Source organism: Enterobacter sp. KB-280D8 (genome assembly GCF_041399405.1).
GTDB lineage: Bacteria > Pseudomonadota > Gammaproteobacteria > Enterobacterales > Enterobacteriaceae > Enterobacter > Enterobacter cloacae_N.
In genome coordinates this window covers 113,580-205,319 of record NZ_JBGKEC010000007.1, presented here as the reverse complement: position 1 = coordinate 205,319, position 91,740 = coordinate 113,580, and the positions used below count along the sequence as shown (strand labels likewise).

The 91,740-nt window shown below is 56.1% G+C and carries 63 protein-coding genes (1 of these 63 cut by a window edge); 38 read left to right on the top strand and 25 right to left on the bottom strand.

The features are described 5' to 3' along the window. Positions 1 to 77: 77 nt before the first annotated feature. Together murB and birA are read left to right on the top strand one after the other, a co-directional pair. Positions 78 to 1,106: a UDP-N-acetylmuramate dehydrogenase gene (gene murB / locus AB8818_RS18225; RefSeq protein WP_192983813.1), complete on the top strand. Its 1,029-nt coding sequence runs from the start codon at positions 78 to 80 to the stop codon at positions 1,104 to 1,106. Beyond that, a complete protein-coding gene (gene birA / locus AB8818_RS18220) occupies positions 1,103 to 2,065 on the top strand; it encodes a bifunctional biotin--[acetyl-CoA-carboxylase] ligase/biotin operon repressor BirA (RefSeq protein WP_192983810.1) in 963 nt (320 codons plus the stop codon). Before murB ends, birA begins: the two co-directional genes overlap by 4 nt. Positions 2,066 to 2,222: 157 nt before the next feature. Here birA and bcsG read toward each other — a convergent pair whose 3' ends face one another. From bcsG to bcsE, 3 genes are read right to left on the bottom strand one after another with little or no spacing between them, the layout of a single operon-like run. Then, entirely contained in the window at positions 2,223 to 3,902 is a 1,680-nt protein-coding gene (gene bcsG, locus AB8818_RS18215; RefSeq protein WP_163331109.1) for a cellulose biosynthesis protein BcsG, read from the bottom strand. Next, positions 3,895 to 4,089, bottom strand: a complete 195-nt coding sequence (gene bcsF, locus AB8818_RS18210) for a cellulose biosynthesis protein BcsF (RefSeq protein WP_014885605.1) — start codon at positions 4,087 to 4,089, stop codon at positions 3,895 to 3,897. Before bcsF ends, bcsG begins: the two co-directional genes overlap by 8 nt. Further along, positions 4,086 to 5,648 (bottom strand): cellulose biosynthesis c-di-GMP-binding protein BcsE, encoded by a 1,563-nt coding sequence (gene bcsE / locus AB8818_RS18205; RefSeq protein ID WP_116342872.1) that lies wholly within the window; start codon positions 5,646 to 5,648, stop codon positions 4,086 to 4,088. Before bcsE ends, bcsF begins: the two co-directional genes overlap by 4 nt. A gap of 174 nt (positions 5,649 to 5,822) precedes the next feature. Here bcsE and bcsR point away from each other — a divergent pair, with 174 nt between their 5' ends. The 9 genes from bcsR (at position 5,823) to AB8818_RS18160 (ending at position 21,687) form a co-directional block, all read left to right on the top strand. Beyond that, positions 5,823 to 6,011 (top strand): cellulose biosynthesis protein BcsR, encoded by a 189-nt coding sequence (gene bcsR / locus AB8818_RS18200; protein WP_116342870.1) that lies wholly within the window; start codon positions 5,823 to 5,825, stop codon positions 6,009 to 6,011. Positions 6,012 to 6,022: 11 nt separating this feature from the next. Then, positions 6,023 to 6,775, top strand: a complete 753-nt coding sequence (bcsQ, locus tag AB8818_RS18195) for a cellulose biosynthesis protein BcsQ (protein ID WP_028014760.1) — start codon at positions 6,023 to 6,025, stop codon at positions 6,773 to 6,775. Next, positions 6,772 to 9,387: a UDP-forming cellulose synthase catalytic subunit gene (bcsA, locus tag AB8818_RS18190; RefSeq protein WP_192983808.1), complete on the top strand. Its 2,616-nt coding sequence runs from the start codon at positions 6,772 to 6,774 to the stop codon at positions 9,385 to 9,387. The genes bcsQ and bcsA overlap by 4 nt, the downstream gene beginning before the upstream one ends. Positions 9,388 to 9,397: 10 nt before the next feature. Continuing rightward, positions 9,398 to 11,818: a cellulose biosynthesis cyclic di-GMP-binding regulatory protein BcsB gene (bcsB, locus tag AB8818_RS18185; RefSeq protein WP_116342866.1), complete on the top strand. Its 2,421-nt coding sequence runs from the start codon at positions 9,398 to 9,400 to the stop codon at positions 11,816 to 11,818. 6 nt (positions 11,819 to 11,824) lie between these two features. After that, on the top strand, positions 11,825 to 12,931 hold the full coding sequence (gene bcsZ, locus AB8818_RS18180; protein ID WP_163331111.1) for a cellulose synthase complex periplasmic endoglucanase BcsZ: 1,107 nt from the start codon (positions 11,825 to 11,827) through the stop codon (positions 12,929 to 12,931). Then, entirely contained in the window at positions 12,913 to 16,395 is a 3,483-nt protein-coding gene (bcsC, locus tag AB8818_RS18175; protein WP_192983805.1) for a cellulose synthase complex outer membrane protein BcsC, read from the top strand. The genes bcsZ and bcsC overlap by 19 nt, the downstream gene beginning before the upstream one ends. 119 nt (positions 16,396 to 16,514) lie before the next feature. Next, positions 16,515 to 18,521, top strand: coding sequence for a biofilm formation regulator HmsP (gene hmsP / locus AB8818_RS18170; protein WP_192983802.1), 2,007 nt, complete (start codon positions 16,515 to 16,517; stop codon positions 18,519 to 18,521). A 159-nt stretch (positions 18,522 to 18,680) separates the two neighbouring features. Next, a complete protein-coding gene (locus AB8818_RS18165; RefSeq protein ID WP_028014754.1) occupies positions 18,681 to 19,967 on the top strand; it encodes a dicarboxylate/amino acid:cation symporter in 1,287 nt (428 codons plus the stop codon). Between the two features lie 226 nt (positions 19,968 to 20,193). After that, a complete protein-coding gene (locus AB8818_RS18160) occupies positions 20,194 to 21,687 on the top strand; it encodes a pitrilysin family protein (RefSeq protein ID WP_116342858.1) in 1,494 nt (497 codons plus the stop codon). Between the two features lie 87 nt (positions 21,688 to 21,774). Here AB8818_RS18160 and AB8818_RS18155 read toward each other — a convergent pair whose 3' ends face one another. Further along, a complete protein-coding gene (locus AB8818_RS18155; RefSeq protein ID WP_192983799.1) occupies positions 21,775 to 22,704 on the bottom strand; it encodes a sugar kinase in 930 nt (309 codons plus the stop codon). A 229-nt stretch (positions 22,705 to 22,933) separates the two neighbouring features. Here AB8818_RS18155 and pdeH point away from each other — a divergent pair, with 229 nt between their 5' ends. Together pdeH and AB8818_RS18145 are read left to right on the top strand one after the other, a co-directional pair. Next, positions 22,934 to 23,707, top strand: coding sequence for a cyclic-guanylate-specific phosphodiesterase (gene pdeH / locus AB8818_RS18150; RefSeq protein WP_192983795.1), 774 nt, complete (start codon positions 22,934 to 22,936; stop codon positions 23,705 to 23,707). A gap of 65 nt (positions 23,708 to 23,772) precedes the next feature. After that, entirely contained in the window at positions 23,773 to 25,815 is a 2,043-nt protein-coding gene (locus AB8818_RS18145) for an AsmA family protein (protein ID WP_192983793.1), read from the top strand. Positions 25,816 to 25,888: 73 nt separating this feature from the next. On the opposite strand, the gene AB8818_RS18140 is transcribed toward AB8818_RS18145, so the two are convergent. From AB8818_RS18140 to AB8818_RS18130, 3 genes are all read right to left on the bottom strand, one after another. Then, on the bottom strand, positions 25,889 to 27,211 hold the full coding sequence (locus AB8818_RS18140) for an MFS transporter (protein WP_116342850.1): 1,323 nt from the start codon (positions 27,209 to 27,211) through the stop codon (positions 25,889 to 25,891). A 260-nt stretch (positions 27,212 to 27,471) separates the two neighbouring features. Next, positions 27,472 to 28,497 carry an inner membrane protein YhjD gene (yhjD, locus tag AB8818_RS18135; RefSeq protein WP_192983791.1) on the bottom strand — a complete coding sequence of 342 codons (1,026 nt, stop codon included), beginning with the start codon at positions 28,495 to 28,497 and terminating at the stop codon, positions 27,472 to 27,474. A 51-nt stretch (positions 28,498 to 28,548) separates the two neighbouring features. Continuing rightward, positions 28,549 to 29,448 carry a LysR family transcriptional regulator gene (locus AB8818_RS18130; protein ID WP_151413439.1) on the bottom strand — a complete coding sequence of 300 codons (900 nt, stop codon included), beginning with the start codon at positions 29,446 to 29,448 and terminating at the stop codon, positions 28,549 to 28,551. Positions 29,449 to 29,567: 119 nt separating this feature from the next. On the opposite strand from AB8818_RS18130, the gene AB8818_RS18125 reads away from it, so the two are divergent. Beyond that, positions 29,568 to 30,326 carry an SDR family NAD(P)-dependent oxidoreductase gene (locus tag AB8818_RS18125; RefSeq protein WP_166712748.1) on the top strand — a complete coding sequence of 253 codons (759 nt, stop codon included), beginning with the start codon at positions 29,568 to 29,570 and terminating at the stop codon, positions 30,324 to 30,326. A 173-nt stretch (positions 30,327 to 30,499) separates the two neighbouring features. Continuing rightward, on the top strand, positions 30,500 to 31,102 hold the full coding sequence (locus AB8818_RS18120; RefSeq protein ID WP_163331100.1) for a response regulator transcription factor: 603 nt from the start codon (positions 30,500 to 30,502) through the stop codon (positions 31,100 to 31,102). Here AB8818_RS18120 and AB8818_RS18115 read toward each other — a convergent pair. Together AB8818_RS18115 and AB8818_RS18110 are read right to left on the bottom strand one after the other, a co-directional pair. Beyond that, on the bottom strand, positions 31,081 to 31,419 hold the full coding sequence (locus AB8818_RS18115; RefSeq protein WP_192983789.1) for a lysozyme: 339 nt from the start codon (positions 31,417 to 31,419) through the stop codon (positions 31,081 to 31,083). The two genes, AB8818_RS18120 and AB8818_RS18115, sit on opposite strands and share 22 nt — an antisense overlap. Before the next feature lie 71 nt (positions 31,420 to 31,490). Beyond that, complete coding sequence (locus tag AB8818_RS18110) at positions 31,491 to 32,030, bottom strand: GNAT family N-acetyltransferase (RefSeq protein ID WP_192983787.1); 540 nt, start codon at positions 32,028 to 32,030, stop codon at positions 31,491 to 31,493. Between the two features lie 147 nt (positions 32,031 to 32,177). Between AB8818_RS18110 and AB8818_RS18105 the strand changes: the two genes are divergently transcribed. Then, on the top strand, positions 32,178 to 33,767 hold the full coding sequence (locus AB8818_RS18105; protein ID WP_192983785.1) for an STY4199 family HEPN domain-containing protein: 1,590 nt from the start codon (positions 32,178 to 32,180) through the stop codon (positions 33,765 to 33,767). Between the two features lie 59 nt (positions 33,768 to 33,826). Here AB8818_RS18105 and AB8818_RS18100 read toward each other — a convergent pair whose 3' ends face one another. Beyond that, a complete protein-coding gene (locus AB8818_RS18100; RefSeq protein WP_116342834.1) occupies positions 33,827 to 35,476 on the bottom strand; it encodes an alpha,alpha-trehalase in 1,650 nt (549 codons plus the stop codon). 185 nt (positions 35,477 to 35,661) lie between these two features. Then, positions 35,662 to 36,285: a response regulator transcription factor gene (locus AB8818_RS18095; RefSeq protein ID WP_192983783.1), complete on the bottom strand. Its 624-nt coding sequence runs from the start codon at positions 36,283 to 36,285 to the stop codon at positions 35,662 to 35,664. Positions 36,286 to 36,561: 276 nt separating this feature from the next. Here AB8818_RS18095 and AB8818_RS18090 point away from each other — a divergent pair, with 276 nt between their 5' ends. From AB8818_RS18090 to AB8818_RS18060, 7 genes are all read left to right on the top strand, one after another. Then, positions 36,562 to 41,469, top strand: a complete 4,908-nt coding sequence (locus AB8818_RS18090; protein WP_192983781.1) for an Ig-like domain-containing protein — start codon at positions 36,562 to 36,564, stop codon at positions 41,467 to 41,469. Between the two features lie 86 nt (positions 41,470 to 41,555). Then, a complete protein-coding gene (locus AB8818_RS18085; RefSeq protein ID WP_166712585.1) occupies positions 41,556 to 46,943 on the top strand; it encodes an Ig-like domain-containing protein in 5,388 nt (1,795 codons plus the stop codon). A gap of 44 nt (positions 46,944 to 46,987) precedes the next feature. After that, positions 46,988 to 47,893: an OmpA family protein gene (locus AB8818_RS18080; protein ID WP_096928588.1), complete on the top strand. Its 906-nt coding sequence runs from the start codon at positions 46,988 to 46,990 to the stop codon at positions 47,891 to 47,893. Positions 47,894 to 48,108: 215 nt separating this feature from the next. Continuing rightward, the gene (locus tag AB8818_RS18075) at positions 48,109 to 50,367 is read left to right on the top strand and encodes a type I secretion system permease/ATPase (protein WP_162874987.1); all 2,259 of its coding nucleotides are present in this window, start codon (positions 48,109 to 48,111) and stop codon (positions 50,365 to 50,367) included. Then, complete coding sequence (locus AB8818_RS18070) at positions 50,364 to 51,599, top strand: HlyD family type I secretion periplasmic adaptor subunit (RefSeq protein ID WP_116342823.1); 1,236 nt, start codon at positions 50,364 to 50,366, stop codon at positions 51,597 to 51,599. Before AB8818_RS18075 ends, AB8818_RS18070 begins: the two co-directional genes overlap by 4 nt. Before the next feature lies 1 nt (position 51,600). After that, positions 51,601 to 53,061 (top strand): TolC family protein, encoded by a 1,461-nt coding sequence (locus AB8818_RS18065; RefSeq protein WP_192983778.1) that lies wholly within the window; start codon positions 51,601 to 51,603, stop codon positions 53,059 to 53,061. 50 nt (positions 53,062 to 53,111) lie between these two features. Next, on the top strand, positions 53,112 to 53,798 hold the full coding sequence (locus AB8818_RS18060) for a response regulator transcription factor (RefSeq protein WP_116342818.1): 687 nt from the start codon (positions 53,112 to 53,114) through the stop codon (positions 53,796 to 53,798). 82 nt (positions 53,799 to 53,880) lie between these two features. Here AB8818_RS18060 and AB8818_RS18055 read toward each other — a convergent pair whose 3' ends face one another. Continuing rightward, on the bottom strand, positions 53,881 to 56,727 hold the full coding sequence (locus tag AB8818_RS18055) for a transporter substrate-binding domain-containing protein (RefSeq protein WP_302220491.1): 2,847 nt from the start codon (positions 56,725 to 56,727) through the stop codon (positions 53,881 to 53,883). Between the two features lie 451 nt (positions 56,728 to 57,178). Here AB8818_RS18055 and AB8818_RS18050 point away from each other — a divergent pair, with 451 nt between their 5' ends. Further along, complete coding sequence (locus AB8818_RS18050; RefSeq protein WP_166712580.1) at positions 57,179 to 58,405, top strand: tetratricopeptide repeat protein; 1,227 nt, start codon at positions 57,179 to 57,181, stop codon at positions 58,403 to 58,405. Here the strand turns inward: AB8818_RS18050 and AB8818_RS18045 are convergent. Further along, the gene (locus tag AB8818_RS18045; RefSeq protein WP_226857623.1) at positions 58,396 to 58,770 is read right to left on the bottom strand and encodes a Biofilm associated protein A; all 375 of its coding nucleotides are present in this window, start codon (positions 58,768 to 58,770) and stop codon (positions 58,396 to 58,398) included. The genes AB8818_RS18050 and AB8818_RS18045 overlap by 10 nt on opposite strands. Before the next feature lie 246 nt (positions 58,771 to 59,016). Between AB8818_RS18045 and AB8818_RS18040 the strand changes: the two genes are divergently transcribed. Both AB8818_RS18040 and AB8818_RS18035 read left to right on the top strand, forming a co-directional pair. Next, entirely contained in the window at positions 59,017 to 62,574 is a 3,558-nt protein-coding gene (locus tag AB8818_RS18040) for a response regulator (protein WP_371199937.1), read from the top strand. After that, positions 62,571 to 63,353, top strand: a complete 783-nt coding sequence (locus AB8818_RS18035) for an aminoglycoside adenylyltransferase family protein (protein WP_166712576.1) — start codon at positions 62,571 to 62,573, stop codon at positions 63,351 to 63,353. Before AB8818_RS18040 ends, AB8818_RS18035 begins: the two co-directional genes overlap by 4 nt. Before the next feature lie 21 nt (positions 63,354 to 63,374). Here AB8818_RS18035 and gorA read toward each other — a convergent pair whose 3' ends face one another. Further along, positions 63,375 to 64,727 carry a glutathione-disulfide reductase gene (gorA, locus tag AB8818_RS18030; RefSeq protein WP_116342808.1) on the bottom strand — a complete coding sequence of 451 codons (1,353 nt, stop codon included), beginning with the start codon at positions 64,725 to 64,727 and terminating at the stop codon, positions 63,375 to 63,377. Between the two features lie 71 nt (positions 64,728 to 64,798). Further along, a complete protein-coding gene (locus tag AB8818_RS18025; protein WP_109846188.1) occupies positions 64,799 to 65,641 on the bottom strand; it encodes a 23S rRNA (adenine(2030)-N(6))-methyltransferase RlmJ in 843 nt (280 codons plus the stop codon). Between the two features lie 177 nt (positions 65,642 to 65,818). On the opposite strand from AB8818_RS18025, the gene prlC reads away from it, so the two are divergent. Continuing rightward, positions 65,819 to 67,861, top strand: coding sequence for an oligopeptidase A (gene prlC / locus AB8818_RS18020; RefSeq protein ID WP_163330615.1), 2,043 nt, complete (start codon positions 65,819 to 65,821; stop codon positions 67,859 to 67,861). Positions 67,862 to 67,868: 7 nt separating this feature from the next. Next, positions 67,869 to 68,633: a 16S rRNA (guanine(1516)-N(2))-methyltransferase RsmJ gene (gene rsmJ / locus AB8818_RS18015; RefSeq protein WP_192983772.1), complete on the top strand. Its 765-nt coding sequence runs from the start codon at positions 67,869 to 67,871 to the stop codon at positions 68,631 to 68,633. A 55-nt stretch (positions 68,634 to 68,688) separates the two neighbouring features. On the opposite strand, the gene uspA is transcribed toward rsmJ, so the two are convergent. Next, positions 68,689 to 69,126 (bottom strand): universal stress protein UspA, encoded by a 438-nt coding sequence (uspA, locus tag AB8818_RS18010; RefSeq protein WP_003861223.1) that lies wholly within the window; start codon positions 69,124 to 69,126, stop codon positions 68,689 to 68,691. A gap of 283 nt (positions 69,127 to 69,409) precedes the next feature. Here uspA and uspB point away from each other — a divergent pair, with 283 nt between their 5' ends. Continuing rightward, positions 69,410 to 69,745 carry a universal stress protein UspB gene (gene uspB, locus AB8818_RS18005; RefSeq protein ID WP_003861224.1) on the top strand — a complete coding sequence of 112 codons (336 nt, stop codon included), beginning with the start codon at positions 69,410 to 69,412 and terminating at the stop codon, positions 69,743 to 69,745. A gap of 54 nt (positions 69,746 to 69,799) precedes the next feature. Here uspB and pitA read toward each other — a convergent pair whose 3' ends face one another. Continuing rightward, a complete protein-coding gene (gene pitA / locus AB8818_RS18000; protein ID WP_116342802.1) occupies positions 69,800 to 71,299 on the bottom strand; it encodes an inorganic phosphate transporter PitA in 1,500 nt (499 codons plus the stop codon). A gap of 228 nt (positions 71,300 to 71,527) precedes the next feature. Here pitA and AB8818_RS17995 point away from each other — a divergent pair, with 228 nt between their 5' ends. After that, entirely contained in the window at positions 71,528 to 72,724 is a 1,197-nt protein-coding gene (locus AB8818_RS17995) for an NAD(P)/FAD-dependent oxidoreductase (RefSeq protein ID WP_192983770.1), read from the top strand. Between the two features lie 54 nt (positions 72,725 to 72,778). Here AB8818_RS17995 and AB8818_RS17990 read toward each other — a convergent pair whose 3' ends face one another. The 5 genes from AB8818_RS17990 to AB8818_RS17970 form a co-directional block, all read right to left on the bottom strand. Further along, positions 72,779 to 74,599 carry an integrin alpha gene (locus AB8818_RS17990; protein WP_116342800.1) on the bottom strand — a complete coding sequence of 607 codons (1,821 nt, stop codon included), beginning with the start codon at positions 74,597 to 74,599 and terminating at the stop codon, positions 72,779 to 72,781. A gap of 108 nt (positions 74,600 to 74,707) precedes the next feature. Further along, positions 74,708 to 75,736, bottom strand: a complete 1,029-nt coding sequence (locus AB8818_RS17985; protein ID WP_163330617.1) for a fimbrial protein — start codon at positions 75,734 to 75,736, stop codon at positions 74,708 to 74,710. A gap of 2 nt (positions 75,737 to 75,738) precedes the next feature. Further along, entirely contained in the window at positions 75,739 to 78,255 is a 2,517-nt protein-coding gene (locus tag AB8818_RS17980) for a fimbria/pilus outer membrane usher protein (protein WP_192983768.1), read from the bottom strand. 36 nt (positions 78,256 to 78,291) lie between these two features. After that, positions 78,292 to 78,975 (bottom strand): molecular chaperone, encoded by a 684-nt coding sequence (locus AB8818_RS17975; protein WP_163330619.1) that lies wholly within the window; start codon positions 78,973 to 78,975, stop codon positions 78,292 to 78,294. A gap of 55 nt (positions 78,976 to 79,030) precedes the next feature. Further along, positions 79,031 to 79,588 carry a fimbrial protein gene (locus AB8818_RS17970; protein WP_163330620.1) on the bottom strand — a complete coding sequence of 186 codons (558 nt, stop codon included), beginning with the start codon at positions 79,586 to 79,588 and terminating at the stop codon, positions 79,031 to 79,033. Between the two features lie 635 nt (positions 79,589 to 80,223). Here AB8818_RS17970 and AB8818_RS17965 point away from each other — a divergent pair. Further along, positions 80,224 to 81,249 carry a TerC/Alx family metal homeostasis membrane protein gene (locus AB8818_RS17965; RefSeq protein ID WP_100171191.1) on the top strand — a complete coding sequence of 342 codons (1,026 nt, stop codon included), beginning with the start codon at positions 80,224 to 80,226 and terminating at the stop codon, positions 81,247 to 81,249. Positions 81,250 to 81,309: 60 nt separating this feature from the next. On the opposite strand, the gene AB8818_RS17960 is transcribed toward AB8818_RS17965, so the two are convergent. Beyond that, positions 81,310 to 81,972: an HAD family hydrolase gene (locus AB8818_RS17960; RefSeq protein ID WP_116342789.1), complete on the bottom strand. Its 663-nt coding sequence runs from the start codon at positions 81,970 to 81,972 to the stop codon at positions 81,310 to 81,312. 240 nt (positions 81,973 to 82,212) lie between these two features. Between AB8818_RS17960 and AB8818_RS17955 the strand changes: the two genes are divergently transcribed. Then, positions 82,213 to 82,740, top strand: a complete 528-nt coding sequence (locus tag AB8818_RS17955) for an NlpC/P60 family protein (RefSeq protein ID WP_192983766.1) — start codon at positions 82,213 to 82,215, stop codon at positions 82,738 to 82,740. A 5-nt stretch (positions 82,741 to 82,745) separates the two neighbouring features. Here AB8818_RS17955 and AB8818_RS17950 read toward each other — a convergent pair whose 3' ends face one another. Beyond that, positions 82,746 to 83,540, bottom strand: coding sequence for an SDR family NAD(P)-dependent oxidoreductase (locus tag AB8818_RS17950; RefSeq protein WP_163330665.1), 795 nt, complete (start codon positions 83,538 to 83,540; stop codon positions 82,746 to 82,748). Between the two features lie 32 nt (positions 83,541 to 83,572). After that, on the bottom strand, positions 83,573 to 84,454 hold the full coding sequence (locus AB8818_RS17945) for a LysR family transcriptional regulator (protein ID WP_192983764.1): 882 nt from the start codon (positions 84,452 to 84,454) through the stop codon (positions 83,573 to 83,575). A 99-nt stretch (positions 84,455 to 84,553) separates the two neighbouring features. On the opposite strand from AB8818_RS17945, the gene AB8818_RS17940 reads away from it, so the two are divergent. From AB8818_RS17940 to arnT, 6 genes are all read left to right on the top strand, one after another. Next, positions 84,554 to 85,060 carry a phenolic acid decarboxylase gene (locus AB8818_RS17940; RefSeq protein ID WP_061096823.1) on the top strand — a complete coding sequence of 169 codons (507 nt, stop codon included), beginning with the start codon at positions 84,554 to 84,556 and terminating at the stop codon, positions 85,058 to 85,060. 323 nt (positions 85,061 to 85,383) lie between these two features. Then, the gene (arnB, locus tag AB8818_RS17935; RefSeq protein WP_166712745.1) at positions 85,384 to 86,523 is read left to right on the top strand and encodes a UDP-4-amino-4-deoxy-L-arabinose aminotransferase; all 1,140 of its coding nucleotides are present in this window, start codon (positions 85,384 to 85,386) and stop codon (positions 86,521 to 86,523) included. Between the two features lies 1 nt (position 86,524). After that, the gene (arnC, locus tag AB8818_RS17930) at positions 86,525 to 87,508 is read left to right on the top strand and encodes an undecaprenyl-phosphate 4-deoxy-4-formamido-L-arabinose transferase (RefSeq protein WP_192983822.1); all 984 of its coding nucleotides are present in this window, start codon (positions 86,525 to 86,527) and stop codon (positions 87,506 to 87,508) included. After that, positions 87,505 to 89,487 (top strand): bifunctional UDP-4-amino-4-deoxy-L-arabinose formyltransferase/UDP-glucuronic acid oxidase ArnA, encoded by a 1,983-nt coding sequence (arnA, locus tag AB8818_RS17925; RefSeq protein WP_192983761.1) that lies wholly within the window; start codon positions 87,505 to 87,507, stop codon positions 89,485 to 89,487. Before arnC ends, arnA begins: the two co-directional genes overlap by 4 nt. Then, complete coding sequence (gene arnD, locus AB8818_RS17920; RefSeq protein ID WP_116342773.1) at positions 89,484 to 90,386, top strand: 4-deoxy-4-formamido-L-arabinose-phosphoundecaprenol deformylase; 903 nt, start codon at positions 89,484 to 89,486, stop codon at positions 90,384 to 90,386. The genes arnA and arnD overlap by 4 nt, the downstream gene beginning before the upstream one ends. Continuing rightward, positions 90,383 to 91,740, top strand: partial view of a lipid IV(A) 4-amino-4-deoxy-L-arabinosyltransferase gene (arnT, locus tag AB8818_RS17915; protein WP_192983759.1) — the 5' portion only. It continues 298 nt past the right edge of the window; only the first 1,358 of its 1,656 coding nucleotides appear in the window; it begins with the start codon at positions 90,383 to 90,385; its stop codon lies off the right edge, out of view. The genes arnD and arnT overlap by 4 nt, the downstream gene beginning before the upstream one ends.

Genomic DNA, 91,740 nt, shown 5'->3' with positions numbered 1-91,740 from the left:
CTGCGCTGCACAAACTAATCCCCCAACGCTCTGCTTATACGGTAAACTACCTGCGTTTTTGCATCAGGAAAGCGTCTATGAACCACTCCCTTAAGCCCTGGAATACCTTTGGCATTCAACGTAATGCTAATCAAATTGTACGTGCCGATACAGCACAGCAGTTGCTGGATGCATGGCAAAGCGCAACAGAAAATAACGAACCCGTACTGATTCTGGGCGAAGGAAGCAATGTCCTGTTTCTCGACGATTTCGCGGGCACGGTAATTGTTAACCGCATCATGGGTATTGGTGTGGAAGAGCGCACTGATAGCTGGCATCTGCACGTAGGTGCCGGAGAAAACTGGCATCACCTGGTGCAATTTACCCTCGAAAAAGGGATGCCGGGTCTGGAAAACCTGGCGCTTATACCAGGCTGTGCCGGATCGTCACCCATTCAAAACATCGGCGCCTACGGCATCGAACTGAAACATGTCTGTGAGTATGTCGACTGCATCGAACTGGCGACCGGAACGGCTAATCGCTTAACGGCAGAGCAGTGCCGTTTCGGCTACCGTGACAGTATCTTCAAGCATGAATATCAGGATCGCTACGTGATTATCGCCGTGGGCCTGTGCCTGTCGAAAAACTGGCAGCCCGTACTCACCTACGGTGATTTAACGCGGCTCGATCCGGCTACCGTCACCCCCCGCGACGTATTTGACTCGGTTTGCCATATGCGGATGACTAAACTTCCCGATCCGAAAGTAAACGGAAATGCTGGAAGCTTCTTCAAAAACCCGGTTATCAGCAGCGAAAATGCAAAAGCCTTCCTTGAAGGATGGCCCACTGCGCCACATTATCCTCAGACCGATGGCAGCGTGAAGCTGGCTGCAGGCTGGCTGATCGATCAATGCCAGTTAAAAGGCGCTTCAGTAGGTGGCGCTGCCGTTCACCAGCAGCAGGCTCTGGTACTGATTAATCAATGCGATGCGACCAGCGATGATGTTGTGCAGCTGGCTCATTATGTTCGTCAGCGTGTGGGCGAAAAGTTTAACGTCTGGCTGGAGCCAGAAGTCCGCTTCATTGGTCGCACAGGTGAAGTGAATGCCGTGGAGACCATTGCGTGAAGGACAATACCATTCCGTTAACCCTGATTAGCATCCTTGCAGACGGGGAGTTCCACTCTGGCGAGCAACTGGGCGAGCAGCTTGGCATGAGCCGTGCCGGCATTAACAAGCATATTCAGACCCTCCGCGACTGGGGTGTTGATGTGTTCACGGTACCCGGAAAAGGCTACAGCCTGCCGGAGCCAATTCAATTGCTGAATGAAGACGTCATCCGCAGCCAGCTTGGACACGGCAATGTTGCGGTGCTGCCGGTGATTGATTCGACGAACCAGTACCTTATGGATCGGCTGAGCGAACTCTCATCCGGCGATGCCTGTGTTGCCGAGTATCAGCAGGCCGGTCGTGGCCGTCGCGGTCGCAAATGGTTCTCGCCATTTGGCGCTAATCTCTATCTGTCCATGTACTGGCGTCTGGAGCAGGGGCCTGCCGCAGCCATTGGCCTGAGTCTGGTCATTGGTATTGTCATGGCGGAAGTACTGCACGATCTGGGTGCCGATCGGGTCCGTGTTAAATGGCCAAACGATCTGTACCTCAACGATCGTAAACTTGCCGGGATCCTGGTCGAACTGACGGGCAAGACCGGTGATGCGGCGCAAATTGTCATTGGTGCGGGCCTCAATATGGTGATGCGTACTGTCCAGAATGACGTGGTGAATCAGGCCTGGACCAACCTCCAGGAGGCGGGGATCGTCATCGATCGTAACACCCTTGCCGTGCGCATGATTAAAGAGCTACGTAGCTCACTCACGCTTTTTGAACAGGAAGGTCTGGCACCGTTCCTGTCTCGTTGGGAAAAGCTGGATAACTTTATTAACCGCCCGGTGAAACTGCTGATTGGTGACAAAGAAATCTACGGGGTTTCCCGCGGTATTGACACACAGGGCGCGCTGCTTCTGGAGCAGGATGGCGCGATCAAGCCCTGGGTGGGTGGTGAAATTTCCCTGCGAAGCGCCGAATAATCGGATGGAGTTAACGATGGGACAGTCTTCCGGAGAGCCCAAAATCACCGCTAAAGACGACGACTGTTCGGCAAGCCTGAAAAAGCTGGCGCAATAATAGCGCTCTGACTATCCCCTCTCCCGTATGGGGAGAGGGTTAGGGTGAGGGGGAAATCAGTTACTGCGGATACGGTACCCAATCCCCGCCGTTCAGACGAACGTACGGCTTGTTCTGATACTGAATCACCACCGCGTTGGCATTCTCGGAGACTTCTGCCGTTTGCGGCAGGTTACTGGTGAGCTGATCCCAGTTCACGCTATCTTCCACAAACAGCTTACCGTCAACGGCGCGGGCCACCAGTTCTGAGATCGCCAGATAGCTGGTTGGCTGAGCGATCTCAATCGGTGCACCCTGGTGCGGTGCCTTCATGCCAAAGAATTTAATGCCTGCAGGCACGTTGGTGATGGACGGGCTTGGGATATCACGGAGACCTGACACCTGCATTCTGTCGCCCTTCAGCGCGCCACCGTGCTCAGGTACCACTACCACCATTACTTTACGGCCGGATTTTTCCAGCTCCGTGAAGAACGCGTCCAGCTCGTCAAAAAATTTCTGCGCACGCACTTTATAATCCGCCGTTTTGCTCACGCCAGGGAAGTGGTTACCATCGTGAAGCGGCAGGGTGTTATAGAACGTCGCACTGCGCGGATTACTGTCCTTTTCGATGGTCTGCAGCCAGCGCTGCAGCACGGCGGTATCGTCATAAACCGGCGAACCGTCGAAGCCCAGCAGCGTAACGGGAAGACCGGTTTGATCCATCAGCGGCGCCTGCATGCCACCCTGTTCACGCACCTCTTTCAGGAAGTTACCGAACTGGCCGTTATGCCCCAGCATCAGGTGCTGCGTAAAGCCCAGCTTCGCGAGGTTATCGAACAGATAACACTGGTTACCGGCGGGTTGATAGAGGTTTTTATGCGAAGTCTGACCGCAGCTTGCGCGCAGCAGGCGTATAGCCGCCGGGCCGCTGTACGAGGTGGCAGAGTTAAAATCTTTAAACTGGATGTCAAAGTGGGACCACAGAGGGTGAGACATCAAACCGGCGGCATCCACATCGGCCCAGGAGAGGGAACAGATGTTAATCACCAGCAGCTCAAACGGCTGAGCATCTGCCGGCAGCGCGTCGGGAAATTTCGTCTGTCGCTTGTCTTCTGCGGTATAGAAGCTGGAAAGCCACGCATTGAGATTGGTGGAGGTTGGCGGTGCGGTCTGCGTTGGAATATCGCCCACCACCGGCGTATCGCCTGCCGTTGTAACGGTAGCCGCTGCGCTTCCTCCCGTCGTGGTCACCGTTGTCGTCGGCTGGCCGGCAGGCCACAGGGAAAAGCTTGGCCCCGCCAGCGTCAGCACGTTAAGCCAGATCATAATGGCGACGACAAACACCGTGACGCGGATCCACTGAGACAGGAACAGCCAGGCAACCAGCAGGACAAAGACGGCGCCAATCATCTGCCAGTTAATGAAACGTTCAACCAGGTCAAGCATATAGTCTGCACTGAATCCCGCGACCTGCGATCCCTGGCTCATTATGCTTTCCGGTCCGGGAAGCCAGGTATCGTGCCAGAACAGCGCAAAGCCGACGGGGATGGCAACCCAGTGACGTAAACGATGCAGCCTGATGTTCGGCAGAGGCATCAGCAGGAAGGCCATAAACACCAGGTTAAGCAGGGGATGGAAATTCAGATAGCCTGCCCACAGCAGACCAAACTTCACCAGAAAGTAGAAGTTCCAGCCGGAAAGGCCGCGCCAGTATTGCCAGAGCGGCGAGGGTGACGAAGCGGTATAGGTAGAATTAGTCATGTTTACGGTCTGCCTTGACGTGTGATGCCCGTGTCAGTGTTCCGGCTGGTTTTACATAGCGAGGTTTTATAAACATCACTCTGGCCGTATCACGGATACGGCGTATGGAATGGCGCGCATAGTAGCCAAGCGGGAAAAAGATCAGCGCACAGAATACGACCAGTTGAATGATATCGCTGATATTCATGATGGTGCGTTCTCCCCATTCTCAGTTAATAAGCGAAGGGGCTCCGGAACCCGACGCCAGACATGTCCGTCATGTCTGGCATTAAGGATCGGTTTTACATCGCTCGTGATTGCGAGCGGTTTAACCCATTGTTCAGGCTGAAGTGCGCGCATCTGCACCAGCTCCGCGCTAATAGCATTATCTTCGAACCAAATCATACGGTTCGAGAAGATGTCCCCGGTAGGCAGGGGGAAGATGTGGTTAAGCGCGGTATCAAGATCGTTTACCCGGCAGAAGGATAAAAACAGCACCAGGCGATTATCGCCAATGGTCATGATGTCCCCTGTACGGTTCGGGCGGCATAAGGTGAGCGCCTGCTCAACGCGAATACCCGGTACCGGGCGCAGGGCAACCATGACCCCTTTACCGTCCGCGGGGAGTAACGTGTTGCTCATCATGTTGCCGACGGCATCGCAGAACGTATCCCATTTCTGGTAGCCGCGCAGCTTCATCGGCTGGGTCATGGAGAGCAGCGTGGAGATGTCTTCCGGTACATGGCGGCTGAACTGCTGGCCCTGAACGCTTTCAATGAGCGTCAGGCAGCGTGACAGCGGTGCATTCCATGGAATAACCATATTTGCACCACAGCCCAGAAGCAGACGCTCATCAGTTGCGCGCAGGCTGGTATTATTTTCGCGCACCACAATTTTTAACGCGCTGCCGCGCTGGCGGCGCAGGGTATGAATTTGTCTCGCCAGCGTCTCAATCTGGTTATTCTGCATCAACGAGAAAATAAGGGTGGCTGCCTGGGTGGTACGGGCTTCATGAAAAAGCGCTTCGTTAGACTCAAACAGCGACCAGTTTTCCGAAAGCGCAGGAGCACCTTCTAAAACTGCAATATGGCTCAGGATGCGTTTTTCGTCACTGCGCGGCTGCACCACGGTTTCTTCCTGCTGTGCCAGGTGCCATTTCCCCTCAACAGGTTTAAGGGTCAGCTGTTGCCTGGCGCTCACGCCCTTTTCATTGCACCAGAAGGCAATATCGTAGAGATAGCTTCCTGCCTGGTCACGAAGACTTGCCAGTCCGAACAGGGAGCGATATTCACCCATTAAAAGTGAGAATAGCTTGTCATTATTACTGCCGGGGTTGACGACCAATAGCGTGCAATTTTGAAATTTTGCCCATTTATTGATTTTTTCCAGCCACGACAGCAGTTTTTCGGCAGGAATATTTTGCAGTGTGTTATTTGCGCATTTAAGAATCACTAAATAGTGATCCGGATCAATAGAGCACTGAACGTCGCGGGGCAAAAAGTATAGACTATCCGCTTCCGCTGACATGGAAAATAAACGTACTTTTTGAGGTCCGCAGTCACTTTCCAGCGTGATAATTTTCTTCGGCTCTTCGCCCATGCTAATGACGGCCACGCGGGAATCCTTACCCTGAGCGGCAATTGTCTGGTTTACCAGGCTGATAGCATCTTCATTACGATCCGTATTAATCCACCAGACTCCACCGACTGGCATGTGGCTCAATTCGTCCCATAATGACTGGATGCCAATAGAAAATATGGAGTCCACGATGTCCCTCTTTTCGTCTAATTTGTCTGTATCTCAGTTTACTAGCGAAAGCGTAGAAATAAACCTAACATTGAAATTAAAGAACATCAGATTTAGCATGTAAATGAAATTTGTCAGGGCAGGACGCCCTGCAACTTCCGAGCGTGCGATTTTCCTCATAGGGATGGAATAAGAATGGATAATAACGAACCTGGAACCCCAGTCGATTCGACTCTGGGTTACACATTCCAAAACGATTTTCTGGCGCTGGCGCAGGCCTTTTCTCTACCTGAAATAGATTATACCGATATTTCCCAGCGGGAACAGTTGGCCGCGGCTATTAAACGCTGGCCGTTATTAGCTGAATTCGCCCATCAACAATAAGGGAGCCATTGATGGCCATACTCGGATTACAGGGTGTCCGTGGCGGTGTGGGTACCACATCTGTTACCGCGGCGCTGGCGTGGTCATTACAGCTTTTAGGTGAATCGGTGCTGGTGATTGACGCCTGCGCCGATAATTTGCTGCGTATGTCGTTCAACGTCGACTTTACTCGCGAAGAGGGCTGGGCCCGCGCGCTGCTTGATGACAAAGACTGGCGGGATGCGGGTCTGCGCTATACCTCCCAGCTTGATTTGCTGCCTTTTGGCCAACTGACCACCACGGAACGCGAGAATGAGGCCGCCTATCAGCGTCTGTTTTCGCAGTTCACGCTTGCGCTGCAGAGTCTGAAAGAAAAGGGGCACTACCAGTGGATCCTGCTGGATCTGCCACACGGCGCCGGGACGCTGACCCGACAGCTCATCGCCCAGTGCGACCATGTACTTTCCGTGGTGAACGTGGATGCGAACTGCCATATTCGCCTGCATCAGCAGGGTCTGCCTCAAAATGCGCATCTTCTGATTAACGATTTACGTATCGGTAGCCAAATTCAGGACGATCTCTATCAGGTGTGGCTGCAAAGCCAGCGCCGCCTGCTGCCCATTGTGATTCATCGCGATGAGGGAATGGCGGAATGCCTCGCCTCCAAGCAGCCGCTAGGCGAATATCGCAGCGACTCGCTGGCAGCAGAAGAGATCCTGACGCTGGCTAACTGGTGTCTGCTGAACTTCGCCAGCAAGGCGGAGCCGGCAGGGAGTTCGGTATGAGTCGACTCGCCAGCTGGCTTCTTATCCCACCGGTCAGTTCGCGTTTAAGCGACCATTACCGGCACTTTCGCCGGCATGGCGCCCCGGCATTCAGCGCCGCGCTCGGCTGTTTCTGGATGATTCTGGCCTGGACGTTCATTCCACTCGAACACCCGCGCTGGCAGCGCATGCGTGCACGCCACGGCGAATTATATCCACACATTAACCCCGACCGGCCACGGCCTTTGGATCCGGCGCGCTATCTTTTTCAGGCCATCTGGCTGGCGGTCACGTCATCCCGTGCGGAGAAAATAACGCCGCACTGGCGCAGCTATTCCCGCGTACAGCAGTTACGTGAACGCTATCACCAGTGGCTGGATAAACTGCCCGATAGCGTCAGCGATAAGACCAGCCATCTGGATAACCATAAAGAACTCGGGCACCTCCATCCGGGCTTGCGGCGTTTTATCCTTGGCGTGATTGTCGTGTTCTCGCTCATTCTGGCGCTGGTCTGTATCACACAACCCTTCAACCCCCTGGCGCAGTTCACCTTCCTGATCCTGCTGTGGGGCGTGGCGTTGCTGGTTCGCCGTATTCCGGGCCGCTTCTCGGCGCTGATGCTGATTGTGCTGTCGCTGACGGTTTCCTGCCGCTACATCTGGTGGCGTTACACCTCAACGCTGAACTGGGACGATCCGGTCAGCCTGGTGTGCGGTCTGGTGCTGCTGTTTGCTGAGACCTATGCCTGGATTGTGCTGGTTCTGGGCTATTTCCAGGTGATCTGGCCGCTCAACCGCCAGCCGGTTCCGCTGCCAAAGGACACCACGCAGTGGCCGACTGTCGATCTCTTCGTTCCGACCTACAACGAAGATCTGAGCGTGGTGAAAAACACCATCTATGCCGCGCTGGGCATCGACTGGCCGAAAGATAAGCTCAAAGTCTGGATCCTGGATGACGGCAATCGTCCGGCGTTCCGCCAGTTTGCAGAAGAGGTCGGCGTCGAGTATATCGCCCGTCCGACTCACGAGCATGCGAAGGCCGGTAATATCAACAACGCCCTGAAGTATGCCACCGGGGAGTTCGTCTCGATCTTTGACTGCGACCACGTGCCGACGCGCTCGTTCCTGCAGATGACCATGGGCTGGTTCCTGAAAGAGAAAGAGCTGGCGATGATGCAGACGCCGCACCATTTCTTCTCACCGGACCCGTTTGAACGTAACCTTGGCCGCTTCCGCAAAACCCCGAACGAAGGCACGCTGTTCTATGGGCTGGTGCAGGACGGGAACGACATGTGGGATGCCACCTTCTTCTGCGGCTCCTGCGCGGTTATCCGCCGTAAGCCGCTGGATGAAATTGGCGGTATTGCCGTTGAGACGGTGACCGAAGATGCGCACACCTCTCTGCGCCTGCACCGTCGGGGCTATACCTCTGCCTATATGCGTATCCCTCAGGCCGCCGGTCTGGCGACGGAATCACTCTCGGCGCACATTGGCCAGCGTATTCGCTGGGCGCGCGGCATGGTGCAGATTTTCCGTCTCGATAACCCGCTGATAGGGAAAGGGCTCAAGCTGGCGCAGCGTCTTTGCTACGTCAACGCTATGTTCCACTTCTTGTCCGGCATCCCGCGGCTTATCTTCCTGACCGCGCCGCTGGCGTTCCTGCTCCTTCATGCCTATATCATCTACGCCCCCGCGCTGATGATTGCGCTGTTCGTTCTGCCGCACATGATCCACGCGAGCCTGACGAACTCGAAGATCCAGGGCAAATACCGCCACTCCTTCTGGAGTGAAATCTACGAAACGGTGCTGGCGTGGTACATCGCACCGCCGACGATGGTGGCGCTGATTAACCCGCATAAAGGTAAATTCAACGTCACCGCGAAGGGTGGTCTGGTGGAAGAGGAGTACGTCGACTGGGTGATCTCCCGCCCGTACATCTTCCTCGTGCTGCTGAATATTGTCGGCGTTATCGCCGGCATCTGGCGCTACTTCTACGGCCCGGAAAACGAAATCCTGACCGTGTTTGTGAGTATGGCCTGGGTGTTCTACAACCTGATTATCCTCGGCGGCGCGGTGGCGGTGTCGGTGGAGAGTAAACAGGTTCGTCGCGCGCATCGCGTTGAAATCTGCATGCCTGCGGCGATTGCCCGTGAAGATGGCCACCTCTTCTCCTGTACGGTGCACGATTTCTCTGACGGTGGTCTGGGGATCAAAATCAACGGCCAGGCGAAAGTGCTGGAAGGGCAGAAGGTTAACCTGCTGCTCAAGCGCGGCCAGCAGGAGTATGTCTTCCCGACGCAGGTGGTGCGTGTGGCAGGCAGTGAGGTCGGTCTGCAACTGATGCCGTTGACCAAAAAGCAACATATTGATTTTGTGCAGTGTACGTTTGCCCGTGCGGATACATGGGCTCTCTGGCAGGACAGCTTCCCGGAAGATAAACCTCTGGAAAGCCTGCTGGATATTCTGAAGCTGGGGTTCCGTGGCTATCGTCACCTTGCAGAATTTGCCCCGTCGTCGGTGAAATTAATTTTCCGGTCACTTACTTCGCTGGTTTCCTGGGTCGTGTCGTTTGTTCCTCGTCGTCCTGAGCGGGATGAGGCGAAGCAGGCGGACCCGGTTATGGCTCAACAATGATGATAACGCGATGAAAACAAAACTTTCCTGGTTATGTGCAGTGGCAATGGGAGTGAGTGCACTCCCCGCAACAATGGCTAACGCAGCACCTGGTAACGCAGCGGCTACGCCTGCGCCGACGGTACCTGTCGTCGCGCAGGCAACCGATCCGGTTATCACGGCGGCACCCGGTCAAACAGAAAACATCATTCCGAACCAGCCAACGGAGGGGAACACCCTCCCGGCCGAGAACCCGGTCATCGGGCAGGTGATGCCGGGCGTGCGGGGGGCTAACGCGCCCGTTGTCGCGGAGAACACGCCGTCGCGGGACGTGAAGCTGACCTTCGCGCAAATCGCGCCGCCGCCGGGCAGCATGGTGCTGCGCGGCGTCAATCCTAACGGCAGCATTGAATTTGGTATGCGCAGCGATGAGGTTGTTTCGAATGCGGTACTGAACCTTGAATATACGCCGTCGCCATCCCTGCTGCCGACGCAGTCTCAGCTGAAGGTCTACCTCAATGATGAGCTGATGGACGTTCTGCCGGTGACCAAAGAGCAGCTGGGTAAGAAAACCCAGGCGCAGGTACCGATTAACCCGCTGTTCATCACCGACTTTAACCGTATCCGTCTGGAGTTTGTTGGTCACTACCGCGATGTCTGCGAAAACCCCGCCAGCAACACGCTGTGGCTGGACGTCGGGCGCAACTCCTCGCTGCAGATGACCTACCAGCCGCTGGCGCTGAAAAACGATCTTTCGGCATTCCCGGTTCCGTTCTTTGATCCGCGTGATAACCGTCCGCTCACGCTGCCGATGGTATTTGCGTCATCCCCTGACGTGACCGAGCAGCTGGCGGCGACCATTGTGGCCTCCTGGTTTGGCTCCCGCTCTGGCTGGCGCGGTCAGAACTTCCCGGTGATGTATGACAAAATGCCGGACAGAAACGCGATTGTCTTTGCAACTAACGCCAAGCGTCCGGCCTTCCTGCGCGACCACCCGGAAGTCAAAGCGCCAACTATTGAGATGATAAGCCACCCGGATAACCCGTACGTGAAGCTGCTGGTGGTCTTTGGTCGTGACGATAAAGATCTGGTTCAGGCGGCAAAAGCAATTGCCCAGGGCAACGTCCTGTTCCGCGGCAACAGCGTGGTGGTGGACGAGGTTAAGCCGCTGCTGGCACGTAAACCTTATGACGCGCCAAACTGGGTGCGTACCGATCGTGCCGTGACGTTTGGTGAACTGAAAACCTATGAAGAGCAGCTGCAGGCGTCCGGGCTGGAACCATCGTCGATTAACCTGTCACTGAACCTGCCGCCGGATCTGTACCTGCTGCGCACCAACGGCATTGATATCAATCTCAACTATCGCTATACCGCGCCGGCGACGAAAGACAGCTCGCGCATGGATATCAGCCTGAACAACCAGTTCCTGCAATCGTTCAGCCTGCAAAGCACCCAGGATACTAACCGGCTGATGCTCCGCCTGCCGGTGCTGCAGGGGCTGCTGGACGGCAAAACGGACGTCTCTATTCCGGCACTGAAGCTTGGCGCGATTAACCAGCTGCGTTTTGATTTCCAGTACATGAACCCGATGCCTGGCGGTTCGGTGGAGAACTGCATCACCTTCCAGCCGGTACAGAACCACGTCGTGATCGGCGATGAGTCGACCATCGACTTCTCGAAGTACTACCATTTCCTGGCGATGCCGGATCTGCGTGCCTTTGCTAACGCGGGCTTCCCGTTCAGCCGCATGGCCGATCTCTCTGAATCCATTGTGGTGATGCCAAAAGCGCCAAACGAAGGTCAGGTGACGACCCTGCTCGACACCATGGCGACCGTAGGCGCGCAAACTGGATTACCGGCAATTAACGTCACGTTGACGGATGATGGCAGCCAAATCCAGAACAAAGATGCGGATATTATGGTGATCGGCACCATCCCGGATAAGCTGAAGGATGAAAAACGTATCGATCTGCTGGTAAAAGCCACTGAGTCCTGGGTTAACACGCCGCTGCGTCAGACCGAGTTCCCGAGCATTATGCCGGATGTGAACGATCGCAAGGCCAGCGCGCAGACGGCCGTAACCTCTCAGGGAGCGATGGCTGCAGTGGTGGGCTTCCAGTCCCCTTACAACGATCAGCGTAGCGTGATAGCTCTGCTGGCGGACAGCCCCCGTGGCTATGAGCTGCTGAATACCGCGATGAACGACAGCGGTAAACGCGCCGCGATGTTTGGCTCGGTGTCGGTGATCCGCGAGTCCGGCGTCAACAGCCTGCGCGTGGGTGATGTGTACTACGTCGGCCATCTGCCGTGGTTCGAACGTCTGTGGTATGCGCTGTCTAACCATCCGGTTCTGCTCGCCATCCTGGCTGCGGTCAGCGTGGTATTGCTGGCATGGGTGCTGTGGCGTCTGCTGCGTATCATCAGCCGTCGTCGCCTTAACCCCGATGAGTAAGACGTGATGAAAGCCATTCGCTGGTGTGTAGTTGTAGCGTTGATGCTGGCGGCGCTCCCGCTTCGCGCCGCCTGTACCTGGCCTGCCTGGGAGCAGTTTAAAAAGGATTACATCAGCGAGGGCGGGCGCGTCATTGATCCCAGTGACACGCGCAAAATTACGACGTCGGAAGGGCAAAGCTATGCGTTGTTCTTTGCCCTTGCCGCTAACGATCGCAACGCGTTTGACCTGCTGCTGACCTGGACGCGCGATAACCTTGCCAGCGGCAATCTCAACGATCGTCTGCCCGCCTGGCTCTGGGGGCAGAAAGACAAAGAAAACTGGGGGGTGATTGATACTAATTCCGCCTCAGATGCCGATGTCTGGATTGCCTGGTCGCTGCTCGAAGCGGGCCGGTTATGGAAACACCCGGACTATACCCAAACGGGCAAGGCGCTGCTAAAACGCATTGCCAGCGAGGAAGTGGTGAAAGTGCCGGGGCTCGGCTCAATGCTGCTTCCCGGTAAAGTCGGCTTTGCCGATGAAAACGCCTGGCGCTTTAACCCCAGCTACCTTCCTCCACAGCTAGCGAGCTATTTCACCCGCTACGGAGCCCCGTGGACCACGCTGCGTGAAACCAATCTGCGGCTACTGCTGGAAAGCGCGCCGAAGGGGTTCTCGCCGGACTGGGTGCAGTATCAGAAAAACAGAGGCTGGCAGTTACAGCAGGATAAGACGCTGGTGGGGGGCTATGACGCCATACGTGTCTATCTTTGGGTGGGCATGATGAGCGATAAAGATCCTCAAAAAGCCCGGCTGCTGACCCGCTTCCAGCCGATGGCGGCAACGACAATCAAACAGGGCGTGCCGCCGGAGAAAGTGGATGTGGCGACGGGGAAACGCACCGGCAATGGCCCGGTCGGGTTCTCTGCCGCCATGCTGCCGTTTTTACAACAGCGCGATGCCCAGGCGGTTCAGCGCCAGCGCGTGGCAGACCATTTTCCCGATAAAAATGCCTACTACAGCTATGTATTGACTCTCTTTGGTCAGGGATGGGATCAGCATCGTTTTCGCTTCACCGCTAAGGGTGAATTAATACCGGATTGGGGCCAGGAATGCGCAAGTTCACAGTAAATCTACTCACTCTATCGCTTGGGCTGGCACTGATGCCGCTGGCGCAGGCCGTCAACTCTCCGCAGCAGAAACAGCTGCTGGAGCAGGTTCGGCTGGGCGAATCGACCCATCGTGAGGATTTGGTTCGTCAGTCACTCTACCGTCTTGAGCTGATCGATCCGAACAACCCTGACGTCATTGCCGCCCGCTTTCGCTACCTGCTGCGCCAGGGCGATAACGCCGGAGCGCAAAAAGAGCTGGATCGCCTGAAAGGGATCGCCCCGGGCTCCAGCGCCTACCAGTCCTCACGCAACACGATGCTGCTTTCCACGCCGGATGGCCGCCAGCAGCTTCAGCAGGCGCGCTTACTCGCCACAACAGGGCACACGCAGGAGGCGATAGCCGCCTATGACAAGCTCTTTGACGGCAACCCGCCGGGCGGCGACGTTGCGACGGAATACTGGAATGTGGTGGCGAAAGATCCTGCCCGTCGCGCTTCGGCCATTAACCAACTAAAAAAAATTAACAGCAGCAGCCCCGGTAATACGCAGCTGCAGACGACGCTGGCTCAGCTTCTGTTCCAGAGCGGACGCCGTGATGAAGGCTTTGCGGTGCTGCAGGAGATGGCTAAATCTACCGGCGGTCGCAGTCAGGCGTCTGACATGTGGTATGAGCAGATTAAAGACCAGCCCGCCAGCAGCGCCAGCGTTACCGCGCTGCAAAAATACCTGACCGTATTCAGCGACGGGGATAGCGTCGCGGCGGCGCGCGCCCAGCTTGAGGCGCAGCAAAAACAGCTCGCTGACCCGGCGTTCCGCGCGAAAGCGGAAGGGCTGGCGGCGGTGGATGCCGGGCAGGGGAGTAAGGCGGTGGCGGAGCTGCAAAAAGCCGTTAGTGCCAACCATGCCGACAGTGAAGCGGTGGGTGCCCTTGGACAAGCCTATTCCCAGAAAGGCGACCGCGCCCGCGCGGTGGCACAGTTTGAAAAGGCGATTGCCCTCGATCCGCAGAGCGATAACCGCGGTAAATGGGACAGTTTACTGAAGGTTAACCGCTACTGGCTGCTGATCCAGCAGGGGGATGCGGCGCTGAAGGCGAATAACCCGGCGCAGGCGGAACGATACTTTCAGCAGGCGCGTAACATCGACAATACCGACAGCTACGCGGTGCTGGGGCTGGGAGATGCCGCCGCGGCGCGTAAAGATAACGACGCGGCAGAGCGTTATTACCGCCAGGCGCTGCGTATGGACAGCGGCAACAGCAATGCGGTTCGCGGCCTTGCCAATATTTACCGCGTACAGTCCCCGGAGAAAGCCTCGCAGTTTATCCAGTCGCTCTCTGCCAGCCAACGCCGGAGCATTGATGATATTGAGCGTAGCCTGACTAACGAGCAGCTGTCTGCCCAGGCAGAACAGCTGGAAAGTCAGGGGAAATACGCTCAGGCGGCAGAAATCCAGCGTCGTCGTCTGGCGCTCTCGCCCGGTGACGTCTGGATAACGTATCGTCTCTCGCGCGATCTCTACAGCGCGGGTCAGCGCAGCCAGGCGGATACCCTGATGCGCCAGCTTGCCCGCCAAAAACCGTCTGACCCGGATCAGGTCTATGCCAACGGGCTCTATCTTTCCGGAAACGACCAGGACCGGGCCGCGCTGGCGCATCTGGATACCCTGCCGCGCAGCCAGTGGAACGGCAATATTCAGGAACTTGCCGACCGCCTGCAAAGCAACCAGGTGCTGGAAACTGCTAACCGTCTGCGCGACAGTGGCAAAGAGCAGGAGGCGGAAAACCTTCTGCGCCAGCAGCCGACCTCCACCCGCATCGACCTGACGCTGGCGGACTGGGCGCAGCAGCGTGGCGATCTGGCGTCGGCGAAAACCACCTACAACGCCGTCCTGCAGCGTGAGCCGCAGAACGAGGACGCGATCCTCGGTTTGACCGAGATTTACAGCGCGGAAGGTAACAAAGATGCCGCCCGTGCCGAGCTCGCGAAACTGCCCGCCGGGCAAAATGACCAGCCACTCTCGCTCAATATGCAGCGCCGGATCGCGATGGCGCAGGCGGGCCTGGGCGATTCCGCTGCCGCAGAACAGACCTTCAGCAAAATCATTCCTCAGGCCAAATCGCAGCCCGCCTCCATGGAAAGCGCGCTGGTGCTGCGTGATGCTGCCCGCTTCCAGACGCAAAACGGCCAGCCGCAACAGGCGCTGGAGACGTATAAAGATGCGATGGTGTCGTCCGGCATTACCACGACGCGTCCGGTGGACAACGACAGTTTCACCCGCCTGACGCGTAACGATGAAAAAGATGACTGGCTGAAGCGCGGCGTGCGCAGTGACGCTGGTGATTTGTACCGTCAGCAGGATGTTAACGTCACGCTCCAGCACGACTACTGGGGCTCCAGCGGCACGGGCGGCTATTCCGACCTGAAAGCGCATACCACCATGCTCCAGGTGGACGCACCGCTCTCTGACGGGCGCATGTTCTTCAGAAGCGATCTGGTCAACATGGATGCCGGTACTTTTGATAACAATAATGGGACTTACGATCCTAAATGGGGGACCTGCTACGACACGCCGTGTAGCGGCAACACCAGCCAGAGCGACAGCGGCGCCAGCGTCGCCGTCGGCTGGCAGAATAAAACCTGGGCGATGGATATTGGCACCACGCCAATGGGCTTTGACGTCGTCGACGTGGTGGGCGGCATCAGCTACAGCAGTGATTTAGGTCCCATCGGCTATACCGTCAACGCCCATCGTCGGCCTATCTCCAGTTCGCTGCTGGCCTTCGCCGGGCAAAAAGATACCAATACCGGCACCACCTGGGGCGGCGTACGCGCAACCGGCGGTGGCGTGAGCATCAGCTATGACAAAGGTGAGGCGAACGGCGTCTGGTCCAGCCTGAACGCGGAAACGCTGACGGGTAAAAATGTGGAAGATAACTGGCGCGTCCGCTGGATGACGGGTTACTACTACAAGCTCATCAATAAAAACAACGAGCGCCTGACGGTCGGCGTGTCCAATATGCTCTGGCACTACGACAAAGATCTGAGCGGCTATTCCCTCGGTCAGGGCGGCTACTACAGCCCGCAGGAGTATGTCTCCTTCGCGCTGCCTGTAACCTGGCGTAAGCGCACGGAAAACTGGTCCTGGGAGCTGGGAGGCTCGGTGTCCTGGTCCCATTCCAAAACCAAAGACGAGCTGCGCTACCCGATCCAGAGCCTGATCCCGACCGATGAGCCAGGCCGCTATACTGACCGGGGCGCGATGGAAACCGGCAGCAGCTCCTCCGGGACGGGTTATACCGCGCGGGCGATTATCGAACGCCGGGTCACGTCCAACTGGTTTGTGGGCATGGGCGTGGATATTCAGGAAGCGAAAGACTATACCCCAAGCCATGCGCTGATTTATGTGCGTTACTCTGCTGCAGGCTGGCAGGGTGATATGGACTTACCGCCGCAGCCGCTTATTCCTTACGCGGACTGGTAATCGGATTTTCCTTAATCCATTTGTAAGTCTCTCTTAATAGCGCGGCAATCGGGTATACTCAGGCGCGCCAGGTTTACACCCTGGCGCGCCCTGCGCTTCGAGTTTTGTGGAGAGTCATTTTGCGTGTCAGCCGTTCCTTAACGATCAAACAGATGGCGATGGTCTCTGCCGTCACTATGCTGTTTGTACTGCTCTTCTGCGTAATTTTGCTGTTTCATTCCGTACAGCAGAATCGCTATAACACGGCTTCGCAGTTAGAAAGTATCGCCCGCTCGGTGCGCGGCCCGCTCTCCGCCTCGATCCTGAAAGGAGATATTCCCGAAGCGGAAACCATCTTAAAACGCATTCAGCCTGCCGGCGTCGTTAGCCGCGCCGATGTCGTCTTGCCCAACCAGTTTCAGGCGCTGCGGATGAGCTTTATCCCGGAGCGTCCCGTTCCGATGATGGTGATGCGCCTGTTTGAGCTGCCGGTGCAAATTTCTCTGCCTGTCTATTCGCTTGAGCGCCCTGCCAATCCGCAGCCGCTGGCCTACCTGGTTCTGCAGGCGGACTCGTACCGGATGTATAAATTCGTCATGAGCTGGGTGGTTACGTTAGTAACCACTTGCTTACTTATGACCCTTATCCTCAGCGTGGCGCTGACCTGGTGCATTAACCGGCTGATTGTTCACCCGCTGCGCCGTATCGCCCGCGAGCTGAATTCGCTTGCGCCGCAGGATCAGCTGGGGCACCAGCTTGAGCTGCCGCGCCTGCATCATGACGATGAGATCGGGATGCTGGTGCGCAGCTACAACCTCAACCAGCAGCGCATCCAGCGTCAGCAGGATGAGTTAAACAACAGCGCTACGCGCTTCCCGGTGTCGGAGCTTCCCAACAAAGCGTTTCTGATGGCGATGCTGGAGCAGACCGTTGCGCGGCAGCAAACCACGGCGCTGATGGTGATCGCCTGTGAAACCCTGCAGGATACGGCCGGCGTGCTAAAGGAGAGCCAGCGTGAAATGCTCTTGCTGACGCTGGTGGAAAAGGTGAAGTCCGTCCTTGCCCCGCGCATGGTGCTGACCCAGGTCAGCGGTTACGACCTGGTGGTGATTGCCAACGGCGTGAAAGAGCCGTGGCACGCCATTACATTAGGTCAGCAAGTACTCACTGTCATAAATGAGCGGCTGCCCGTTCAGGGTATCCAGCTTCGTCCGAGCGCCAGCATCGGTATCGCCATGTACTACGGTGATTTAACGGCGGAGCAGCTTTACCGCCGCGCGTTCTCGGCGGCGTTTACCGCCCGGCGTAAAGGGAAAAATCAGATCCAGTTCTTCGACCCGGAGCAGATGGAAAAAGCGCAGCAGCGCCTGACGGAAGAGAGCGACATCCTGACCGCGCTTGATAACCGTCAGTTTGCCCTCTGGCTGCAGCCGCAGGTGAATTTACAGACGGGTGAAGTGAAAAGTGCCGAGGCGCTGCTCCGCGTGCAGCAGCCGGATGGCTCATGGGAGCTGCCGGAAGGGCTGATTGAGCGCATCGAATCCTGTGGTCTGATGGTCACCGTTGGCTATTGGGTGCTGGAGGAGTCCTGCCGCCAGCTTGCCGCCTGGCAGGAGCGCGGCGTTACGCTGCCGCTGTCGGTCAATCTGTCAGCGCTGCAGCTTATGCATCCGACGATGGTCTCCGAGATGCTGGAGCTGATCCATCGTTACCGGATCAAGCCCGATACGCTGACGCTGGAAGTGACGGAAAGCCGACGCATTGACGATCCTAACGACGCGGTTGCCATCCTGAAGCCGCTGCGCAATGCTGGCATTCGCATCGCGCTGGACGATTTTGGTATGGGATACGCCGGACTGCGTCAGCTTCAGCACATGAAAACCCTGCCGGTGGACGTGCTCAAAATCGATAAATCGTTTGTCGACGGGCTGCCGGAGGACAGCAGCATGGTGCAGGCCATCGTCCAGATGGCGCGCAGTCTCAACCTGCATCTTATTGCCGAGGGGATTGAAACCGAAGCGCAACGCGCCTGGCTTGCAGAGGCGGGCGTCGAGAGCGGCCAGGGCTACCTTTTTGCCCCCGCGGTGCCGCCGGATGTCTTCGAACAGCGATACCTTTCCGGCGCTGACCATAACGCAAAAGTGTAATTTTGTTGCTGGCTTGTGCGAGCCAGTTCAAAGTTCTTAACATTTGTGTTTCAAATTTGAACTGAGTTTATTTCTGTCCTGTTATACGGGTGTTATTTTAGAGCCGCAGGTTAACCATAACCTTACAAAGCCTGTGGTTTTTCTTCCCAAGGACACCCTATGAAAACCTCACTCTTCAAAAGTCTTTATTTCCAGGTCCTGACAGCCATCGCCATCGGTATTCTGCTGGGGCACTATTACCCTGAACTGGGCGCGCAAATGAAACCGCTTGGCGACGCGTTCGTTAAGCTCATTAAAATGGTCATCGCCCCGGTGATCTTCTGTACGGTGGTAACGGGCATCGCTGGCATGGAAAGCATGAAGGCGGTTGGCCGTACCGGTGCAGTGGCGCTTCTCTATTTTGAAGTGGTCAGTACCCTTGCGCTGATTATTGGTCTGGTCATCGTCAACGTGGTGCAGCCTGGTGCGGGTATGAACGTTGATCCCTCTACGCTGGATGCCAAAGCCGTCGCGGTCTATGCCGAACAGGCGAAGGATCAGGGCGTGGTGGCCTTCCTGCTGGACGTTATCCCCGGCAGCGTCATCGGCGCCTTCGCCAGCGGAAACATTCTACAGGTGCTGCTGTTTGCCGTGATGTTTGGCTTCGCCCTGCACCGTCTGGGCAGCAAAGGCCAGCTTATCTTCAACGTGATTGAAAGCTTCTCGCAGGTCATCTTTGGCATTATCAATATGATCATGCGCCTGGCGCCGATTGGTGCCTTCGGTGCGATGGCCTTCACCATCGGCAAGTATGGCGTCGGCACGCTGGTGCAGCTGGGTCAGCTGATTATCTGCTTCTACATCACCTGTATTCTTTTCGTGGTGGTGGTGCTGGGCTCCATCGCCCGTGCGACTGGTTTCAGCATTTTCAAATTCATTCGCTACATCCGCGAAGAGCTGCTGATTGTTCTGGGAACCTCCTCTTCAGAATCGGCGCTGCCGCGTATGCTCGATAAGATGGAAAAGCTCGGGTGCCGTAAATCGGTGGTCGGCCTGGTGATCCCGACAGGGTACTCCTTCAACCTTGACGGTACCTCGATATACCTGACGATGGCGGCCGTGTTTATCGCCCAGGCGACCAACAGCCATATGGATATTTTCCATCAGATTACCCTGCTGGTAGTGCTCCTGCTGTCGTCTAAAGGGGCTGCGGGCGTTACGGGTAGTGGCTTTATCGTACTGGCGGCCACCATTTCCGCTGTGGGGCATCTGCCGGTGGCGGGTCTGGCGCTGATTCTTGGTATTGACCGCTTTATGTCTGAGGCGCGTGCCCTTACCAACCTGGTGGGTAACGGCGTGGCAACGGTGGTGGTCGCGAAATGGGTGAAAGAGCTGGATCACAAGAAGCTTAACGACACGCTGAATAATCGCGCGTCTGATAGCAAAAATCCTGGTTTAACCTCCTAATCTTGTCACAATTGCCCGCATTCCCTTGTCGGGATGCGGGCTCCTGCGCATAATAACTGTTCATACCTGTCATAATTCGACAAGATTTTTTTTGGGTATATTTCACTTCGGACCGTGACGTTTTGCCGAACGCGCGGTCTAATCGACGTGTTTTCATCGTCATCTTTTAGAGTGCAGCGCGTCGCGAGACACTCTTTTTAACCAGGAATGTTGATCAGGGGTTCACATGCAGGGCACAAAAATTCGACTCTTAACCGGCGGTTTGCTGATGATGGCAGCAGCCAGTTATGTGCAGGCAGATGCGCTCCAGCCAGACCCGGCCTGGCAACAAGGCACGTTAGCGAACGGTTTTCAGTGGCAGGTGCTATCCACCCCGCAGCGGCCCAGCGATCGTATTGAAATCCGTCTGTCCGTTAATACCGGCTCCCTTACGGAAAGCACTCAGCAAACCGGTTTTAGCCATTTTATTCCCCGTCTGGCGCTCACGCAGAGCGGCAGCCTGCAAGCGGTTCAGGTGCGTTCGTTGTGGCAACAGGCCATCGATCCGAAACGCCCCCTTCCTCCGGCCGTGGTCTCCTATGACTACACTATGTTTAACCTGAGCCTGCCAAATAACCGTAACGACCTGCTTAAAGAAGCCCTTACGTATCTCTCTGATGCCTCTGGCAACCTGGCGATTACGCCGGACACCGTGAACTATGCGTTGAGCAACGGCGACATGGTGGCGACCTGGCCTGCGGATACCAAAGAGGGCTGGTGGCGCTACCGTCTGAAAGGCTCAACGCTGCTGGGGCACGACCCGGCGGAGCCGCTGAAGCAGCCGGTGGACGTTGAGCAGGTGAAATCGTTCTACCAGAAATGGTACACCCCGGACGCGATGACGCTGATCGTCGTCGGCAATGTGGATAGCCGCGCGGTGGTTGAGCAGATCAACAAAGCGTTTGGCGATCTGAAGGGCAAACGCGAAACGCCAGCCCCTGTCCCGACGCTCTCTCCGCTGCGCGCCGAGCCTGTCAGCATTATGACGGACACCGTGCGTCAGGACCGACTCTCCGTGATGTGGGATAACGCCTGGCAACCTATTCGCGAGTCCGCAGCGCTGCTGCGCTACTGGCGTGCCGATCTGGCGCGTGAAGCGCTGTTCTGGCACGTTCAACAGACGCTCAGCAAAAACAACGTGAAGAACATTGGCCTTGGCTTTGACTGCCGCGTGCTGTTCCAGCGTGCGCAATGTGCCATTAACGTTGAATCGCCGGGCGATAAGCTGAATGCCAATCTCGGTGTGGTGGCGAAAGAGCTGGCAAAAGTGCGTAAAGAGGGGCTCTCTGAAGAGGAGTTCAACGCGCTGGTTGCCCAGAAAAAACTGGAGCTGCAGAAGCTGTTTGCCACCTACGCTCGTGCCGATACTGACATTCTGATCAGCCAGCGTATTCGCTCCCTGCAGAACCAGGTTGTCGACATTGCGCCTGAGCAGTACCAGAAGCTTCGTCAGGACTTCCTGAACGGTCTGACCGTGAATATGTTGAATCAGGATTTACGTCAGCAGCTGTCGCAGGATATGGCGTTGATCCTTCTGCAGCCGAAAGGCGAGCCGGAATATGACATGAAGGAACTTCAGAAGACCTGGGATTCCATTATGGCTACCGCGCCGCAGCCGGCGCAGGCAGCCACGGCTGACGATCTCCACCAGGACGCGACGGATATTCCGCAGGGGCAGTAGACCCCTCACCCTAACCCTCTCCCCATAGGGGAGAGGGAACGATAAAAAACCTCTCCCCTTTGGGGAGAGGGCCGGGGTGAGGGGAGCCTAAACAGGCATCGCCTCGCGCGGAATAATCGCCCCGCGATACTGAATCACGGTGCTGGCCGTCAGGTGCCCACGCTGTGCCGCCGCTTCCGGCGTTCCCCCCGTCAGGCGTACCGCCAGGTAACCCGCGCTGAAGGAATCCCCCGCTGCGGTGGTATCAATCACTTTCTCTTTGGGCAGCTTCACCGCAGGGACCTCAACCACCGTTTCACCCGCAATCGCGACCAGGCACGACTCCGCACCACGCTTAATCACCACTTCGCTCACGCCTGCTGCGTGCGTACGGGCAATCACGTCATCGACCGGCTTCTCACCCCACAGGGCGTCTTCATCGTCGAGCGTCAGGAAGGCGATGTCCGTGCACTGAAGCATCTGCTGATAAACCTGCTGCGTCTCTTCGCGGCTGGCCCACAGGCGCGGGCGGTAGTTGTTATCGAAAATCACCTTCCCGCCGTTGGCGCGGCATTCGCGCAGCAGCGAGAGAAGCTTTTCGCGGCTGGCCGGGCTTAAAATCGCCAGGCTGATCCCACTCAGATAGAGATAGTCAAACGTCGCCAGCTCTTCGCAGATGGCTGCGGCAGCATCGCTCTCCAGCCAGAATTTGGCCGCGGCTTCGTTACGCCAGTAATAAAACGTGCGTTCGCCGGTGCTGTCGGTTTCGATGTAATACAGCCCAGGCAGGCGGTTTTCCATACGCTGGATCAGCGACGTTTCAACATGTTCACTCTGCCAGGCTTCCAGCATCTGCTGGCTGAAGCTGTCCGTACCAAGAGCGGTGATGTAGTTCACGGCGAGTGCTTCAGGCGCAACCTGACGGGCAATGTAAACGGACGTGTTTAACGTATCGCCACCAAATCCGCGGCTGACTTCCGCGCCTTTTTGGGACAGCTCAATCATACATTCGCCAATCACGGCAATTTTTTTGGACATAGTCATGAACCTGAACAGAAGAATTTTCAGCAGTGTGCGCTGAGTGAATTAGATGGTCAACTATATTAAAACGACGTTCCATTATTTTATTTGAGCCAGCGCGTGTTCCGGCAAATTTCTGTCATCTTAATTTCATTTTCACGGTGAATTGAACATAAAGTTCTCAATTATCGCGCCGATAACCCAGTGACGAGTCCAGAAAGGGCATCCCAACAACAGGACATCTGAAATGAAGTCAGAGCAGGTTATCCAGCGGCTGAGCACTACGCCTGAGGCAAGTATTGAGAACTTGCAGGAGCATCGCTACTGGCTGCAATGCGAGCGTGCGTACACGTATCAGCCGATCTACCGAACGGACGGTCGACTGATGGCAATTGAAGTTTTGACCGTCGTCACGCACCCGTCAAACCCTTCCCAGCGTATCGCGCCGGATCGCTATTTTGCCGAAGTTGCCGTTCGCCAGCGTCTGGACGTGTTGGAAGAGCAGCTCCGTATGCTGGCGACAAAACAGGCCTTTTTCGAGCAGCATACTATCCTCGCCTCGGTTAACGTGGACGGCCCGACCCTGCTGGCGCTGCGTCAGAACGCGAAACTGCAGGAGCTGATCGCCACTCTGCCGTGGCTGCGCTTTGAGCTGGTGGAGCATGTTCGCCTGCCGCAGGATTCCTCTTTTGCGTCGATGTGTGAATTTGGTCCGCTGTGGCTGGATGACTTTGGCACCGGTATGGCGAACTTTTCGGCCCTCAGCGAAGTGCGCTATGACTACATCAAGGTGGCCCGCGATCTGTTCATCATGCTGCGCCAGACCCCGGAAGGACGGAATCTGTTTACGCTGTTATTGCAGCTGATGAATCACTATTGCCAGGGCGTGATCGTTGAAGGCGTGGAAACGCTGGAAGAGTGGCGTGACGTGCAAAACTCTCCCGCAGCGGCAGCGCAAGGCTATTTCCTCTCTCGCCCCGTGCCGATGGATCTCCTCGAAAGCGTCAGAACGACCCTCTGATAACCCCGCTTCCCTTTGTCTGGACTATAGTTTTACAGGACAGGTCATCAGGAAAGGGGATAACAATGACAAAAACAACCAGGGTGATTTCCTGGACTACAGGGATTTTCTTGTTGTTGATCGCAATCGTCGTCGTCATTATCGCGACGTTTGACTGGAACCGCCTTAAGCCGACCATCAACCAGAAAGTCTCCGCTGAGCTAAACCGTCCCTTCGCCATCCGAGGCGATCTGGGTGTGGTATGGGAGCGTCAGAAAGAGGAGACCGGCTGGCGAAGCTGGATCCCCTGGCCCCACGTCCACGCCGACGACATCATTCTCGGCAACCCGCCGGATATCCCCGAAGTAACCATGATCCATCTGCCGCGCGTGGAGGCCACGCTGGCACCGTTAGCGCTGCTGACCAAAACCGTCTATCTGCCGTGGATCAAGCTCCAGCAGCCCGATGCGCGCCTGATCCGCCTCTCTGAAAAAAACAATAACTGGACGTTTAACCTTGCCAGCGACGGTGAAAAGGATCCAAATGCTCAACCCTCATCATGGTCATTCCGTCTCGACAATATTCTTTTTGATCGCGGGCGGATCGCCATCGACGATAAGGTCAGCAAGGCGGACGTGGAGATCCTGGTCGATCCGCTGGGCAAACCGCTGCCATTTAGCGAAGTCACGGGCAACAAAGCGAAAGACGATAGCACCAAAGCGGGTGACTATGTCTTCGGCCTGACGGCAAAAGGGCGCTACAACGGCCAGCCGCTGACCGGGCAAGGGAAAATCGGCGGCATGCTGGCGCTCAGGAGCGAAGGCACGCCGTTCCCGGTGCAGGCGGATTTCCGCTCGGGGAACACGCGCGTGGCGTTCGTGGGCACGGTTAACGACCCGATGAACATGGGGGGCGTCGACCTCCAGCTCAAGTTTGCCGGTGACTCGCTGGGTGAATTGTATGAACTGACCGGCGTACTGCTGCCGGATACCCCGCCGTTCGAAACGGACGGGCATCTGGTTGCCAAAATCGACACCGAAAAATCGTCCGTTTTTGACTACCGGGATTTCAACGGCCGCATCGGCGACAGCGATATCCACGGCACGCTGACCTACACCACCGGAAAACCACGGCCGAAACTGGAAGGGGATGTCGAATCTCGCCAGCTTCGTCTGGCCGATCTTGGCCCGCTGATTGGCGTGGATTCCGGAAAAGGCACCAAATCAAAAGAGGTCAAAAAGGACGTTCAGCCTGCGGGTAAAGTGTTGCCTTACGATCGCTTTGAAACCGACAAATGGGACGTGATGGATGCGGATGTGCGCTTCAAAGGGCGTAAAATTGAGCATGGCAGCACGCTGCCGCTGAGCGATCTGTCGACGCATATCATCCTGAAAAATGCCGATCTGCGCCTGCAGCCGCTGAAGTTTGGCATGGCGGGCGGGACGATTTCCTCCAACATTCACCTGGAAGGCGATAAGAAGCCGATGCAGGGACGGGCGGAGATCCAGGCGCGTCGATTGAAGCTGAAAGAGCTGATGCCGAACGTGGAGCTGATGCAGAAAACCCTCGGTGAAATGAACGGCGATGCGGACATTCGCGGGGTGGGGAATTCCGTGGCGGCGCTGCTGGGCAGCGGCAACGGTAACCTGAAACTGCTGATGAACGACGGGCTGGTCAGCCGCAACCTGATGGAGATCCTGGGGCTAAACGTCGGTAACTTTATCATCGGGCAAATCTTTGGCGATGATGAGGTGCGGGTGAACTGCGCAGCGGCGAATGTGGATCTGGTTAACGGCGTGGCGCGTCCGCAGATTTTTGCCTTCGACACGGAAAACGCGGTGATTAACGTGACCGGTACTGCCAGCATGGCCTCGGAGCAGCTGGATTTGACCATTGACCCGGAAAGTAAGGGGATTCGTATTATTACCCTGCGCTCGCCGCTTTACGTGCGCGGGACCTTTAAAAATCCGCAGGCGGGCGTCAAGCCCGGACCGCTGATTGCGCGTGGCGCGGTGGCCGCAGCCCTCGCGACGCTGGTCACCCCGGCCGCCGCGCTGCTGGCGTTGATCTCGCCGTCAGAAGGCGAAGCGAATCAGTGCCGGACGATTTTGTCGCAGATGAAGAAGTAAGGTGCGGCCTGTTTTTGCTTTCTCCCTCTCCCTGTGGGAGAGGGGCGGGGTGAAGGCATCAGGCCGCAATAAATTACAGCGCCTGATGCTTAGTCTCGTGCGTCAGAAGCAGGGCAATCAGCGTCAGCGCCGCCATGGCCGCCAGATACACCCCCACGTAGAACAGACCATAATTTGCCTGCAGCCAGGTGGCGATATACGGCGCCACGGACGCGCCCAGAATGGAGGAGACGTTATAGGAGAACGACGCGCCGGTATAACGCACTTCCGTCGGGAACAGCTCCGGCAGCAGCGCGCCCATCGGGCCGAAGGTCAGTCCCATCAGGCTCAGGCCAATCAGCAGGTACGCCATCACCAGCGCCGGGTTACCTGAACTCAACAGCGGCGGGAAGACGAACAGAGCAAACAGAATGATCAGCGTGGTGATCGTAATCATGCTCGCACGACGGCCGAATTTATCCGCCAGCAGGCCGGCAATCGGTACCATCACGCCAAACCCAATCACCGCCATCATCAGCATCCACAGCACTTCGTTACGCGGCAGGCCCAGCCCTACCGGCGCGGCGGCGGTGCTGTAGGTCATGGAGTACACCGTCATGATGTAGAACAGCGTGTAGGTCGCCAGCATGATAAACGTGCCAAGCACGGTTACGCGGAGGTGTTTGGTCAGCAGGGTACCCAGCGGCACTTTTACCTGTTTTTTCGCCGCAGCCACTTTCGCAAACACCGGCGTCTCATGCAGGGAAACGCGGACGTACAGGCCAATCAGCACCAGTACCGCCGAGAAGACAAACGGAATACGCCAGCCCCAGCTCATGAACTGTTCGTCCGTCAGCAGCCAGGAGAGCAGCAGGAAGGTCCCGTTGGCAAAGAAGAAGCCAATCGGCGCGCCAAGCTGCGGGAATGAACCGTACAGCGCGCGTTTACGCGGCGGGGCGTTCTCGGTCGCCAGCAGCGCCGCGCCACCCCATTCACCACCCAGCCCCAGACCCTGACCAAAGCGCGCCAGCGCCAGCAGAACCGGCGCCAGAATGCCGATGGTTTCGTAGGTCGGCAGCAGGCCAATCGCCACGGTGGAGATCCCCATCGTCAGCAGCGAGGCCACCAGGGTGACCTTACGACCAATGCGGTCGCCAAAATGTCCAAACAGCGCAGAGCCAATCGGACGCGCCACAAACGCGATAGCAAAGGTCGCCAGAGACTGTAGCGTTGCCGCCGTCGGGTCTCCCTGCGGGAAGAAAATATGCGGAAAAACGATGACCGCCGCGGTGGCGTAAATGTAAAAGTCGAAGAACTCAATGGCGGTGCCAATTAGCGATGCGACGACGACTTTATTGCGCGAGTTTACCGGGACGTGTTCCGAACCAGAGTCGAGTGTTGTGGCTGTTGATTGCATAATATTTTCTTATTTTTGTCGAACGAAAGGCCATATTACGCACAGCAAAAGCGACATTTCAATCTGTAACAAAGCCGCGTTCTGGTGAAAAAAGCAACAAAAAGCGGATAATGTTCAGGCCAGCCAAAATGCTTCCATGAAATGCTTCACAGTTTTTAAATATTGGTGGATAAAACTGGTTTTCGGTTAAATAAAAGTTACGGACTGGATTTATATGCTGAAATGATGAGTCGGGCTGAAATATCAGCCCGAGAGCGGAGTTAGCGGTGTGTTTTTCCGGGCATCCGCGTGTCGCCTTTGTACTCGGCGGTGGCAATCCACGCCGCGCAGAACAGGGTCAGGCGGGCGAAGAAGTAGAAGAAGGCCATCAGTCCGAGCACAGAGCCAAACGCCGCGCCGGAGGGGGATTTCACCAGCGACGGCAGGGTATAGGTCATCACGATCTTAATCACCTCAAAGCCGATTGCCGCAATCAACGTGCCCCGGAGCAGCGCCTTCTTGCGCGGACGATGGCGAGGCAAGCGCCAGAAAATCCAGAAGAACAGCAGGTAGTTGGCGAAGATAGAAATCGCCAGCCCGATGCCGCGCCAGGCGGGCTTCAGCCATTCGATGTAATCAAGATAGAGCGCAGAGATAATCATCTGCTGCGCTGAACCGGCAACAGAGGTGATCGAGAGCGTCACGACCAGCGCGACGAGCAGACCTATCAGCGAAACAAAGTCGCGGAAATACTTAATCCAAATTTTCTCCTGATCCTGAGGCGTGCGCTCCCACACGTCGCGCGACTGGGCGCGAATGGCCTCGCGGAGGTTGCCCATCCAGTTAACGCCGGAATATAGGGCGATCAGCAAACCGACGATGCCAACAGTAGTACGCTGCTGAACGGCGGTATTGATGGTGCTTTTCAGCGTGGTGGCGAGGGTCGGATCACTGACGTTATTCAGGATCTTATTGAAGATATCCTGCAGCAGCGTCGGGTGCGACGCGAGCACAAAACCGGCCGCTGCAAACGACACCATCAGGATGGGGATCATCGACAGGAACGAAAAATAGGTGATCGCGGCACCGAACTGGTTCCCCATGCGGTCATTAAAGCGTTCGGCCGCACGTATCAGATGCGCAACCATGGGAAACTGCTGAATTCTCTCCGCCAGGCTGGTGACGGTGCCCAGCGCCTTGCTGGCGGTACCGGGGGCTTTAGCCTCTTCTGGCTCGGTTTCCATCTTCTTGATGGGTTCATAATCTAAATGTTGGGTGGGTCGTTGCGGGTTATTTTCCGGCGTCACGCGTCTTTTCCTTTTTCGTTTGGCTGGATGTTACTGAATTATAGCTTGCGACTAATCCACGTAAGCTTTTGTGAGTTCGGTTAGCCACTCCATAAACAGATGAACCCGGCGAGAGAGGTTGCGCCGGTGGGGGTAAATCAGGGAGACAGGCATCGGTTCCGCGCGATACTGCGGGAGGATCTCAATCAGTTTCTTCGCGCGCAGCAGGTCGCGTACCCCAACGCGCGGGGCCTGAATGATCCCCAGCCCGGCAAGGCAGGCGGCCTGGTAAGTTTCCGTGCTGTTTACGGTTAGCACCCCGCCCGTTTTTATCCACTGCGTCGTGCTGCCGTTATAAAATTCAAAGCCCTGAGGGCGACTTCCCAGCATCGCGGCGTAATGAATCACGGCGTGCGAGCCTAAATCGTCCAGCGTGTCGGGGTAGCCAAAACGCGCCAGATAATCCGGGCTGGCACAGTTGATCACCGACAGCTTGCCCAGCGGACGGGCAATCAGCCCTGAGTCCTTCAGGGAACCCACGCGGACGACGCAATCAAACCCTTCGCGGATCACATCCACCAGGCGATCACTGCTGCTGAGCTCCAGTTCGATACCCGGATACTGCTGTAAAAAAGCAGGCAGTTTGGGGATGACGACATTTCGAGCAACGCCGACGGGCATATCCACGCGGAGCCTTCCGCTGATGCTGGAGGGATCGTGCTGAAACATACCGTCGAGTTCATCCAGGTTCGCCAGCAGATCTTTTGCCCGTTCGTAATAGACCATGCCGTCCTGCGTCAGGCTGACGCGGCGCGTGGTGCGGTGCAGTAGCTGGGTGCCAAGCCGGTTTTCCAGAGCCTGGATTTGCCGGGAAACGCTGCCTTTCGGAAGCGTTAATGTCTCTGCCGCGCGGGAAAAACTCTCCAGTTCCGCGACGCGAACAAACAGCTGCATTGCGTGAATTTTATCCATAGATGAAGCTCATTGTTGTTTGTACTGAAACAGTGAAGCGTTATTGCCCATCTTTATTGATCTTCTATCACCTAATAAGCTCTTTCTCAATCTCCATAACAGCCAAAACGAGGTTTATGATGACTGAACGTATCGCATTAGTGACGGGTGGTAGCCGTGGATTGGGTAAAAACGCTGCGTTAAAGCTGGCGGCAGACGGCACGGGAATTATCCTGACCTACAATCGCAGCCAGCAGGAAGCGCTGGACGTGGTGCGCGAAATTCAGGGAAAAGGCGTCAAGGCGGCGGCATTACAGCTCAACGTCGGTGATATTGCCAGTTTCGAAAATTTTGCTCACCAGCTTCAGGAGATCCTGAGCAGCGTCTGGCAGCGTGAAACCTTTGATTATTTATTGAACAACGCCGGAACGGGTTTATACGCACCCTACACCGACACGACGGAAGCCCAGTTTGATGAAGCGCTGAACATTCACTTCAAAGGGCCTTTCTTCCTGACGCAGCGCCTGCTGCCCCTGCTTAACGACGGGGGGCGGATCCTCAACGTCTCCAGCGGACTGGCCCGCTTTACCCAGCCAGGTTCAGGAACCTATGCGGCCATGAAAGGGGCGATGGAAGTGCTCACCCGCTATCAGGCGAAGGAGCTTGGGGCGCGCGGAATCTCCGTCAATATTATCGCGCCAGGCGCGATCGAAACCGACTTTGGCGAGGGACGCGTGCGCGACAACGCGCAGCTTAACCAGATGCTGGCGTCACAGACGGCGCTGGGGCGGGTGGGGCTGCCGGACGATATCGGCGATGCTATTGCGGCCCTGCTCAGCGACAGGTTGGGCTGGATGAATGCGCAACGTATTGAAGTGTCAGGCGGTATGTTCCTGTGATGTCTGATGTTAAGGGGAGGGAACCCCTTAAGGAAATCCTTAATATGGATGTGTCAAAATACGGGTAAATATAAAAACCACTGGCGGATTTGTAACCTCTGCATTCATTGAGTTTTTTCTTAAATTGCGCCTCTGTAGAATCCCCCTTCGCTATTCTCAGAGGGAGAAATACGATGCGAGTAATCATGTTTGACAGGCAGTCGATATTTATTCATGGAGCGATACACGGTTTGCGGAAATTAATTCCTGAAATAAATATAACGGGGACTTGTCAGGCAGACGATTTATGGGCGCAAATATCCGCGTCACCGTCTGCTATCGTCATGATTGACGGCAATTTAATTCAGGATGAGGAGAGTTCTTTCCTGGACGAAATCATGCATCGCTTCCCGTCGGTACGGGTGATGATGGTTCTGGCAAAAAAAGAGACCAGATGGGTTGAGCAACTCATGCAGCGAAACGTGATGGCTATTATCCCCCGTAACGCCAACCCTGAGCGGTTTGCCGCCGTGCTGGATTCCGTGTCGAGAGGGATGGTCTGCTTTCCCGGCGAGTGGGTCAGCCAGCAATCGTCAGCGCAGGCGTTACTCTCGTTGAGCGAGCGTCAGCGAGAGGTTCTGAAGCTGCTGGCGGCGGGTGAATCAAACAAAGAGATTGGCCGCAATCTCAACATCAGTGCGGCCACGGTAAAAGCACATCTGGAAGCGCTTTTTCGCCGGCTGGAGGTGAAAAACCGAACCCAGGCCGCCATGTACTATACCCGGGCGACGGCCTGAAGCACCGCTTTCGGGAGCGCGGATGCCGCGCCGAAACTTAATATCATCAGTACTACAGCGTCATGCTGCTGCTGGGTTAATGGCCCAACCCCCTTTTCCTGCAGCAGCGTCTCAACCCGCTGAATATCTTCGTGGAGTAAATATTCAGCCTGAAGAGGCGTAATAAGGCCGCGAAAATGTTCCCCTTCGCGGATCGCATGTCCGTAGCCGATTACCCATAAACCCTTTTCATCACGATATTTCTCCAGTGAAAGCCCCTGATGTTTCTTTATTAACTCAATGGCGGCAGAAGAAATATTCAGCGCATGACCTTTCATATTCGTTTCCTCTTAATGGCGATACTGTAGAGGAATCGAGGCAGGAGAAATATCCGCCAAATGGCTGTTGTTCAGGAATTTTTGTTCAGGTATTCCTGCCGCAATAACCCAAATAACCAGTCATTTTGCCAGCGACCGGAAAGGTAATAGCTCTCGCGTAGCTCGCCTTCCAGCTGGAAGCGGGCTTTTTCCAGCAGGCGCCTGGAGGCGACATTTCCTGCAGTGACGGTGGCGGTGAGCCGACGTATACCGCCCTGATGAAAAGCGTAATCGCAAAGTGCCTGCAGGGATTCGAAGCCGTAACCTTTTCCCTGTGCCTCGGGGGCAAAAAGAAAGCCTACTTCGGCGCAATCCTCCTCCCGATGAATATACCCGGTAAGGCCCAGCGGGGCCTGTGAGAGGGCGTCACGAACGACGAGGCACAGCCAGTGCGCGCTCCCCGGCGTCCAGGGCGTCAGGCGCGAATCAAACGCCTCGCGGATCGCCGCGACGGGGCGGTCCTCCGCCACAAAGCGCATGACGTCGGGATGCTGCTGCAGCGCCAGGAAAAAGGGCCAGTCTTGTTCCTGCACGTGGGTGCAGGTCAGGCGCGAGGTCATTAAAACTGGCATTGAGATTCTCCTGAAGCTTTTTAAATGATTTTAGGGTTGTCACTTTATTTCAACAGAAAGTCAGGTATGGTTAAGCGCGTATAAATAAAAAGAAAAACGGCCGTTAGTGCCCATTCCGGATGTCTTCGTTGTCGCTTAAGGAAAACAATGACTCTCAGCACATCACATCATATCCGCGAGCAGTTTGAACACTGTCTGGCGGTCATTCGCCAGGCGTCGGTGGAAATCTTGCTTCTTCTGAATGTACATGTTTCTGAGGGAAAAGATCCACGCTGGTTTCTGGAACAGCTGGACAGTGCGCGTTTAGGCCTCGGAGGATGGGCTGCGGTTGCGAAGAAGCTCAACCTGAATGATGCCGAGATGTCGGAATTTACGCTGCAGCTGCGCCTGCTGCAGCAGCGCGTCCCGCAGTATGAAAGCGGGCAGGATGTCAGCGAAAACCAGCTTATTGCGGCGATGCGGTTTGTGACTACGCTGGAACATCTTCGTCTACAGCAGCCGCTTCTGACCTACAGCACCGAGCTGGTGCCGGGTAGCGAGCTTCAGCAGCAGCAGGCGCACAAGCAGGTACGCGCAATTGAGTTAATGATTAAAGGCCTCATTCAGCAGGCCTGGCCCGATCAGGTGCGGCTCAATAATCATCTTAAAACCTTATTCAACGCTGACCGCGTACGACGCTGGCTGAAGCATGGCGAAATCAACGATGTCCTGAGCGGCATGATGTTCAGCGAACTGGCGCAGATGCTGGTGGATAAAAAAGAGTTCAGTCGCTACTACGCCTCGCTGTTTAGCGACCCGTCCATGCTGACGCTCCTGGTAGAGCCGCGCAAAACGCTGCAAACATTTCTCGACGACATCCGGCAAATCCGCAACAACATCACGGTGCAGAAAACGTTAAGTTCGGCGCAAATTCAGCTGCTGGATAACTACTACATGCAGATCTCCCGGCCGGTTCAACGCGCGTTTGAAGAGGGAAGAACGCGCGTCAACCCGGCTGGATTCATGGCGGTGGATGCCAGCGAGCTGCACGCTTTCTGGGAAAAGGCGCAAAAAATGGATCGGGTCACCGGTGGGGATCTGTTTGAAGTTCGCGACACGATTGAAAAACCGACCCAGCGCGCGCCGCGCACGCCCGAACAGCGTGAGCAGCTTATCTCCGGTGCGTTATGGGGGGCGGTTGGCGTGATGATGATTGCCATCGTGGTAGGCGGCTTCTGGCTGGTGACCAGCGGCAAACCGCAGCCTGCGGCGGAAAATACGGCGCAAGCGGCTCCGCCGCAGGAGATGCGTGAAACCCCTTCCTCGCGCGAGACGCTGACGCGCATGGGGGTGACCTGGGACGACAATAATTTCCGTTCGGCGATTAACCGCAACGATACCCGCGTGGCGCTGCTCTTCTTGCAGGGTGGGATGGACTGGAAGCTGTCATGGACCGAAGAGGCGATGTCGGCCGGCTATGACGACGTTCTGGAGCTTATGCTGCGCTACCGGCAGAACATGGCGGAAGAGAAGCCGTGTCGTCGTTTCATCAATACGCTCAGCCACGCCATGTCGAACGGCGAGTCTCTGACCTCAATACGTAAAGAGTATTTGAAAGCGTTCTGCACCGTGCCGGCCGTGGTGAAGCGCCAGAAGCACGATCTTGAGATGGCAACGCGACGCGCGCAGTCACAGCCGGATGCCACCACAAAAAAATGGCAGTCCATTCAGACCGCCATTTATGAGGTGATTCGCTGATTTATTCTCCCTCTCCCTGTGGGAGAGGGCCGGGGTGAGGGCACCAGACCGCACCCCTCTCAAGGCTCCCCATACAACCCAATCAACCGTCGCACCACGCCGTTCGTCCAGCCGAAGCCATCCTGCAGTGGATACTCCCCGCCGCCCCCTTCGCGCGGCGTACTGCTGGCGATGTGGTACTTCTCGATCAGCTTGTGGTGCGTCTTGTAGAAGTGGTTCACCGTATGCAGCCAGCTCCAGGCGATTTCATCCCCCAACGAGTCGTTGCCGTACTGTTTGAACCCCTGAATCGCCATCCACTGCAGCGGCGCCCAGCCGTTGGGTTTATCCCACTGCTCGCCGGTTTCGTATTCGGTTGCCAGAATCCCGCCCGGTGTCAGCAGGCGCGCTTTTACCGCATCAGACAGGCGCTCGGCCTGCTCATGGGTGGCCATGCCCACGTACAGCGGCACAATGCTCGCCGCGGAGAACAGCGCCATCACCTCGCGGCGCCAGTCGTAGTCGCGGTAGCAGCCGTTCTCTTCATCCCACAGGTAGCGGTTCACCGCCGCGCGGCGATCGCTGGCCTTCTGGCGGAACAGCTCGGCGGTCTCTTTATCCCCTTTCGACGCCGAAATATTGGCGATCGCGCTCTCCAGCTTGAACAGGAAGGCGTTCAAGTCAATCGGGATAAACTGCGTCGTGCGGATGCTGGCTAATCGGCCCGGCTCGCGCAGCCAGCGAGAGGAATAATCCCAGCCGGAGGCCGCACCGGCGCGCAGATCGCGATATACCTCATTCGGCGGACGACCCGAGTGGCGGGCCGTTTCCACGTCCTCAATCCACGATTCGTCGCGTGGGGTATCACGGTCGTCCCAGTAGCGGTTCAGCAATGAACCGTCCGGCATGCGTACCGCGCTGCGGTAGGCCTGATTAAGCAGCAGCGACTCCGCGCCGTCCATCCAGAAGGCATGCTCCATTTTAAGGTGCTCAAGGTAGCGTTTCGCGCCGCGCACGCCGTCCTCTTCAAACAGCTCCACCATCAGGGCAAAGACCGGCGGCTGGGAGCGGCTGAGGTAGTAGGTGCGGTTACCGTTCGGAATATGGCCGTAGCGTTCGATCAGCCACGCGAAATTATCCGCCATGCATTTGAGCAGATCGTTACGGCCGCTCTCCGCCAGCCCCAGCATGGAGAAGTATGAATCCCAGTAGTAGGTCTCGCTGAACCGCCCGCCGGGGACGATATAGGCCTGCGGCAGCGCCAGCAGGGAGGACCAGGGAATGTGATCCTGCGGTTCGCGCGTCAGGACGGGCCACAGGCTATCAATGTGCTCTTTCAGTGACAGGCCAGGGTCGGAGACATATTCAGTGCTGTAGGTTTCCGGCAGCCAGAAGTGGTTCTCCACGAACTGGCGCAGGTCAAAATCCCGGTGGCGTCTGACCTTGCGGTAGCGGATCAGGATATCCAGCGGATCCATCTTCGGCGCGCAGTCGGGGAAGGTTTTGCTGTCCGCAAACAGCCGCGTCGACTGTACGTGTTCGAACAGTTCAAGATAGCGGTCTGCGGGCGTCAACGCATCGGAGGCGGGTAGCCCCTCGATCATTTCGGGTTCCGGCTCCGCCTCAATCATCTCATCCAGTTTCAACTCGCAGGGATCGGTCTCGTAGCGCAGCTCTTCTGCAATCTCGAATTCGATGTTCTCGGTAGCCTGTAGTTTCTGGTTGAACATGGTGATAAGGACCTCCGGTTGTGTGTTCTAAAGACAGGTTTTTCCGGGCGTCTTATAAGCGTAGACATTCGCTTCGGTAGATGTGGAGGGATATGTGCGGTAGATCACTCTTTTCGGAGCATTCGTTTTGCAACGATTTATGTCATCAAGCCCGAACAAACCGTCATCCGGGCATCTTCCGGTGCTCAGTACAGATAATTCCGTTTTGCCAGATCGACCAGGTCCGCCAGACGGGTAATGTTAAATTTTGCCATGATACGCTGCTTATACGCGCTCACCTTTTTATTATTCATGTCCAGCATCGAGGCAATAATCTGGTTGCTATAGCCGGCAGAAATGTAGCGCAAAATACAAATATCAATATGGGACAAAGATAATAATAACGAGGCATCCCGCGGATATCTGGCATGATGATGCCAAAGCTCAGAACCGTAGCAATACTGGCCGGAGAGTACGTTATTGATGGTAGTGATTATTTTATCTAACGAGCTATTTTTATTGATGTAACCGGCCGCGCCAGCTCGCCTGCTTAGCTGGATGTGAAAATCGCTGAAAGACGAGGACAAGATGAGAATCCGAATATCCGGGTACGTTTTTCTTATTTTCGCCAGGTAAGAAAATACCTCAGCGCTTTGTTGCAGATGTTCCATGATAATCAGGTCCGCGCTTAACGCAGGTAATGCGCTGTGCAATTCCTCGATTGTAGGAAATTGTGCCACAACCTCATAATCTTGTTCTGTTAATAAGCCCTTGATACCTGCACGCAGCAGTGGGCTGGAATCCATGAGAATGACTTTTCTACCTGACATTCCTGTCTGTCCTGAGTGGGTAACAAAAACATTATTTTCTCTCCGTCTCTAAAAAAGTGAACCAAGACTTGTCTTTATCTTTGCCATTATTTTCTTCACGCCATCTCTACCGAACCTTTCCCTTAAATGACTTATAAGACCGGTTTGCGACAGGTCTTATTAAGCCAACACTTGCCAGCCGGGAAGATAGCGCCAGCCAGGGAATGTATCCCGTATGGAAGTGCGTCTGGCGCGTTGCGCGGACACAGATCGATTATTTACACGAGAATTTAAAAAATGACTCTCAAGCCAGTAAATATTGCAGTCGTAGAGAAAGATACGATTGTCAAAGCTGACGTTCTGCGCAGTGAAAAGGTTGGCAGTGCTGTCAAAATTAAGGCCATCCCGAATGCAAAATACATTCTTGCTGAAGGGGAAAATGGCGTCGCGCCAGAAAACATTACGCTGAAACGCGTAGGCAAAGACCTGTTCGTCATGCTGGAAGGCACTGATGAGGATCAGCCACAGCTGATCATTGAAGACTATTTCGATAACCCAGGTGAGCTGGTCGGTAAAGGCGAAGACGGTCAATGGCATGAGTACATCGCCACCGATGGCGACGACGACCACAAAGCCGCGTTCCTGCTGGACGGCGAATCTTCCGCTCATGCGCTGGGCGCAGGGGCGATTGCAGGTCTCGACGGTCTGGCCGTTGCGGGCACCGCATTTTCTCCTGCTCTGCTGGCGCTGGGTGCGTTAGCCGGGATTGGTGCGCTGGTAGGCCTGGGCGCCATTATTCGTCATAACCGTGACGATGGCGGTGACAAAAAAGGCACCGTTGCACCTGTTGCTACCCCTGAACTGACCGACGTGCACGACGATTACGGCACCAAAACCGGCTCGATCCCGCAAAACGGCGTGACTGATGACGCCACGCCAACATTTAGCGGTACAGGCAAAGCGGGCGATATTGTTGAGTTCTGGGAAAACAACGTCAAGCTCGGCGAAACCCGTGTCGGCGCTGACGGCACCTGGACCTGGACGCCGGAAACCCCGCTGGCGCACGGCGACCACAGCATTGTGCTGATCGGTAAAGACCCGGATGGCCGCACCAGCGCGCCGAGCGACTCTTTTGATTTCACCGTCGATCTGGAAGCCCCTGTTAAGCCGATTATTGGCGAAGTGGAAGACGATGTTGGCGCGAAAACAGGCCCAATCCAAAACGGCGATGCGACTGATGATAAACAGCCGGTCTTCCGCGGTGAAGGTGCCACGCCTGGCGATACCGTGCGCCTGATCGTTGACGACGAAGTGGTCGGCACGGCGATCGTCGGTGAAGACGGTAAATGGGAAGTGACGCCGGAAAACCCTCTGCCGGAAGGCAGCCATACCGGTAAGGTGATCATCACCGATCCGGCCGGGAACGACAGCGAACCGTCTGATGACTTTAAATTTATCGTTACGCCAGAAAAACCGGTCATCGGCGAAGTAGAAGATGACGCGGGTACCGTTGTGGGGCCAATCCAGAACGGCGGTGCAACTGACGACACGCAGCCGACGTTCCGCGGTGAAAACGGCACGCCTGGCGATACCGTCAGACTGATCGTGGACGATGAACTGGTGGGAACGGCGATCGTCGGTGACGACGGCAAGTGGGCAGTGACCCCTGAGAAACCGTTGCCGGAAGGCAGCCACACCGGGAAAGTGGTGATTACCGATCCAGAAGGCAACGCCAGCGAACCGTCTGATGATTTCGAATTTATCGTTGATCTGCAAGGTCCTGACAAGCCGGTCATTGGTGACGTTGAAGACGACCAGGGACCGTCCGTAGGGCCAATTCATGATGGTGACACCACTGACGATACCCAGCCGGTGTTCAGTGGCGACAAGGGTACGCCTGGCGACACCGTGCGTCTGATTATTGACGACGAAGTTGTGGGTACCGCAATTGTTGGTGATGACGGCAAGTGGGAAGTAACTCCGGAGAAACCGCTGCCGGAAGGGAATCATGAAGCTGTCGTCGTCATCGTTGATCCGGTCGGTAACGCCAGCGATCCGTCCGATCCGATCGGCTTCATCGTAGACACCACGCCGCCGTTAAAACCGACGATTGATAGCGTGTTTGATGATGCTGGCCTGAAAACAGGCAACCTGACCAACGGCGAGGTCACCGATGACAGCACCCCGGCCTTTACCGGTACCGCTGAGAAAAATAGCCTGGTGCACATCATTGTTAACGGTAAGGAAGTGGATTCCGTTACCGCTGACCCGACAGGTAAATGGACCTGGACGCCGTCTCCGGCGCTGACGAACGGCCACTACGATGTGAAAGTGGTTGCCGAAGACAAAGCGGGTCTGCGTTCCGAACCATCCGATGCGTTCTCGTTTGAGCTGGTAGCAGGCGGCATTCCTCCGGCACCGGCAATCACGGACGTAATCGATGATGTTGATGCCCATGTTGGCACCGTACAGCAGGGTGGCATCACGAACGATGACAAACCGACCATCACCGGTACGGGTCAGGACGGGACGACCATTTACCTGTATGACGGCACTAACCCGACGCCAATCGGTAGCGCTGTGGTTACGGGTGGCACCTGGACCATTGATTTCGACACTGCACTTTCGCAGGGCGAGCACCGCTTCCGCGCGGTGGCGGAAAACGCCGTGGGCAACCGCAGCCCGGAAACCGGCGAGTGGATGATTATTGTGGACTCCGTTAAACCGCTGGCACCTACGGACATTGAACTGTGGGACGACTTCGGCACGCCGGGAATTATTGCGGATAACGGTACCACCGACGATAACACCCCAACCTACCGTGGTAAGGGTGACGCGAACGGTACCGCGATCATCGATCTGGGTAATGGCACCACCGTGCGCGTGCCGGTAGATGGCAGCGGTAACTGGAGCTACACCCCGGCACCGGCCCTGGCGGATGGTGACTACACCTGGAAAGTCTCGATTGAAGACAAAGCGGGTAACGTTGGACCAGAGTCTGCGCCGATCCACTTCACCGTGGACACCAGCCACAACGGTGTGTCTATCAGCCACGTGGAAGACGATGAAGGCGAACTGAAGAGCAATCTGGCCAGCGGCAGCCATACCGATGACACGACACCAACCGTTGTGGGCCGCGCAACGCCTGGTGCCGAAGTGAAAGTGTATCTGGACGGCAACTTTGTCGACACCGTGATCGCTGACCCGGCGACCGGTGCGTGGAAATACACCTTCAACCCGGCGCTGACCACTGACAAGACGTACCAGATCACCGCCAGTGAAAATACCGGCACCGGTGATAGCGCGCAGACGGCGCCGTTTGAACTGACGCTGGATACCCGCGTACCGGTTGGCTCATTCGATAGCGTATCGGATGACGTCGGTCTGGTGCAGGACGACCTGGCGAACCCGGCAGTGACCGATGACACCACGCCAACTCTGCACGGGACCGGCGTCGCGGGTGATGTCGTGTTTATTTATGACGGTGACACGCTGATCGACTCCGTGACCGTAGGCCCGGGCAACACCTGGAACTTTACACTGCCTGCACAGAACAACGGCACGGAACTGGCCCTGAAGACGGTGTTCCAGAGTCCGACCGGCGTGAGAAGCGCCCCGTCCGCGGAGTGGAAAATCACCATTGATACCGACGCGCCGACAAGCAGCGCGGTGGTGGATGCGATGACCCAGGACTCCGGTGTCAGCGGCAGCGACTTCATCACTAACAGTGGTAAAGCCGGTAGCCTGATCAGCGGTCATCTCTCAGCTCCGCTGGAAGCAGGCGGGAAAGTACTGGTCTCCACTGACGGCGGGAACACCTGGCTTGAAGCGATGGTCGACGGCGACAAATGGGCGTTTGTTGACGGACAGGGACACAGTGCTGACTGGACTGTCCTGACGCGTGTGGTCGATATCGCCGGGAACTACACCGAATCCTCGCAGAAAGTGGTGCTGGATCAGGTGGCACCTGATGCACCGACCGACGTGGTGCGCAGCGGTAATGACGTGACGGTAACGCTGCCAGGCAGCGGGATTGTCGAGGGCGACACCGTGCTGGTGAAGAACGGCGACGTTACCGTGACCCATACGCTGACGGCTGCCGACATTGCTAACGGCAACGTGACCCTGACCATGCCTGCGGGTGGCTACACCGATATTCCGGTGGGCGCGGCGATTGTTGACGCGGCGGGTAACAGCTCCAGCTACCGCACCAGCGCGTTTACCAGTACCAACAACTTCGAAGACGACACGGAGTTCGCGGACATTAACGCGGGAGCGTGGGTACACGGGATGCGTTTCTCCCACACACCAGGTACCGGCCCGACGGATTATGAGTTCAACAAACAGGTCATTGGTACGGGTAGCACCAACAGTCTGTATCTCTACAGTAGCTCAGGAGATAACGGGATGGCAGGCAGCATGTTCGTTGATTTCCAGTATGGCGCTAAAACGATCGATTTCGTTTTCAACCCGCGCCTTGCTGGCCCATCGACGGTGGTGACGTTCTACGACATCAACGGCAATGAGATTAGTTCGCAGACGGTGAGTGCTTTCCTCAGCAACCGTAACGTCCCGGTGTCGTTTACCAGCCCGGATGATACACCGGTTTACCGGATGGAGATCCACCACGAGGAGCAACCAACAAGCACCGGGTTTGGTTTCAGCATCGATAACCTGGTGGTGAGCGGAACGGCGAAAACCGTCACCCCGGGTGAGTTCCTGGCGGATAACCAGGGCGATGTCTGGTACGGGGACGCAGCGGACAACCTGTATCAGGTTGCGGACGTGGCCAGCCTGACCGGTGCGGTGATTCAGGGTGGAGAAGGCACCGACACGCTGAAGCTGCTGGGGGCGGATCAGCACCTCGACCTGAGCGCGCTGACCCACCCTGTCCAGTCAGTGGAAGTGTTCGACATTACGGGAACAGGCAACAACACCCTGACGCTGAGTGCGGGGGATGTGCTGGAAAACGCCACGCAGAACCTGTTCCACGACAACGACTTCAACCAAATGATGGTGAAGGGCGACGCGGGGGACACGGTGAATCTGAGCGACCTGCTGCCGAACGGTATGGACCCGGGTAACTGGACCGATGGCGGGACGGTGAATGTTGGGGGAGTGGAGTATCAGTCTTATCAGATGGATAGCCTGAATACCGAGATCCTCGTTCAGATGGGAGTCACGGTCACGCTACAGAACCATTAATTGATGCCAGGAAAGTGAGGCTCCTGCACCGGAGCCTCCAGAACGTTTTAGACCAAAACATAAACAGAATTCATTTGGAAAATTGTATGAAAAAGACCATTACTTCTAACAACAATACCGAAAATATCGCCGCAATGGCGACATTGCCACCGCTGCCGACAGACGTTTTACTGTGGAACGACTACCAGTTCCCGCGTGAAATTCACAACGGCGATCCGAGCGAAGATAACACCCCAACCTTTAGCGGTAAGGGTGAGGCGGGCATGACGGCGGTGATCGACCTCGGTGGCGGTCAGAGCGTTCGCGTACCGGTCAGTTCAGAAGGTATCTGGAGCTGGACCCCTGCGCCTGCGCTGGCGGACGGGTCTTATACCTGGTCAGTCGCTCTGGAAGACAATCAGGGCAACCGCGGTCCGTCTACCCCGCCAATCAGCTTCACCATCGATACGGTAGGTAATGCGGTCTCCATCAGCCACGCTGAAGATAACACCGGTACGCTGACCAACCCGCTGGCAAGCGGCAGCAGCACGGATGATGTTAACCCGGTTATCGTGGGGACGGCGACGCCGGGCTCCCTGGTGACCCTGTACGTTGATGGCGAACCTGTTGGCTCGATGACCGCTGATCCGGTCACCGGCGAGTGGGCGATTGAGATCAACCCGGCGCTGGAATCGGGTAAAACCTACGAAATCACCGCGGGCGAGTATAGCGGCCCAGGCGAAATCCCTGCGCCGACGCGTCCGTTCCTGTTGACGGTAGATACCGTTGTGCCGACCGGCACCTTCGATCGTATTGAAGACAACGAAGGCCGTTATAAGGGTGATGTGGCCAACCCGGGCGTGACCGATGACACCACCCCAACCCTGCACGGTACCGGCCGTCCGGGGGATATCGTGTTCGTGCGCAACGGCAGCGACATCATTGATTCAGTCACTGTTCGCCCTGACGGCAGCTGGGAATACACCCTGCCTGAGCAGACGAACGGCACTGCGCTGGACGTCAGCGTGGTCTTCCGTGGCCCGACCGGTGTGGAAAGCGCACCGACCGCACCGTGGAAGCTGGTGATTGATACTGAAGCACCAAACAAACCGATTATTGGCGACGTCGAGGACGACCAGGGTCCGGATGTCGGCCCTATTCACAACGGTGACACCACGGATGATTCGCAGCCGGTATTCAGCGGCGAAGGCGCCGTGCCTGGCGATACCGTTGAACTGATTGTTGATGACGAAGTCGTGGGGACCGCGATTGTCGGTGACGACGGTAAATGGGAAGTGACCCCGGAGAAACCGCTGCCGGAAGGCGAACATGAAGCGGTAGTCGTGATCACCGATCCTGCGGGCAACGCCAGCGAGCCGTCCGATCCGATCGACTTTATCGTCGACACGCAGCCGCCGGCAAAACCGACGATCGATACCGTTTATGATGACGCAGGTCAGCATACCGGCAATATCGCTAACGGTGGTATTACGGACGACAGCACCCCGGACTTTACCGGTACAGCCGAGAAGGGCAGCCTGGTGTTTATCATTGTGAACGGGAAAACCGTTGACTCTGTGACCGCTGACGCCTCAACCGGGATCTGGACCTGGACGCCAGCACTGGGCATGGCCAACGGCCATTACGATGTCACCGTTGTGGCGCAGGACAAAGCGGGGCTGCGTTCCGAGCCGTCTGATGCGTTCTCGTTTGACCTGCTGGCGGGCGGTATTCCGACGGCTCCGGCCATTACTGACGTGATCGACGACGTTGACGCGCACGTGGGTACGGTACAAAACGGCGGCATCACGAACGACGCACGCCCGACCATTACCGGTACCGCACAGGATGGCACCACGGTCTATCTGTACGATGGCACTAACCCGGATCCGATCGGCAGTGCCGCGGTAACGGGTGGCCGCTGGACCATTGACTTTGATTCTGATCTGCCGCAGGGCGAGCACCGCTTCCGTGCTGTGGCCGAAGACAGAACCGGTAACCGCGGTCCGGAAACCGGCGAGTGGGTGATTATTGTCGATTCCGTTGATCCGCTGGCACCTACGGACATTGAGCTGTGGGACGACTTCGGCACGCCGGGTCTCATCGCCAATGACGGCACCACCGATGACAACACCCCAACCTACCGTGGTAAGGGTGAGGCGAACGGTACCGCGATTATCGATCTGGGTAACGGTACTACCGTGCGCGTACCGGTAGACGAGAAAGGTAACTGGAGCTACACCCCGGCACCAGCGCTGGCGGATGGCGACTATACCTGGAAAGTCTCTATCGAAGACAAAGCAGGTAACGTGGGTCCGGCTTCTGACCCTATCCACTTTATCGTGGATACCAGCCGTAACGGTGTTTCCATCAGCCACGTTGTGGACGATCAGGGCGACTTCGTCGGTAATCTGGGCAGCGGTAGCCACACTGACGACACGACCCCAACAGTGGTGGGCCGTGCGACGGCGGGTGCCCTGGTGAAAGTGTACGTTGATGGCAAATACATCGACAGCGTGCGCGCTGACGCCGTAACCGGTGCATGGCAGTACACGCTCAGCCCGGCGCTGACAGCGGATGCAACCTATAAGATCACCGCCAGCGAAGACGCAGGCGCAGGTGAGAGTGCACAAACCGCACCGTTCGAACTGACGCTGGATACGCGAGTGCCGACAGGTTCTCTGGATCGCGTCGCGGATGACGTGGGTCTGGTTCAGGACGATCTGGCGAACCCGGCCGTGACCGATGACACCACCCCAACCCTGTACGGTAAAGGTGTGGCAGGTGATGTGGTGTTTATCTACGACGGTACCCGACTGCTTGACTCCGTCACCGTAGGGCCAGCAAATACCTGGAACTACACGCTGCCACAGCAGAACAACGGCACTGAGCTGTCTCTGACGGCGGTATTCCAGAGCCCGACCGGCGTGAAGAGCGCACCAACGGCTGCGTGGAGCCTGACCATTGATACCGAAGCGCCAAACGCGCCGGTTATTACCGGCTCCTGGGATGATGTCCAGGGCGGTGTATATAACGGTCTGGTGGGTAATGGCGGTGTAACCAACGACAGAACGCTGGATTTACGCGGCACGGCGGAAGCAAATAGTGTTGTTTACATTGTGATCGATAACTATGGCACTGTTGCGGGTTCCGTGACGGCGGATGCGAAAGGTAACTGGGCATTCCCTGTCACGACTAACTACAACCAGCAGTACGACTTCCATGCGTACTCTGTCGATCCGGCGGGCAACCGTTCAGTGGACTCTGCGAAGTTCTCGATTACAGTTGATACGGTCAATAACGCACCTGTCATTACCGGCTCCTGGGATGACGTTCAGGGCGGTGTGTATAACGGTCTGGTGGGTAACGGTGGCGTAACCAACGACAGAACGCTGGATTTACGCGGCACGGCGGAAGCGGGCAGCGTGGTGTATATCATCAACCCGGCAAACGGTGGGGTGCATGGTTCAACCACGGCGGGTGCGAATGGACAATGGTCTTTCCCGCTGACCACCAACTATAACCAGACGTATAACTTCCAGGCTTACTCTGTTGATAAAGCCGGGAACCGTTCGGAGAACTCCACCAACTTCGCGATTACCGTGGATACCGTGGTGGCCGCACCGAACGTAACGGTTATCTCTGATAACGTGACCGGCGGTAAAGTCGGTAACCTGGTTGACGGAGATCGTACTAACGATAACCGTCCGACCATTACCGGTAATGGTGCCGAAGCGGGTGCGAAGATTGAGATCGTGCTGGCGCTGGGTAACCAGGGATGGACGAGCGGTACAAACCTCGTCTACACCACCACGGCCAAAGCCGATGGTACCTGGAGCCTTGAAATTCCGAAGGCATTGCAGGATGGCACCTGGTACTTCCGTGCTAATCAGACTGACCTGGCGGGCAACAAGAGCGCTCTGGGGAACCAGCACTATGTTGTTGTCGATACCGTGGCTGCCGCGCCGAACGTAACGGTTATTACTGATAACGTGGCGGGCGGTAAAGTCGGTAACCTGGTTGACGGAGATCGTACTAACGACAACCGTCCGACCATCACCGGTAACGGTGCGGAAGCGGGCGCGAAGATCGAAATCGTGCTGGCGCTGGGTAGTCAGGGGTGGACGAGCGGTACAAACCTCGTTTACACCACCACCGCCAAAGCGGACGGTACCTGGAGCCTGGAAATTCCGAAGGCATTGCAGGATGGAACCTGGTATTTCCGTGCTAATCAGACTGACCTGGCGGGCAACAAGAGTGCTCTGGGTAACCAGCACTATGTAGTGGTTGATACGGTTAACGCAGCACCGACCATTACCAGCGTGATGGATAACGTCGGGAATGAAACCGGCAATGTTGCCAACCTGGGTAAAACGGATGACAGCACGCCAACGTTGAACGGTACGGCGGAGGCAGGCAGTACGGTCTATATCGCCGTGAATGGTGGCACCTACTCGACCACCGCCTCGGCGACGGGTAGCTGGAGCTTTACACCGTCTGCACTGCCTCTGGGTAACCATACCTTTAGCGTCTTCTCGATTGATCAGGCGGGTAACAGGAGTGCGGGTGTTTCCCGTAGCCTGACGGTAATCTCACCGAAAACAAGTGGCTTTGAGGACTTTAATGCGCTGACCCCACAGAGCTATGGGAAGGGGCTGGTTACACTGGCGAGTGGTCTGAAATTTACGTTAAGCGATAACTATTATCCGGGTTACGGTGGTTCAATTTATCAGTGGGGTGTAGGGAATAGCCGTAAACTGGCACTGACCGGCGATATCACCATGCATTTTGATGGTGTGAATGCGGTAAGCATGAAGCTTTCCGGTGCAAACGACTCAATTCAATCGAGTGTCGTGAAATCCACCTTCATTGTCTACGATACTGCAGGCAAGGTGATTTCATCCGGGTATCTGCCTTCTGGGGAAGCGACCTTCTCCGCCACCGCACCAGCGGGACGCGAGATTGGCAATATTGTCTTCCATATGGGGCGTGGGGCCAGCAGTGGTCTGTCGGGCGGTGGTAATACCATCAACACCGATCAGTACATGATTGATGATGTTCGCTGGACGGTTAACACCACCCGCACTGCCTCCAGAAGCATGATGATGAGCACGGAAGAGCAGCATGACGACAACACCCATGCCGTCAGCACGCTGAACGGTCACGAGATCAATCTGGATAACCTCCAGCACAAGACCATTGATCTGACCAACAGCAAGCAGGACAAGCTGAATATCAGTCTGAACGACGTGCTGACCCACGCGGAGAAAGATCTGTTTATCGCCGATGGCAATAAACAGATGATGGTTCAGGGTAACAAAGGTGATGTTGTGAACCTGAGCGATCTGCTGCCAGACAACAGCGATCCGGGTAACTGGACCAATGCAGGCAACGTTAAAGTTTCCGGCGTGGAATATCAGGTTTACCAGGTGGAAAACCTTGATGTTGAACTGCTGGTGCAGAACGGCGTCACCGTCAACGTGAATAATCACTAACTAAAACTTTTCCAGGCCCCCGGGAGGGGGCCTGTGGAGGATTTATGACTTTTTTCAAGACCTCTTTATTCGCGGCGCTGTTTACTACCTCCGCATTTGTTATCCACCCGGCGCTGGCGGCGGAGAATTTTGGTAAGACCTATCAGCCTGTCGCTCCCGTCGGCCAGACGCAGACGCAGGTGGTTTACTACCGTGATGCCAGCAACACCGCAGGTGGCGCGGCGCATATTTATGTCGATAACGAATTCCACGACGCACTGCTGCCGGGCGGCTATACCGTTTTCTGTCTGGCGCCGGGCAAGCATAATCTGGGCGCGTACCAGAATGATGCACCGCAGTATCGCGGCAAAGAGCAGGGCTACAACGTCGAGATGAGCGGCGGCCAGACCTATTTCGTGCGCGTCAGCTCAACCATGAATGCGGTGCCGGAAGCCCGTACGCGCGAGCAGGCGGAAAAGGATCTCGCTGGTCTGCGTGAGCAGACACACGTGCTGTCCCGTGCCTCAAGCGTAGAGGCCTGTAAGAACCTTGCGCCACAGTACAAAGATTACACCCTCTCGGGCGATGTGATGTTCCGCTTTGGTAAGGGAAATGAGAAAGGCGTTTCCGCTCAGGGTCGCCAGGCAGTAAAAGATCTGGTGGCGACGATCAAACGTGAAAACGTTGAACTGAAACAGATCCAGGTGATCGGCCACACGGACGCCATCGGCAGCGATCGTAGCAACTATGCGCTTGGCCTGAAGCGCGCGCAGACTGTCCGCACCATGCTGGCTGAAAACGGTCTTCCGGCTCGCCTGATGACGGCGACCAGCGTGGGCAGCAATGAGCCTGTAGTCAATGACTGTGACGCCTCGAACAAGAGCGCGTTGATCTCCTGTCTGTCGCCTAACCGCCGCGTTGTGGTACGCGTAAGCGGCGATCAGAACGTGACTGCTCCTGCGCAGAAATAATCGCTAAACCCTGCCTTCCCGTAACGGGAGGGCACCATCTTTTCCCCCTGTTTCCTCTCTAAAACCTGATTCGTGACAAAAAATAACCAGTTCCATTGAGACAGGTCTCATTAAGGCAAGACCATTCCGCGTGACAGAATATTCCTAATTCATCTCAAAAAGTCATTTTATCTTTTTGATTTAACTGTCTTTTAACAACCAGGAACACGCGAATTATGGAATCCTCAATGGCCAATACCCAGGAGGAACAGCTGCACACTATCGCCCGTGATACCCGACTCAATGACGACACTCTGCTCAGAAGCATTGCCTGGCTGTCCGATCATTATGGTCTGGGTAAGAGCGACGATGTCTTGCTGGCTGGTCTGCCTGTTGAACAAACTCTCACACCCTCTTTAGCGCTTGATGCGCTTAAAAATGCCGGTATCACCGGGGGGCTCATCAAGCGTAATAGTGCGGAACTGCCCGAGCAGGTTTTCCCCATGATTCTGCTGCGCAAAGGTGCGGGCGGCATGGTGCTGCTTGCGCGCGAGCGTCGTAAAAATGCCGACGATAAATGGGATCTGTTCTACTCCCTGATCATGCCGGAAGTGGGCGACGAGCCGGTTGAGCTGAACCATGAGGCGCTCAGCGAGCTGTATGTCGGTTATGCCATTGCGGCGAAACCAACTGCGCGCATTGACAGCCGGGTCAGCGATATCGCGCCGCCGCAACCAAAAGGTCACTGGCTGTTCAGTACCCTGTGGCGCTATCGAAGCTACTACCGCAGCGCGGCGCTGGCGTCGGTGCTGGTCAACGTGCTCGCGCTGGCAACGGTATTCTTCACCATGAACGTGTATGACCGCGTTATCCCTAACCAGGCCTTTACGACGCTCTGGTCGCTGGCGGCTGGCGTACTGGTGGCTATGGTCTTTGAGGCCATTACCCGTACCGTGCGGGCGCATCTGCTCGACACCGCCGGCAAGAAAGCGGATTTGATTGTCGGCAGCGTTCTGTTCCGTCAGTCGCTGGCGGTCAAAATGGAGCATAAACCGGCCTCTTCCGGCTCGTTTGCCAACCAGCTGCGCGAGTTTGAATCCGTGCGTGACTTCGTCTCATCAGCCACCCTGGCGGCCATTGCCGACTTACCTTTTGTGCTGCTGTTTATCGGCATTATTTTTGCCATCGGCGGTACGCTGGCCTTTATTCCGATGCTGATGTTGCCGATGATCCTGATCGTCAGCCTGCTTATCCAGTGGCCGCTGGCGAAGGTAATGAAAGCCAGCCTGCAGGAAGCCTCGTTAAAGCAGGGCGTACTGATTGAATCCATTGAAGGCATGGAAACCCTGAAATCGGTCGGCGGTGAATCCTGGATGCAGAGCCGCTGGCAGAAATTCAGCGCCATGCAATCTTCCAGCGCGGCGGCGTCAAAACATTATTCGACGCTGGCGATGAACTCGGTGAGTTTCCTGCAGCAGCTGCAGACGGTGATGCTGATTGTCACCGGTGTATACCTGATCGATGCCGGTAACCTGACCCAGGGTGCGCTGATCGGTACCGTAATGCTGGCGGGTCGCGTGACCGCGCCATTAAGCCAGGTGATTGGTTTAGCCGTGCGTTATCAGCAAGCGAAAGCCGCGCTGGGCTCGCTGAACAGACTGATGGAACACCCGACCGATCGCAGCAGCGACATTGATTACATCAAACAGCCTGAGCTGAATGGTGATATTGAGCTGAAAGGCGTGACCTTCTCCTATCCGGCGCCGCCGATGCAGCCAAACCCGGAGATCCTCAAGGGCGTCAACCTGACGATCAAGCCGGGCGAGCGCGTGGCGATTGTCGGCAAGATTGGCAGCGGTAAATCGACCCTGCTGCGCATCATCGCGCGCCTTTACACCCCGGTGAAAGGGCAGCTCTTCAGCAGCGGTCTGGATGTGAACCAGATTGAGCCCTCCGACTGGCGTAATAATGTGGGCTTTGTCGGCCAGGAAGCGCGCCTCTTTTACGGCACCCTGCGTGAAAACATTATGATTGGCCGTCAGAACGCCTCCTCTGATGAATTCCTGCACGTGCTGCGTCTGACGGGGCTGGATCAGATTGCGGCGCGTCACCCGCGCGGTATCCACATGCCTGTTGGCGAGCAGGGCAACAGTTTGTCCGGCGGTCAGCGTCAGCTGGTATCACTGGCGCGTACGCTGCTGGCGAAACCGAATCTCTTGCTGCTGGATGAACCGACCAGCGCGATGGATTCCCAGACGGAAGCCCTTTTCTTACAACACCTGAAAGTCGCGACCGCCGGACACACGCTGGTGGTGGTTACCCATCGCCCGTCGCTTCTGGCGCTGGTCGATCGCATGGTCATTATTGATGACGGCAAAATTGTGGCCGATGGTCCTAAACAGCAGGTGCTGGCCGCTCTTAACGGCGCACCCGCAAACGACAGTACCCCTGCAAAAGCCGCTACAGGAAAACAGCCCGTGGAGGCCAGCGCATGAAATTCTTAAAACGTAACAACAGCAAGGCATTATCCGCGCGTGATGCCGCCTGGATGAGCGATATCCAGGAAGCGCTATTCTCCCAGACCACGCCAAAGTCGCGCCTGGTGCTATGGCTGATTCTGGTGGTGTTCGTCGGGTTTTTAACCTGGGCGCATTTCGCCAAGGTGGAAGAGATCACCAAAGGCGACGCGAAAATCGTCTCGAAAAGCCGCGAGCAAATTATCCAGAGCCTGGAGGGCGGGATTCTCGAAGAGCTGAACGTCCGTGAGGGCGACATTGTTGAGCCGGGGCAGGTACTGCTGAAAATAGACCCGACCCGCGCCCAGTCCAGCTATCAGGAGACGCTGCGTAAAGTGGTGGCGCTGGAAGCGACCGTTAACCGCCTGCGTGCAGAGGCCTACGGCCTGCCGCTGACGTTTAGCGACCGGGTGAAACAGTACCCTTCCGAAGTGGACCTGGAAACCCGCGCCTACAACAGCCGCAAACAGGCGCTGGAAGAAGGGGTGGCCTCGCTCGAGAAAAGCTACCGCCTGGCGCAAAACGAAATTGCCATGTCCGAGCCGCTGGCCGCGCGCGGCCTGCTCTCAGAAGTGGAGCTGCTGCGTATGCGTCGTCAGGCGAATGACCTGCAATCGCAAATTGTCGAGCGTCGTAACCGCTATCAGGCGGATGCCAACGCCGAGCTGATTCGCCAGGAGCTGGATCTGGTGCAGGCCGAAGAGAGCCTGACAGGACGTGCCGACGTGGTGAGCCGGACAACCATCTCCGCGCTGGTAAAAGGCACCGTGAAAAACGTGCGTGTCACCACCATCGGCGGCGTTATCCAGCCCGGTGAACACATTATGGAAATCGTGCCGCTGGAAGACCAGCTGCTGGTTGAAGGGAAAATCAAACCGTCTGACGTCGCCTTCCTGCATGCCGGATTACCGGCAATGGTGAAAATCACCGCATACGATTTCGGCATCTACGGTGGCCTGAAAGGGCACGTGTCTCTGGTCAGCCCGGATACGCTGAAGGATGACGCCAAAGCTGCCGCCGGCCGCCCTGACGACACCTATTACCGGGTGATGGTATTAACTGACAGCAGCACGCTGAATGCGGGCGGTAAATCTCTGCCTATCATTCCCGGCATGATTGCCACGGTTGAAATCCGCACCGGTGAAAAAACCATTCTCGATTACCTGTTGAAACCTATCTTCAAAGCGAAGGAAGCGTTCCGCGAGCGTTAATATGAAAAGTAACTCTATTTTTATGCAGCGCCGCCTGGCGGCGCTGTTAACGGCCGCGGCTTGCCTGGCATCGGCTAAAAGTGCAGCAAATAGTGACGGCTTATTAGCCTTTGCGCCTGTAGACCCTGCGGTAAAATCTCGCATGGTGATGGCCTCGACACCGCCCGCACCCGCTGCGCCGTTAGTGGAGCAGGCGCCGGTGACACATGCGGCCGCCGCGCCGAAACGTGATAATACGGCCCGCACGCCCAGCGAAAGGGAAATTCGCGCCCTGTTTAATGATGCGGTGAATACCGCGCTCAGTATCAGCCCCGAAGTGCGTGGCGCGAATTATAATACTGAAGCGGCAGAAGCGAATGTTGACGAAGCGAAAGGTCAGCGCTGGCCGCAGATTGATGTCGGCACCCGTTCCAAAAGTTATCAGTTTGGTGGTGGTGAGCGTCGCTACAGCGACAGCCGACCGGCGGTCACCGTGAATATGGCGACCACACTGCTCGATTTTGGCCGCACCAGTAACACCATCAAAAGCCGTGAAGCCCTGCATGACGCGGCGAAAAATAACGTCGATGCCCAGGCGGAAGATATCGCCTGGCAGGTCAGCAGCGCGCTCGTCGAACTGAGCAAGCAGCGCCAGATTATCAGTCTGAGCCAAAAGTATGTGGCGCGGATGAACGAGCTGGTTGAGATGCTGGACGGGATCGTGAAGGTTGATCAGGGGCGCCGCAGCGAGCTGACGCAGGCCCGGGGGCGGCTGCTCCAGGCGCAATCGTCGCTGGACACGGCCGTCTCACGTGCGCGAGATACTGAAATTACCCTTAACCGCCTGCTGGGGGACAAAAAAGTACCCCTGCCTGCGGCGACGACCTGGAACCTGAAACCGGGTGAACTGACGACACAGCTTTCGGCCATCGACACGCATCCGACGATTCGCCAGGCTCAGGCGGAGACCGCGTCGGCGCTGGCGGATGCGGATGTCGCGCGCTCGGCCTCTTACCCGACAGTGACCTGGAACGTGGGCAAAAGCACCGGGCGTGACGAACTGGGGCGTGAACAGTCCTGGGAGACGGGTGTGAACGTGAGCTGGCCGATTTTCCGCGGCGGTTCTCAGCGAGCCGCTGCACTCTCTGCCGCGCGTCGTGCGGACGCCAGCAGAGAAACTATAGAAAAACAGTTACGCGATTTGGATAACCGCGTGCGCGCGGCGGATCAGGACGCCCGCAGCATGCTGGAACGCGCTGAGTTGTACCATGACTTAGCCTTTGAATCCGATCGCATTCGCCATGATTTCTTCGATCAATGGTACCACCTTGGCAGACGAACCCTGCTGGATGTGCTGAGTGCAGAAAGTGATTATTACGGTAACCAGGTTGCAGAAGCCACCAACCGCTTTGACGCTTACGCTGCTATTTTTCGTAGTTATGCCAGTGCGGGAACATTATTGCAGTGGCTGAGAAAGCAGTAATCAGCCATTTTTATAATGACCCACACAGCAGGCACAGAAAGAGAGTGCAGATGAATCAGTATTCAGGAAAGAAAATTTATATCGCCTTACTCGACGATCATCCGATTGTCCGCAAAGGGCTGGAAATTATTTTCAGCCAGGAGCCGGATTTCGAACTGAAAGGCAGCTTTGCCAGCCGCATTGATCTGATTAACTTTTTACGTACCAACCGGATTGATGTGCTTATCCTCGACTATTTGCTCGGGGATGAAGACATTGACGGATTGCCGATGATTAAGCAGTTAATGAGCAATTTTCCCTGGCTGAAAATTTTGATCTCATCGACGCTGGAAAATACCGCCATTGTTCGTATGGCGCTGAAGGCAGGCGTGCGCGGGCATATCGGCAAAAGCCGTGACGCCTCGGAAGTGGTGGATGCCGTGCGCCGCGTGGCGGCTGGGCATATCTGCCTTTCCGAAAGCATGGAGAAGGAGTTTTATCTTATCTCCGAGCCATCTGCATCCGGTGACGCTGAAGATGAACAGCATGTAATTGACGGCATTGGCCGTCTGGACCAGCTTTCTGCCCGGGAACTGGAGGTGTTACGCCTTTTCCTTTCCGGTATGTCGGTGCTGCAAATTTCTGAGAAGTTCAGCCGGAGCCGCAAAACGGTTAGCGGCCAGAAGAAATCCGCAATGAAAAAGCTGGGCGTGAAGACCGACCCTGAGCTGTTCCTCTGGCACGACCAACTGCTGTGAGTGTTGTCCGGCGGCGCTACGCTTGCACGGGCCTACAATAAATCGTTCAATTAATTGATATTATTGTCGATTGTAGGCCAGCTCAGCGCAGCGCCACCCGGCAAGAAGTACTGTTACGCAGCGCCGTCGCCAGATCGCTAATAGAGCACGGCTTAAACAGACAATCGTTCATTCCCGCCTGCAAACACCGTTCCTTAATCTCATGCATCGCATTGGCGGTAAAACCAATAATCCATGCCGGTGTCCGGCCCTGCTCACGCTCAGCGTTACGCATCATGCCCGTTAGCTGATAACCGTTGATGCCCGGCATATTGCAGTCGGTGATAACCACATCAAAGGCAGTATCGGCCCAGATTTTGAGGGCCTCATCGCCACCGGAAGCCAGATGCGCATGCTGCCCCAGCCAGGCCAGCTGTTTGGCCAACAGGATGCGGTTTGCGGGATTGTCATCCACCACCAGCACGTTAAGCGCCGGTAACTTTTCATCTTCCGCATCAGGCTGGGCACGGGGCGTAACGGCACGGGTAACTTTAGGCAGGGAGAAGGTCGCCCTGACGGTGGTACCGACATGCTTTTCGCTGGCGAGCGTGAGCGTGCCATTCATGCTTTCACAGATGGTTCGGCTGATATATAACCCAAGGCCGGTGCCCGCCCGACGATTGTCCGCCTGGCTGAACGGCTTAAAGAGTGCGGCCTGCTGGCTGGCATCAATACCGATACCGCTGTCCTGCACCTCAATGACAAACTGGATGTTATCGGTGCCGGGCTCCTCACGCTGAGATAAGGTCAGCGTCACGCTGCCGCGGTCGGTAAACTTGATGGCGTTGCTTAGCAGGTTGGAGAGCACCTGCTTAATACGCAGCGGGTCGGCATAGACCTCATACAGCGCCTCTGTCGGGAAGACCTTATTCAACTGGATATTTTTTTCTATCGCCACGCCCTGGAACACCCGCATCATGTTGTCGATGAGTTTGCCGAACTGCACGGGTTCCGGGTTGAAATCGAGATGCCCTCCCTCGATACGGGAGATATCCAGGATATCGCCAATCAACCCCACCAGACCCTCTGCCGAGTCGTAGGCGACTTCCAGCGCCTGAAGATCGTGCTCGCCCTTGCGCCCTTTTTTCAGAACGATGTCCAGCATGCCGATAATGGCGTTCATCGGGGTGCGGATCTCATGGCTCATGGTTGACAGGAACACCGATTTTGCCCGGTTAGAGTCTTCGGCGCGATCTTTCGCCTCGCTCAGTTCCGCCAGCAGCGATTCACGTTCGGTCAGCATCTCGCGCAGCTGGGTGAGCTGCTCGTTCAGTTGCCTGCGCAGCGCCGCTTTACGCACAATCTGCCGACGTAAATAGAGCGCCCATCCCAGCGCTAATAGCACCAGAACGGCGCTGAAGACACCCGTGGCAATCAGCACTTCGCGATAGCGATACCAGAAGCTGTCGACCACCACCAGCTCGTTGGGTCGCCAGCGGTTCGCCAGGTTTTCCATCTCAATGGGTGAGATACTCAGCAGGACTTTATCCAGAATGCTCTGCAGTTCCGGGCTTGCCAGGCCAACGCCAAAGGAGATCCAGGCGGGGGAGTCGCCAACAATCGAAACCACCTTCAGCTTGTCCTGAAAATTGGTGTAGATCTGGTAATCCGTCATCACCAGAATACCTATTGCCGCGTCGGCATCGCCGTTGGTGATGCTGGCGAGCAGCTGCGATTCATTGCCCACGTGAACTATTTTGATCTCCGGGTAACGTTCGCGCACCAGCTGCTCCACGCCGATGTTTTTCACCAGCGCCAGGCGTTTGCCGCGCAGGTCGGCCAGCGTGTTAATGTCGTTACGTGAGGATGATGTGGCAAGAGCAAACGCGCTGCGTAAGTAGGGCCGCGTGAAGAGGACCTGACCCTTGCGCGCCTCGCTCGGCGTCACTGACGCGAGCATGTCAGCCTGCCCGTGGTTGACCTGGGCTATCAAATCATCGGTGGTATTGCCGGTCTCAAAGCTAAAGCGCAAGCCGGTGCGCAATGACACCACGGAGAAGAGATCCGCCACTACCCCGCGCAGCATCCCCTTGTTATCGATAAAGGAGACCGGGGCGGCATTATCCTGGCTGTAGATGAGCACGTTCACCACCGGATGCCGGGCGATCCACGCTTTCTCCTGGTCGGTAAAGACCAGCGACTTGGTTCCCTGTGCAATATCGACCCGATCGGGCTGCCAGCGGCGATAGAGATCCAGCTTTTCCTCTTCGGGTACCGCGCGGATGGTCGCGTTAATCAACTGGTTAAGCAGCGGGTTATTCTGGCTCAGGGCGAACCCCACTTCACGGTTGGGCAGCCGCGAGATGCGATCGATATGAATATTGTTTAAATAGTTTCGGCTCAGCGAATAGCTGTTACCGAGATAGGCGCGTGAATGCCCAAACGCCACGGCGCTCAGCGCTTCCTGATAGCTGTCAAACAGGCGAAAGCGCGCGTTGGGATAGGCCGCTTTCACCTGTGCCAGAGGCAGGTAGTCCCGGACCATCGCGACGTCGGTGTTAGCAAGGTCGTCCGCGAGAGGCTGGGTATCCCGGTCGTTCGCCCCCAGCACCGGTTTATCGCTGGCATAGGGCGTTGAGAAGACAAATGCGTCGTTGGCGTCAAAGGCGGAGACCGAGGGGATAAGATCGATATCACCGCGCGCCAGCGCCTGCCACAGCTCTTCCTGCGAGTCGTACATTTTAACCTGCACCGGCAGATTAAGCTGCCAGGACACCAGGCCGAGATAGTCGGCGCTCAGCCCCTCATATTCATGGCGTATGTTGCGCATGCCGAAAGGAGGCACGTCATAACGTGTGATACCCACCGTCAAGTTTTGCATATGCTTTAGCAGCGTTGCCTGCTCGTCAGTGAGCGGCAAGCGACTCATGCCCTCAATGGGGGTGCGCATCAGAATCTTATATTCTTCGCTGTGTGCCGGAGGCATCACGAATAAAAATAAAACCAGAAGCAAAAAACGACGAAGGTAGTGACGCATAACTTTTTATAACGCTCCTGAGCATAAGATACTGAAAGTGATATTCTGATTAAACGTTAAAAGCATTGTTATAAGACAAGGCTTGGTTATTATTCTGGCGATTGTGAATAACGAAAAGCACAATGTCTGGTCAGGAACGTTATTATTTCTACGCTATCCTCTCAATACTAATATAAGCGTGCATTTTCGCCTGCTTTTTGCTGCTTAAATCCTGCGCCATCATTGACTGCCGGGAACATCAAGACGGGTCTTGTCGCTTACTTTACAGACGAATGGGAAAATCATACGCACGATTATTTGATTTTGAGCCTGGACAATGCGTCGATCCCTTCAACCTCATCCATCTGCTGCAAAACAAGAAGCAATGCGTCAGACATTTGCTGCCCTGGCGGAGCAGTACCGTCATGCAATGGCCGTGACGGATTATGCGACGGCCTCTCGCTGCTGCGAAAAAGCGCTGGCCGTTCTGCCGCATAATATGTCGGTACAGAGCGATTACGCCCTTAGCCTGATGCGTGAGGGAAAACATGACAAGGCGTACAAAGTCTACCGCAAGATTTATCAGTCGCCCCGTCGTCATGAAGCGTCAGAAACCTGGCTCGATGGCCTGGCGGAACTGTGCGGCCATATGGGCAAAACGGATGAAATGCGCGCGTATGGTCTGGAGTCGTTGACCCTCTCTGACCAGCGTTTTCGTCAGGGAACCGCCTGGCCGCTGCCCCAGACACCACCGCCACCTTTTCAGGCGGATTGCCCGGAAAAAAACATTATCGCGTTCAGTCTGTATGGCGATCTGCCGCGCTACTGCGAAACCTTAATTAAAAACATTGAGGCCGCCGCAGAGCTGTTTCCCGGCTGGCGCTGTCGCGTGTATCTGGATGACTCCGTGCCCCAGCACGTCTGGCAGCGGCTGGCGCAGGCGGGTGCCGCGCTGGTGGATATGAGCCAGGAAAAGCGCATCTATCCCACGCTGTGGCGTTTTCTGGTGATGGATGACCCGCAGGTCGAGCGTTTTTTAGTGCGTGACGCTGACTCTCTGCTCTCTGAACGGGAACAGGTTTGCGTGGAAGACTGGCTGCGCTCGCCGTTTTATTTCCACCATATGCGCGACTATTTCACCCATACCGAGCTGTTGCTGGCAGGGATGTGGGGCGGCTGTGGCGGCGCGATCCCAGACGTGGAAGGAATGATGCGTCAGTTTGTGGCGAGCTACCGGGGAAGCGCCCGTTTCACCGACCAGTATTTCCTCAAAGTGGCGATCTGGCCTACGGTCCGGCAGAGCATTTTGAATCATGATGAGATCTTCGCCTTTCACCATGCTCAACCGTGGCCTGCACATCCGCCTGTTCGCTGGCAGACTGAGCACTTCCACGTGGGCAGCAACGCCGGGTTTACCGTGCTGGCGGGGCCGAGCGAGAAAGCCAGCGGTGAAAAGCAGGCTGTCGTATTACGGATTGAGGGGGAGAGCTATCGCTATACGGCGTTGGTGCGTGATGGGCAGTGGCGATTGCCTATCCCATTCTTCCTTGCTGACGGTTTTCGCGCGGGCGAGGTGCAGGTTGAGGTTATTACGCAACCTGATTACGTCTGAGGCGCAACGTCTAGTCCTGTCTGGACCAGTAGCTCCGTCTCAATACCCGGATGGTGATAAACCTCATATTGCACGCCATTCACGGTAACGGAGCCTCTGGCTTTCATCCATTCTCCTGGCTCTGATTCTGCTGGAAGCAGATCGGACAGATTGACCCGCTGCCCGGGAGGGCCTTTTATCAGTAGCTGCTGATTAACGTCGTCGATAAAAAGACGCTCTTCCCCCTGAATGAAAATATCGCCGAGCGCGATTTCGACCAGTGCAGGGAATTGATCGTCAGTCGCCATCTCTTTATGGGCATCGGCAGTGTTTTCGCCGTGGGCAGTTAACGTGTTATTCATTTTTTGTGGAACCTGTTTACGCATAGCAAATCTGCTGCGTTTTTACCTTCCAGCAGAGGAGGGGACAATAAGTCCGGTCTTATAAAAATCCGCTGACGATAGTTTTTAAAAACAAGACCGACCTTAATCCCGATTTGCCCACCTATTGCTAAAATTCCTGCAAATTATGGCGGTTATCCAGACAATGCATAACGAAGCGCGGTTGCTAAAATTAACGCTGTGCCAGCCTGCTGATTTCCAGCCCTCACTTTTCAGGGAACGACTCCAACGATGCGTTTTATCACTGCCCGGTTAATTAGCCTTTTTATGCTGCTTTGCAGTATCGGGCAGATTCAGGCCCAGGAACTGACCCTGCAACGCCGCGTGCAGGTCAATGCGCCGCATGTCCAGTTTAGTGGTGACGTGCAACAATGGCTGAAACACAATCAGACGCTTCACGTGGGCGTCTGGGGGTCTCCGCATCCTCCTCTCAGCGAAGGCATGGGGCACGGACTTTTCAGCGGGATTGCGGCCGATTATCTAGCGTTGCTGGAAGATAGCCTGAAGGTCAACGTCAAACTCCACTATTACAACCAGAGTCGTGATGCTTTCCAGGCGCTGCGTCGCCATGAAATTCAGATGGTGGCGATGTGGAACCCGGAGCTGTGGCCAAACGCCGAACTGGTGACCACGCCGCCATGGCTGCTGGATAAGTCAGTCTTAATGACCACTCGCGAGCGAGCCGATGACGCGCCTGAAGAGAGCCCAAAGACATTAGGTTTGATGACTGATACCAACGCCAGCCCGGCGCTGCGTCGCCACTATCCCGGCAGTATGCTCCGTTTCCAGTCCTGGTATCCTTCAGCCGTCAGCGCGCTGGCGTTTAAGCAGATAGATGCCCTGTGGATTAACCGGGCCAGTGCGGAGTACCTTACCCAGTATCATCAGGCTCAGGGGATACGCTGGCGCTACAGCCCGGCGCTGCCCAATCTGAACATGAGTTTTGGTGTAGATCGCCAGCTGCCGCAACTGGTGGAAGCCATCGACGCGGTGTTCAAACATATCCCCTTAGCCAGCCGTTTGCGTATTACCACCAGTTGGGGGCTTAACCGGAGCTTCGTCATTACCGCCAATCCGCTGGCGCTGGATCGGGAGGAGGAGAACTGGCTGCGTGAGCATAGTCAGATCCAGGTGATTCTGGATAGTCGCCAGCGCCCGCTCTCGTTTCTGGAGGATGGCACGCCAGCGGGTCTGGTGGTTGATCTGCTCAACCAATTTAGCGAGCAGTATGATATTCACTTCACGATATTGACCGCCGGTAGCGACGACGAACTCAACGCGTTAAAGCAGAATAACCCGGATGCGCTGGTGCTCAGGCAGGTGGCTGACGTGTCGCAAAAAACGTCCGCGGCCATGGCGATGACCTCGCCGTTGCTCACCACGCCGGCCGTGGTGGTGATGGATCAGACGATCAAACGGCCGGACGATTTTGCCCAGCTGAAGGGTGAAAAGCTGGCGATTATGGCCGACGATCCGCTGCGCCCCTGGCTGGAAACCTGGTATCCTACAATCAAACTGGTGTCGTTGACCCACATGGACGACGCGCTGGCGCGGTTGAAAAAAGGCGAAGTGCGCGGTGTGATCGCGCCGCAGTTTATCGCCAACTACCTGGTGACGCGCCATCATCCCACCCGTTTTCATCTGGCCGTCACGGTGCCTGTCCCCCTCATCGATGTCGTCATTGCCGCGCAAACCGAGACCAGCCAGCCAGTTAATATTCTCAATAAAGCGCTGGCAGATATGCAGCCGCAGGCACTGATGCAGCTGGCGGGTGACTGGCGACAAGCGGCCATCGACAATAGCGAAACCTGGGCGCAAAGTTCATTACTCAATTCTCTGGTCTGGGGCGTGCTGCTTCTGCTGGTGGTGACAGGGTGTTGGCTATGGATACAGTATCTGCGCGCCGCGCTGCGCCGTGGCAATGTCTTGCAGCGCCAGCTTACCGAACAGTTACGTTTTACCCAGGCGCTGATCGACGCCTCGCCCGTGGCGCTCTACGTTCGCGATCGTAACGGCCATCTGCTGCGCTACAACCAGGCCTGGGCGGATACCATCGGCCAGCCGGGCGATGCCTTCCAGGGGCAGCCAGTAACCGCGATCGACATGGTAGAACCGGCGGTGCTGGCGAACCTGGAGGCGAAATACCAGCAGGCGTTACAGGATGGGCAACCGCAGAACTGGGCTGACAGTTTTACGATAAACAACCAGACGCGCTACCTGCAGGGCTGGGTTGTGCCGTGGCACGACAGTCAGGGTGAAATTGGTGGTCTGATTGGCGGCTGGCTGGATGTCACTGAAAAAGAGCTGCTGATTGCTCAGCTCTCTGAGACGAAGGGTAATCTTGAGCAGGCAATAGGCAGCAAAAACGCCTTTATGCAGAGCATGGGGCATGAAGTGCGCACCCCACTCAGCGTCATCACCGGCCTGCTGGAGATGGAGCTTCAGGCGCTTGATGCGCGGCATGAGCATAATGAAAACCTGAATCTGATTTGGGAATCCTCCCTCAACCTGCTTTCGCTGATCGGCGATATGTTTGACGTCTTCCGTGCAGATAACCCGCAGCTGAACGGAACGATGCGCAGCACGCATCTGCCCCAGTTAATCCACAGTACCGTGGCGCTTTACCGGCAGCAGGCTGAAGCGAAAGGGATCACCCTGAACGTGCTGATCGAGCTCTCTACCGAGCGTTTTACCACCGATCCGCTGCTGATTATTCGCATCCTCTCCAGCCTGCTGCGTAACGCCATCAAGCATTCGAATGGTCAGGATATTGACGTTGAAGTGTATGAGGGCAGCAAAGAGCCGAATGCCACGACGATCCCGCTGGTCATCGAAGTGTGCGATCGGGGCGAGGGCATTGACGAGCACCTGATTGAGGACATTGCCAGACGAGCGCACCACGTGACGCTGAAATCAGAGTGGACCGACACCGGGTTCAGTTTACCGGCCTGCCTGTATATGGCCCATGCCGCCGGTGCGGAGGTACGTATCGACAGTGAACCGCATGAGGGCTGCGTGGTGAGCCTTCACTTCAACGCGGTGCCTGCCGCCAGCAAAGTGTTAACCCCTCCGCCTGTCGAACATATGCGCAGCCTGCATATTCTTGGGGTCGACGACTATCCGCCAGCACGCCGTGCGCTGCGGCAGCGGCTGGAGTCCTGGGGGCACCGGGTTTCGCTGGCGACACAGGGGGCGGAGGCGCTGTCGATGTGGCAGCAAAATCCTGGCCGCTACGATGTGATTATTACCGACTGCACGATGCCGGAGATGGACGGCTATGAGCTGGCGCAGCAGATCCGTCATACCGAACAGCTTTATGGTCATCCGCCTATCCCGATATTCGGCCTGACGGCGATGAGCGGCGTAGAAACGGCAGCGCGCTGTATCGATGCTGGTATGAATGAATATCTGGAGAAACCGCTGACGGCGGAAAAACTCCAGACGTTGCTGGATCGTTATTTTGCCGGCAGCAGCGCGATGCCTGCCCTGGAGAGCGATGCCACGCGGGCGCTGCAGGCCGAAATGGTGGAGGTGAACAGACAGGATGCCAGCCAGTTGACGCAGTGGCTCGCACAGAAAAATCGCGATAAGGTTGGCCGTATGGCGCACCGTATCAATGGTGGCGCAAGGATGATGAGCATGACATCTTTGCAGCAAGCCTGTGAACAGCTGGAAACAGCCTGTAACGACGATCGACCCTGGCAAGAGATTGACCTTTTGGTCAACCGCGTGCTGGAAGAGATAACCCGGTTTAATCAGCAGCTATCGTCAGACGAAGAGGTAGGATGAACGAGCCCCCCTGCGCACAAAAACAGCTACAGAGCGCCTGCGCGCTCATCGAAAGCGTTCTCGGAAGCGAGCTGATGGCAATTCACTTATACGGTTCGGCGATGGACGGCGGCCTGAAGCCGCTGAGCGATATCGACCTGCTGGTCACGGTACGTTCGCCGCTGCGGGATGAACAACGCCATACCTTGATGCAGAAGCTGCTGGCGATTTCGGCCTGGCCCGGCACGTCGGAGATTTACCGGGCGCTGGAAGTAACGGTCGTAGTCTGGTCGCAGATTGTGCCATGGCACTTTCCGCCCGTGCGGGAACTGCAGTTTGGAGAATGGCTACGGGATGATATTACAAACGGGAAATACGAACCGGCTCAGCCCGACCCCGATCTGGCGATTTTACTGACCAAAGCGCGTCAGAACAGTCTCCCTCTGCGGGGAAAAGCGGCCTGCGAGTTATTCGAGGCTGTGCCAGAAAACGATCTGCTGGAGACCTTTCGTCAGACTCTGGCGCTGTGGAGCAGGGCTGACGATCTTAAGGGGGATGAAAGACACATCCTCCTGACGCTGGCGCGTATCGGGTATAGCGTTGAGACGGGTAAGATCGCGGCTAAAGACGAGGCCGCTGCCTGGCTGCGGCCGCAATTGCCCGAAGCTCATGCGAAACTGCTGGAGGAGGCGCGTGCAGAGTATCTCGGGTTGGTCACCGTGGACTGGGCAGAAAAAATGCCGCAGGTTGCGGCATTTGTCCGTGATGTCAAAAAAGCGATACAGGAAAAAATGGCGTAGTGCCATCCTGTAACGCTCTGGTTAGCGCATCGTCACAAACTCTTCCGCCGCCGTCGGGTGGATCGCCACGGTATTGTCGAAGTCTTTTTTGGTTGCGCCCATCTTCAGCGCCACCGCAAAGCCCTGCAGGATCTCATCCATGCCGAAGCCGATGCCGTGGATGCCGACAATCTTCTCTTCCGGACCCACGCAGACCAGCTTCATGCGGCACGGCTGGCGGTGGGAGGTAACCGCGGTATACATCGCGGTGAACGCCGATTTATACACTTTCACCTGGTCGTCGCCATACTGCTCGCGCGCCTGAGGCTCGGTTAAGCCGACGGTGCCGATTGGCGGGTGGCTGAAGACCACGGTCGGGATATTGCTGTAGTCCAGATGCTCGTCCGGCTTGTTGTTAAACAGGCGCTCGGAGAGACGACGGCCCGCCGCAACAGCTACCGGCGTCAGCTCAACGGCACCGGTGTTATCGCCGACCGCGTAAATGCCCGGCACGCTGGTATTCTGGAACTTATCGACGACGATGTAGCCTTTATCGTTGGTTTTCACGCCCGTTACAGCCAGGTTGAAGCTGTCGTTCGCCGGTTCACGACCAATCGCCCAGATCAGGCAATCAACGGTCTGGCTGCGGCCATCTTCCAGCTCAAGCGTCAGGCTGCCGTCCGCGTTTTTCACCACCGCTTTTGGCACGGCATTAGTGTGCAGGGTCGGGCCTTCGGTGTTCATCACTTCGACCAGGGTATCGACAATCAGCGGGTCAAAGCTGCGCAGCGGCGCGTGCTTACGCACGAACAGGTGCGCTTCTGCGCCCAGGCCGTTAATCACGCCGGCCAGTTCCACCGCGATGTACCCCGCGCCAACAACGGCAACGCGTTTTGGCAGGGCAGGCAGCTCGAAGAAACCGTCGGAGTCGATGCCGTATTCAGCGCCCGGAATATTCGGGTGGCTCGGACGGCCGCCGGTGGCGATCAGAATATGATCGGCGGTGATCGTCTCGCCGTTCACTTCGATCGTTTTCGCGTCAACAAAGCGGGCGAAACCGTGGATCACGTCGACGTTATTCTTGCCCAGCACGTTGTCGTATGAGGTGTGAATACGGTCGATGTAGGCGGTACGGCTGGCGATCAGCTTGTCCCAGTCGAAGTGGTTGATGGTGGTGTCAAAGCCGTAGTCCGGGCCGTACATATGGATAGCTTCACGGATTTGCGCCGCGTGCCACATCACTTTCTTCGGTACACAACCCACGTTCACGCAGGTGCCGCCCAGCGCTTTGGCTTCAATCAGCGCACACTTCTGGCCGTACATGGCCGCGCGGTTGATGGAGGCGATGCCGCCGCTGCCGCCGCCGATTGCGATGTAGTCATAATGCTTAGTCATAGCTTTTGTCCTTAATCGTGAATTGCCGCGATTGTATACCTGAAATCAATAGTTTCCACCGATGGCTGCGATTACTCAGGCACGATCCAACTGACGGTGGCGTGGCCTGTACCCGCTGGCACCAGCGTTTTGTGCAGCCACGGCAGCACGTTGTTCATCTGAGCTTCAAGCTTCCACGGCGGGTTGATCACAATCATCCCGGAGGCGGTCATGCCGCGCTGATCGCTGTCCGGGCGTACCGCCAGCTCAATCTGCAGGATTTTGCGGATGCCGGTCGCCTCCAGATCTTTGATCATGCGTTTGATCTGCGCGCGCAGCACTACCGGGTACCACAGGGCGTATGTCCCGGTGGCGAAGCGTTTGTAGCCTTCGTGGATGCCGGTCACCACCGCCTGATAGTCGGTTTTGATTTCGTACGGCGGGTCTATCAGCACCAGGCCGCGACGGGAAACCGGCGGTAGCCTGGCTTTCAGCTGCTGGTAGCCGTCGGATTTTTCCACGCGGGCGCGGCTGTCTTTCTGGAATTCAGAACGCAGCAGCGGGAAGTCGCTCGGATGCAGCTCGGTCAGCTGGAGGCTGTCCTGCTCGCGCAGCAGCTGGCGGGCAATCAGCGGCGAGCCCGGGTAGTAGCGAAGCTGGCCGTTGCGGTTGAAGTGATTGACCACGCCGATGTACGGCTCCAGCTCGGCAGGCAGATCGTCCTGTTGCCAGATGCGGGCAATCCCTTCCAGATATTCGCCGGTACGCTCAGCATGTTCGCCGCTCAGCTGGTAACGGCCCGCGCCCGCGTGGGTGTCCAGATAGAGAAACGGCTTCTCTTTCTCTTTGAGCGATTCGATGATCAGGCTCTGAACGGTGTGTTTAAGGACGTCGGCGTGGTTGCCTGCGTGGAAGCTGTGGCGATAACTGAGCATGGGTATTGATATTCCGCTGAATTGACGATTTGCCACAGTTTACAGCAGAACGGCACAGATTACCCGTAGGCCCGGTAAGCGCGGCTATTGAAATCCTCTACACTTAACCCCATTACTGAACAATATGCACAGCGCCGGATGCGCGCTTCATTCACCTATTTCAACAGGACAGCGTTTATGACCAATCCATTACTGACGCCTTTTTCGTTGCCGCCGTTTTCTAAAATCCTCCCTGAGCATGTTGTTCCAGCCGTTACCCGGTCGCTGGAAAACTGCCGTGCGGCGGTAGAAAGCGTGGTTGCGCAGGGCGGGCCGTACACCTGGGAAAATCTGTGTCAGCCGCTGGCCGAAGTGGACGACGTGCTGGGGCGCATCTTCTCCCCGGTGAGCCACCTGAACTCGGTTAAAAACAGCCCGGAACTGCGCGAAGCTTACGAACAAACCCTGCCGCTGCTCTCTGAGTACAGCACCTGGGTTGGTCAGCACGAAGGGCTGTACAAAGCCTACCGCGACCTGCGCGACGGCGACCACTATGCTGAACTGAACACGGCGCAGAAAAAATCCGTCGATAACGCCCTGCGTGATTTTGAGCTGTCCGGTATCGGTCTGCCAAAAGAGAAGCAGGTTCGCTACGGTGAAATCGCCGCGCGCCTGTCCGAGCTGGGCAACCAGTACAGCAACAACGTCCTCGACGCCACCATGGGCTGGACAAAGCTGATTACCGATGAATCTGAACTGGCCGGTATGCCTGAAAGCGCGCTGGCGGCGGCAAAAGCCCAGGCCGAAGCGAAAGAGCAGGAAGGTTTCCTGTTAACGCTGGATATCCCAAGCTATCTGCCGGTGATGACCTACTGCGACAACCAGACCCTGCGCGAAGAGATGTATCGCGCGTACAGCACTCGCGCATCCGATCAGGGGCCGAATGCCGGTAAGTGGGACAACAGCCCGGTGATGGCGGAGATCCTCGCCCTGCGCCACGAGCTGGCCCAGCTGCTCGGCTTCGACAGCTACGCCGATAAATCCCTCGCCACCAAAATGGCGGAAAACCCGCAGCAGGTGCTCGACTTCCTGACCGATCTGGCGAAACGCGCCCGTCCTCAGGGTGAGAAAGAGCTGGCCCAGCTGCGCGCCTTCGCGAAAGCGGAGTTCGGCGTGGACGAGCTGCAGCCGTGGGATATCGCCTACTACAGCGAAAAACAGAAGCAGCACCTCTACAGCATCAGCGACGAGCAGCTGCGCCCGTACTTCCCGGAAAACAAAGCCGTAAACGGCCTGTTCGAAGTGGTGAAACGCATCTATGGCATCACCGCCAAAGAGCGTACTGATATCGACGTCTGGCACCCGGACGTGCGCTTCTTCGAGCTGTATGACGAGAAAAACGAGCTGCGCGGCAGCTTCTACCTTGACCTCTACGCGCGTGAAAACAAGCGCGGCGGGGCGTGGATGGACGACTGCGTGGGCCAGATGCGTAAAGCCGATGGCTCCCTGCAGAAGCCGGTCGCCTACCTGACCTGTAACTTCAACCGCCCGGTGAGCGGCAAGCCTGCGCTGTTCACGCATGACGAAGTGATTACCCTGTTCCACGAGTTCGGTCACGGCCTGCACCATATGCTGACCCGCATCGAAACCGCAGGCGTTGCCGGCATCAGCGGCGTGCCGTGGGATGCGGTCGAGCTGCCAAGCCAGTTTATGGAAAACTGGTGCTGGGAGCCGGACGCGCTGGCGTTTATCTCCGGTCACTATGAAACCGGCGAACCGCTGCCAAAAGCGCTGCTGGATAAAATGCTGGCGGCGAAAAACTACCAGGCGGCAATGTTCATCCTGCGTCAGCTGGAGTTCGGCCTGTTCGACTTCCGCCTGCACGCGGAGTTTAGCCCGGAGCAGGGCGCGAAAATCCTTGAAACTCTTGCCGAGATTAAAAAGCAGGTTGCCGTTATTCCAGGGCCAACCTGGGGCCGCTTCCCGCACGCGTTCAGCCACATCTTCGCGGGCGGCTACGCGGCGGGCTACTACAGCTACCTGTGGGCCGACGTGCTGGCGGCGGATGCCTTCTCTCGCTTCGAAGAAGAGGGGATCTTCAACCGCGAAACCGGCCAGTCGTTCCTCGACAACATCCTGACCCGTGGCGGGTCTGAAGAGCCAATGGTGCTGTTCAAACGCTTCCGCGGCCGCGAGCCGCAACTGGATGCGATGCTTGAACATTACGGGATCAAAGGCTGATTGTTACGTGAAGATCTGCTTAGTTGATGAAACGGGCGCCGGAGACGGCGCCTTATCTGTTCTGGCGGCCCGCTGGGGGCTGGAGCACGACGAAGAGAACCTGATGGCGCTGGTGATGACGACAGCGCATCTCGAATTACGCAAGCGCGACGAACCGAAGCTCGGCGGGATTTTTGTCGACTTCGTTGGCGGGGCGATGGCGCACCGGCGCAAGTTCGGCGGCGGTCGCGGCGAAGCGGTGGCCAAAGCGGTCGGCATTAAAGGAAGCTATCTCCCGGACGTGGTGGACGCCACGGCGGGGCTGGGGCGCGATGCGTTTGTGCTGGCGTCGGTGGGCTGTCATGTGCGCATGCTGGAGCGCAATCCGGTGGTGGCCGCGCTGCTCGACGACGGGCTGACGCGAGGCTATGCGGACCCGGAAATCGGCCCGTGGCTGCAGGAGCGCTTGCAGCTTATCCACGCTTCAAGCCTGACGGCGCTGACCGATATCACCCCGCGCCCGCAGGTGGTCTATCTCGACCCGATGTTCCCGCATAAGCAGAAAAGCGCGCTGGTGAAGAAAGAGATGCGGGTGTTTCAGTCGCTGGTGGGGCCGGATTTAGACGCAGATGGCCTGCTGGAGCCGGCTCGTCAGCTCGCGACGAAGCGGGTGGTGGTGAAGCGTCCGGACTACGCGCCGCCGCTGGCGGACGTTGCCACGACCAACGCGGTGACCACTAAAGGACACCGGTTTGATATTTATATCCCCTCACCCCAACCCCTCTCCCCATAGGGGCTCGATCGTTCCCTCTCCCCTATGGGGAGAGGGTGAGGGGAATCTAATGCACTTACTCGTCTTCTTCGTCACGCAGTGGAACAATCAGCATATCCACGTGAACGGTGTTAATCAGCTGGCGCGCGGAAGACATCAGCTTGCTCCAGAAGTCTTGATGGTGTCCGCATACCACCAGATCCATATCGTATTTCTTAATCGCATCAACCAGTACCTGGCCCAGGTCGCCGCTGCCGCTCAGGGTTTCGGTGATCGGATAGCCCGCGTTGGTGGACAGTTCGCTCAGAGCATGGTGAGTCTCTTCGGAGATGCGTTTCTGCATATCGCCGAGATTTACGTCGATCAGACCGGTGTAGAGGTCGGAGTAATTCACATCAACGTGAATCAGGGAGACTTTCGCGTTGTAGGGACGTGCCATGGATACTGCTTTATCAACCAGCACTTTGCTCTCCGGAGAGAGGTCTACCGCGATGAGAATGTGTTTGTAAGCCATAGTGTTACTCCTTCCTTAAGTTATCGATGACTAAATGAGAATGCCGTCGTCTGATACTTTCATTACGGCCCAGTTAAACATATTTTTCAAGCTTTGGTGTTGATAACGATTAACCTTGTGGCAAAAAAATTAACGGATCTCCTACACTATTTAATGAGCCGTTCGGATATTAAAACGCGAACCGGATCGACTTTTGGTCATTCTTTCACTGAACTGTCTGTCAGGGCATTGGGGTGCGGTAGCTCAGGAGCCTTGCTTCGTGGGCGGACGCCGGGGAGGATGTATGATTAGCACCGTCGCATTGTTTTGGGCGTTATGCGTAGTTTGCATAGTGAATATGGCGCGCTACTTCTCATCGTTACGTGCGCTGTTAGTGGTACTTCGTGGTTGCGATCCGTTGCTGTATCAGTATGTGGACGGTGGAGGGTTCTTCACCTCGCATGGACAGCCCAGCAAGCAGATGCGTCTGGTCGGGTATATCTACTACCAGCGCTACCGCGATCATCACGATGAAGAGTTTATCCGTCGCTGCGAGCGTCTGCGTCGTCAGTTCATTTTGACCAGCGCCCTGTGCGGGCTGGTCGTGGTCAGTATGATTGCATTGATGATTTGGCACTGAGCATAAAAAAAGCGGGCCAGTTTCCTGACCCGCTTTTTTGTCGCCTTCAAGCGATTAAATCAGCTTCAACGAAATCCAGTACAGACCGCCAGACAGCAGGATGGACGCCGGAAGGGTGAACACCCAGGCCATCAGAATGTTGGTCACGGTTTTGCGCTGCAGACCGCCGCCGTCAACAATCATGGTACCTGCCACGGACGAGGAGAGTACGTGGGTGGTGGATACCGGCATACCGGTATAGCTCGCCAGACCGATAGATACCGCCGCCGTCATCTGCGCGGACATACCCTGCGCATAGGTCATGCCTTTCTTACCGATCTTCTCGCCGATGGTGGTCGCTACACGACGCCAGCCAATCATCGTACCAATACCCAGTGCCAGCGCGACGGCCATGATGATCCAGATAGGCGCGTACTCGATGGTGTTGAGCATGTCGCTTTTCAGTTTCTTCAGCAGACGTTTGTCGTCAGCATTCACCTCTGGCAGCTTCGCGACTTTATCGGTCACGTCAGAGATGCAGAGCATGATACGACGCAGCTGACCACGCTGTTCAACGGCCAGTTTGTCGTAGCTTTCGATATTGCCCAGCATGCCTTTGGCGCGTTCCAGCGCGTTAATCGCGTTAGCCGGATGGCAGTGGAATTCGCCCGGTGCCGTCGTCGCACCTGATTCCGGGGAAGGGATCAGCTGATCAACGCCGGTCGCTTTTTTCAGCAGCTCAGGGTGTTGCTGGAAATAGGTCTCAACGTTGTTGACCGCATCACGGGTACGGGTGATTTCGTAACCAGAAGCGTTCATGTTCACCACGAAGCCCGCCGGTGCGACGCCGATCAGAACCAGCATCACCAGACCAATGCCTTTCTGCCCGTCGTTCGCGCCATGAGAGAAGGCCACGCCGATAGCGGAAATGATCAGGGCGATACGCGTCCAGAACGGCGGCTTTTTCTTGCCGTCTTTCTTCTCACGCTCAGCTGGCGTCAGGTGGATACGCGCGCGTTTCTTCGTGTTGCTCCAGTAGCGACGCAGGATGAAAATCAATCCACCCGCAACCACCAGGCCCACGATAGGGGAGATGATCAGAGAGCCGAAAATACCCAGTACTTTAGGCAGGTTCAGCGCATCAACAACCGATGTCCCGGTCATCAGGGCGTTGGTTAACCCGATACCGATAATCGCGCCGATGAGGGTGTGAGAGCTGGATGCAGGCAGGCCGAAATACCAGGTACCGAGGTTCCAGATAATGGCAGCAAGCAGCATTGAGAACACCATGGCAAGGCCATGACCGGAACTCACGTTAAGCAGCAGATCCGTTGGCAGCATATGCACGATGGCATACGCAACGCTCAGTCCGCCCAGGAGGACACCAAAAAAGTTAAATACCGCCGCCATAACGACCGCAAGCTGCGATCGCATTGCGCGAGTGTAGATAACCGTTGCTACTGCGTTTGCAGTGTCGTGGAAGCCGTTGATCGCTTCGTAAAACAGTACAAAAACCAGAGCAAGCAATAGTAAAAGCCCGGTATGTAAATCCAGGCCGGCAAACAAATGTAGCATAGGACGTTACGCCATTTTGAGGACATGAACGCGGCGCATTATCCAGGACAAATGCGCAACGGGCAAAGTGAAATATAGACTTTTTTTGACATACCACCTGATTTGAGAAAAGTGCCTGAAAGGATAATCGTTAAATTTCAATGGAATGGCTTTGTAATATCTTTTTACGCTGGTGTGACCACAGAGGAAACTTTACAATCCGCGGCAGTTAACGAAGAGGGTTTTGACGTGGAAAGGTTTGATGCCGTGGTAATTGGCGCCGGTGCGGCGGGTATGTTTTGTGCGGCGATGGCCGGACAGGCGGGTCGTCGCGTACTGTTGCTGGACAACGGGAAAAAGCCAGGCCGCAAAATCCTGATGTCGGGCGGCGGGCGCTGCAACTTCACCAATCTTTATGTCGAACCCGCGGCCTATTTGAGCCAGAACCGTCATTTTTGTAAATCTGCGCTGGCGCGTTACACCCAGTGGGACTTTATTGACTTGGTGGGTAAGCACGGCATCGCGTGGCATGAAAAGACCCTGGGGCAGCTGTTCTGCGACGACTCCGCGCAGCAGATTGTCGATATGCTGGTGGCCGAGTGCGAGAAGGGCGGCGTGGTGATGCGCCTGCGCACGGAAGTGCTGGAGGTGGCTCGCGACGAGCAGGGCTACACGCTGCAGTTGAACGGTGAAACCGTCGGCGCCGATAATCTGGTGATCGCCAGCGGCGGCCTCTCGATGCCGGGTCTGGGCGCGTCACCGTTCGGCTATAAAATCGCCGAACAGTTTGGCCTGAAGGTTCTGCCAACCCGCGCCGGGCTGGTGCCGTTCACGCTGCATAAGCCGCTGCTGGAGCAGCTTCAGACGCTTTCCGGCGTCTCTGTACCTTCAGTCATTACTGCAGAAGACGGGACGGTATTCCGCGAAAACCTGCTCTTTACCCACCGCGGTCTCTCCGGCCCGGCAGTACTGCAAATCTCCAGCTACTGGCAGCCGGGGGAATTCGTCACGGTTAACCTGCTCCCGGACTGCGATCTCGACGCGTTCCTTAACGAGCAGCGTACCGCGCACCCGAATCAGAGCCTGAAAAACACCCTGGCAATGCAGCTGCCAAAACGTCTGGTGGAATGTTTGCAGGTGCTGGGGCAGATCCCGGACGTGTCGCTCAAGCAGCTTAACAGCCGCGAGCAGGAAGCGTTGGTGGATACGCTAACGAACTGGCGCGTTCAGCCAAACGGCACCGAGGGGTATCGCACGGCGGAAGTGACGCTGGGCGGCGTTGACACGAATGAGCTTTCTTCACGCACGATGGAGGCGCGTAACGTACCGGGGCTCTACTTTATCGGCGAAGTGATGGACGTTACCGGCTGGCTCGGCGGATATAATTTCCAGTGGGCGTGGTCGAGCGCCTGGGCGTGCGCGCAGGCGCTGCAAAACGCGCAATAAATTGCCGGGGAGTTTCCTCCCCGGCAGTGTTGCTCCATTCAGATGATGTAAGAATTAATCCGGGATGATGTAATCCGCAATGCGGAAGGTGACTTTACCCGTCCAGCTGTTATCACGGTAAGAACCAATGGCGAGACTGTCCTGAGTGAAGCCATTGAAGTTCCCGGCCGCAATGGAGGCACCGAATTTTTCATACTGATTTTTACCCCAGTAGACTTTCGCAACACCTTCACTCACCAGCGTATTAATATCGATCATGCCTTCATCATCAGCGTAATCATCCAGGCTTTTACCGCCGTTGATCACATACACGGCGCCGACCTGAGTGCCGCTGGAGTTCAGCGCATTCGGATCGCCAATCACCAGATCCTTCTTACCGTCGCCGTTCAAGTCCACATTACCGAGAATGCTGTTCCCGAACCCTGCCAGCTTGCTGCCAGGCCTGTCGGCGTAGATAGCATAGCCATCTCGTACGCTAAATTTTTTGTTGTAGTTCAGCCGGGTGTGTGCCGCATCAAGGAACAGGGATGATGGCAGTTTACTGCCGTCGGTCTTACCTTTGATAATCCAGACCAGCCCGGAACGTTTTTTATCGATACCCATGTCGGCAGGGGCGCTAATCGCAAAAGCGTTATAATGTGTACTCAGGAAGTTACCTAACGGCGTAATGGTGCCGTTATTGGGCTTATCCTGCGTATAGGCGCTATGATCGTTACTCCCTTCACCTCCGCCGGACTGACCGCCAAGGAAAGCTGCCCCCATACCGTGAATGCGGGTTGCCTGCGTCGCGTTTAACGAGGCAATGTCGAGATTCCCCTGGTTGAAGCTGCTGCCGTAGACAAGATAAGCCGTACCGCGCCCATCAGTGCCGCTGTTTTCGGATTTACGGCCTTCATTGACGGATTCCGGGTCGACGATCAGATAATCACTGAAGCCGTCGCCGTTAATATCCCCGACATCGCTGATCTGCTGTCCAAGGTTGTAGTTAAGCGGTTTCTCCGGACCGTTGGTGGCGGTCATCTGCGGACGAATATAGGCGCCGGTTGCGGCAGGGATCTCCCAGTCGCCCAGGTTGTTGCGCTTAATATCGATATTCTGCCACTGGTCGCCTGGCTTTTGGGCGCCGTAGATAATGACCGCGCCGCCGCGTCCGCCAGTGCCTTCGATATCGCCGATAGCGAGATCGACCATCTTGTTAGCCACTGCAGAATTTTTATATTTAATTGGGCCTACCGCGGCGCCAAACCAGCCGCCGGTATTCGCATTGCCTGAAGAATTCACCGTACGGATGCGAATACCCAGGCGAGCGTCGCCATTGTCGATATCATTGAGGTCTATCTGATTAGAGAGCCGCGCGCCTGTACGGTGATGCGGTCCGCCCCAGATAATATAGACCTGATCATGCCAGTGGGAGGCGATAACTAAATCGTCATATCCATCGCCGTTAATATCACCAATTTTGCGTACCGCAACGCCCATCCATTTTGTCGTCACTGAGCCGGGCTTATTCGCTTTATTGCTGTGGAAGATTTTAAGCGCGTTTTGCGGATCGAATTCACCTACGTTGTTCACTTCCTGCATGGTTTTACCGCCGGAAGTTCCGAAAATAACGTAGGCAATCCCTTTCGCGCCATCCCCCCAGGGGGCCGTGATCACAATATCTTCGCCCGCGATATGTGTGCCGTTGTCCTTATCGGAAAACTTACCGATAGTGGTCATTGTCATACCGAAATAGTCATTACTCTTTTCACCCTTGATGGCAAAAGGCGCTGAGTAGGGCTCAATATCGCTGGCGATGGCCTGAGATGCCGTGAAGCCTGTACCTAATAAGGCCGCAATGCAAAATGCTATGCGCGTTTTACTTTTTAGTTTCATGCTATATATCCTTATACAAATCCATTTTTAAATACCCGGCAACTCATTTCTATAGCGCTATGAGTTGCAGTGAAATAAGACATTTCTTTAGTGGGTTAAGTTTTTTCTTTATTTGAACTCGAAATCCAGCGTTGATGTGGCTTCAAATTTCCCCGGTTCTGGAGATTTTTCTCCTTGTTGCACGGGCGTAGCTACAATAGTGACATTACCCTCCTGTGTCGGAATGGCCGAACTGCTGCCATCAATTTTATTACCGTTGTGTTCAAGTTTTATCCCTAAATCGTTGCGATCCCCTCCTTCTTTATTACGGGTTCTGATAAAACCAGCGTCATTAAAATCGGAGGTGCGAAATTTAATATTCGCCTTGCTGACATCCGCTTCGTCATCACAGGTTACGTTGAGCGGAATGCTTTTTTGCTTACTGTTGGCTTCAGGCGTAAATTCATTTGCTGGAATATCACCAAACGGAATGTTAATGGGTTCTCCGCCATTAATCGTACAATTTGGCGGGATAGTAATACTCATTTCAAAGCTGAGTTTCACAAATGGTTTAGTGGGATCGAAATCACCTGATTTTTTTCGGGCGTAAACTGTAAGTAGCTCTTGTGCAGGGTATACATGATGGCCTGTGATCTTCTTGGTTAACTCTACTGAAACCGTCCCACTAGAACCCGTTTTAAACGGATGTTCTTCATTAACATCGTCACAGTCGAGATTCGTTATGTTTTGATTATCTACCCCTGAAAGATTTTGCAAATCAACAGTCGCTTGATTTTGGATAGTACCACCAATGTCTATCCTAAAGCCGATATTAATACCTTTCTCTTCATCGAATGGATAGTAAATAAACTCGCCATTACGTTTACCACTTCCCGATTTCAGCACGTCACTGGTAAATTTAAAGAAGACACTTTCTTTATCGGACGAGTTTTTACAGAAGCATATGCCCGAAAAGTTTTGATTATTATCCCATCCCTCCTGTACAGACCCTGGTATATGTTCGGCAGTGAGATTTTTGCTAATCGGAAAAACGGTTGCTCCGCCAATTGGCCAGCAACTGCCCGGAATAGCAGCAAAGGCAGGCGATCCCATCAATCCGCCTGCTGCCAGGCACACGAGTAACGCTAATTTTTTCATGATTAATTCCTTACATCATTAACGGGTTTTTTGCAGATCTGTGTTAACTGCACAATTCCGCTAATCGTGGGTTCCTGGCCAGAAAGCTGATAGTTAACCTGGCAACGCTGATTGAGTTTCTTACCCCAGCTCACGTCTAACGTTCCTTTTTCCGCCATCCCTGTGAGGAATACGCTGCCTTCATCACCCACAATGCTGCTGGTGGTGTTTTGAGAAACAACGGCGCCGAACGGAACGGGTTTACCCTGCGCATCTTTCAGCGTCATCATCAGGCGTTTACCCACCGCGGTGGTAAAACGTGCCCGAACGATGGCTCCCCGGGTGGGAACGACTTTATGGCTATTGCTTTCCAGCTCAACATCATCTGGCAGCGTGTCGGGTCTCAGCTGGATTGTGCTCTCCTGATAAGGGGCCAGGTACGGCACCACGGCATATCCCCGGGAGTCGGTACGCACGCCAGCGTGGTTACGGACGCTGACACCCGCTGCATCCGGCGCTTCAACCAGAGCGACCGTTTCACCCAGCGACTGCGCCAGCGTGACGCCATGCGGGTGAACCAGCACGCCGCCTCGCAGGTTATAATTCAGCCGCTGTGCGTCCCGGCTATAGCCATACCCGGCGCCAACCTGCGCATAGCGTCCGCTATAGCTAAGCGATGCATCGCTGCTGTTTGCCTGGCTGCCTGGGTTGATGTTCTGCTGTACGCTCCAGTTCAGGTTATTGTCCTCAAGGGCGCTGCCGCTCAGGGAAACGCTGTGGCCAGGCGAGCGGTTATCTGCTGCGGAAAATGAGTAACCGGCACGTGCAGAGCGGAGCCATTTGTCCAGAGGAACGCTCACGCTCAGGCTGAACAGATTGTCCTGGTTATAGCGACGCTGGTTATCCTCTTTTGTTACGTTCAGATAGTGGCTGTAGTTCAGGCTATAGCTGATACCGTTCCAGCTATTGCCATAGCCCAGCGAGGCAGAGGTCGTGCGTTTTTTGCTGGTGTGGTAATCCTCGCTGACCAGCATGGAGGAGAGATAGCCGAGGTTGTCTCCCAGATTTTGGTTCAGCGTCAGTTCTGTACGGCTGCGACGTCGCTCCGGGATGGAGTGCTGCGAGTGGTAGCTGCTCAGGGTTTCACCGAGCGTGTAGAAATCGGACGTCGAGTAGCGATAGCCCGCAATCGCAACGTTAGTGCCGGTAGAGAGCAGGTTTTTGTTATAGCGAAGGCGTAGCGACTGCCCCCGGTTTTTCTCTGCATGCTTCGTGGTTGCCCAGGCCTGGGTAATATCAAATGACAGTGCGCCAAAATCACCCATGTTTTTTCCCATGCCAAAGAGCAGGGACTGGTATTGACTGGCGGCCTGCATGCCACCGTATATCGAGGTTTCCCATGGAAGACCGTAAATCAGGCTCCCTTGCGAAAACGGCGCATTCTCAGCATCGCTGCTGCTGGAACGATAGGTGCCGCTAATGACTTCATATTTATATTGTCCTTCCCGCTGCATAACCGCTAACGACGCGTAGGGGACTAAAGAGACTTGCTCGCTGCCATCTGCCTCTTTCACAACCACTTTCAGCTCGCCGCTGCTGCCGAGGTAAAGATCGTTGATGACAAATTCGCCGGGCGGGACATAGCTTTGATAAATGCTGTAGCCATTCTGATAAATGGTGATCTGGGCATTAGTACGGGCGATACCGCGGATTACGGGGGCATAGCCCCGCATGCTTCCCGGAAGCATCTGTTCGTCGGAATAGAGCTGCACGCCGCGAAATGGGGTGCTGTCGAAGACGTCAGAGGTTGAACTATTATCCCCGACAATCAGCTGGCTATTCAGGGCGCTGATATCGCGCTGTAAATAGGTATAGACCGATTCCCAGCGACCGGCTTGCCCCTGGCTATTGCTCCAGGTCGAAAAATTGCGTAAACGCCATGGGCCAACGTTCAGACCCGGACGCAGGCTAAGGTACTGGCTATCGGTTCCCGTCCCGTTATTCGAGGTCCAGCTGGCGCCGCTGTAGTTGTAGCTGAGCGTCAGGCCCGGAATTCCCTGCTCCCGACGCGCGGGATCGATGTAGCCGTGAGCCTGGCTGTCCAGGGCCGCCTGGGGAATGCTAAGTCTTAACGCCTGCTCGCTGAAGTCAAACTCGCTGCTCGCGTGCGGGATTGCCGCCAGTTTTGCACAGCCCTGAGTATCATCCTGCAGCAGCGGGAAGGCAGCCGTTTTTACGCCAAACGACTGAAGCGTCTCCCTGCTAAGGCACGGAGCGAGAATATTTTTATGCTGCGCGTTCTCTTCGAGTCGAAACGTAATATCGCGCGTGTCGATCATTTTATTGTTAAGAAAGAGGTCAACGCGATAAACGCCGGGTGTCTGGCTATCTTTATTCTCAAAGAGAGAAAGGTCGACAGCGGTACGCGGCGCGCCGCCTGTTTCCAGAAAGGCCGGGTCGAAATAATCACTGGCGTATAGTGCGCTGGGTAATATCCAGGCAAAGCAAAGCGCTGGACGAATGCCCCAAAATATAGTCATGAAAAATACCCCTGCGAGGTTATTGTTTTAAAATTGTTATTCTATTTTTTGTGTGATTAACTGGCTGTTGCCGCCATAATCATTGATATATTTCCATTGTACGGTTGCGTTGTTTTTTAGTTGCGCGTTATTCACAGTGATTTTTTTACTGCTTTTAGGTGCCAGCATATCAATCTCTGACCATTTTTTGTTATTGATCTTCACCTCCGCAAATGAAATGTAATAAGACGAGTTATTGCGTACGATGAGTTCATTATTTTTAACAGACCACTGGACATTCTTGCCAATGTCCCTCGTTTCATCTGCTAAATTCGCCGGGCGGTAAAATAATTTGATTCGGGTATTTACCGCTATCTGGAGTTTGTTGACATCCTCTCTTGAAGAAGACGGGATCGATTTTACGTTGAGCCAGAAAAGCGACTCACGATCCTGCGGCAACGCGGCGCCGTTATAGATAATACGTAGTGCGTTGGCTTTACCTCCATCAAGACGAAATAGCGGTGGCGTTACAATAAACGGGGCTTTGGTACCCTGTGTATCATTGCCCTGTACCCAGCTTTGTACCAGGAAAGGGCTGGCAGTATTGTTTCTGACATTAATATTGCTCTCTTTCTTGTCGGCATTATATACCACTCGCGTATTCGATAAGGTCACACTGGCGTGTGACAAACAAGAGCCCAGGAGCAAGGCCAGCAGCGTCAGGTAGCGTTTCCTTAACATAAAACATCCTTGCGTTCCGGGCTACTATTCATAGCCCGGAACTGAGTTGAGTAATTTATTTATAGATAATGGTGTAATCCGCAACCGCATCTGCTTTACCGGCGGTCACAGTATCAATGGTTGATTTATAACGGGCTGAATACAGCAGGGTGGCTGTCCCCGTGGTGCCATCACCGGTAATAGGAACAAACTTATTTGGGTTTTCACCAAGTCTCATAGGTGTTCCATCTTCATTCAGGAATTCAATACCCAAACCCGTTGCGGCGTCTGCACCGGTTTTAAGCGCGAGCAGATTGTTATCATTAGAATCATAAGCACCGCCAAATCGTGCTCCGGCTTCTTTAAGAACGGCGGTATCGCAGTTGGACAGATCTATCTGGATGCGGTGAATACCCGCAACGTCACCTTTTTCTTTAAACGCCGAAGACGAGATGGTACCCATTTGAATCGTTGGGTTACCTCCCTGACCATTAATATCGACATCACAGGTGCTCGCGGTAATGGTGCCCGTGAAGTTGATTTGCCCTGCACCCTTACCAGGATCTGCCGCATGGCTGGAAGGACTGGCAGCGGCAGCCAATAATAATCCCATGGCAATGACGGATTTATTCATCTTTAAACTATTCCTTAGTGTGTAAATGTTAGAACATTATTATTTCAGGTTTGTAACTCAACAGAGTTGCTGTGTCCGCGAAACGCGGATATTCCGTTAATGCGAAAAGTTAACGTGGGTATTCAGCATTGCTTACCAGTACGTATGAACAATTTCCATCGCCAGAAGTCTGAATATATTGCGTAATCAGGTTAACAAGAGATTAAAAAAAATAAAGTGATAACGCTGTGATTTGTCTTTTGTCTCTTTAAAATCAATTAGTTATAATTCTTTCATCAGGGTTTTATCAGCATTTTTTTGTGAGAATTTTACGGCTTATTTACTACTCGCAGAATAATGTGTTCTGCTCTGACAATAAAATTCTCAGAATAATGAAAGAATAATCTACGAAAGAATAATTTGCCTTTCTGAAAAGGACGCATATGAGGGGCCGTCGTAATGCAGGACAGGATGACATCGCGCTATGCGTTTTTTTACTGCTTCTCTCTCTGGCGATTTTAACATCACATTTACATTGCCGGGCCGGTGCGAAGAAGTGTTATTATTATTCTCTTGCCCGGTGATACGGGCGTTTTCTTCTTTTTGTTGCAAACGTTATCTCTGCCAGCGCGCAGATGAAGGTTAAGGATAGATTCATGGCTTCTGCTCATCTCGGTTTCCCGACTGAAACCGTTGTTGTCTTTGTGGTGATGGCCGTTGGGGCGATGTTTATCGATCTCTTCATGCACCGTCACGATAAACCTGTTTCGCTGAAAAGTGCGGCCATGTGGTCCGTTTTCTGGTTCTCGATGGCGATGGCCTTCGCCGGGTTTCTGTATATCCACCACGGCGCCGAGATGGCGAGCCTGTTCCTCACCGGTTACGCACTGGAAGAGGTGCTGTCCATCGATAACCTGTTCGTGATGATGGCGATCTTCGCCTGGTTCGGCGTGCCGGATAAGTACCGTCACCGCGTGCTCTACTGGGGCGTACTGGGGGCGATAGTCTTCCGCGGTATTTTCGTGGCGATCGGCACCAGCCTGCTGAGCCTGGGGCCGTACGTGGAGGTCATTTTCGCGCTGGTCGTCGGCTGGACGGCGGTGATGATGCTCAAACGCAATGAAGAGAGTGATGAAGTGGAGGATTACTCCGGGCATCTCGCTTATCGCCTGGTGAAACGCTTTTACCCGGTCTGGCCAAAAATCAGCAGCCACGCCTTTATTCTGACCCAGAAAGAGGTAGATGCGGAGCTGGAGAAGCCGGAAAACCAGGACGTGACGGTAGGTCGCGTGAAGAAGGCGAAACGCTATGCGACGCCGTTGCTGCTTTGCGTGGCGGTAGTGGAACTCTCTGACGTGATGTTCGCGTTTGACTCCGTGCCGGCCATTATTGCCGTGAGCCGCGAGCCGCTGATTATCTACAGCGCCATGATGTTCGCCATTCTCGGCCTGCGTACGCTCTACTTTGTTCTGGAAGCGCTCAAGCAGTATCTGGTGCACCTTGAGAAAGCGGTGGTGCTGCTGCTGTTCTTCGTGGCGTTCAAGCTGGGGTTAAATGCCACCGACCACTTCTGGCACCACGGTTACAGCATTGGCGCGACGGCCAGCCTGTTTGTGGTGTTAGGCGTGCTGGCGCTGGGGATTATTGCGAGCGTGATGTTCCCGGGGAAACGTGAGGCCTGATGCACCGCTTTTCTCCCTCTCCCTGTGGGAGAGGGCTGGGGTGAGGGCAACAGACCGCACCTAACCCTTAATCGGCGAATTCCGGCGCTTGCGCGGATGGTGGAAGTGCCGCCAGTGCGGATCCTGCGCCGCCGCCAGCAGTTCGTGGTCGCCGCGGGTGTCTCCCCAGGCGCGCAGATGATAGGCGTTCAGATCGCCGTACACTTTTTCCAGCCTTGCCACCTTCTGGGCGCAGCGGCAGTTATTTCCCGTGATGCGCCCCGTCAGCTTGCCGTCCTTCACTTCCAGCTGCGTGCCAATTAGCTTGATGCCAAGCTTGTCCGCCCACGGCTGGAGCACCAGCGCCGGAGACGCGGAACAGATAGTCACTTCCGCCCCTGAATTCACCTCAGCCGCCACAGCCAGAACCCCTTCGGGGCGCATCAGCTTGTTCCAGTATTTTTCGCAAAAGGCTTCCGCCTGCTGGCGTAGCCAGCGTTCGTCCACGCCCGTCAGGAACGTTTTGATCAGCACTTCCTTTAGCTCATCGCGCGTCAGCTTGCGGCGCACGCAGTGGAGCGTGGGCAGCGCCATGCGCACCAGGCGACCCGCAAAGTAGCGTTTCCCAAAGGCAAAACGCAGGAAAGGGATAAAGCTGTCGTGGTGCGTGAGCGTCCCATCGAAGTCAAAGACAGAGAGCACGCTGGATTTCGCCACCGTCTCGTCGGCAATCATATTGGTCATAAATACGTCTTAGCTGAAATACACATTCTGTCGATCAGTTTACCTGCTTTACCTGAACAGTCCTTACATCACCACCCTTTTTTTTCTCAATCTTGCGATCTGAAAGTGAGTCCAATTTTGGCCTCAATAATGATTGGTGAAAAAATGAGCTGTCTATATTATCGCCACATCGAAAGATATTTAGGGGGAACGTTGGCCCCCACAGGTAAGGAAAAATTCACTCTTAGCTCCTGTTCAGATATGACATTCAGATCGCTTATTTCAATCCTCACGTTAAGTTTTGCTTCGTTTTCCGCACTGAGTTTTCAGCTGCCCGCCTCCATGATCTCGGTGAAGAGTGGCTTTGCGGAATCGCCGGTGAAGTCGGCCCTGCTTCACCAGGAGACGGGCCCACTCCGCTCCCGGATACTGGATCAATACCAGAAATGGAAAGGTACCCACTATCAGTGGGGCGGCACCACGCACCGCGGGGTGGATTGCTGCGCGCTCATGCAGCATCTGTTCAGCGATGCGGCGAATCTTCACTTACCGCGCACGACGAGCGAGCAGATCCATCGCGGTGTGCAGTTGGAGCAATACCGTCTGAAGGCGGGAGATTTAGTCTTCTTCCAGACGGGCCCGAACCGCAAGCACGTCGGTGTTTATATTGGTAACAGCCAGTTTATTCATGCCTCCAGCAGCCAGGGCGTAACGGTTTCAACCCTGACTGATGGCTACTGGCAGGATCGTTACATTACCGCCCGTCGTGTCGCGGGCAGCGCGGCCTGACGATATTAAATAATGTCATCAACAACGCCACCGTCGACGCGCAATGCCGCGCCCGAGGTGGCGGAGGCCTGCGTCGAACAGACATAAATCACCATATTCGCCACCTCTTCAACCGTGGCGGCGCGCTGGATAACCGAGCTGGGGCGGTTGGCCATCACAAACTCTTTCGCCAGTTGCTCCAGCGATTTACCTGTTTTCTCGATCTCATCTTTCATCATTTCAGCGAAACCGTCCGACATCGTCGGGCCCGGCAGCACGCTGTTCACCGTCACGCCGCTTCCCGCCACGAACTTTGCCAGCCCGCGCGCCAGCGAGAGCTGGGCCGTTTTGGTCACCCCGTAGTGGATCATGTCTGCCGGGATATTGCAGGCCGACTCGGAGGAGATAAACACCACGCGGCCCCAGCCTTTTTTCACCATGCCCGGCAGCAGGGCGCGGGAGAGGCGTACGCCGGACATCACGTTGGTCTGCCAGTAGCGTTCCCAGGTTTCATCGTCGGTGCCATAGAAATCCTGCGGGCCGTAAATCCCGGCGTTGTTCACCAGAATATCGACGTCGCTCGCGACCTTCAGCAGGGATTCAACCCCTTCCGCGGTGCTGAGATCGGCAATGGCGGCACGCACCTGCACGCCGGGCACAACCTGCTGCAGCTGCTGAATACCCTTGTTCACCGAGTCGGTGCTGCGGCCATTAACGATCACTTCCGCGCCGCTTTCCGCCAGGCCTCTGGCAATGGCGAACCCGATCCCGCCGGTTGAGGCGGTGACCAGGGCCACTTTCCCCGCAAAGTCGATTTTCATCATCAGCTCCTTATCGTTTTAACGTTCGGACCTTAAAGCGTAGCAGGTGATGGTGACGGCTCCTGGCTAAAAAGACGCAGCAGCGTCTCGACCTGCTCATCCAGCGGGGCGAGGGTGCGTTTCACGATCAGATGCAGCGGCGTGGCCCGACGAACGCCGTGGCTCAGCGGGAGGATTTTTAGCACGCCTTGCTCCAACTGGGGCTGAACGCGCTCTTCGGGCAGCCAGCCGTAGCCGACCTGAGAGACGACCGCCTCTATGGCGGCATCAACGGTCGAGAATGTCCACGACTCGCCCGCAGCCCGCGCGGCGTTCTGGCTGTCCGCTATCTGGATAAGCGGCCACGGGCGTAGCATCTCATCATTCAGCGGCGCGTCGAGGCTAAAGAGGGGATGCTGGTGATGCGCGACGGCGACAAAGTCGATATTCATCAGCCATTCGCCGAGCCCGGTAATGTCCTGGCGGCGGGTTAAGACCATCACATCGGCCTCGTTGTTCATGACATCGGCGCGGGTATTTTCAAGCACCTCCGTGAGGCGGACCTGAGTTTGCGGATACTGTTGCTGGAACTGGCGCAGAATGGCGAACAGGCGGCGGCGGGGGAAAATGGAGTCCACCACCAGATCCAAACGCGTGCGCATCCCGTTACGAAGGGTCGCCGCGCGCGTCTCGACGTACGAAAACGCTTTTAGCAGCGGTTTCACCTGGCTGAGAAGCAGTTCTCCGGCCGGGGTTAACACCGCCCGGCGCCCCTCTGGCGCCAGCAGCGCCACGCCCAGCCGCTCCTGCAGCAGCGACAGGTTATAGCTTACCGATGACTGGCTGCGGTGGGTTTCTTCCGCGGCTTTGGCAAAGCTGCCCGCGTCCACCACTTTTTCCAGTAAAGCCCACTGTTCCAGCGTCGTCTTGTGCATAACGTATCTAAATTTTGGATGAATTTGATTAAAACATAGCGTTATTCATTCATTTTTTGAAGGTTTAAGATCGTCTCATCAAAACGAAGGAGACATTTTATGAACACATTCGACAAACACGACTTAAGCGGCTTCGTTGGTAAACATCTGGTATATACCTACGATAACGGCTGGAATTACGAAATTTACATCAAAAATGAAAACACCATCGACTACCGTATTCACAGCGGTCTGGTGGGTAATCGCTGGGTGAAAGATCAGCGGGTGTATATCGTTCGCGTCGGTGAAAGCATCTATAAAATTTCCTGGACCGAGCCAACCGGCACCGACGTCAGCCTGATCGCCAACCTGGGTGACCGCCTGTTTCACGGCACCATCTTCTTCCCACGCTGGGTCATGAATAACCCGGAAAAAACCGTCTGCTTCCAGAACGATCATATTCCGCTGATGAACAGCTATCGCGACGCTGGCCCGACCTATCCAACGGAAGTGATTGATGAATTCGCAACAATCACCTTTGTACGCGACTGTGGTGCCAATGATGAAAGCGTGATTGCCTGTGCGGCCAGCGAGTTACCGGAAAACTTTCCCGATAACTTAAAATAAGCGCGACAATTAACTAAAAAGAAAAGTTCCCGGTTATTTCTTCTTTTTAAGAAATAGCCGGGATTTTTTTTGTTTGTTGATGTCTGGTTTAAAATAACATTTTGTAAAAATTGAGTTGGATCACGAAATAAATAATTCATAATTATATAAGTGACTGTTTATAAATGGAATGATGGTGTTTTTGTTACGTCTGGAATACGCATCTTAATTTTTCCCTAAGAAATGAACGATACCTTGATATGAGTTTATGGTTCGTTGAAATAAACGAACAGGCAATTGGTTAATATCAAGCGCGTGCCATTCTTATTGCAAGGAAATTAATGATGAGTGATTTTTTGCCTTTTTCCCGCCCGTCGATGGGTAATGAGGAATTAGCGGCGTTGCAGGAGGTTTTAACCTCCGGCTGGATCACCACCGGGCCTAAAAATCAGGAACTTGAAGCGGCATTTTGTCAGCTGACGGGGAACCAGCACGCGATTGCCGTCTGTTCGGCGACGGCGGGCATGCACGTCACGCTGATGGCGCTGGATATTGGCCCGGGCGATGAGGTCATTACCCCCTCTCAGACCTGGGTCTCCACGCTGAATATGATCGTGTTGCTGGGCGCCACGCCGGTCATGATCGATGTGGACAAAGAGACATTGATGGTTACGCCGGAAGCGGTTGAAGCCGCCATTACCCCGCGTACCAAAGCGATTATTCCGGTGCATTATGCCGGCGCGCCGTGTGATATCGACGCCATTCATGCCGTCGGCGAGCGTCACGGTATTCCGGTGATTGAAGACGCGGCCCATGCCGCCGGAACGTACTACAAGAACCGTCACGTGGGCTGGAAAGGCACGGCGATTTTTTCCTTCCACGCCATCAAAAACATGACCTGCGCGGAAGGCGGTTTAGTCGTCACGGATAATGCCCGGCTGGCACAGCGGATCCGCAGTCTGAAATTCCACGGTCTGGGCGTCGATGCCTATGACCGCCAGACGCACGGCCGTGCGCCGCAGGCGGAAGTGATCGCGCCGGGGTATAAATACAACCTGGCGGATATCAACGCCGCGCTGGCGCTGGTACAGCTGGGCAAGCTGAAAGAGGCCAATAAACGCCGTGAGGAAATCGCGCAACGCTACCTGCGCGAACTTGCCGATACGCCGTTCCAGCCACTCACCATTCCGTCATGGCCGCACGTACACGCCTGGCATCTGTTTATTATTCGCGTTGATGAAGCGCGCTGCGGGATCTCACGCGACGGCCTGATGGCGGCGCTGAAGGAGAAAGGCATCGGCACCGGCCTCCACTTCCGAGCGGCGCATACGCAAAAATACTATCGCGAGCGCTTTCCTGATGTATCGCTTCCGAATTCGGAATGGAACAGCGCGCGTATTTGTTCTCTCCCTCTTTTCCCGGACATGACTCATGACGACACAACCCGCGTCATTACCGCGCTCCATCAGCTTGCAGGACATTGATATGTTCAGCGCACCGCCTGTACAAAAAGTTTCGGTGGTCATCCCTGTTTATAACGAGCAGGAGAGCCTGCCCGAGCTGATCCGCCGCACCACGGCCGCCTGCAACACGCTGGGCAAAGCCTATGAAATTCTGCTGGTGGATGACGGCAGCAGTGATGATTCCGCGCTGATGCTGACCGAAGCCGCCCAGGCCGAAGGCAGCCATATTGTTGCCGTGCTGCTCAACCGTAACTACGGCCAGCACTCCGCCATTATGGCCGGGTTCAGCCACGTGACGGGCGATCTGATCATCACTCTGGATGCAGATCTGCAAAACCCGCCGGAGGAGATCCCGCGTCTGGTGGCGAAAGCTGATGAAGGCTATGACGTGGTTGGCACGGTGCGTCAGAACCGTCAGGACAGCCTTTTCCGTAAGCTGGCCTCGCGAACCATCAACCGTCTTATTCAGCGCACCACCGGTAAAGCGATGGGCGATTACGGCTGCATGCTGCGCGCCTACCGCCGCCATATTGTCGACGCCATGCTTCACTGCCATGAGCGCAGCACCTTTATTCCGATCCTCGCCAACACCTTTGCCCGCAAGGCAACGGAAATTCCGGTCCTGCACGCCGAGCGCGAGCACGGGGAATCGAAGTACAGCTTTATGCGTCTCATCAACCTGATGTACGACCTCGTCACCTGCCTGACCACCACGCCGCTGCGCCTGCTGAGCGTGTTCGGCAGCATCATCGCCCTGGCCGGTTTTACGCTGTCCGTCCTGCTGGTGGTGCTGCGCCTGGTCTTTGGCCCGCAGTGGGCGGCGGAAGGGGTCTTCATGCTCTTTGCCGTGCTGTTTATGTTCATCGGCGCCCAGTTCGTCGGAATGGGCCTGCTCGGTGAATACATTGGCCGTATCTACAACGATGTTCGCGCACGTCCGCGCTACTTTATTCAACGTGTTGTCCGTCAGGAACACAAAGCATCTCAAGAGGAAACCCACCCATGAAAGCCGTTGTATTTGCCTATCACGATATGGGGTGCGCGGGCACGCTGGCCCTGCTGGAAGCGGGCTATGACATTGCTGCAATCTTTACCCATCCGGACGCGGCGGGAGAGAACCACTTCTTCGGCTCCGTGGCGCGTATCGCCGCCGAGCGTGGTATTCCGGTTTATGCCCCGGACGACGTCAACCACCCGCTGTGGGTGGATCGCATCCGCGCGCTCGCCCCGGATGTCATCTTCTCGTTCTACTATCGCAACCTGATCTGCGACGAGATCTTAGGTTTAGCCGCCAAAGGGGCCTTTAACCTTCACGGCTCTCTGCTGCCCGCCTACCGTGGCCGCGCGCCGCTGAACTGGGTGCTGGTCAACGGTGAAACCGAAACCGGCGTGACGCTGCACCGCATGGTGCACCGCGCGGATGCCGGGGCCATCGTCGCCCAGCAGCGCGTGGCAATCGACGCGGATGAAACGGCGCTTGAGCTGCATCAGAAACTCTGCACCGCGGCGCAAAGCCTGCTGCGTGACGCGCTGCCAGCCATCCTCAACGGCACCTTCAGCGAGACCGGGCAGGACGAAAGCAAGGCCAGCTGCTTTGGCCGCCGCACGCCGGAAGATGGTCGCCTGGACTGGAACAAACCCGCCCGCCAGCTGCATAACCTGGTGCGCGCCGTGACCGACCCGTGGCCGGGCGCGTACAGCTTTGCGGGCGTAAGCAAATTTATCGTCTGGAAATCCCGCGTGCGTGACGATATCCCGGCGGCTAAACCGGGCACCGTCGTCTCCGTCTCTCCGCTGGTGGTGAGCTGCGGCGAGCAGGCGCTGGAGATCGTCACCGGTCAGACCGACAACGGCCTGTACGTTCAGGGCACGCAGCTGGCGCAGTCTCTGGGGCTGGTGGCCGGGGCGCTGATCACCAGCGCGCCGGTGGTTGCCATCAAGCGCCGCACCCGCGTGCTGATCCTCGGCGTGAACGGGTTCATCGGTAACCACCTGACCGAACGTCTGCTCAGGGATGATAACTACGAGATTTACGGTCTGGATATTGGCTCTGACGCCATCAGCCGTTTCCTCAACAACCCGCGCTTCCACTTCGTTGAAGGGGATATCAGCATCCACTCCGAGTGGATCGAATACCACATTAAAAAATGCGACGTGGTGCTGCCGCTGGTCGCCATTGCCACGCCAATCGAGTACACCCGTAACCCGCTGCGCGTGTTCGAGCTGGACTTCGAGGAGAACCTGAAGATCATCCGCGACTGCGTGAAATACGACAAGCGCATCATCTTCCCGTCCACCTCTGAAGTGTACGGCATGTGTACCGACAAAAACTTCGATGAAGACACTTCCAGCCTCGTGGTGGGGCCGATCAACAAACAGCGCTGGATCTACTCTGTCTCCAAACAGCTGCTGGACCGCGTGATTTGGGCCTACGGCGAGAAAGAGGGCCTGCGCTTTACCTTGTTCCGTCCGTTCAACTGGATGGGGCCGCGTCTGGATAACCTGAACGCGGCGCGTATCGGCAGCTCCCGCGCGATCACCCAGCTGATCCTGAACCTGGTGGAAGGCTCGCCTATCAAGCTGATTGAAGGGGGGAGCCAGAAACGCTGCTTTACGGATATCAGCGACGGTATCGAGGCCCTGTTCCGCATCATCGAAAACAAAGATAACCGCTGCAACGGAGAGATCATCAACATCGGTAACCCGGAAAACGAGGCGAGCATTCGCGAGCTGGCAGAGATGCTGCTGGCCAGCTTTGAGCGCCACCCGCTGCGCGATCGCTTCCCGCCGTTTGCCGGTTTCCGCGAAGTGGAAAGCAGCAGCTACTATGGTAAGGGCTACCAGGACGTCGAGCACCGTAAACCAAGCATCCGCAACGCGAAGCGCTGCCTGAACTGGACGCCGACGGTGAAGATGGAGCAGACCATTGATGAGACGCTCGACTTCTTCCTGCGCACCGTGGAGCTGTCGGAACAGGCCTCATGAAAAAAGTCGGTTTACGCATTGATGTCGACACCTTCAGGGGAACGCGTGACGGCGTGCCCGGACTGCTGGAACTGCTGAGCAGGCATGGCGTGCGTGCCAGCATTTTCTTCAGCGTGGGGCCTGACAACATGGGACGCCATTTATGGCGTCTGGTTAAACCGGCATTTCTGTTCAAAATGCTTCGCTCGCGCGCGGCATCCCTCTACGGCTGGGATATTTTGCTGGCCGGCACCGCCTGGCCCGGCAGACGCATCGGCGCGGGTAATGAAGCGGTGATTCGCGAGGCGGCGCAGCATCATGAAATTGGCCTGCATGCCTGGGATCACCATGCCTGGCAGGCCTGGGCAGGCGTCTGGGATATCTCACGCCTGTCCCGTGAGGTCGAACGTGGAATGCTGGAGCTTGAGGCCATCATTGGTCAGCCCGTACGCTGCTCCGCCGTGGCGGGATGGCGTGCCGACCAGCGGGTGGTTAAAGCCAAAGAGCATTTCGCGTTTCGCTACAACAGCGACTGCCGCGGAACCGGGCCATTTTTGCCGCTGTTAGGCGAAAATCGCTACGGTACCGTGCAAATTCCGGTCACGCTTCCTACGTGGGATGAGGTGGTGGGGCGCGAGGTCAAAGCGGAAGAATTTAATCGCTATATTCTGGACCGCATCCATCGAGACGCCGGTACGCCGGTGTATACCATCCATGCCGAAGTGGAAGGGATTGCGTATCAGCATGATTTCGATGCGCTGCTGACGATGGCCGCTCAGGAGGGCATTGAATTCTGCCCGTTGAGCGAGCTGCTGCCGGACGACCTCAGCACCCTGCCCGTGGGCAAAGTGGTCCGTAGTGAACTGGCTGGCCGGGAAGGCTGGCTTGGCTATCAACAAATCGTGAGTCCGGTCCCATGAAAACAGCCCGTTATGGCGTAGCGCTTCTCGCACTGTTTATCGTTTACTACCTCATTCCGGTCGATATCCGTCTGCTGTGGCAGCCCGATGAAACGCGCTATGCGGAAATCAGCCGCGAAATGCTGGCATCGGGTGACTGGGTTGTCCCGCATTTTCTGGGGCTGCGTTACTTTGAAAAGCCGATTGCCGGCTACTGGATCAACAGTATCGGGCAATGGCTGTTCGGGCACACGAACTTTGCCGTACGCGCCGGGTCGATCTTCTCCACGGGGCTCGCGGCGCTGCTGGTTATCTGGATGGCATGGCGGCTCTGGCGGGATAAGCGGACAGCCATTTTCTCCGGCCTTATCTTCCTGACCCTGTTTCTGGTGTACGGCATCGGCACGTATGCGGTTCTGGATCCTATCATCACCCTGTGGCTGGTGGCGGCGATGTGCAGCTTCTGGCTGGCGTCGCAGGCCCAAACCGTGGCCGGAAAAGCGGGTGGCTATGTGCTACTTGGGCTGGCCTGCGGAATGGGGGTGATGACCAAAGGCTTCCTGGCACTGGCCGTTCCGGTGATTGGCGTGCTTCCGTGGGTCATCGTCCGGAAGCGCTGGAAAGAGGTGCTGATTTTTGGCTGGCTCGCGATCCTCAGCTGCGTGCTGATTGTTCTGCCGTGGGCGCTGGCCATTGCGCACCGTGAGCCTGATTTCTGGCGTTACTTCTTCTGGGTTGAGCATATTCAGCGTTTTGCCCAGAGCGACGCACAGCATAAAGCCCCGTTCTGGTACTACGTGCCATTCCTGATCGCCGGCAGCCTGCCGTGGCTGGCGCTGCTGCCCGGCGCGCTGCGCCTCGGCTGGAATGACAGACAAAACGCGGGCGGTGGGTTCTATCTGCTGGGTTGGGTGGTGATGCCGCTGCTGTTCTTCAGCATCGCCAAAGGCAAGCTGCCAACCTATATCCTGCCCTGTTTCGCTCCGCTGGCTATCCTGATGGCGCACTATGCCTGCCTCGCGGCGGAAAAAGGCGCCAGAGCGTTACGCATTAACGGCGGGATTAACCTGGCGTTTGGCGTCATCGGCGTGGTGGCGGCGCTGGTGGTTTCGCCGTGGGGACTGGCTAAGCATCCGGTCTGGACGTCGGTTGAACTGTATAAAGTCTTCTGTGCGGTGGTAGCGTTCCTCATCTGGGCCGCGGTAGGCTGGTTTACGTTCCGGCAGAGCCAGCAGCGCTGGTGGCTGGCGGCGCTGTGTCCAGCAGGCCTGGCGCTGCTGATTGGTTTTGCCATTCCTAACCTGGTGGTGGACTCCAAACAGCCCCAGTCGCTGGTCGATACCGTGCGGGAGCCGTTGCAGGAAAGCCGATTCGT

Excerpts from the sequence above, each read along its gene's own strand:
- murB (WP_192983813.1), top strand. The coding sequence starts at position 78 with ATGAACCACTCCCTTAAGCCCTGGAATACCTTTGGCATTCAACGTAAT.
- bcsG (WP_163331109.1), bottom strand. The coding sequence starts at position 3,902 with ATGACTAATTCTACCTATACCGCTTCGTCACCCTCGCCGCTCTGGCAA.
- bcsF (WP_014885605.1), bottom strand. The coding sequence starts at position 4,089 with ATGAATATCAGCGATATCATTCAACTGGTCGTATTCTGTGCGCTGATC.
- bcsR (WP_116342870.1), top strand. The coding sequence starts at position 5,823 with ATGGATAATAACGAACCTGGAACCCCAGTCGATTCGACTCTGGGTTAC.
- bcsQ (WP_028014760.1), top strand. The coding sequence starts at position 6,023 with ATGGCCATACTCGGATTACAGGGTGTCCGTGGCGGTGTGGGTACCACA.
- bcsA (WP_192983808.1), top strand. The coding sequence starts at position 6,772 with ATGAGTCGACTCGCCAGCTGGCTTCTTATCCCACCGGTCAGTTCGCGT.
- bcsB (WP_116342866.1), top strand. The coding sequence starts at position 9,398 with ATGAAAACAAAACTTTCCTGGTTATGTGCAGTGGCAATGGGAGTGAGT.
- bcsZ (WP_163331111.1), top strand. The coding sequence starts at position 11,825 with ATGAAAGCCATTCGCTGGTGTGTAGTTGTAGCGTTGATGCTGGCGGCG.
- bcsC (WP_192983805.1), top strand. The coding sequence starts at position 12,913 with ATGCGCAAGTTCACAGTAAATCTACTCACTCTATCGCTTGGGCTGGCA.
- AB8818_RS18165 (WP_028014754.1), top strand. The coding sequence starts at position 18,681 with ATGAAAACCTCACTCTTCAAAAGTCTTTATTTCCAGGTCCTGACAGCC.
- AB8818_RS18160 (WP_116342858.1), top strand. The coding sequence starts at position 20,194 with ATGCAGGGCACAAAAATTCGACTCTTAACCGGCGGTTTGCTGATGATG.
- AB8818_RS18155 (WP_192983799.1), bottom strand. The coding sequence starts at position 22,704 with ATGTCCAAAAAAATTGCCGTGATTGGCGAATGTATGATTGAGCTGTCC.
- pdeH (WP_192983795.1), top strand. The coding sequence starts at position 22,934 with ATGAAGTCAGAGCAGGTTATCCAGCGGCTGAGCACTACGCCTGAGGCA.
- AB8818_RS18145 (WP_192983793.1), top strand. The coding sequence starts at position 23,773 with ATGACAAAAACAACCAGGGTGATTTCCTGGACTACAGGGATTTTCTTG.
- AB8818_RS18140 (WP_116342850.1), bottom strand. The coding sequence starts at position 27,211 with ATGCAATCAACAGCCACAACACTCGACTCTGGTTCGGAACACGTCCCG.
- AB8818_RS18130 (WP_151413439.1), bottom strand. The coding sequence starts at position 29,448 with ATGGATAAAATTCACGCAATGCAGCTGTTTGTTCGCGTCGCGGAACTG.
- AB8818_RS18125 (WP_166712748.1), top strand. The coding sequence starts at position 29,568 with ATGACTGAACGTATCGCATTAGTGACGGGTGGTAGCCGTGGATTGGGT.
- AB8818_RS18120 (WP_163331100.1), top strand. The coding sequence starts at position 30,500 with ATGCGAGTAATCATGTTTGACAGGCAGTCGATATTTATTCATGGAGCG.
- AB8818_RS18115 (WP_192983789.1), bottom strand. The coding sequence starts at position 31,419 with ATGAAAGGTCATGCGCTGAATATTTCTTCTGCCGCCATTGAGTTAATA.
- AB8818_RS18110 (WP_192983787.1), bottom strand. The coding sequence starts at position 32,030 with ATGCCAGTTTTAATGACCTCGCGCCTGACCTGCACCCACGTGCAGGAA.
- AB8818_RS18105 (WP_192983785.1), top strand. The coding sequence starts at position 32,178 with ATGACTCTCAGCACATCACATCATATCCGCGAGCAGTTTGAACACTGT.
- AB8818_RS18100 (WP_116342834.1), bottom strand. The coding sequence starts at position 35,476 with ATGTTCAACCAGAAACTACAGGCTACCGAGAACATCGAATTCGAGATT.
- AB8818_RS18095 (WP_192983783.1), bottom strand. The coding sequence starts at position 36,285 with ATGTCAGGTAGAAAAGTCATTCTCATGGATTCCAGCCCACTGCTGCGT.
- AB8818_RS18090 (WP_192983781.1), top strand. The coding sequence starts at position 36,562 with ATGACTCTCAAGCCAGTAAATATTGCAGTCGTAGAGAAAGATACGATT.
- AB8818_RS18085 (WP_166712585.1), top strand. The coding sequence starts at position 41,556 with ATGAAAAAGACCATTACTTCTAACAACAATACCGAAAATATCGCCGCA.
- AB8818_RS18080 (WP_096928588.1), top strand. The coding sequence starts at position 46,988 with ATGACTTTTTTCAAGACCTCTTTATTCGCGGCGCTGTTTACTACCTCC.
- AB8818_RS18075 (WP_162874987.1), top strand. The coding sequence starts at position 48,109 with ATGGAATCCTCAATGGCCAATACCCAGGAGGAACAGCTGCACACTATC.
- AB8818_RS18070 (WP_116342823.1), top strand. The coding sequence starts at position 50,364 with ATGAAATTCTTAAAACGTAACAACAGCAAGGCATTATCCGCGCGTGAT.
- AB8818_RS18065 (WP_192983778.1), top strand. The coding sequence starts at position 51,601 with ATGAAAAGTAACTCTATTTTTATGCAGCGCCGCCTGGCGGCGCTGTTA.
- AB8818_RS18060 (WP_116342818.1), top strand. The coding sequence starts at position 53,112 with ATGAATCAGTATTCAGGAAAGAAAATTTATATCGCCTTACTCGACGAT.
- AB8818_RS18055 (WP_302220491.1), bottom strand. The coding sequence starts at position 56,727 with ATGCGCACCCCCATTGAGGGCATGAGTCGCTTGCCGCTCACTGACGAG.
- AB8818_RS18050 (WP_166712580.1), top strand. The coding sequence starts at position 57,179 with ATGCGTCAGACATTTGCTGCCCTGGCGGAGCAGTACCGTCATGCAATG.
- AB8818_RS18045 (WP_226857623.1), bottom strand. The coding sequence starts at position 58,770 with ATGCGTAAACAGGTTCCACAAAAAATGAATAACACGTTAACTGCCCAC.
- AB8818_RS18040 (WP_371199937.1), top strand. The coding sequence starts at position 59,017 with ATGCGTTTTATCACTGCCCGGTTAATTAGCCTTTTTATGCTGCTTTGC.
- AB8818_RS18035 (WP_166712576.1), top strand. The coding sequence starts at position 62,571 with ATGAACGAGCCCCCCTGCGCACAAAAACAGCTACAGAGCGCCTGCGCG.
- gorA (WP_116342808.1), bottom strand. The coding sequence starts at position 64,727 with ATGACTAAGCATTATGACTACATCGCAATCGGCGGCGGCAGCGGCGGC.
- AB8818_RS18025 (WP_109846188.1), bottom strand. The coding sequence starts at position 65,641 with ATGCTCAGTTATCGCCACAGCTTCCACGCAGGCAACCACGCCGACGTC.
- prlC (WP_163330615.1), top strand. The coding sequence starts at position 65,819 with ATGACCAATCCATTACTGACGCCTTTTTCGTTGCCGCCGTTTTCTAAA.
- uspA (WP_003861223.1), bottom strand. The coding sequence starts at position 69,126 with ATGGCTTACAAACACATTCTCATCGCGGTAGACCTCTCTCCGGAGAGC.
- uspB (WP_003861224.1), top strand. The coding sequence starts at position 69,410 with ATGATTAGCACCGTCGCATTGTTTTGGGCGTTATGCGTAGTTTGCATA.
- pitA (WP_116342802.1), bottom strand. The coding sequence starts at position 71,299 with ATGCTACATTTGTTTGCCGGCCTGGATTTACATACCGGGCTTTTACTA.
- AB8818_RS17990 (WP_116342800.1), bottom strand. The coding sequence starts at position 74,599 with ATGAAACTAAAAAGTAAAACGCGCATAGCATTTTGCATTGCGGCCTTA.
- AB8818_RS17985 (WP_163330617.1), bottom strand. The coding sequence starts at position 75,736 with ATGAAAAAATTAGCGTTACTCGTGTGCCTGGCAGCAGGCGGATTGATG.
- AB8818_RS17980 (WP_192983768.1), bottom strand. The coding sequence starts at position 78,255 with ATGACTATATTTTGGGGCATTCGTCCAGCGCTTTGCTTTGCCTGGATA.
- AB8818_RS17975 (WP_163330619.1), bottom strand. The coding sequence starts at position 78,975 with ATGTTAAGGAAACGCTACCTGACGCTGCTGGCCTTGCTCCTGGGCTCT.
- AB8818_RS17970 (WP_163330620.1), bottom strand. The coding sequence starts at position 79,588 with ATGAATAAATCCGTCATTGCCATGGGATTATTATTGGCTGCCGCTGCC.
- AB8818_RS17965 (WP_100171191.1), top strand. The coding sequence starts at position 80,224 with ATGGCTTCTGCTCATCTCGGTTTCCCGACTGAAACCGTTGTTGTCTTT.
- AB8818_RS17960 (WP_116342789.1), bottom strand. The coding sequence starts at position 81,972 with ATGACCAATATGATTGCCGACGAGACGGTGGCGAAATCCAGCGTGCTC.
- AB8818_RS17955 (WP_192983766.1), top strand. The coding sequence starts at position 82,213 with ATGACATTCAGATCGCTTATTTCAATCCTCACGTTAAGTTTTGCTTCG.
- AB8818_RS17950 (WP_163330665.1), bottom strand. The coding sequence starts at position 83,540 with ATGAAAATCGACTTTGCGGGGAAAGTGGCCCTGGTCACCGCCTCAACC.
- AB8818_RS17945 (WP_192983764.1), bottom strand. The coding sequence starts at position 84,454 with ATGCACAAGACGACGCTGGAACAGTGGGCTTTACTGGAAAAAGTGGTG.
- AB8818_RS17940 (WP_061096823.1), top strand. The coding sequence starts at position 84,554 with ATGAACACATTCGACAAACACGACTTAAGCGGCTTCGTTGGTAAACAT.
- arnB (WP_166712745.1), top strand. The coding sequence starts at position 85,384 with ATGAGTGATTTTTTGCCTTTTTCCCGCCCGTCGATGGGTAATGAGGAA.
- arnC (WP_192983822.1), top strand. The coding sequence starts at position 86,525 with ATGTTCAGCGCACCGCCTGTACAAAAAGTTTCGGTGGTCATCCCTGTT.
- arnA (WP_192983761.1), top strand. The coding sequence starts at position 87,505 with ATGAAAGCCGTTGTATTTGCCTATCACGATATGGGGTGCGCGGGCACG.
- arnD (WP_116342773.1), top strand. The coding sequence starts at position 89,484 with ATGAAAAAAGTCGGTTTACGCATTGATGTCGACACCTTCAGGGGAACG.